The 81,022-nt window shown below is 54.3% G+C and carries 49 protein-coding genes and 1 pseudogene (1 of these 50 only partly in view); 26 read left to right on the top strand and 24 right to left on the bottom strand.

What is annotated here, in order from left to right; all coding sequences use genetic code 11:
* From J7I43_RS08115 to J7I43_RS24705, 3 genes are all read right to left on the bottom strand, one after another.
* Positions 1 to 182 (bottom strand): type IX secretion system membrane protein PorP/SprF (locus J7I43_RS08115; RefSeq protein WP_209145071.1); only part of this gene is annotated, 182 nt, incomplete at its 3' end.
* A gap of 38 nt (positions 183 to 220) precedes the next feature.
* Entirely contained in the window at positions 221 to 11,815 is an 11,595-nt protein-coding gene (locus J7I43_RS08110) for a Calx-beta domain-containing protein (RefSeq protein ID WP_209145069.1), read from the bottom strand.
* 498 nt (positions 11,816 to 12,313) lie between these two features.
* Entirely contained in the window at positions 12,314 to 12,910 is a 597-nt protein-coding gene (locus tag J7I43_RS24705; RefSeq protein WP_317197065.1) for an RNA polymerase sigma-70 factor, read from the bottom strand.
* 200 nt (positions 12,911 to 13,110) lie between these two features.
* Between J7I43_RS24705 and J7I43_RS08100 the strand changes: the two genes are divergently transcribed.
* The 4 genes from J7I43_RS08100 to J7I43_RS08085 all read left to right on the top strand — a co-directional run bounded on the left by J7I43_RS08100 (position 13,111) and on the right by J7I43_RS08085 (position 20,503).
* A complete protein-coding gene (locus J7I43_RS08100) occupies positions 13,111 to 14,112 on the top strand; it encodes a FecR family protein (protein WP_209145067.1) in 1,002 nt (333 codons plus the stop codon).
* Between the two features lie 206 nt (positions 14,113 to 14,318).
* A complete protein-coding gene (locus J7I43_RS08095) occupies positions 14,319 to 17,672 on the top strand; it encodes a TonB-dependent receptor (protein ID WP_209145065.1) in 3,354 nt (1,117 codons plus the stop codon).
* Positions 17,673 to 17,697: 25 nt separating this feature from the next.
* Positions 17,698 to 19,401, top strand: a complete 1,704-nt coding sequence (locus tag J7I43_RS08090; RefSeq protein WP_209145063.1) for a RagB/SusD family nutrient uptake outer membrane protein — start codon at positions 17,698 to 17,700, stop codon at positions 19,399 to 19,401.
* A gap of 163 nt (positions 19,402 to 19,564) precedes the next feature.
* Positions 19,565 to 20,503 carry an alpha/beta fold hydrolase gene (locus J7I43_RS08085; RefSeq protein ID WP_209145060.1) on the top strand — a complete coding sequence of 313 codons (939 nt, stop codon included), beginning with the start codon at positions 19,565 to 19,567 and terminating at the stop codon, positions 20,501 to 20,503.
* Between the two features lie 229 nt (positions 20,504 to 20,732).
* Here the strand turns inward: J7I43_RS08085 and J7I43_RS08080 are convergent, their stop codons facing one another.
* Both J7I43_RS08080 and J7I43_RS08075 read right to left on the bottom strand, forming a co-directional pair.
* Positions 20,733 to 21,431 (bottom strand): hypothetical protein, encoded by a 699-nt coding sequence (locus J7I43_RS08080; protein ID WP_209145058.1) that lies wholly within the window; start codon positions 21,429 to 21,431, stop codon positions 20,733 to 20,735.
* Positions 21,432 to 21,464: 33 nt separating this feature from the next.
* A complete protein-coding gene (locus tag J7I43_RS08075) occupies positions 21,465 to 21,737 on the bottom strand; it encodes a hypothetical protein (protein ID WP_209145056.1) in 273 nt (90 codons plus the stop codon).
* Positions 21,738 to 21,993: 256 nt separating this feature from the next.
* On the opposite strand from J7I43_RS08075, the gene J7I43_RS08070 reads away from it, so the two are divergent.
* The 5 genes from J7I43_RS08070 (at position 21,994) to J7I43_RS08050 (ending at position 27,684) form a co-directional block, all read left to right on the top strand.
* A complete protein-coding gene (locus J7I43_RS08070; RefSeq protein WP_209145054.1) occupies positions 21,994 to 22,899 on the top strand; it encodes a helix-turn-helix domain-containing protein in 906 nt (301 codons plus the stop codon).
* A gap of 113 nt (positions 22,900 to 23,012) precedes the next feature.
* Entirely contained in the window at positions 23,013 to 24,359 is a 1,347-nt protein-coding gene (locus tag J7I43_RS08065; protein ID WP_209145052.1) for a TolC family protein, read from the top strand.
* Positions 24,360 to 24,367: 8 nt separating this feature from the next.
* On the top strand, positions 24,368 to 25,417 hold the full coding sequence (locus J7I43_RS08060; RefSeq protein ID WP_209145050.1) for an HlyD family secretion protein: 1,050 nt from the start codon (positions 24,368 to 24,370) through the stop codon (positions 25,415 to 25,417).
* Positions 25,418 to 25,419: 2 nt separating this feature from the next.
* Positions 25,420 to 27,033 carry an MFS transporter gene (locus tag J7I43_RS08055; protein WP_209145048.1) on the top strand — a complete coding sequence of 538 codons (1,614 nt, stop codon included), beginning with the start codon at positions 25,420 to 25,422 and terminating at the stop codon, positions 27,031 to 27,033.
* A gap of 237 nt (positions 27,034 to 27,270) precedes the next feature.
* Entirely contained in the window at positions 27,271 to 27,684 is a 414-nt protein-coding gene (locus J7I43_RS08050) for a response regulator (protein WP_209145046.1), read from the top strand.
* Between the two features lie 140 nt (positions 27,685 to 27,824).
* Here J7I43_RS08050 and J7I43_RS08045 read toward each other — a convergent pair whose 3' ends face one another.
* A complete protein-coding gene (locus J7I43_RS08045) occupies positions 27,825 to 28,838 on the bottom strand; it encodes a LacI family DNA-binding transcriptional regulator (protein ID WP_209145044.1) in 1,014 nt (337 codons plus the stop codon).
* Between the two features lie 251 nt (positions 28,839 to 29,089).
* Between J7I43_RS08045 and J7I43_RS08040 the strand changes: the two genes are divergently transcribed.
* The 9 genes from J7I43_RS08040 to J7I43_RS08000 all read left to right on the top strand — a co-directional run bounded on the left by J7I43_RS08040 (position 29,090) and on the right by J7I43_RS08000 (position 49,006).
* Positions 29,090 to 32,239, top strand: coding sequence for a SusC/RagA family TonB-linked outer membrane protein (locus tag J7I43_RS08040; protein ID WP_209145042.1), 3,150 nt, complete (start codon positions 29,090 to 29,092; stop codon positions 32,237 to 32,239).
* A gap of 18 nt (positions 32,240 to 32,257) precedes the next feature.
* A complete protein-coding gene (locus tag J7I43_RS08035) occupies positions 32,258 to 33,826 on the top strand; it encodes a RagB/SusD family nutrient uptake outer membrane protein (protein ID WP_209145040.1) in 1,569 nt (522 codons plus the stop codon).
* Positions 33,827 to 33,828: 2 nt separating this feature from the next.
* Complete coding sequence (locus J7I43_RS08030; protein ID WP_209145038.1) at positions 33,829 to 34,719, top strand: DUF5017 domain-containing protein; 891 nt, start codon at positions 33,829 to 33,831, stop codon at positions 34,717 to 34,719.
* An 8-nt stretch (positions 34,720 to 34,727) separates the two neighbouring features.
* Positions 34,728 to 36,431 carry a sodium:solute symporter family protein gene (locus J7I43_RS08025; protein ID WP_209145036.1) on the top strand — a complete coding sequence of 568 codons (1,704 nt, stop codon included), beginning with the start codon at positions 34,728 to 34,730 and terminating at the stop codon, positions 36,429 to 36,431.
* Between the two features lie 4 nt (positions 36,432 to 36,435).
* Positions 36,436 to 38,979, top strand: a complete 2,544-nt coding sequence (locus J7I43_RS08020) for a glycoside hydrolase family protein (protein WP_209145034.1) — start codon at positions 36,436 to 36,438, stop codon at positions 38,977 to 38,979.
* A gap of 8 nt (positions 38,980 to 38,987) precedes the next feature.
* Positions 38,988 to 42,308 carry a hypothetical protein gene (locus J7I43_RS08015; RefSeq protein WP_209145032.1) on the top strand — a complete coding sequence of 1,107 codons (3,321 nt, stop codon included), beginning with the start codon at positions 38,988 to 38,990 and terminating at the stop codon, positions 42,306 to 42,308.
* A 69-nt stretch (positions 42,309 to 42,377) separates the two neighbouring features.
* A complete protein-coding gene (locus tag J7I43_RS08010; protein WP_209145030.1) occupies positions 42,378 to 43,772 on the top strand; it encodes an SGNH/GDSL hydrolase family protein in 1,395 nt (464 codons plus the stop codon).
* A 116-nt stretch (positions 43,773 to 43,888) separates the two neighbouring features.
* Entirely contained in the window at positions 43,889 to 46,714 is a 2,826-nt protein-coding gene (locus tag J7I43_RS08005; RefSeq protein WP_209145028.1) for a glycoside hydrolase family protein, read from the top strand.
* A gap of 9 nt (positions 46,715 to 46,723) precedes the next feature.
* Positions 46,724 to 49,006 carry an FAD-dependent oxidoreductase gene (locus J7I43_RS08000; protein WP_209145026.1) on the top strand — a complete coding sequence of 761 codons (2,283 nt, stop codon included), beginning with the start codon at positions 46,724 to 46,726 and terminating at the stop codon, positions 49,004 to 49,006.
* An 84-nt stretch (positions 49,007 to 49,090) separates the two neighbouring features.
* Here the strand turns inward: J7I43_RS08000 and J7I43_RS07995 are convergent, their stop codons facing one another.
* The 3 genes from J7I43_RS07995 to J7I43_RS07985 all read right to left on the bottom strand — a co-directional run bounded on the left by J7I43_RS07995 (position 49,091) and on the right by J7I43_RS07985 (position 54,690).
* Positions 49,091 to 49,468 carry a hypothetical protein gene (locus J7I43_RS07995; RefSeq protein WP_209145024.1) on the bottom strand — a complete coding sequence of 126 codons (378 nt, stop codon included), beginning with the start codon at positions 49,466 to 49,468 and terminating at the stop codon, positions 49,091 to 49,093.
* 242 nt (positions 49,469 to 49,710) lie between these two features.
* Positions 49,711 to 51,474, bottom strand: a complete 1,764-nt coding sequence (locus J7I43_RS07990; protein ID WP_209145022.1) for a RagB/SusD family nutrient uptake outer membrane protein — start codon at positions 51,472 to 51,474, stop codon at positions 49,711 to 49,713.
* 12 nt (positions 51,475 to 51,486) lie between these two features.
* Positions 51,487 to 54,690 (bottom strand): SusC/RagA family TonB-linked outer membrane protein, encoded by a 3,204-nt coding sequence (locus tag J7I43_RS07985; RefSeq protein ID WP_209145020.1) that lies wholly within the window; start codon positions 54,688 to 54,690, stop codon positions 51,487 to 51,489.
* A gap of 730 nt (positions 54,691 to 55,420) precedes the next feature.
* On the opposite strand from J7I43_RS07985, the gene J7I43_RS07980 reads away from it, so the two are divergent.
* The 3 genes from J7I43_RS07980 (at position 55,421) to J7I43_RS07970 (ending at position 56,782) form a co-directional block, all read left to right on the top strand.
* Entirely contained in the window at positions 55,421 to 55,963 is a 543-nt protein-coding gene (locus J7I43_RS07980; protein ID WP_209145018.1) for a DUF2975 domain-containing protein, read from the top strand.
* Between the two features lie 3 nt (positions 55,964 to 55,966).
* Positions 55,967 to 56,173, top strand: a complete 207-nt coding sequence (locus tag J7I43_RS07975) for a helix-turn-helix domain-containing protein (RefSeq protein WP_209145016.1) — start codon at positions 55,967 to 55,969, stop codon at positions 56,171 to 56,173.
* Positions 56,174 to 56,314: 141 nt separating this feature from the next.
* Positions 56,315 to 56,782 (top strand): DinB family protein, encoded by a 468-nt coding sequence (locus tag J7I43_RS07970; protein WP_209145014.1) that lies wholly within the window; start codon positions 56,315 to 56,317, stop codon positions 56,780 to 56,782.
* Positions 56,783 to 56,850: 68 nt separating this feature from the next.
* On the opposite strand, the gene J7I43_RS07965 is transcribed toward J7I43_RS07970, so the two are convergent.
* A complete protein-coding gene (locus J7I43_RS07965; RefSeq protein WP_209145012.1) occupies positions 56,851 to 57,444 on the bottom strand; it encodes a YkgJ family cysteine cluster protein in 594 nt (197 codons plus the stop codon).
* An 18-nt stretch (positions 57,445 to 57,462) separates the two neighbouring features.
* Positions 57,463 to 59,154 (bottom strand): eCIS core domain-containing protein, encoded by a 1,692-nt coding sequence (locus tag J7I43_RS07960; RefSeq protein ID WP_209145010.1) that lies wholly within the window; start codon positions 59,152 to 59,154, stop codon positions 57,463 to 57,465.
* Between the two features lie 230 nt (positions 59,155 to 59,384).
* Between J7I43_RS07960 and J7I43_RS07955 the strand changes: the two genes are divergently transcribed.
* From J7I43_RS07955 to J7I43_RS24700, 3 genes and pseudogenes are all read left to right on the top strand, one after another.
* Positions 59,385 to 59,720: an ArsR/SmtB family transcription factor gene (locus J7I43_RS07955; RefSeq protein WP_209145008.1), complete on the top strand. Its 336-nt coding sequence runs from the start codon at positions 59,385 to 59,387 to the stop codon at positions 59,718 to 59,720.
* A pseudogene (locus tag J7I43_RS24995) lies at positions 59,717 to 59,935 on the top strand (SRPBCC family protein); the annotation flags it as partial. The gene J7I43_RS07955 and the pseudogene J7I43_RS24995, both read left to right, overlap by 4 nt.
* A gap of 40 nt (positions 59,936 to 59,975) precedes the next feature.
* The gene (locus tag J7I43_RS24700; RefSeq protein ID WP_236023304.1) at positions 59,976 to 60,206 is read left to right on the top strand and encodes an SRPBCC domain-containing protein; all 231 of its coding nucleotides are present in this window, start codon (positions 59,976 to 59,978) and stop codon (positions 60,204 to 60,206) included.
* Between the two features lie 5 nt (positions 60,207 to 60,211).
* Here the strand turns inward: J7I43_RS24700 and J7I43_RS07945 are convergent, their stop codons facing one another.
* The 5 genes from J7I43_RS07945 to J7I43_RS07925 all read right to left on the bottom strand — a co-directional run bounded on the left by J7I43_RS07945 (position 60,212) and on the right by J7I43_RS07925 (position 65,562).
* Positions 60,212 to 62,248: a beta-L-arabinofuranosidase domain-containing protein gene (locus J7I43_RS07945; protein WP_209145004.1), complete on the bottom strand. Its 2,037-nt coding sequence runs from the start codon at positions 62,246 to 62,248 to the stop codon at positions 60,212 to 60,214.
* Between the two features lie 138 nt (positions 62,249 to 62,386).
* Positions 62,387 to 62,665 (bottom strand): hypothetical protein, encoded by a 279-nt coding sequence (locus J7I43_RS07940; RefSeq protein ID WP_209145002.1) that lies wholly within the window; start codon positions 62,663 to 62,665, stop codon positions 62,387 to 62,389.
* Between the two features lie 55 nt (positions 62,666 to 62,720).
* The gene (locus J7I43_RS07935; RefSeq protein WP_209145000.1) at positions 62,721 to 62,975 is read right to left on the bottom strand and encodes an RNA recognition motif domain-containing protein; all 255 of its coding nucleotides are present in this window, start codon (positions 62,973 to 62,975) and stop codon (positions 62,721 to 62,723) included.
* 159 nt (positions 62,976 to 63,134) lie between these two features.
* Positions 63,135 to 64,262 carry a fatty acid desaturase family protein gene (locus tag J7I43_RS07930; RefSeq protein WP_209144998.1) on the bottom strand — a complete coding sequence of 376 codons (1,128 nt, stop codon included), beginning with the start codon at positions 64,260 to 64,262 and terminating at the stop codon, positions 63,135 to 63,137.
* Between the two features lie 373 nt (positions 64,263 to 64,635).
* The gene (locus tag J7I43_RS07925; protein ID WP_209144996.1) at positions 64,636 to 65,562 is read right to left on the bottom strand and encodes a hypothetical protein; all 927 of its coding nucleotides are present in this window, start codon (positions 65,560 to 65,562) and stop codon (positions 64,636 to 64,638) included.
* Positions 65,563 to 65,602: 40 nt separating this feature from the next.
* Between J7I43_RS07925 and J7I43_RS07920 the strand changes: the two genes are divergently transcribed.
* Positions 65,603 to 66,685, top strand: a complete 1,083-nt coding sequence (locus J7I43_RS07920) for a DNA alkylation repair protein (RefSeq protein WP_209144994.1) — start codon at positions 65,603 to 65,605, stop codon at positions 66,683 to 66,685.
* A gap of 2 nt (positions 66,686 to 66,687) precedes the next feature.
* Here J7I43_RS07920 and J7I43_RS07915 read toward each other — a convergent pair whose 3' ends face one another.
* The 8 genes from J7I43_RS07915 to J7I43_RS07880 form a co-directional block, all read right to left on the bottom strand.
* Positions 66,688 to 67,365 (bottom strand): hypothetical protein, encoded by a 678-nt coding sequence (locus J7I43_RS07915; RefSeq protein WP_209144992.1) that lies wholly within the window; start codon positions 67,363 to 67,365, stop codon positions 66,688 to 66,690.
* Between the two features lie 83 nt (positions 67,366 to 67,448).
* On the bottom strand, positions 67,449 to 68,393 hold the full coding sequence (locus J7I43_RS07910; protein ID WP_209144990.1) for a glycerophosphodiester phosphodiesterase family protein: 945 nt from the start codon (positions 68,391 to 68,393) through the stop codon (positions 67,449 to 67,451).
* Between the two features lie 9 nt (positions 68,394 to 68,402).
* Positions 68,403 to 69,806, bottom strand: coding sequence for an arylsulfatase (locus tag J7I43_RS07905; RefSeq protein ID WP_209144988.1), 1,404 nt, complete (start codon positions 69,804 to 69,806; stop codon positions 68,403 to 68,405).
* Positions 69,807 to 69,809: 3 nt separating this feature from the next.
* Complete coding sequence (locus tag J7I43_RS07900) at positions 69,810 to 71,930, bottom strand: hypothetical protein (protein ID WP_209144986.1); 2,121 nt, start codon at positions 71,928 to 71,930, stop codon at positions 69,810 to 69,812.
* A gap of 41 nt (positions 71,931 to 71,971) precedes the next feature.
* The gene (locus tag J7I43_RS07895; protein ID WP_209144984.1) at positions 71,972 to 73,612 is read right to left on the bottom strand and encodes a RagB/SusD family nutrient uptake outer membrane protein; all 1,641 of its coding nucleotides are present in this window, start codon (positions 73,610 to 73,612) and stop codon (positions 71,972 to 71,974) included.
* A gap of 18 nt (positions 73,613 to 73,630) precedes the next feature.
* Positions 73,631 to 76,915 carry a SusC/RagA family TonB-linked outer membrane protein gene (locus J7I43_RS07890; RefSeq protein WP_209144982.1) on the bottom strand — a complete coding sequence of 1,095 codons (3,285 nt, stop codon included), beginning with the start codon at positions 76,913 to 76,915 and terminating at the stop codon, positions 73,631 to 73,633.
* Between the two features lie 201 nt (positions 76,916 to 77,116).
* Positions 77,117 to 78,214 (bottom strand): FecR family protein, encoded by a 1,098-nt coding sequence (locus tag J7I43_RS07885; RefSeq protein ID WP_209144980.1) that lies wholly within the window; start codon positions 78,212 to 78,214, stop codon positions 77,117 to 77,119.
* An 82-nt stretch (positions 78,215 to 78,296) separates the two neighbouring features.
* Positions 78,297 to 78,869, bottom strand: a complete 573-nt coding sequence (locus tag J7I43_RS07880) for an RNA polymerase sigma-70 factor (protein WP_209144978.1) — start codon at positions 78,867 to 78,869, stop codon at positions 78,297 to 78,299.
* Positions 78,870 to 79,479: 610 nt separating this feature from the next.
* Between J7I43_RS07880 and J7I43_RS07875 the strand changes: the two genes are divergently transcribed.
* Positions 79,480 to 81,022, top strand: partial view of a TonB-dependent receptor gene (locus J7I43_RS07875; protein ID WP_209144976.1) — the 5' portion only. 884 nt of this gene lie beyond the right edge of the window; the window shows 1,543 of its 2,427 coding nt (coding positions 1–1,543); the start codon lies at positions 79,480 to 79,482; the stop codon falls past the right edge of the window.

The raw sequence follows: 81,022 nt of genomic DNA, 5'->3' as shown, positions 1-81,022 counted from the left end.
CCCGCCCATTGATGACGGTACGTCGCGTTCAGGTACAGGTCTTCTTTATACCCCGCATACGCCGGGTTGATGCTCAACCCGTTGAACACGTACTGGCTGAACTGGATGTTCTGCTGCGCCATCGCGCAGGCCCCGGGGATGAGGAGCAAAACCGTGATCGCCGCCCTGAATATTTTTTGCATCTGTTTGCTTTTAAGATCAGCAGAGAATTTTGATTTCATTACCGCAAAATGATGACCCATCCTTTATAAGTTTTAACGCCGTCGGGTTTTTGGACCTCCAGGATGTAGTAATACGTGCTTTCTACCAGGTTTGAGCCGTTCCAGTCGTTGCGGTAGTCGTTTGACCGGTATACCTGCCCGCCCCAGCGGTTGAACACCTGGAGTTTCGCGCCGGTGTATTTTTCAAGACCGCCAATCACGAACTTCTCGTTCTTGCCGTCGCCGTTCGGTGTGAACACGTTCGGGAAGTTGAGGTCCTGTCCGTCGATCTGCAATCTCATTACCGCTTTGTTATTGGTTAGGTCCGGGTCTGTACTGCCGCTGACAGCTTCAGCACCGGCAACCATCGCGCCGCCTTCCGTGATCCTGCAGCGGATCTCGAGCTGCGCCGTTGCGCCGGGCTGCATATCGCCGATCGTCCATACCACTACCCTGTTCGCCGTTGCAACGTTCACCTGTCCCCTGCTCGCATTGGTCATGCCGGGTAATCCGAGCTGCACGGGCAACGTATCCGTTACCGCCGCGCCGCCGGCTATGCCGTTGCCGATGTTCCGGATGCTGATGCGGTAAGTGAGCTCCTGTCCGAGACGGTACGGGCCGGTTAACGGCTGCACGATCTCTTTGGTGATCGAGAGATCGCCCATCGGGATATCTTCGCTGGTGATGGTCACTACCGCCTGGCGGGCAACGTCCGCCGTCCAGCTGAAGTTCGCGGATTGGCCGCCCGTAACGGTCAGCACCACTGTCTCAGGGGTTTCCACATCGATGTCGTCTATTACGGTAACGGGCACGTCTACACTGTTTCTGCCGGCAGGGATCGTTATCATGCCGTTGATCGCTTCGTAATCCTGGTCTGCCGTTGCCGTACCGCTGATGGTATATTGAACTGTTACTGCCTCCGTAGCGATCTTGCCGCCCGCGATGCCGATGGTGAAGGCGCCATGGGTTCCGGGTTCTGCTGCGGCCGGTTTGCTGGCCGATGCTTCTAGTACAAGACTTGCCGCATCCTCGTCGGCGATCGTTACCGTAGCGGTATTGGGTGTGCCGATAGTGAAGGCGCTGCCGGAAGAGGAGGCGCCGGTGAGCGTGATGGTCACGGTTTCGGGGGTTTCCACAAAATTGTCGTCCAGTACGCTTACCGCAACGGGCGCGCTGTTGTCACCCGCGGGGATCACAGCGGTACCCGTAAGGGCAGTGTAATCGTCGCCGGCGGTAGCCGTACCGCTGATGGTGTAGGTAACCGTAACGTCCGCAGCGGATGTTTTACCGGCGGGCAGGCTGATGGTGAACGCGCCTGGTGTGCCGGGTTCCGCGGCGGCAGGTGTGCTGGCGAGTACCGTCACGTCCAGGTTGGTATCGTCGTCCGCAACGGTCACCGTGGCGGTACTGCTTGCGCCCGGCGTGAAAGTGAGGCCGGTAGCCGTTCCGCCGGTGATGGTCAGAATAACGGTTTCGTCTCCTTCTATCAGGTCGTCGTCGCTCACGGTTACCGGTACGGGAATGCTGCCCAGACCGGCGGGTATCACCACGGAGCCGCTCAGTGCGCCGTAGTCGTCGCCCGGGGTGGCGGCACCGGTGATGGTGTAATGCACGGTAACGTCCGTCGAAACGGTGATGTTATTGGGCAGGCTGATCGTGAAACCGCCGTGGGTGGCGGGTTCCGTCGCGTTTCCGTTGTTGGTCGCATTCAATACAAGGTTGGCCGGTACATTTTCTTCGTCATTGATGTTCACGGTGGCATTGCCTGTGCCGGTAAATGCGAAGCTGGTGCTGCTGCCGCCGTTGAGCGTCATCACAACGGTTTCCAGCGGCTCGATCACCTGGTCGTTCAACACGGGAACGGGAACGGTTACCGTACGGTCGCCCGCTTCGATCACCGCGGTACCGGTAAGCGTGGTATAGTCGCCTCCGGCAGTGGCTGTTCCGGTAATGGTGTACTGCACGGTAATGTCTTCGGAGGTCGTTACCGTACCGGGCAGGCTGATCACGAAGCTGCCGTTGGTTGCAGGTTCCGCGCCGTCCGCGCCTTTAGTTACGGTAAGGGCAAGGTTGGCCGGTACCGCGCTTTCATCGTCGTTGATGTTCACCGTGGCGCTGCCCGTACCGGTGAACGTGAAGCTGGCGGAGCTTCCGCCGTTCAGCGTGGCGGTCACGGTTTCCGCCGGTTCTATGATGTCGTCGTCTGCTACTGCCACGGTTACCGTTACACTGCTTTGACCAGCGGGGATAACCGCCGAGCCGGTGAGCGCCGTGTAATCGTCACCCGCAGTAGCGGTGCCGCCTGTCGTATAATTTACGGTCACGTCTTCCGTAGTGGTAACACCTGTCGGCAAACTGATTATGAAGCTGCCGTCGGTGCCCGGTTCAGCGCCATCCGCGCCCCTTGCGATGTTCAGCACCAGTTTGGATGGATCGTTATCGTCGTCCGCAATGTCCAGCGAAGCCGTTTTATCTGTGCCCGGGGCAAAGGTCAGGCTGGAGGTGGTGCCGCCGGTAATCTCTAGGGTAACGGTTTCGGTGCCTTCGAGCGTCAGGTCGTCCAGCACGTTTACCGGCACGTCCACGCTGTTGCTGCCCGCAGGGATCACTACAAGACCTACCATCGCTTCATAATCCTCATCTCCAACAGCAGTGCCGCCCGTTGCATAGGTGATTGTAATGTCTTCGGTAGCGGTGATGCCGTTGGGAAGCGAGATCGTAAAGCTGCCCGGCACATCCGGTTCCGCCGCGGCCGTGTTGCTGACAACATTCAGCACCAGGTTAGCCGGGATGTTATCATCGTCTGCGATATCGACGGATATGTTGCCCGTGCCGGTGAAGGCAAAGCTGGTGCTAGTGCCGCCGGTGAACGTAAGCTCAACGGTTTCCGGCGTCTCTATCACCTGGTCGTCTATCACGAAAATAGGTATCTGCACGCTGTTCTGGCCGGCCGGTATGATAGCGGTCCCGGAAAGTGCCGCATAATCCGCGTCAGCAGCCGCGGTGCCGCCAATCGTATAAGTAACGGTAATGTCTTCCATGGCTGTAATACCAGTGGGCAGCGCGACCAGCGCAGTGCCTACGGAAGACGGTTCTGTAGCATCGTTCAGTTTGGTGATGTTCAGTACAAGGTTTGCTGGCGTGTTGTCGTCGTCCGCGATATTCAACGTGGCGGCGCCGCTTGCTGTGAAGGTAAAGCTGGCGCTGCCCGCAGCAGTGAGGGTTGCCGTTACTGTTTCTGTTGTTTCTATAATGTCGTCGTCTGCCACAGTTACGGGTACGGTCACGCTGTTCTGTCCCGCGGGGATCACCACGGCGCCGGACAGCGCGGTGTAATCGCCGCCGGCTATCGCCGTGCCGCCTACGGTGTAATTCACGGTCACGTCTTCAATTGAAGTGACGCCTGCGGGCAGGCTGATGGTAAAGCTGCCGTTGGTGCCGGGTTCCGTGCCGTCCGCATTTTTTGCGATGGTTATCGCAACCGGCGGGGTGCTTTCATCGTCCGCAATGTTTACCGTTGCGCTGCCTGTGCCGGTGAAAGTGAAGCTCGTGCTGGCGCCGCCTGCAAGCGTAACGATCAGCGTTTCGGCGGTCTCCATTAACTGGTCGTCGATAACGGTAACGGGCACACTAATGCCGGGCTGTCCGGCTGGGATCACCACGCTGCCGCTCAGAGCGGCATAATCGTCGCCGGCCGTTGCGGTGCCGCCTATCATGTAGTTCACGGTCACATCTTCGGTTACGGTGATGCCTGGAGGCAGGTTAATGATGAAGCCGCCGTTGGTAACAGGTTCCGCAGCGTCCGCATCTTTTGTGATGGTGAGCGTTCTGTTGGCGGGTGTGGTGCTTTCGTCGTCGGCGATATTCACGGTGGCATTGCCCGAACCGGTGAAGTTGAAGCTGGTGGAGCTACCGCCTCCAAGGGTGAAGACCACCGATTCAGGCGCTTCGATGATCGGGTCGTTTATTACGGTAACGGGAACGTCTACACTGTTCTGACCGGCGGGAATGATCACGGCGCCGGCGATAGCGTTGTAATCCACACCGGAGGTGGCCGTGCCGCCGATCAGGTAAGACACGGTAATGTCTTCCGTCGGGATGATGCCCGTGGGCAGGCTGATCCGGAAATTGCCGTTGGTGCCCGGTTCTGCCCCATCCGCGGTGGACGTTACGTTCAGCACCAGCGAAGCGGGCTGGTTCTCGTCGTCCCCGATGGTAACGGTGGCGCTGCCCGTGCCGGTATACGGGGAACTGGCCGAGGCGCCGCCCGCAAGCGTAACGGTAATGTCTTCGGAAACTTCCAGCAGCAGGTCGTTGAGCACAGGCGCGCTGATAACTACGCTGTGCTGGCCGGCGGGGATCACCACGGTGCCGGAAAGCTCCGTATAGTCGTCGCCGGCGGTGGCCGTGCCGCTTACCGTGTAAGACACGGTGATATCTTCCGAACTGGTAATGGTGGCGCCGGGAAGGCTGACTGTAAACTCAGCCGGGTCTCCCGAGCCTTCCGTTACATTCGCGCCGGCTGTTATGCTCAATGCGCGGTTTGCCGGCACATCGTCGTCGTCCAGGATCAATACGGAAGCGGTTTCGCTGCCGGTTGCGGCGGTGAAGGGCGTTGTATTGGAAGGCCCACCCGTACCGCCGGAAACGGTGAGTTCCACGGTTTCCGTTTGTTCGATGATGTCGTCATCTTTTACCGTTACCGGCACCGTTATTTCATTAAACCCGGCGGGAATAACCGCCGTGCCGGTGAGCGCATCGTAATCCAGGCCCTCGGTGGCGGTGCCGCCGCTTACGGTGTAGTTAACGGTAATGTCGTGCGCCGCGCTAACGCCGGCCGGCAGTTTGATCTTCACTGCACCGTTCGAACCGGTCTCACTGGAATTGAGATAGGTGGAAATGCTCAACACGCGGTTGGCCGGTACGTCGTCGTCGTCCAGGATGTTAAGGGTGGCTTGTCTGGCCGAAGGATCGGCGCTGTAGGTGAAGCTGTTGCCGTCGGTGGCCCCGTTCAGGTTGAGGATCGCGGTTTCCGTGCCTTCGATCACCTGGTCGTTGGTGACAAACAAAGGAAGAGAGATGCTGTTCTGATACGCCGGGAGCGTAATGGTAAATATCGTGTAGTCCGTGTTGCGGGTACCGGTGCCGGTCATTGTATAGCTGAGCGTCGTGTTGGCCGAAGAAGAATAACCGGGCGGCAGGCTCACGGTGAAGCTGCCATTGGTGTTCGGTTCCGCAGCATCCACATTAGGCATTACTTTCAGCACCTGGTTGGCACTGGAGGCGTCGTTGTCGGCGATATTGACGGAGATGTCGTTATTGGCCGGGTCCGGCGGGAAAATAAATGCATTACCGCCGCCATCAGTGGCGCTGCCGGAGAGCAGCGTGAACGTCATCGTTTCAACCGGTTCGATGATCTGATCGTCTAGAATGGCCAGTGAAACAGAAACAGCATTGGTATTGGAGGGAATAACAATTGTGCCTATGCCCTGATAATCGGAACCGGCCGTGGCTGTGCCGCTGACGCGGTAACCTACCGTGACTGGCCAAGCGGAAGTAGCAACTCCTGCCAGTTTTACGGTAAATGTACCGCTAGATGCCGGCTCTGCCGCATTCGCGCCCGTTATCACCTGCAGCGGCGTGCTGCTGGCGGCGTTGGCGTCAACGATAGATACCGTTGCCCCATTGCCTGACGGATCTATTGTATATGGGTAGGAAGCAGACGCCGCGCTGGTAAGGTCGAGTATTACGTTTTCCGGCCCTTCAATAATACCGTCGTTAGACGCATCCACGTCGATATATACTTCACTGGCGCCGGCAGGTATCACTATATTGTTTCCGCTGAGGCCCAGCAGGTTATAATCGATGCCTGGTGCGATGCGTCTCGCGCTACCGCTTACCGTAAATCCTATCACCACATCTTCGGAACTGCTCACGCCCGGAGGGAAAGATACCCTGTATTGCCCGTTGGTGCCGCCTTCGATGGCGTCCGAAACTTTGGTGAGCAACACGATATTGCTGCCGGCGTCAAAGTCGTCGTCCGCGATAGTAGCGGTGGCGCTGCCGTTGGTAGCGCTCACTGTGTAGGTGAGATTGGGCGATGTGCCGCCTACAATATTAAATATTACTGTTTCGGTGGGTGGTTCTATCACTGTATTGTCAATAACGGTCAACGCAACCGGTACGCTGTTCTGGCCCGCCCGCAACACAATACTCCCGGTGATAGCCCTATAATCGGTCCCGGGCGTAGCGGTGCCCGCCCCTATCGAGTAGGCAATGGCAATGTCTTCGGAAGCCAGCACGCCCGTGGGCAAGCTGATCGTAAAGCTGCCGTTGGTGGCAGGTTCCGCGGCATTTTGCGCGGTAACGGACAGCGTGGTATTGCCGCTCGTATTGTCGTCGTCGGTAATGTTTACGGTAGCGGTTTTTGCCGATGGGTTGGGAGTAAAAGAAAAGACGGTAATCCCTCCTTCGGTGGCAGTGCCGCCGGTGAGGGTAAGTATTACGGTTTCCAGCGGTTCAAGGAGACCATCGTTCATCACGGTCACGGGAACGTCTACACTGTTTTGGCCGGCTGGAAGGGTAATGCTGGTGGAAGGCCCGCTGTAATCCGCGCCGTCCGTGGCCGTGCCTGTCACGGTATAATTCACCGTAACGGGCAACGATGAGCTGTACCCGGCAGGCAGGCTGATGGTAAAGCTGCTGTGGGTCGAAGGCTCGGCCGCATCGCCGTTGCCGGTGATGGAAAGCACCCTGTTGGCCGTTACATAGTCGTTATCGTTTTGATTGAGCACGGCCGTGCCTTGTGTGGCGCTTATCGTGAAGCTGCCGGCGGTGGGCACGGTAGCGCCCGTAAGCGTCAGTTCAATGGTTTTCGTTTTTTCCATCACCTGGTCGTCTATCGCCGTCACGTCGATCACTACATTGTTTTCGCCGGCCGGTATCACGATGGAAACAGGGAAGGTTTGATAGTCGGTGCCATTGATGGCCGTGCCGCCGAGCGTAAAGGCCACGGTAATATCCTCGGGGGCCAGCGCACCGGCGGGTAATGCTACGGTAAAGGTGCCCGTATTGGTGGGTTCGGAAGCGTTCAGCTGTGCCGTTACGCTTACCACGCGGTTAGCGGGCGTATCATCATCGTCCGCGATCTGTACGGTGGCATTGCCGGCGGTACCGTCGATCGTGTACGCATAATTAGTGGAAGTACCGGCGGATAAAGTAACAATCACGGTTTCCGCGCTTTCGATCAATCCATCGTTCTGAACATTCACCGGCACCGTCACGCCGTTCTGCCCCGCAAGGATCGTTGCGGTGCCGCTCAGGGCGGTATAATCCCCGGGCGCCGTTGCAGTGCCCGCTATGGTATAGGTAACGGCAATATCTTCCACGGCAAGAACACCCGTGGGCAGATGGATCGAAAATCCGCCGTTAGTGCCCGGTTCCTGCGCATCCGCCGTTTTAACGATGCCCAGTTCGCGTTTGTCCGGCGAAAATCCATCCACGGTTACCGTAACCGTCGCTAACGACGTACATCCGCTGGCGCTGGTTATCGTATAAGTAATGTCCGCGGAACCGCCCGCAACGCCGGTTACTACGCCGGTGCCGTTCACGGTGGCGATGGCCGCGTCGCTGGTGGTCCACGCGCCGCCGGGCGTACCGCCGGAAAGCGTGGTGGTGCCGCCTTCAAATAAGGTTAAGGTACCGGTAATAACAGGTGCGGCGGGGATTGGGTTCACCGTAACAACGAACTGCTGCGATCCCGTACATCCGTCCCCGTTAGTAACGGTATACGTGATGGTAGTCGTTCCCGGCGCAACGCTGGTCACCAGGCCGGCGGGGCTCACAGTAGCCACGGCCGCGTCGCTGGTGGTCCATACGCCGCCGGGCGTAACGCTCGCCAGCGTGGTGGTTTCCCCGTCGCATATTCCGGCATCGCCGGTGATCGGGGCAACGGTCACGGTGCTTTTTGTAATCGTAATTTCGTCGGAAATCGAGCAGCCGTCAGGATATTGAACGGTTACTTTATAGGTGCCGCCATCGGTAACAGACAACGTTTTCCCTGTGCTTCCACCGGTCCATAAGTAAGTGGCGGAAGGGCCGGCAAAGAAGCCGTCCGTGTTCAAAACAACGGGGAATGCGTCTGCACAGACCGTACGGTCCGGCCCGAAACCGGTGATAGTAGCGGAGTTGTCATATGGCGAAATATCCCAATTGACATTTCCGCCGAGGTCCACCGTATGTTCCCTTGCTTTAAAAGGGGTAACGCCGGCGGCGGTAATGCGGTTGAGACGGATATAATCGAAATCGACCGTACCGTTCGTTTTGGTCACGGTAGCGTTTGTGGTAGACGAACTGACGATCTGCGTGGGATTACAGGGAGAGCCGCTGCCATACCACGCGTCGTTGATGGTGGTATTGGTATTCGATGCAAAAGTGTAAGTTTTGCCAGGAGCGAATATCAGCGTGTCAATGGTATTGCCGGTACCAAGAATGGAGCCTTTCCCCCTAAATTCAAGGCGGTCGACGGTATTGCCTGTACCGAGGTATGCCCCGGAGGCCGCGTTGTTATTGCTGAACAGAAGATCGCCGATGGTGGTGGCATTGATACTTATCGCCGCATCGTTGGTGGTTGCTACATCCACCTTATTATATACGCCCGCGTTGGTCCTGAAGACGGTCGCTCCTATTATATTCGAGCCGGCAGCCTGCACGGTTTTGCTGGTGCCCATGGCATGCCATCCGCCGTTGATGGTGGCATTGGTAATATTGAGACTGACAGGATTAGCCGTACTGTTATCCGTGATATATGTCACGGTTACCGTCCGGCCGCTGATGTCCAGGGCGCCGTTGTTCACCTCTATAACAGAATTCGCATTGTTAAAGTCGTCCAGCAAGGTAACTTTGCCGCCATTCGGTTTATTGACGGAAAGGTCGAAATCGCCAAGCGTCGAGCCGTTAGTGGTGATCGTACTGTTGGCCGCGCCTCTGAAGCTCAGTGAAGGTCCGGCGATACCTACGGTAGGTGTATTCATCCGCACGGCGGGATTCAATACCAGGTTACCCCATACCTCGATGTTGAAGGAAGTGCTTTTGGTGAGGGTCGGAGCGAATGCCGCTCCAGTCCAGTTCATGTTGCGGCAGTATGCATGGCCGGCACTCACTGTCACCGAGCTGCTCCCGCTGCTGAAGCTTTTGGCGTCAAAGAATACATCATTTGCTACCGAGGGTATACATGCGCCGCCTGCTCCGCCGGATGTGGCTGACCAGTGGGCTGCGTCGTTCCAGTCGCCGCTGCCTCCCACCCAGTATCGCGCGCCGCTTGAAGCGGCGGTGATATTCCAGCCGGTGTTACCGCCGGCATCCGCACCCGATATGGCTACCGGAACGCCGGTTCCCGTCGCTGTCATATTTTCCAGCAACACATTGCCGATATCTTTCGTTGAAGAAGGCCCGAAATTTAAAGTCGCAACGCCCGCAAGACCTCTCATTTCGCCAAGGCCGGAACAATCGGGGTTATTGTAGCGGAGCAGGCCGTTGATGGTCTGCGTATTCCTGAAATTATAATTGCGGGAAGGCGCCAGCAACAGGTTATTGATGGTATTGTTGCCCCGGAGCTCGGCCGCCCCCTTTAGTTCCAGTGTGCCGATGGTGTTGCCTCCGCCCAGCGCAACGATTACGGGAACGAGGCCCGTGCTGGTAACCAGCATATCGCTGATGGTCGTATTCGTTACGTTTATTTCGTTCCCGGTCGTATTGCATTGTACCCTGGAATAAGTAAGGCCATTGGCCGTAAAGCCGCGGTTCGATGTGATGAAAGAACCGGCCGCATTGTTTACCATGACTACGTTTGCCGCTCCAAGGTTCCAGTAGGTGACCGTAATCGTTGAATTCTGGATGTCTATGGTACGGCCAAGACCGGTAGTACTATTAAAGAGTTGCATGTTCAGGGTGCGGTTTGCCATGGACAATTGTCCTCTTCCATGCAAGAGCGAAAGCCCGGGGAAGTTGATATTGTCGACCAAAGTAAGGCCCGCGGACACATTCGCTTTAGCGCAATTGATGGTAACGATGCCTTTGCTGCATCCATTGGTGGCAAGCGTGGTCACCTCCGTTCCTCTCAGCACGATATTGCCGTTCAAGGTAAGGTCGGCATGCAAGGCGATGGAGCCATAGATCTCGAAGGTAGAAGCCGGCGCCTGGCTCAAGACCGGCGATGCGGTTACGTTCGTCCAGGTCATATTATGGCACCAGGCGCTGCCGCTTACGGTCACCGTATTATTTCCCGCCGCAAATCCGCTGTTGGCGTCGAAAACCACGTCATCGCCCGTGAACGGTACACAAGCGCCGCCGGTCCCGCCGCTCGAAAGGCTCCAGTTCGCCTTGTCGTTCCAGTCCCCGGCGCCCCCTACCCAATACAGCGTAGTGCCTGTCGCGCGAGGCTGAAAATCCCAACCGGTATTGCCACCGCCGTCTGCCCCTGTTACGGGGATGGGCAACGTAATACTTCCTGCCGCGGCCAGGTTGGTCATGTATATATTACGCACGTCTGCCACCGCGCCTGGCGCGAACGTGATAGTAGCGCCGGCGCCATAGCCAAGTAGCTGTGCAAGGGCATTACAGTCCGGCGTATTGGCATGCAGCGTTCCGGTGATGGTGTTATTGCCTACAAATGAAAACCCGGGCGTACTGGGCGCAATGTAGAGGTCTTTGATCACATTCCCGCCGCCGGCAACCGAGCCGCCACCTTTATACTCGAGCCGTTCGATCGTGTTTCCTGAGCCAATGCGTACGCTTTGGGACGGGGCTAACGCGTTCGTAAAGGTAAGTTCACCGAAAGTAGTGTTATTGATCACCATTGCAGTGCCGCCAGCCGTGATGTTCACCTTGGGATAGGTGAACCGGTCTGAATAGAAGTTTCCGACGGTGATCGTTGATCCTGTTGAATTGATCGTATTATTGGTTCCCCGGTAATCCCAACCGCCGCTTAAATTAAGGGTCGCGTTGCTGATATCCACGCTTCTTGCACTACTGCCGTCGCTGATAAAACTTTCGAAGGTGTGCGTCAGACCGGACATATCGAGAGCACCGGCAGTCAGCGAGAAAGCGGTCACTGTAAGCCCCGCCGGAATGCCGTCCAGCAAGGTAAGCGAACCGCCTGGCTTGTTTACTGTAATGGGGGTGTACCATGATGTAACCGGAAGCCTGGCCGCGCCATTCATTTTCAGGGTTGCATCGCTGCCGCCCAGGAACGATATACCCCGCGTGCCATAACGCACGGAAGCGGCCATTTCCAGGCTGCCGTATAGCAGCAGCGGCTGGCCCTGCCAAACCAGGCTTGCGGCAACCGTTACGCCGGCCCAGGACATATTGCGGCAATAAGCAGGACTCGCAGTGGGCAGGTATATAATGTCGCCATCCGCCAGTCCGCTGTTGGCGTCAAAATACACATCGTCATCCAGGTTGGGAATGATCGAATGGTCCGGGGTGCCGCCGGAGGTTTTGGACCAGTGGCCCAGTTCGCTCCAGCTACCGGCGCCACCTACCCAATAATAATTAGCTGCATACGTGCTGGTTGCAAAAAACAATACGGTAAAAAACAGGATTAGTCTCTTCATCTTTTGTCGGTGTAAGGGGACAATAAGCAAACCGGTCATCTTGCGGAGAAGAATGACTAGGTATTTTCGGGTCTTGATATATTTTGAGGGAAGTAAATTTCTTTACATATGAATCGTTTTGGTTACAGGTACTGGTTATTCACTAGGTTACAGTTTCTATTGAATGGTTATGGTTAAATAGCATGGACCAGAGTAAAAATAATAATAAGATTTGATTTTTTATGATAACATCAAAAAAGTACGTTATGGCGCAAGATGGCCTGCCTGCATGGCAAACCCTTCAGACTTGCGGCAATTTTATATACAGGGCCATCTCCGGGAAAGCATGGCAGAAGAACATTCAGGTACAATGTTGATGGAAAAGTAAATTTCTTTGCATGGAAAATGGTTTTGTTAAAAGGGACATGGTTGTTACCGAATCTTCACAACGATGCGTAAAAGTATTGCTTGCCTGCCGATTTGTTTGTAGTATAAGTTCTACATTTCAAAAAGAGGGATCTAATGGAGATACAACCCGCCTGCCGCCAGTATCACCAACAACGTCACGTCATTCCCCAGCGACGCGCGCAGGATGCGCAGGGCCTTACGCATATGCTGCTCCACCGTGTTCACGGAGATGTTCAGTTTTTCCGCCACTTCCTTGTTGGACAGCTGTGCCTCGCGGCTTAACAGGAACACCGTCCGGCATTGCGGCGGCAGTTCTTCGATGCGGGCTTTCAGGTAAGTTTGCAATTCTTTTAATTCCAGCTGCAGGTTCACCTCCGGCGCCTGGAACCGCGGGTCTTTCCACAACGACTGGTCTTTCCGCAACTGCAGCAGCTGCTGACGGTGATAATTAAAGATGCGGTTTTTAAGGGCAACAAAAAGATAGTTTTCGGGAATGGTATCTTCGCGCAGCGCCGGCATTTGCCGGTAAAAAGAGAGGAACACGTCCTGCGCCAGTTCTTCCGCCGCGGCGGTATCACCGGTTTTTTTATACGCGATATTCACCAGGCGGATGAAATGCCGTTCATATATAATATTGAACGCTTTTTCATCTCCCCGCTGCCATAACGCGAATAATGCTGGATCACTATAGTTGGCGTACCGTGCTATGATGATAAAGTTTATTCAAATTTAGTAATATTTCGTACTTTTTTCGCGGTTTGCTGAATCGATTCAGCAAAAAATGAAAATCCCTTATATCGAATTGGTTATCAGTATACTATAAGAAAAAACAAAAAAAAGTCAAAAAAATCCCCCTGACCGACTAACGGCAACCGCCCGAAACCGTGTTTTTATTTACAGTTATACTTATGGAAGCACACGCTTTATATGAACTCTTGGAAAAATACCGGCAGGGCGCCTGCAGCCCCGAAGAGCTGGAACGCCTGGAACGCTGGTATGCATCGCTCGGTAAAGACCGGCCGGACCATCTTTTGGAAGAAGGCAGCGAAACGGCGCGGTTGCTGACCGAACAAAAATTACAGGAGCTGCACACTGCCGTGGGGCGGGAACAGCGAGTAGTGCCTTTCCGGAAAAGAGCGTTGCGATGGGCGGCCGTACTGGCCGGGCTGATCGCGCTGGCCGGCGGCGCCGCGTATTATTTCAAACCAACCTCGCGGCAGAGCCAGCTGGCGAAAGAATACCGCATACCTGCCGCGCACGTCCGCCATATTACCCTGCCAGACAGCAGCCTGGTAATATTACGTGCGGGCAGCCGCCTCGAATACCCGGAGGTTTTCAACGGCGGCACGCGTGAAGTAACGCTGGTGGGTGAAGCCTACTTCGATATCCGGCGCGATACCTCCAAAACTTTTGTGATCCACAGCGGCCGCCTGCGCACCACGGTGTTGGGCACGGCCTTTAATATCAAAGCATATGAAGGCGCTTCCGAAATAACGGTGTCGGTTACACGCGGAAAGGTGAAGGTGGAAACGGAGCACGAAGGAAAACTGCTCGCCGTGCTGATGCCCGACCAGCAGGTGGTGTACAACAACCTGGAAGCCGCCGCCATCCGGCAGCCGGTGATAGCGGATTCCGCCATACAGTGGGTGCGGAAAGACATGGTGTTCGAAAACCTGCCCTTCGCCACCGTTACACAGGCCATCGCCGCCCGTTATCACATCAATATCCGGTTCGAAAACGAAGAGCTCGCCTCCTGCCCCATCAGGGCTTCGTTCAATGGAACGGAATCGCTGGAAACGATCTTGTCTGTAGTTTGCGACATTCGCAATGCGTCGTATATAATAGAAGATGAAAACAATATCCTGATAACAGGAGAAGGATGTCAGCCAACAAATAATACTGCTAAGTAAAGAAGAACAGCAACACTATTCGTTAACAATAAAAACCGCGTTTCAAAACATGAAATGGGCCGCCGTACCGCCCGTTTAGGCCCCGCATTGCCAGACCATTCAAGACCGCCCGCATATCCGGAACAGGGCAAATACATTGCCACGGGGGGGCCGTATACCCGTAAGTCAACCAGGATTATTCTGTAACAACTAAACTGAAACTAGTTATGAAAACAAACGTAGCTGTGCAAAAACAGCTGGGAGGCTTCCTATTGCCTTTACTGATCTCCTTTTTCCTGGTGCTGCCCCTGCTGCTATCCGCATCGGGCAGCGCGCAGGATATGACCACGAAAAAAATCACGATGTCCCTCGCCAGGGAAACCCTTCGTAACGCGCTCGTAAAAGTTGAATCGCTTTCCGGCTTTCGTATCGCTTATCCGCCAGACCAGGTGTCGCGTTACCGTGGCATCAGCCTCTCCAAAGGCACGCGCACGGTGAAAGAGACGATTGCGCTGCTGCTGCGGAACACGCCTTTGCAATTCCGCCAGCAGGACGATATTATCGTTATTTACCGGCAGGAAGAAGGCAAAACCGAAACCGACACTACGGTAACGCCCTTAGCCGCGCCACGCCAGGAAACAAGGCAGCGCACCATTATCGGTTCCGTCACCGAAGTGCGCACCAACGTATCGCTGCCCGGCGTTACCGTGATGATCAAAGGCACTAACCGCGGTACGCAAAGCCAGGGAGACGGCACCTACAGCCTGCAGGTGCCGCCCGGGGCCACTACGCTGGTGTTCAGCTATATTGGCTACGCACCCAAAGAAGTGGAGCTCACTTCCTCCAACCAGCTGCACGTGGCGCTCGACCCTTCCAATACCGGGCTGGACGAAGTGGTGATCGTTGCGTACGGCGAACAGAAAAAACAGACCGTGACCGGCTCCATCGCCTCGCTTACCACCAAAGAGTTGCAGCAAAGCCCCGTATCCAATCTCACCAACGCGCTGGCAGGCCGTCTGCCCGGCCTCATCACCACGCAGCGCAGCGGCGAGCCCGGCGTGGACGCCAGCACGCTGTACATCCGCGGTATTGCAACACTGAACAGCGCCACGCCCATTTTTATGGTGGACGGCGTGGAACGCAGCATCGATTATGTAGACCCGAACGATATTGAAAGCCTCACCATTCTGAAAGACGCCGCCGCCACCGCCGTGCTGGGCATGCGCGGGGCGAACGGCGCAGTGCTGATCACCACCCGCCGCGGCAAATCGGGCGCGCCCAGCGTGAACTTCCGCGCGTCCGCCGGTATGCAGGAGGCCAACAAACTGCCGGAATACCTCGGCTCGTACGATTATGCGCGGCTGATGAATGAAGCGCTGGTGAACGACGGCGCGCAGCCCGCTTTTTCGGCTGAGCAGCTGGAAGCCTTTCGCAACGGCAGCGCGCCAAACACGGACTATTACAAGTTCATCATGAAAACCTCCCACGTGGGCCAGGCGAACCTGAACGTAAGCGGCGGCGGCAACGTGGCGCGCTATTTCATTTCCGCCGGCTACAATATTGCGGAAGGCAACTACCGTCATACCAAAACCAATAAAGAAGGGTACAACGGCAACAATGTCATGAAACGTTATAACCTGCGTGCCAACGTAGACGTGGACATCACGCCCAACCTCTCCGCCCGCCTCGACCTGGCCGGCATTCTTACAGACAGAACGGACGGCAACAACTCCGCCAGCACCATCATGAACCTGGCCAACCGCATGGCGCCCATCTACCCTATTTTTAACGAAGACGGCAGCATGTGGGGCAACGGTACTTTCCAGAGCAATATTTACGGGGAACTGTCGCAAAAAGGCTACCGCCGCTGGTATAACAATACCACGCAAGGCACGTTCGCCCTTACCCGCAAACTGGATTTCCTGACCAAGAACCTCAGCGCCAAACTTTCATTTTCTTATGACAACACCAATACTCCCAATGCCAGCTATGGCCGCAATTACGCCGTGTTTGAGCCCCTCCGCAACGCGCAGGGCGAAATCACCGGTTACAAACAATTCGGCAACGATACCCGCATAGACCCCAACGGCGGCTTCAGCGGCGGCGGCGCCGTGCGGCAGACCTACGTGGAAGCTACCGCCAACTGGAACCGTTCCTTCAAACAACACAACACCACCGCCATGCTGCTGTGGAACCGGCGCCTGCTGGAAAACGGCTCCAGCATTCCCAACGCCTACCAGTCGCTGTTATTCCGCGGAACGTACAATTACAACCAGAAATACCTGCTGGAAGTGAGCGCCTCCTACCAGGGCTCCGAGAACTTCCCGAAAGAAAGCCGCTTCGGCCTGTTCCCTTCCATCTCCGGCGGCTGGGTAGTATCTGAAGAACATTTTATCAAAGACAATGCGCCTTTCATCCGTTTCCTCAAACTGCGCGCTTCGTACGGCGAAGTGGGCAACGACCGCAGCGGCGGCGACCGTTTCCTCTGGTTCACTTCCTGGGGCGGGGCCGATCCCTATTATTTCGGCAACAACGCCAACCAGGCCAACGGCTGGGGCCAGGGCGCCATCGGCAACCCCGGCGTTACCTGGGAGCGCGGCAAACAGGTAGACCTCGGGCTGGACCTGCAAATGTGGAACGGCAAGCTGGACGTTACGCTGGACCTGTTTTCCCAGAAAAGAAGGAAAATATTGATTTCCCGGAGCACCCTTTCCGATGTGTTCGGCCAGAGCATCAAGGCGCAGAACATTGGCGCGGTAGACAACAAAGGCATAGAGTTCGAAGTTTCCCACCGCAATACCATCGGCAAATTCCGGTACCAGATCAAGCCTAATTTCACCTATGCAAAAAACGTGATCGTTTATAGCGACGAAGTGACCCGCAGCTATCCCTGGATGCGGCGCACCGGTCATCCTATCGGCACCAAGTTCGGCCTTATCGCCGACGGCTTTTTCCAGGATGCGGATGACGTGAGCAACAGTCCTTTTCAGAATTTCTCCGCTTACGGTCCCGGCGATATCAAGTACCGAAAACTCACCGGCAAAGAGTACGACTACATACAGGCCGGTTTCGACGAAACGCGCATTGGTTACAACCGCACGCCGGAGATCATGTACGGTACAACGCTGGCCGCGGGCTACGGCAACTGGGACCTCAGCGTGCTGTTCCAGGGCGCGGCGCATTCAGACGTAATGCTGAACAACGAAGCCGTATACGAATTTTTCCAGAGCGGGAAAGTAAAACCCTTCCACCTCGGCCGCTGGACGCCGGAAACCGCCGCCACAGCTACTTATCCACGACTTCACAGCAACACGCACGGCAACAACCATCGCGCTTCCTCCTTCTGGATCCGCAGCGCGGACTACCTGCGCCTCAAAAACGCGGAGATAGGTTACACCCTGCCCAAACGCTGGATCGCGCCGCTGAGCCTCTCCTATTTCCGCATTTATTTTAACGGCATGAACCTGTATACCTGGGACAAACTGGACGATTACCAGGTAGACCCGGAAATCGGCGACGGCAACGGCGCCATGTATCCCATTCAGCGTATCTGGAACTTCGGGATTGATGTAAAATTTTAACCACTCACCATTTAAGCTGATTCAGATGAAAAGTAATATTCTCCTCACGATATTTTTATTTTCCGCCCTGGCCCTGTTGCCGCATTGCAAAAAGGGCTTTCTTGACAGGGCGGCCACCACGCAGCAGCAGGACGTGGACATTTTTACCAGTTTTGCAATGACGGACCAGGTAGTGAACAACCTGTACAGCAAAATGCGCGGCACATACACCTATCTTGGCGGCTACAACATGGGCTCGGCTACGGACGAAGCCAAAGACGCCTCCAACTGGATGGGCTCCATGCGTTTCAACAACGGCTCCTGGTCGGGGAACGACAATCCCATCGGCAACACCTGGCGGGAAAACTATGTGGCCATCCGCCAGGCCAACACCATTCTCGAGAACGTAGCGAAGTTCAATACGCCAGACGATGCGAACAATCCCGGCACCCTGGAGATCAGGATCGGCGAGGTCTATTTCCTGCGCGCTTATTTCCTGTGGGAACTGATGCGGCAATTCGGCGGCGTGATCATCTTTACCAAACCCATCGAACAAACGGACCAGGAGGCGCTGAACCGCCCCCGCAATACCTACGACGAATGTGTGGCACAGGTACTGGCGGACTGCGACGAAGCGTTTAAACGCGTGTTGTTCTCCTACGATCCCAACACACAGGTGGGCCGCGTTACCAAAGGCGCCTGTCTCGCCCTGAAAGCCCGCGTATTGCTGTTTTCCGCCAGCCCGTTGTGGGCCAATGCCGGTAAAACCAGCTACCTCGCAGACATTGCCCCCGGCACGCTGGCTTCAGACCCCGCCAAATGGAAAAAAGCGGCGGACGCCGCCAAAGCGGTAATTGATCTGAAAGACGGCAACGGAAACACTGTGTACGCCCTGGAACCTACGCTGGCCGCCCGGCAGGATATGTTCAAAAGCAAAACGCTGCAAAGCAAAGAAGTGATCTTTGTACGCATGCGCGAAGCCAACCAGGACTACGACCGCTACATTTTCCCCAAAGGCTACGGCGGCTGGAGCGGTTGCGCTCCCGCGCAGGAACTGGTGGACGATTATGAAATGAACAACGGCCTGCCCATCGACGACCCGCTTTCCGGCTACGACGACACCCGGCCTTACACCAACCGCGATCCGCGTTTTTATACGGACATCCTCTACAACGGCGCCAACTGGAAAGGTCGCCAGGTAGAGACCTACGCCACGGGCCGCGACAGGCAAAGCACGGAAACAGACCACACCCGCACCGGTTATTTCACCCGCAAACTGGCGGACGAAGCCATTACACCCGGCCAGAGCGGCAGCCGATACATTCACGGCATCAATTACCGTCTCGCGGAAATGTACCTGAGTTATGCCGAAGCCCTCAACGAATACGAGCCCGCCAACACAGACGTGCTCACCTACGTGAACCTGATACGCACCCGCGCGGGCCAGCAGCCTTTGCCGGCCGGTCTTTCCCAGGCAGACATGCGCAAAAAGATACAGAACGAAAGGCGCATAGAACTTTGTTTCGAAAATCACCGTTTCTGGGACGTGCGCCGCTGGAAGATAGCGGAAGCCACGCAAAAAGAGATGTGGGGCATGCGGCCGATCGTAGACGCCGCCGCGCCGGACGGTTTCCGGTACGAACGTTTTAAAGTGGAAGACAGGTTGTGGAGAAACGCGATGTACGTGATCCCCATCACTACAGACGAAACGCTGAGAAACCCTAACCTGAAACAGAACGAAGGCTGGTAAGCCTCCCGCTCGTCATTACAAAACCCGCTGCTACAGCGGGTTTTGTGCTTTATACCGCTTACCCGGTTTACGCTTGTCGTATTTAACCCCATGATTGTCGCATACACACTGCGAGCGATTTGGAATTGCTGCCGACATTTGTACCGTAATAAAACGGCACCATATGAACATACAAGTTTTCTCCCGGATCTCACTCGCCATTGTTGCGGCTGTACTGGCTTCCTGTCAACCCCGCCCGAAGGATGGGCAAAATACTTCCGCCACATCCAAAGACACGGCTGCCATTCAACAGTTGAAACCTTCCGAAAGCGGTTACGCCGACGTAAACGGTTTAAAAATGTATTATGAAGTATACGGTGAAGGCAAACCCATTGTGCTGCTGCACGGCTCTTACATGAACATTCCCGTGAACTGGTCGGCGATCGTTCCGCTGATGGCCAAAGACCGGAAGGTGATCGTAACGGAAATGCAGGGCCATGGCCGCACGAAAGACATTCCCCGCGAGTTGAGCTATGAAGGAATGGCAGACGATGTGTCTGGCCTGCTGAAACATCTCAAAACAGACAGTGCAGACGTATTGGGCTACAGCATGGGCGGCGGCGTTGCTTTCCAGATGGCGGTGCGGCATCCCGAACAGGTACGCAGGCTCGTGATACTGTCCGGCACTTATGCGCATGATGGATGGTGGCCCGAAGTGGAAAAGAGTTTCGCATCATTCACGCCCGATATGTTCAGAGGCACGGCGATACAAAAACAATACGACAGTCTTGGCAACGATCCCGCGCATTTCGACGAGTTTATTAAAAAGGTGATCAGTATAGATTTGAAGCCCTACGACTGGTCGAAAGAAGTAAAAAACATCAAAGCCCCGATACTCATGGCCATCGGCGATGCAGACGGCGTGCGGTACGAACATGCGTTGGAACTGTTCCGCGCCAAAGGCGGCGGGAAAATGGGCGACCTGGAAGGACTGCCGAAATCCCGGCTGGCGATTTTACCGGGCACCACGCATATCGGCATGATGCAGAGGACGAACATCCTGGTACCGATGGTCACCGACTTCCTGGATGCCGACCTGGATGCGCCGCCGCCCACGTTTTAAATATATTTCAAAAGAACCCGGCAAGACCTGCGCACAACGCGGGTCTTGTTTTATTCACCGATTACCGGCCCGTAAATCTCACGCAAAGCGCCGGTGTCGAACACGTCTTTCGCGCATACAACGGGGAATCATTCAGGATGCCCGGCCGGAAATCGGGAACAGACAAAAAACAAGCCGCACGAAACGCAACGTTCATGCGGCTTTTCTCTTATCAAAGCAAACGATGTACTTATGCTGAAAGATGCGGGTATTGTTCGTAAAACTTCTTCCTGAAATACCGCCCCATCAAACCGAACTTTCCCTGCAGCTCACCCATGCCCTGTACTTTCATGATGCCTTCCCCATACAGCGCGGATTCCGGCGGGCGGCGCACTTCGCCGTAATAGATAACGTCTGTGTGGTTGCCTTCGATGTCCATGCTCATTTTTAAAGGTTTTTGCCCCATTATTGACGAGAGGCGCGTTACTTTTTCGGCATTGGTGATGGCGGCCGTTCTGGCGCCCAGGAGGCGGAATTTGTCGAACACGAGATGTTCCCTGGCTTCGCCTTCTTCAAAAAAAAGATAATGCAGGTCGTTGCCGCTCAGTACCAGGTAAGCCGCGTGATCGGCTTCGCGGTAACGGGCTTTTACGCCTACCATGGCCCAGGCGGCTGTTTTAGCCGCGGTGGCGGCGGCCGATTTCATTTTGTTGCCTACCGTGGTAATATGCGCGCATTGGGTGAAAGCGTCGATCGGTGCATCCTGCATTTGTTCTTTGATGGCCCCGAAATGACTGGTCAATAATTCGTTCTGTATCTGCCCGGCCTGTGCCAGCGCATCTTCACCGGCATACTTTTGTTGGGTGGCTTTGTGTTTTTTCATGTAAAACACCATAAATATGCCATAGGCCACAAAGATTACAATAACGATCGGAATGATAAGTGACATTTTCAATACTTAAAGGGGTGAATAATAAGGAGGTTATACCCGTTTTGATTTGATGATCTTCGGCTTGTCTTCGTCGTCCTTCCCCGTCAGCATAAATACGAACCCGGCAAGGCCGATCACCAGCGTGATAATAGCCGCCGCGATCTTTCCAAAGATGCTGATCATAACGGATGCGATGAGGATGACAAGGAAGAACTGCCTGCCGCCGAGATTGTCGAAGTGGAACATGACCCAGGCGAGGTAGCCGAATACGCCGAGTATCACCAGGGCTTCAGAGATCTTTAATATGGACCGGGTTATCTTCATTTTTCGGATATGGTTTTTTACCGGGCTCAAAATACGGTGAAAGGGCTTTTTGGAAGGGAGCTAATCGATATTCGCCGGGGGAAAATCCATATCCGTATTAAAAACGTCCCGGCTTCGCTGACGCATTTCCCCGGAGACTGTTTATCTCCCCGATCCGCCGGCCAAATATGTGATTTGTCCACCATTTACAGTGAAAAGTAGGACAATCCGGTGGCGCCATGGCGTATTTTTGCACTATCGTTCCAAACCGGGAAATATGAAAAACAATATTCCTGTATTACAGATAAAAGAAAACATTTCGGGGGTGCACATCGAAAAGATCACCGATACCGTTTTTGAATCGCTGTACGATTCCGTCGGCCAGCTGCACCGCAACGATCACAACGTTTGTATCCTGCTGAACCGCGGCAGCATCGAGCTGATGGTCGATTTCAAAAACTTCGCCCTTTCCCCGCAAACGTTGCTTTTCCTGCAGCCCGGCCAGATCCAGCGGATGGTCTGCTTCGGGAAAAACAGCGACGGATGGATATTGTTCCTCGACAATAAACTGATAGACGAGCACGCCAGGCTGATGATCGAAGAGGCATTGTTCAATGGCCCGCTGGTGGCGCTTTCCCCGGCAGACGTATTATGGTTCACCCGGTATTTCGAACTGCTGTATCAAACCTACTACGACGAAGCGCTGGACAATTTTCACAAACCTGCCGTCAATGCCCTGGTGGTGCCCGGCATTTTCAAGGTCGCCGCGGCTTTCCGGGTAAATGCAAGGTCTGCCGCAGGCGCGTATTCACAAAGAAGCATCGAATTGACGATCAATTTTAAAAGACTGGTCAGGAAACATTACCGGGAACTGAAAAAACCGAACGATTATGCGGAGCTCATGAACTTATCCATCAGTTACCTGAACGACACGATAAAGTCCGTCACAGGCTTCACGGCGTCTTATTTCATCCAGCAGGAAATGCTCCGGGAAGGCCAGCGGCTGCTTTGTTATTCAGACCAGACCATCAAAGAGATCGCGGCGTACCTTGGTTACGACGATGCCAAATATTTCAACCGCATCTTCACCAAACTGGCCAAAATTTCTCCCGGGCGTTTCAGAAGTAATTTCAAATCAAACAAAACCATGAGCCTGCCTGTTGTCAAAAACAGGCCCCTGTAACCCCACCCGAAAAATACCGGTTTATACTGCCAGGAACACATGAGAAAAAAAGCTTTCAGAAAAGGCTTTCGGGGCTTTATGCGCCCAAAAGCCAAAGTAGCAATAACATAAAAATGAAAAGGATCAACAACAGGAATATCATAAAATCCGGCATCTGTCTGGTGTGTATGGCGGGTTTCATAACCGGGGCGCAGGCCCAGCCGGTGAGCGACACGGCCCTTACACTCTCGTTGCGGGATGTGATCGGAAAGGCCAAAGAATCCAACAAACTGGTAGCTGTGATGAAAACGGAGGAAAGCGCCACCCGCCTGGACCTGGAAGAGGCCAGGGCGGGCGCGCTCCCCCGTATCAACGCCAGCGGTTCTTACCAGCGGTATACCCGTGTAACGCTGTACGACGGCGTTTGGGGCGACCCGCATTCCATCACCAAACCGCCCAACGCCAACGCCGGCGGCCTGGCGCTCGAAACATCCTTTAACCTGTATGCGGGCGGGCGGCAACGGTATATCGTCACCGATTCCAGGCATAAGAACGAGCTGGCCTCCATCAACATCGAAGAACAAAAAGCGAATACCGGCCTGCAGGCCGCGCTGCATTACCTGGAGCTGATCCGGTATTATTACCAGGGCCGGCTGATCAGCGACCAGGTAACCCGCGCCAGGACGCGTTCGCAAAACATCGCAGCATTGTACGCCAACGGCAAGATCACCAAAAGCGATGTGCTGCGGGCGGACGTGTTATTGTCCAACGTACTGTTAAACGAAACCGCGAATAAAAACGACTACCGCATTAGCAACCGCCGGCTGAACATCCTGCTGGGCATCGGGGAATTTACAGTCATCATCCCGGCAGACACGGCTTCCCTCTCCGTTGCCGACAGTCTTGAGAATGATCTGCACACCGGCGGTTTCCCCGGCAACTACGCCATTTTAAAAGCCGGCAAAAATATCGAGCTGCAGGAAAACAGGACGCGGCTCGCCCAATCGTTCAACAAGCCCGCCATTGCGCTTTTCGGCGGTTACGGGTTTAATTACCCGAACACTTTTATGTTCCCGCCGGTAGCGCAAACCTTGTCCGTTGGCACGGCCGGCGTAAAAGTGACGTACGAAATATCGTCGCTTTACCAGCATAAAAACAATTTAAGATCTTCGCGCATGCGGGAAACGGCTTTAGCGCAGCAGAAAGACTGGATCACGGAAAACGTACGGCTGGAAGCCAAAGCGCTGGAAATAAAATACTATGAAGCGGTGCACCGGGTCCATGTTACGAAGAAATCGATCGAACAGGCGGAAACGAACTACCATATCCAGAACACGAAATACTTCAACCAGCTTTCGTTGTTAACCGATCTGCTGGACGCGGACAATCTTTACCAGGAATCGAGATTCAATTACCTGCAGGCTAATATCGCGGCAATGTCCATTTATTACCGTTTACTTTTTATCACCGGAAAATTATAATGATCATAATGAAGCCGAAAAAGAATAAAAAAAGCATTGCGAACAAACTCAGTATAGCCGTTGCGTTGCTGGTGCTGACCGTCGCGCTGGTCTATTTTGTTCGTTATCTCGTGTACATGGGCAAATACGAGGACACGAACGACGCGCAGGTCGAATCCTTCATCAACCCCGTTTCCGCCAGGGCGGGCGGCTTTATAAAAGAAGTGCTGTTCAGCGAGCACGAACCGGTAAAACAGGGCGACACGCTGGTAATACTGGACGACAGGGAATATATCCAGAAAGTGAAAGAAGCCGAATCGATGCTGGAAGACACGAGGGCGCAGCAGGAAATACTCGCGGCTTCCATCGAATCGGCGCGGAACGCCACTTTGATCAACCAGGACCAGATCGGTTCCGCCAAAGCAAGGTTATGGCAGCAGGAACAGGAAGTGAAACGGTTCAAAAACCTGCTGAGCGCCGAAGCCGTTACCTTATCCGATTTCGAGCAGGTGCAAACGAGGTACGATGTATCGAAAAGCGATTACAACGCCACCGTCAACGGTTTGAAAACCGGCAACAGCAAAGTGCGCGAGCTGGAGGCCCGGTATAACGCCGTTTCCGCCGCGCGCAAACGCGCCGAAGCCTTGCTTAACCTTGCAAAGCTTAACCTGGGTTATACCGTCATCACTTCGCCTTACACGGGGTTCACCGGGCGGAAAAACATCCTCGCCGGGCAGCAGGTGCAGCCGGGGCAGCCGCTGGTATCCGTTGTGAATAACCGGGACAAATGGGTGATCGCGAATTTTAAGGAGACCCAAGTTTACGGCATGTATATCGGGCAGCCGGTGGAGATCAGGGCGGACGCGGCGCCGGGGAAGGTCTTTACCGCAAAGATCGCGGCCATTTCCGCTTCCACCGGCTCGAAATTCTCCCTGTTCCCTGCGGATAATTCAACGGGAAATTTTGTGAAAGTGGTGCAACGCGTGCCGGTAAAAATACTTTTTGATGATAGTACCGTTGAAGAATTGAAGGCGGGCATGAACGTAAAAGTGACCGTCAGGAAAACAAAAAATAAATAATCATGGCCGCGCAAAATGCGTATTTCCATCCCAGGTTCAACGGGTATACCGGGCTCGTCAGGCTGGCGCTGATCTTTATTTTGTTCGCCGGCATTGCGCAGTTCGCGTCTTTCGGCATCATCCAGGCGCATGTGATCTCCTATTACGGCGCACAGCCGGAAGACGTGACCTTTGCATTCCAGATCACCTATGTGGGCATCATCACCACCCTGCCGGTACAATTCAGAACGTACCGGTTTTTCAACACCCGCAGGTACCTTGTCATCGCTTTCCTGGCGGGCATCCTGCTGAATACCGGCTGCCTGCTCACGCAGGACCTGGTGGTTTTTACGGCGCTCCGTTTCCTGACCGGCGTGGTAACCTGCATTATCGCGGGGTGTATGCTGCTTTCGATCTTCACCACCCTGCCCGAGCCTAAAAGGATGCTGGTGGGCATATCCATATTTTTCCCGCTGATCCTGGCGGCCGGTCTGATCGTCGGCATCGGTGCCTCCTGGGCGGTGGAAAGAATGGACTGGACCGCGATGTATTACGGGCTGATCGCCTTGCAGGTACTGGCCATGCCGCTGTGCGTAATCGTTTTTAAAGAAAAGCCCGATGTGAAGCCGTATCCCTTGTACCAGGTAGACTGGTTCGGCGCCGTTCTTTTTATGTTTGGCGCAGCGGCCGCGGCGTTTGTAATGATCTACGGTCCGAAACGTTACTGGCTGAACGACCGCGAAATAAGAAACGCCGTCGTATCTGGCGTGATCATGACGGCGCTTTTCCTGTACAGGCAGGCGACCGTTAAAAGACCGCTTATCCATCTCAGCGTTTTCAGGCACGGCAAATTTGTTTTCGCGATCCTGCTGATGGTGGTGTTTTACGGGGCACGGGACAGCATAAACCTGCTCTACGGTTATTCAGCCGGCATTTTAGGCTGGAGCGCGGGCGATATCGTGAATGCCGGCATGTTCAATGTTGCCGGTGTGGTGCTGGGCACGCTCGTGGCGGTAAAGGTCATTCTCGTGAAAAAACAAAACCTGCCTTTTTTATTGCTGGGCGGGTTTGCGTTAATGGCGTATTATCATTTCTGGGTACATCTCCATATCACGCCTGATCTTTCTTTCGCGCAGATCTCCATCCCTGTTTTTTTGCAGGGTTTGAGCTGCGGATTGCTCTTCGTTCCCATTACCGTGTTCTGCATGGCCTCCATCCCGCAAACCACGGGCATGACGGGAATCGTGGTGTGCACTTACGCCCGTTTTGCCGCCACGCTGAATTCAATTTCGGGGTTCAATACTTTGCAGTTGAATTATAACCAGCGGCACAGGGAAAATCTTTCAGGCAATTTTGCCGCCGGAAATGAACTGCTTTCACAAAGACTGGAATTTTACAAGAGTTTTTTTATGTCGAAAGGATACAGCCAGGGCGAAACCACGGGCCTCTCGAATGCGCTGGTAGCCAAATCGGCCGGGGTGCAAAGCCAGCTACTGACGATCCGGGAAATATTTTACCTGTTGGGGATGTGCATGGCGGCGACGGTGATCGTTTTGATCGGTTTCGCCGTGGTCAGCAAAATAAAAACGGCGAAGGTCGAAAGGCTCATCGACCGGAAAATTATCTCCGAAGCTTAACAGCAGTTCCGCTCCGGGCTTCCGGACGCAAAGCCGGAAACAGCCGTAAGCGCGCGGTTTAACGTCGATGGCGGCACGCCCGCCACACAATCATCTTAGGATCAATCGTTTATAAACGGCTGGCGGGAATAAAAAAAGATTTTTCGGCCGGCCGTTTATGAAATTGAGAACCGCAAACCCCTGGGAGCTTGACCGTAAATTATTATATTGCGTGCCGGCACAGTTATACTAGCAGATATGACCGGCGATAACGTAATACTTTATTCGTCCATTCTTTTGATCGAAGACGATCCAGACGACCGTGAACTCTTTATTCAAGCCATCGATGCCATCAGCAATGGCAATCCTATCGAGGTGCGTACCGCTCCCAACGGGGCAGACGGTCTTAAGCTGCTGCAGCAGAAAACACCCGACATCATTTTTTCGGATGTGAACATGCCCGTGATGGACGGCTTCCAGTTTGCGCTGGCGGTCTACGATCATTTTCCTTCCCTGAAAGTTCCCATCGTGTTTATGTCCACTGCCAATCTCCACCGCGATATCGTTTACGCTGAAATGCTGAATGTGATCCACTATATCCGGAAACCGGGCGCGGTAAGCGAACTGGAAAAAGAAGTGGCGCAGGTGCTCAGCAACCGTTATTTGTCGTAAAACATCGGGGATTAATGCCAGCTGTGGCCGCAGTGGCGGCATACAGGTTCATGACCCGCTGCGTCGGCACTCTCACCGAATATTTATCGTTTCCGCGGATGGCGAAATACCAGGTATCATCAGACCACATAAAGACAAATCTAACTCGATTTCCGCACCACCAGCTCCGTTTTTAATACTTTGATGATCGCCTTCCAGTCCGCCACCTCGCGGTTGATCTGGTCGATCAGCAATTGCGCGGCCGCCTGGCCGATCTCTTTCACCGGCTGCGCCACGGTAGTGAGCGCAGGATCTATCAGCCCGGACACAAAATCGTTGCTGAAACCTACCACGGCAATGTCTTCCGGCACTTTCAGCCCGCGTTTTTTTATGACCTGTATCGTTTCGATCGCGGTGGGGTCGTTTACGGCGAAGATCGCATCCGGCGGGTTTTCCAGGTTCAGCAGGTGGTTTACGTAAATTTTCACTTTATCGATGTTCAGGTCGTAAGAGATCACCAGCTCTTCGTCGAACGGCACATTATGCTTGCGTAGCGCGGCTTTGTAGCCGTTAAGCCTTTTTTCGCTGATCTTCAGCGACGATGGCCCGGCCAAATGCGCGATCCGCTTGCGGCCGCGCCCGATGAGGTGGCACACGGCGCGGAACGACCCGTCGTAATCGTCCACGATCACTTTCGGCACATCCATTTCATCGCACACGCGGTTAAAAAATACGATGGGAATGCCTTTGCGCTGGAAGATTTTCAGGTGGTCGAAGTTCCGCGTTTCTTTCGTGATAGACACCAGGATGCCGTCTACCTGGTTGGCCAGCATCACGCGCGTGTTGGCCACCTCGGTTTCGTAGGTTTCGTCTGACTGGCAGATCACCGTGGAATATCCCGCTTTGCTGGCCACTTCCTGCGCGCCGATGATGGCTTTTGGGAAATAGGAACTGTGAAATTCCGGCACGATGATACCGATGGTGTTCGTTTTTTTGGTGATCAGGCTGATGGCCAGCATATTTCGCTGGTAATCGAGCTTTTCCGCCAGTTCCAGCACGGCCTGCCGCGTATCCGGTTTCACGCTTTTGTGGCCGGTGAGCGCGCGGGACACGGTGGATTTCGAAAGGTTCAGCTCCTTCGCGATGTCGATAATGGTAACCTGATGACGCTTCATACCGCTAAGGAACAAAATATTTTCATTTATGGGAACATTCCCGCAAATTGGGAATGTTCCCAATTTACCATGCGTCATTTTTTTATACGCGGAATTGTTGTTAGTTACAATCTTTGGCCGTCAACTAAATTCACACGTATGAAGAAACTGATGCTTATCACCGGCACGCCGCTGCCCGTTTACACCACGTTGCATCCATTCCCCCGCCTCTCCGTTACCTATATCGTTCATTCTAAAAACAAATTGGTTCCATGAATGCCAGGATCATTACCACACTGATGTTGTGTTTGGCCGTTTTTACCGCCGGCTTCGCACAAACGCCGGCCGCTTCCCCCGGCGGGAACAGAACGGTTACCGGGAAAATCACCGATAATACGGGCGAGCCGCTGCCCGGCGTTACCATTTTGCTGAAAGGAGCAAAAGCGCAGGCCATGACCAACGAGATGGGCTTCTATTCCATCCGCATCGGGTCGGCCACTAACGCCGTGCTTGTATTTTCTTTCGTCGGTTTTCATACCAAGGAAGCGAAACTCGGCCCCACCGCCACCGTGTACAACACCACCCTGGAGCCTTCCGTAAGAGGGCTGAACGACGTGGTGGTGATCGGGTACGGCAGCATAAAAAGAAAAGACGTGACCGGTTCGGTGGGCGAAGTGAAGGTGGAAGACATGCAAAAAGCGCCCGTGCCCAGCTTTGAGCAGGCGCTGGCCGGCAGGGTGGCCGGTTTGCAGGTTTCCGCGACGGACGGTCAGCCCGGCGCCCCCATGCAGATCGTGATCAGGGGCAATAACTCCGTTACGCAGGATAACTCTCCCCTGTTCGTGATAGACGGTTTCCCCGTGGAGCAGCCGGACAACAACGCCATCAATCCCGCCGAGATAGAATCCATCGAAGTATTGAAAGATGCGTCCGCCACCGCCATTTACGGCGCCCGCGGCGCAAACGGGGTGATCATCATCACCACCAAAAAAGGCAAGATGGGCACGCCCACTGTGTCTTATCAAACCTGGATGGGCACGCAGAAGATCCCGAAACAGCAGGAAATGATGGACCCGTACGAATTCGTGAAATACCAGCTGGAAGTGAATCCCGCGTTGTATACCGACGTTTACCTCAGAGACGGCAAAACGCTGGAAGACTACCGGAACGTGGAAGGCATCAACTGGCAGGACCTTGTGTTCCGCAAGGCCTTCATGCAAAATCACAACCTCGCCCTGCGCGGCGGCACCGACCGTACCAAATATTCCTTTTCAGGCAATATGATGTCGCAGGACGGCATCATCATCAACAGTGGCTTCAACCGTTACCAGGGAAGATTGGTGCTGGACCAGACCGTGTCTGACAAACTGAAAGCGGGTATGAACGTAAACTACACCGCCACCAAAACCTACGGAACATTTGCGAGCACTACTTCACAGGGCAATACGTCGAGCCTGATGTACAGCATCTGGGGTTACCGCCCCGTTACCGGCGATCCTGAAACGGACGTATCGATCATCGACGAGCCGTTCGACCCCGCAGTGGACCCGATGAACGAATACCGCGTCAATCCCGTTATTTCCAACAAAAACGAATACAATCCCCGCTTCGGCAACACGCTTACCGCGAACGCCTACGTGGAATACAAACCGATCAAACACCTTACGCTGCGCGTTACCGGCGGTCTTACCAAAATCGCGGTGCGGCAGGACATTTTCAACAATTCCAACACCCGCCTCGGCAACCCGAAAAGCAGCGTGCAGGGCGTGAACGGTTCGGTAGACAATGCCGAGACCACCAACCTGCTGAATGAAAACACCCTTACCTACGCCCGCGTGTTCAATAAAAAACACAGCCTGAACGTAGTGGGCGGCGGTTCTTTGCAGCAGGTTTCGTACTACCGTTACGGTTATACCGCCAGCCAGGTGCCGAACGAATCGCTGGGCATGAGCGGGCTGGACGAAGGCATCATCAACACCGCTCCCACCGTGAGATCGACCAACAGGCTGATGTCTTTCCTCGGGCGTGTGAATTACAGCTACGACGGCAAATATCTCTTTACCGCTTCTTTCCGTTCAGACGGCTCTTCCAAATTCCCCGACGGCAACAAATGGGCCTATTTCCCTTCCGGCGCGGTGGCATGGCGGCTGATCGAAGAACCTTTCATGAAGGGCATCACCTGGCTGTCTGACGCCAAAGTGCGCGCCGGTTACGGTCTTACGGGCAACAACCGAGTGGCGGACTTCGCGTATCTTTCTTCCCTCCAGCAATTCCCCTACTCCGGCTACGTGTTCGGCAACTCCGTGATGAAAGGCACCATTCCCAGCAATCTCGGCAACCAGACACTGAAGTGGGAAACCACCGCGCAGACGGACTTCGGTATCGACGTAGGTTTCTTCAAAAACCGCATCACGCTCACCACCGACTATTACAAAAAAAATACGAAAGATCTTCTCCTTTTCGCCACCCTCGCCCCTTCCACCGGCTATCTCAGCGGTTACCGCAACGTAGGCCGCGTGTCTAACGAAGGGCTGGAGTTCACGCTTAACACCATCAATATCCAGAACAAAAAATTCACCTGGAGCAGCAACTTCAACATCTCCTTCAACCGCAACCGGGTAGTGCAGCTGAACGAAGGCGAGCCCAGCTACGCTTCGCGCATCACCTGGGGCAACTTCAACAATGCCTATCCGCACATCGCGATACCGGGCCATCCCATCGCCATGTTCTACGGCTTTTTGTTCGACGGCATTTACCAGTTCAGCGACTTCAACCAGCTGGCCAACGGTACTTACGTGCTGAAAGATAATATCCCGGACAATGGCTCTCCCCGCGCCAATATCAAACCGGGGTACGTGCGGTATAAAGACATCAACCAGGACGGGCAGGTAGACAACAGCGACCTTACGCTCATCGGCAACCCCAACCCGGTCCATGCCGGCGGCTTTTCCAACAACTTCACCTACGCCAATTTCGACCTGAACGTATTTTTCCAGTGGAGCTACGGCAACGACCTGCTGAACGCCAACCGCATCGTGTTCGAGAACGGCGAGGCCAGAAGTTATCTCAACATGTTCAAATCGTACGAAAAACGCTGGACGCCCGAAAACCCCAGCAACGAGTTGTACCGCGTAGGCGGCCAGGGCCCGCTGGTGTATTCTTCGCGCACGATAGAAGACGGCTCGTACCTGCGGCTGAAAACCGTGGCGCTGGGCTACAACGTGCCGGCGAAGGTGTTGAAAAGGGCGCATATCCAGGCGCTGCGCGTGTACGGATCGGCGCAGAACCTTATCACCTGGACCAATTACAGCGGCCCTGATCCCGAAGTGTCCGTACGGCCTTCCGCGCTCACGCCGGGCTTCGACTGGTCTGCCTACCCGAAAGCCAGGACCGTCACCTTCGGTCTCGATCTCACTTTTTAACATTAAAAGATCTGCAAAATGAAACGCATCCTCATATTGCTTTTACTCGGCTCAGGCATTTTCAGTTCCTGCAATTTCCTGGAAACGAACCCGGAAGACTTTGTAACGCCGGAAAATTATTATAAAAACGAAGCCGACATGGAACGCGCGCTGGGCGGCGTATACAACCGGCTGATCGATCAATACGGCCGCATGTATTCGCGCGGGTTGTACAGTTTTCTCGTGATCAGCGACGAATTTTATTACAAAGGCATCAGCATCAACGACCTCCGTGTAATGGACTTCGACGCGGGGCACCTGGACATCAACAAACTCTGGGAAGTGATCTATTCCGGCATAGACAGGGCCAACCTGCTGCTGGAAAATATCAACACGCCGGATATGGACGACGACAGGAGAAACGAGATCCGCGGCGAAGCGCTTTTCCTCCGTGCGTATTATTATTTCCTGCTGACGGACAATTTCGGCGGCGTGCCGCTGAAGCTCGCTTCCACTAAATCGCCCACCGAGCCTTACCTGCCGCGCACTTCCGTAAAAGACATGTATGCGTTTATCGTAAAAGACATGCGGGAGGCCGAAACGCTGGTGAGCGACATCAGCGCCTACAATTACAACGAAAGGATCACCAAAACAGTGGTACAGGCCGTACTGGCGAGGGTTTTCCTGACCATGGCCGGCGAACCGCTGAAAGACGTGGCCCGTTACAACGATGCGCTGACCTACGCGGACAAAGTGATCGCCTCCGGCCGCCATTCCCTGAACCCGGATTACAAACAGATCTTCATCAATCATTCGCAGGACAAATACGACATACAGGAATGTTTATGGGAAGTGGGCATGTACGGCAACCAGCTCGGCAGCGTGATGCTGGCGGGGCGCGTGGGTCTTGAGAACGGCGTGGAATGCCCAGACGACGAGATCGGCTACAGCAACGGCCCGCTGAAACCCACCGGGCGCATCTTCAAACTGTACGGCGAGGGCGACCTCCGCCGCGATTGGGCGATAGCGCCTTACAAATACGTTGTGACCGCGGGCGTTACCTCGAAAAGTTTTTACACGCCCACGCAGATCTACGAACGCACGGTTGGCAAATGGCGCAGGGAATACGAACTGGCCACGCCGAAAAGCAGGGGTTACAGCTCCACCAACTTCCCGGTGATGCGTTATTCCGACGTGCTGCTGATGAAAGCGGAAGCGTCGAACGAAGTAAAAGGCGCGCCGGATGCCGATGCTTATGAAGCCATCAATATGGTGAGAAGGCGCGGGTACGGCAAACCGGTGAACGTTCCGGATGCGGACGCAGACGTGCCCGCAGGGCTCGACCAGGAAGCGTTCCGGCAAATGGTGCGGGACGAGCGCGGCAGGGAGCTGGCGTTTGAAGGCATGCGCAAACACGACCTGATCCGCTGGGGAATTTATATTTCCAATATGCAGTCGCTGGCCGTGGAAGCCGCCGCTGAAGCGCCTTCTGCATACAAATACTCCGCCAACGCCGCCAAAAACACGACGCCGAGGAACGTGCTTTTCCCGATCCCTTCCACGGAGCTGACCGTCAACCATCTTGTTACACAAAACCCGAACTGGTAATTATGCGAAAGATATTATACGCCATGGCCGTGGCCGTTTTGCTGCTGGCCTGCGCCAAAGAAAAAATCCCCGTGCAGGACTTCGGGGTGCAAACCGCTTCCCTTACCGTGAAAACCGGGGATTCCGTTCGTTTTACCTTCTCCGGCAATCCGGACAACCTCGTGTTTTATTCCGGCGAGCCAGGCCATAATTACGAATTCCGCAACCGCGCGTCGGCCCCCAACGATCTGCAGATCGATTTCAGAACGCTGGTGCAGTACGGCATGATCAGGGCGAATTTGCAGGTGCTCGTGTCTAACGACTTCAACGGCAAGGCAGACACCAATTCCGTTAAAGCCGCCACCTGGACGGACCTGACAGACCGCGCCACTTTCTCTACCGGCGGCGACCAGACGCCTTCCGGCGTATTGAGCCTGAAAGAATTTACACGCCCCGAAGCGGATTCCGCGCTCATTTACGTGGCCTTCCGCTACACCGATTACAAAAAACCGCAGGGCCAGAACCGTTGGGTGGTGCGCACTTTCGCGGCCAACAACGTGTCGGAAGACGGGGTGATTACGCCATTGGCGGTAATGTCCACCGCCGGCTGGATCAAAATCGATTTCCATAACCCGGCCTTCGTATGGAGCGTTACCAGCGCGCAGCTGCTGATGCCCGCCGCCGGCGCCACTGCAGACGATAACGAGGACTGGGTGATCTCCAAAGGTTTCAATCCCTGGTACATCCTGCGGGACAAAGGCGTGGTGCTGAAAAACATCAGCACGGAAATACGGGAATATTCCTACGTTTATACCAAACCGGGCACGTACAAGGTCGTATTCGAAGGATCGGCCGTGCGGTACAACGGCGAGCGCCGCACCACCCGCGAGATCAGTTTAACCGTTACACCATAAGAAAAGACATGAATACAGCGATAGACACCTCCGTTATAGTTATTTTCTCCGTTTTTATCATGCTGGTAGGGTTTTCCTTTTCCAGGACGGGCAGGAACCTCAAATCGTTCTTCGCCGCCGGGGAAGCCGTGCCGTGGTTCATCGGGGGGCTTTCGCTTTTTATGAGCTTTTTTTCCGCGGGCACTTTCGTGGCCTGGGGCTCCATCGCTTACAAATACGGATGGGTGGCCGTTACTATCCAGTGGACGATGTGCATCGGCGGGCTGGTAACAGGTTTGTACCTCGCGCCGAAATGGAAGGCCACCGGTAACCTCACCGCCGCGGAATTTATCCGCGAGCGGCTGGGCATCGGCGTGCAGCGCTCGTACATTTACATTTTCATGATCGTGTCCCTGCTCATCAAAGGCTCTGTGCTGTATTCAGTTGCGCGCCTGGTGAGCTCTTCGCTGGGTTTCCCATTGATGCCGAGCACCGTGGTGCTGGGGCTGTTCATGATCGCGTATACCGCCGTGGGCGGGCTGTGGGCGGTGATGGTGACGGACATCTTGCAGTTCGTGATACTCACGGCTGCCGTGCTGCTCATTATTCCGCTCGCGTTCGATGCGGCCGGCGGCGTAGACCGCTTCCTGCATTTTTCCCCCGAAGGTTTTTTCAGCGTGGTGAACGGGGAATATACCTGGGGTTTCATTTTCGCATTCGCGTTGTATCACATCTTTTACATCGGCGGCAACTGGACGTTCGTGCAGCGGTACACCAGTGTAGACACGCCGAAATCAGCTTCCAAAGTAGCTTTCCTCTTCGCCGGGTTGTACATTATCAGCCCGGTGCTGTGGATGCTGCCGCCCATGTTGTACAAGCTCATCAATCCTTCTTTAACGGGGCTGGACACGGAAAACGCCTACCTGATGGTATGCAGGCACGTATTGCCAGCGGGACTGATGGGGCTGATCCTCACCGGGATGTATTTTTCCACGTCCGCTTCGGCCAATACTGCGCTGAACGTGGTATCCGCCGTATTCACGAACGACATTTACAAAGGGCGCATCAACCCCGCGGCTTCCGATAAAAAACTGATGTACGTAGCCCGGCTTTCTTCCTGGCTTTTCGGCGTCGGCATGATCGGCATCGCTTTGATCGTGCCATATATCGGCGGCATCGTGGAATTTACGCTGAGCATCGGCGCCATCACCGGCGGGCCTTTGCTGGCGCCGCCCATCTGGGCGCTGTTCTCGAAACGGCTCAACGGGAAGGCGACCTTGTTCATCACCATCCTGAGCCTGGGCGCCAATCTCCTGTTCAAGATCATCCTTCCCTTCACCTCGGGCATCAGCCTGAGCAGGGCCGACGAAATGCTGGTAGGTGTGGGATTGCCTTTCCTGATGCTGCTGGCGTACGAGATCTATGCGCGCATGGCGGGTAAAACAAGTGAAGAATATGTGCAGCTTCAGCAATTAAAAGCGCAGCGGAAAATTTCCCTGCAAACGCCCGACCCTGAAGAAGCGGCCGCCATCCGGCAGCAGAACATCTTCGGGCTGAAAGTGATCGCGTTTTCACTGGCGTTTATCGCCGTGCTGCTGTACGTGCTTTGTTTCTTCGCGGAAGGCAGCGCCCCACTGGTGGCCGGCATCGCAACCATCGTGCTGCTGTTGGCGCTTATTCCGCTGAGCGCCGTTTTTAAGAATATACGCGAAGCGCAACCTGTAAAAAATTAAACAGATGATCCGTAAATACGTAACGATAATTTTATGCTGCCTGCCGGGCTTCTCCGCCATGGCGCAGCGGCCTGTAGCTTTGCAGAACGGTCATGTACGCCTGCAATGGGAACAAACGAAAGACGGTTATGCATTAAAAACGCTGGCGGTAAAAAAAGACGGCGCATGGAAAACGTTGCCGCGCCCCGGCGGGGAATACACCCTGCTGTACGCCGCCTCTGCGCCGGATAAAAAACCGCAGCCGGTGTACGACGGCAACGGGAAAGTGATCCATGATTTTCCTGAAGAGAAATACCGGTATATCCAGTCTGCCTGGAACCAGCTCACCCAAAGCGTACAGCTGAACACCGCCGGCGAAGCTTTTCATTTCCGGCCCTCCACCGCCGCCGCAGCCGGCGATTCGATCGTGTTCAAGGCGGGAAACGCTGTGGCGGAAATAACTTCCGTATGGCGCATCGATCCTGCTTTCCCGTCGGATGTACAGGTGAAAATGACATTGCGCGCAAAAACGGACGGTTATTTCTCCATGGCCTCTCCCACGCTGGTCAGCTTCCGTGAAAACGAACTGGAGTGGGCCGGCATTCCCGGTTATTACCAGGGCCGTTACCTCGAAAAAGATTTTATCAAAGCAGGCATGTACCTGCAGGGCATTCCCGCCATTCCGCTGGTGGTAAGGGAAAGAACCGCCACTACTTTATCCCCTTTCATCAGCAGCCGCAACCAGGTTACCATCGCCGTGATACCAGACCCCGGCACCGGGCGCGATCCCTGGGAGACGGACAAAAAAACGCATTCCACCTGGAAGCTCGGGCTTTCCCTGATGAACAGGAAAGCGGAGCTCTCTCCCACTATTTACCATCCCGTGCTGGGCGAAGACAAGTCACGAATGAAAAACGGCGAAACCGTGGAAATGGCCTTCCGGTATAGCGTGCAGCCTGCAGACTGGTACGCCGTTTACCAGCACGCGGCCAACGATATTTACCGTTTCCCGGATTTCCTGTCGCTGAAATCGACAAAACGCTCGCTCACCAACCGCATCCTGGACATGCACCGTTATGTAACCGGCGATTCCACCTCGATGTGGCGCACGGAAGACATGGAAGGCCTGGAAATAGGCGCCCAGGCTTATCTCGGCGGCGTATACCTCTCCGAAAAGGACGCAATGAAAAATTCCGATTACGGCGCGATGTGGATGCTCGCCAATATCATGAACGATAACGTATTGCGGAACACGCGGCTGCCTTACGCCCGCAACTTCAAACTGAAACAGCAGAATACCGCCCCCGGGTTTTTCAACGGTTCCGCCGCCGGGCAATATTATCTCTATAAAAGCAAACGGTTTACCGAAGAATGGGGCCCGTACGTGGAGCCCATTGGCCTTACCTACTACGTGCTGATGGATGCGGGAAATATCTTGCTTTTCCAGCCTGAAGACGCCGTAATGAAAAAAGAACTGGCCGCCGCGGCGGACCGGCTGCTGGCCTGGATGGGGAAAGACGGCCAATGGCAGGTGGCGTACGATCATCTTTCTACCAAACCGCTCTTTACCGAAGTGCAGGACTTCCGCCCGACGTTCTACGGCCTGGTGATCGCATACCGCATCCTCAAACAACAAAAATACCTGGACGCCGCTAAAAAAGGCGCGGACTGGTATATCAAAAACGCGGTGGAAGAAGCCCGTTTCCTGGGCGTTTGCGGCGATGCGCGTTTCGTGCCGGACTTTGCCACCGGTCAAAGCGCGCAGGCGTTGATGGACCTTTACGACATCACCGGCGATAAAAAATACAAAGACGCCGCCATCAAAACGGCGCGTTTTTACACCACTTCCGTATACACGCATCCCATTCCTTCCAATGCGGTTAAAACAGTGAATGGCGTGCAGCGCCAGGACTGGGAGATTTCGCAGGTGGGCCTTGGCTTCGAACATGGCGGCACCATCGGCAGCGCCAATCCTTCCGGCCCGATCCTGCTGGCCAGTCATGCCGGCATGTTCGTGAGAATGTTCGCGCTTACAAAAGATTCGCTTTTCCTCAATATGGCAAGGGCCGCCGCACTGGGCCGCGACGCGTTTGTAGACGCGCCCACCGGCGTAGCTTCCTACTATTGGACGAATATGAACAAAGGCGCGGGCCCCTACCCGCACCATGCCTGGTGGCAGATCGGCTGGATCACCGATTACCTGCTGGCGGAAGCGGAGCTTCGCTCCGGCGGGAACGTCAAATTCCCGAGAGGTTTCATCACACCGAAAGTGGGCCCGCATGAATCCTACGGCTTCGCGCCGGGCGTGGTGAACGGTACAAAAGCTTCGCTGCTGCTGCGCGAAGGGTTATTGCAATGCGACAATCCATATCTCGATTATTACTGCGCCGTCAGCCAGGAAGAAAATAAACTGTTCTTCATTTTGCTGAACAACGACGACGAGCCGATGCGCGCCACGCTGCGCACGGATTATTCCAAAGTGCCGGTAACGCCTGAGAAGGCTGGAAACAATATTCCCGTTGAGATTGCGCCGTACGGCATCAAGGTGATCACTGTAAAATTCCGTTGAGCGTTTTTATGAAAAAACAATTACTGGCCGGGTTATTTCTCACGGCAGGTTTTATGGCGAAGGCGCAACGCTCCTATTTCCTGGAGGCGGAAGATTTCAGCATACGGGGCGGTTGGATCGTTGAAAAACCGCCGGGGGGTGGCGTTTCAGGCAAACACATCCTGCGTGTGATCTCCGGCGGCGTAAAGGCGGCCGATGCGCTGACGGTGGTGCGGATACAACAGGCAGGCGAATATACAGTGTGGACGAAAACGGTGGACTTTCCAGGTAACCGGCCCGGTTCGCGGCTGTTCCAGGTGCTGGTGAACGATGTGCCGCTGGCGCAGGAATCCGGGAAACACGGTCACGCGGATTACCGTTGGGAAAAAGCGGGCGTTGCCCGGATGGACACCGGAGAAAACGTGATACAGCTGCGCGACAGCCGCGGCAATTATCCCCGTGTGGACGCATTGTTCCTCACCGCGGAAAATATTTCGCCGGACAAAGCCAATCTTCCAACCTTCAAGATCACGCCGGCGCCCGTTCATTTGCCTCCCGCTGCATTGCCCGGCAGCGGCGCAAAAAAGATCGGCGCCAATGCGGAAGTAGTGGCGGCTTTGGAAAATGAACACCTTAAACTCGAAATAATACGATCGGAAGGATTGTTTGCACGCACCGCCGTTAAACACGCGGGAAAATGGCAATACCTGGACGCTTCCGTGGAGGAGAACCGCATTTTGCTGCTGAGCGCAGACGACCCGCAGATCACTTTCGGCGGTTTTATTCCCGGCTGGAACGGCTCACGCGGTTTCAGCAGCTTCAGCTGCAAAGGGAAAACTTATAAAGTGATGCTCCCGGAAAATCTCGGCAATCCTTTCCTTTCCGGCGACGTTACCGCTTTTACGCCGGCGAACGTCGAAAAAACGACGACCGGTTTACGCATCACCTACCGTTCTTCCGACGGGCAAACCATCAACGGCACCTGGACCTTACGCCCGGCGCAGCGGCATTTGCAGCTGACGCTGGAGTATACCGCGCCGCGGAACGCTTATTACAGCCTGGCCGTTGGCGCGTTGCAGGGCATGGCGGAGAATGAGGTCTCCAACATCCAGCTTCCGCCGATGTTCCAATACCAGCGTCTCCCGCAACAGCCAGTGCTGCTTCCTTCGGCGCTTATGCCGCAGCCGGTTGCCATTATGGAACTGGAAAAGAAAGGGCTCACCGTGTTCATTAGCGGCGCTAAAGAAAGTTTTCCGCAGGCCTGGGGCACTTCGCATACCTCGCCGATGGGTTTCGGTATCAGGAATGAAAGGAATGAAATGCAGCCCGTTGCGTTTTCGCCGGTGCCGGGGCTGGACGATTCGAAACTGAAGTCCGGCCAGCGGATCAAACGCAGCTTTGCGCTCGGCGCGCTGCCTTCCGGGTGGAACGATGCGCTGGAATATATTTCAGACAGCATTTATACCGTGAAGGATTACCGCAGCCAGCAATTATCCCTCACCGAAACCGTTTTTAACATCATCAGTTTAATCAACAACGATACCGCGTCCGGATGGGCGCCGGAACTAAAAGGTTTTTACGATATCGAAGCCGATCCCAAAGCGGCGCCTACCGTCGTGCAGGCCGCGCCGCTGGCGGTTGTAGCGGCCGCGGTGCTTTCCCGCAACGAAGATTTCTATATCCGCAGGGCGCTTCCTTCCATTGAATACACCTTGTCGCGCAGCGGCTTCCGCTGGGCGCAGAAAGGAATGAGCAAAACGGCCGCGGCTTTCAGTCCGTACAATTCGCAATTCTCCACGACTTATTACGAAGGGCTGTACCGGCTGCTGGGGGAAACCAATCCCTGGCTGAAAAAGATCGCCCTGCCAAACGACCAGGTGCGCAAAACAGCGGGGTATTCCGTAGTAGTGCCGTCGTGGACGCAGGAACTGGCCGCGTATCGCCTCACCGGTCAAAAACGACGCCTCGATTCGGCGGTGGTGCAGGCCAAGGCCTTTGCCGGCAGCGAGATCTTCGGTCGCAAAACCACGCCGCTCGGCAAGGTGCCGTTTTATAACACTTCATTTTACGCCTATTGGTGGGACCTTAACGACCTTTACGACGCCACCGGCGATACTTCTTTCCTCAACGCCGCTTATGCCGCTGCCTTCCATACGCTGGCGGGCGTGAGAAGTTACCCTGCCGTTGCGGGTTCGCAACAAACCATTCATCCCGGGAATACTTATGAAGGCAATACGACCATGTGGTGGAAAGGCGGTGAGAAATACCGTCTCGGTTTCCCGCGCAAACCTGGAGACGCGCCGGAAAAGAAAGTGCCCGCCTGGCTTGTATCGCCCGTTGGGCTTGGGTTTGAACAGCCGGTTACTTTTTTCCCTACCGGTCGGGAAGTGCGGCACGTATTCATGAGCAGCTGGGCGCCGCACCTCTTACGGTTATACGGAAAAAGCGGCCGTAAGATATTTGAGACCTATGCAAGGAATGCGGTGATCGGAAGATTCACCAATTATCCCGGCTATTACGCTACCGGCTATACGGATATCACGATGCGGCCTGATTTTCCTTACAAAGGCCCGGATGTAAGCTCCATCTACTATCACCACATCCCGCCGCACCTGGCTTTCACTATGGATTTCCTGGTGACGGACATCATGCAGCGTTCGCGCGGAAATGTGCTTTTCCCTTATGTAAAACAGGACGGGTTTGTATGGTTCAACAGCAGGGTGTTCGGCGCGGGCGCGGGTAAAGTGTTCAGCGACGACGCCGTGAGCCTCTGGTTGAAAAAAGGGCTCGTACACATTGATAATCCACAGGTGAATTATCTCACCGGCATATCCGGCAACAACTTCTGGGTAATACTGGCCAGCGAAACAAAGGATGCGCTGAATTGCCGCGTGGAACTTGGGGAAGAAGCGCCGGTGAACGGCAATACTGCCAAACTGTATACCATGGATGCACAACCATCGCCGCTGGCGGTAAAAACGCGTGCGGTGAACGTACGGCTGGAAGGCAAAGGTTTTGCCGCGCTGTGTTTCCCGCTGGATAAAAAGCTGTCGGTGAAAAAAACCGCTGTTTTGAAAAACGGCATGCAGGTGGTGGATATGGGCCAGGGCATCGGCAGGTGTTATATTTTCCGCATCCGTTCGCCGTTCGGCTGGGATTCCGTATACGGTTACCTCGAATCGCTGGAAAGCGGCAATGTGACCGTTTCCGTGAACCACCGGGAAGAAACGATACCCGCATATCCGTTCGAATGGTCTTTCCACCCGCTGAAAACCGGCGAGGACGCGCAGCTGTACATAAAAGTAAAAACGAAGGACGGGCGTACCGTTGAAAAGACGATCGTGATGTAAAACCAGGACTGTTAAGTGGATGATTGTCGAATAAAATTCCGAAACAAATTATTGAACGCGGTTAAAGAAATGAAAACGATGCAACTGAAATGGATCATAAGCGGGATGTTGATGATGGCCCCCGGCCACGTTGCGGCGCAAAACGGGCGCGACCTGATCGCCGCGTCGCAGGCGGGCGCTTCTCCCCTGTTCTTTCAACCCGGCACGGACGTGCCTTTGGTGAGCACCGCCGGTTTTTCCGATAACAGGGAATGCATGCTCCGGAGCGGCCTGCCACGTTTCTTTCAAAAAGCGGCCGCAGGCAAACCGCTGATCGTAGGGTTCATCGGCGGCAGCATTACACAGGGAAACGCAGGCTACCGGCCGCAAACGGCGCGTTACCTGCAATCCATGTACCCCGCGGCGGACATGCGGATGCTGAACGCCGGCGTTTCCGGCACGGGCACGGAACTGGGCGCCTGCCGCATTGGCGAACAGCTGCTGCAGCATCACCCGGACCTGGTGTTCGTGGAATTTGCCGTGAACGGCGCTTACGCCAAAGGCATGGAAGGCATCGTGCGGCAGATCAGGCGGCAAAGCCCCGGCACCGACATCTGTTTTATTTATACCGTTACCGGCAATCAAACGCAGATCTACGCCAGCGGCAACATACCGGAGAACATCCAAAACCTGGAAAAGATCGCGGAACATTACGGCCTGCCATCCGTACACATGGCGCTGCAGGCTTCCCTGCTCGAGAAAGACGGCAAACTCTTATGGAAAGGAAAAACCGCGGACAATGGCGCAATACTTTTTTCCAACGACGGCATCCATCCCCTGCGGGCCGGCGGAAATCTTTACGCAGCCGCCATTGCAAGAAGTTTGGAAAAGATGAAAAAACTGAAGGCCGCCATTCCGTCTTCATTGCCCGCGCCCATTTACCCGGACAACTGGGAAAACGCCGCCATGTACGACCCGCGGCAGATCGCGCAATTCAGCAACGGGTGGCAATCCACTACCCTGCCGCAGTTCGCCTCCTGGTTCCCTTTGATACAACAGGCCGTTTCACCCGGCGCCTCCTTCACCTTCCGTTTTAAAGGCAGCGCTTTCGGCATCTTCGACGTGGGCGGCCCCGAAGCCGGGCAGATCACGATACAGGTGAACGGGAAAACCATGAAAACCGTTTCCCCCGCGGAGCCCGGAACGCAGATATACCGCATTGCCCCGGGAGACAGCTTGCCGGTGAACCGCTTCAACGTGTATTGCAACAACCGCTACCGCGGCCAGCACCAGTTGTTCAGTCTCGAACCGGGCGACTATACCGTTACCATCACGCTTTCTTCCCAAAAAGCCGACAAAGCCGCGATACTCGGCCCGGCGCAGGCGGAAGACATTGGCAAACACCCGGAAAAGTACGACAGGACTGTATTGTACCTGGGAAAAATATTGCTGAAAGGCAAACCTGTTTTAAACGGGAACCGCTGACAATCACTGGGAATGTTCCCGTGAAATGGGAACATTCCCACTTTAATTACCCGCAACAACACTAACAAGACGATATACGCGATAATAAATTTGCCTTCCGGCACTAAAGCACAGTTATGAAGAACATTTTTTTACGGATAACGGCGATATGCCTTCTGCTGGCGGCGCAGGGCCTCCGGGCGCAGGTGCGCGTGTTGTCCGGCAAAGAAGGGGTTACGCTCGAATCGCCTGGCGGCAGGTATGTATTTGCACCTGCCTTCACGATATTATACAATGCCGCCGATCCCGGCATGGCGCTGAAACCGGCAGGCATTAAAAAAGTAAGTTACAATGTGCTGAGCTGGAAAGTGAAAGACAGCGGCAAGGCAGACCTCGTTCAGCAACGGGTGAGCGCCGCCGTGGCCGGGGACGGGTTCGACGACAAGATCCTTCGCGGCAAAAAAGAGCAACGCACCGTAAGCATTCAGCATGCCGGCGAAAAAACTGAACTGCGCGCAAACGGCATGTGCAGGAAAGGCGATACCGCGTTCTTTTCTTTCCCACCTGCAAGCGGTTTTGTTCTTACCGCTTACGCAGTGACGAACACCCGGCCGTATCCCTTGCTGCGATTCAGTTTTACGCCAACGAAACCCGGCTATTACAGCATCGGTTATACCGGCGCGCCGTCCTTTTCCGTCGACAAAACGGCTGCTCTCTGGCAACCGATGATATGGCAGGAAAAACGCGTTCCCGATGCGTCTTACCTCACGCCCGCATTTATGGCGCCGCTGCCCACCACGATGGTGTACGACGGCCGCACGACCGTAGGCGTACTGGCCTCTCCGGAACATCTCCCCTTTCAGCCGCTGCCTACGCTGCCCAACAGCCAGTTCGGCATTGCGCTGCGCAACGCGCAGGGCCTTCTGCAACCGCAGCTGTACGCGCCCATCCCCGGCGGTTACGGCTCGCTGATGAAAAGCGGCGAGACCTTTTCTTTCGCCATGCAACTGGTAGCCGAGCCGCAGGATATTACCCACACCTATCAAACGATCGCGGAAAACATATTCGGCTTCCGCGATTACCGGCATAACGACATTGCATCGCTCAACACCGTGCTGGACAACATGACCGCCTACGCCATGACGCATTACGCCTGGTTTATCGACAGCCTGAAAGGTTTCGCGTATTCCACCGACGTGCCGGGCGCGGTAAAAAACGTGTCCAGCCTGAACCCGCTGGAACTGGCCCTGGTGCGCGACGATGCTCGGATATTCGAGCAGCGTGCTTACCCGTTGATGGAATATATGTTGTCCAGGGAAAAATTCCTTTTCAGTTTAGACAGCCTTCAGAAGATACAAAACCCTTCCCGCAGGCTGAAAGGCCCTGTGGCGCCGCTTTCCGAGCTGGGCGCGCTTTACAGCGTGTTCGGGAAAGAAAACGATTTTTACCTGCGGCTTATGCGGCAGGAATACGGTTCCAGCCGCATGCGTAACCTCGACGTGAAAGAGGACGGCGGCAGCTGGACAAACGCCATGCGCCTTTACAAAGCCACCGGCGAAAAACAATACCTCGACGCAGCTATTCATAAAGCGAACGAATACCTCGCCAAACGCGAACGCACGCCGCAGAGCGATTTCTCCGATCCCTCCTCCGGCGGCTTCTTTTTCTGGCCCGGCTACACCAATCGCTGGATCGGGCTTTCGGAGCTGTACGAACTGACCGGCGACACTACGTACCTGCGCGCCGCCGTGCAGGGCGCGAGAAACTATACCCTGTTCACCTGGATGAGCCCCGCTGTGCCGGACAGCCTGGTGACCGTGAACAAAGGCGGCAAAGCGCCGATGTACTGGTACCTCCGTTCCAAAGGTCATGCGCAAATGTATTACCCGGAAGAAAAAGCGCCGGCCTGGCGCCTTTCCGAAACCGGCCTTACTCCTGAATCATCCGGTACCGCCACCGGTCACCGCGCGATCTTTATGGCCAATTACGCGCCGTGGATGCTGCGCATCGGTTATTACGCAAAGGACACGTTCCTCATCAATGTAGCAAAAGCGGCGGTGATAGGCCGTTACAGGAGTTTCCCCGGTTACCACATCAATACGGAAAGAACGACCGCTTACGAAAAAGAAGACTTTCCCTTGCACGAACACAAGGCGCAGAGCGTAAATTCCTTTCACTACAATCACATCCTGCCGATGGCCAGCATGGTGATCGATTACCTTGTAACGGACGCGTTCGTGCGCAGCCAGGGCAAAATCGATTTTCCGGCGGAGTTCATCGAAGGGTATGCTTACCTGCAGAATAAAATGTATGGCAGTTCTGCCGGCAGATTTTACACCGAAAAGGACGCGCAGCTCTGGATGCCTTCCGGCCTGCTTCGTTGCGGGAATGTGGAATTGAATTATATCGCGGCGCGGAAAGGGAACAAATTATTGCTTGCCTTCACGAATCAGAGCGCGGCCGCGGTAACCGGCAGCGTCACGGTCAATCCCTCGCTGGTAAAGCTTTCCAGCAAAAGCAATATCCGTTCTTTTACCAGGAATGATGCGCCAAAACTGCGGGATAGTGTGTTCACCATCACCGTTCCCGCCAACGGCATCGCAGCGGTAGCGGTGGAAAATGCAACGCCGGATGTAAAGTTCCAGCAGATCTTATCTGTTACCGGCGACAAAGGAAAAGATTACGCGGAAATAAAAACAGGCAATGCCAAAGCCCTGCTGTTCAAGCTGGGAGCGTACGGCAGGAGATTATACGTTTACCTCGAAGACGACGACAACAAATGGCGCAGCGTGCGCCTGCATTATACCGATGCATCGGGCCAAACGAAGCAGGTGGAAGATGACAGTTATCCTTTCGAGCTGACCGTTCCGCTCGAAAAACCATACGCGGTGCAATGCTGGCTCACGCTCGAAAAAGCAGGCGGCGGCACCGTAAACAGTGAAAAAATAACCTTGGGCAATTAAAAAAGCTGAATGATGATAAAGTCAGGACCTACCGGGGCCAGAACATTCCCGGAGAAAAACATTGTTGTTGACCTTGTAGTAGCAGGCGGCGGGCTTTCCGGCGTATGCGCCGCCATCACCGCGGCCCGCCAGGGATTAAAAGTAGCGCTGGTGCAGGACAGGCCGGTGCTGGGCGGCAATGCCAGCAGCGAAGTAAGGCTATGGGTGCTGGGCGCCACATCGCATATGGGAAACAACAACCGCTGGGCGCGCGAAGGCGGCCTGGTAGACGAGATACTGGTCGAAAACACCTGCCGCAACCCCGAAGGCAACGGCGTGATCTTCGATATGATCTTGCTGGACAAAGTGAAACAGGAGCCCAACATCACGCTGTTGCTGAATACCGCCGTGTACCAGGCAGACATGCGGGACGCTTCGCTCATCCGTTCGCTGAGAGCATATTGCAGCCAGAACCAGACCGAATATGTTTTAACGGCGCCGCTGTTCATAGACGCTTCCGGCGACGGCGTGGCGGGTTTTCTTTCCGGCGCCGCTTTCAGGATGGGCGCGGAAAAGAAAGAAGAGTTCGGCGAACTGTTCGCCCCTTCCGAAGAATACGGCGAACTGCTCGGCCACAGCCTGTACTTTTACAGTAAAGACACCGGCCGCCCCGTTAAGTTCGTGCCTCCCGCCTTTGCGCTGGACGATATCACCAAAGTGCCGCGCTTCAGCAGCTTCAACGCAAAAGATCACGGCTGCAAGCTTTGGTGGATCGAATATGGCGGCCGCCTCGATACGGTGCACGATACCGAAACTATTAAATGGGAATTGTGGAAAGTAGTGTACGGCGTCTGGAATTACATCAAAAACTCCGGGAAGTTCCCCGAAGCCGAAACCCTCACCCTGGAATGGGTAGGCATGATACCCGGCAAACGCGAAAGCCGCCGGTTTGAAGGCGATTATATCATGCGCCAGCAGGACATTGTGGAGCAGCGCACTTTCGAAGACGCGGTGGCGTTCGGCGGCTGGTCTATCGACCTGCACCCGGCAGACGGCGTGTTCAGCGAAAAACCCGGCTGCAATCAATGGCACAGCAAAGGCATTTACCAGATCCCTTACCGCAGCATTTACAGCCGCAATATCCGCAACCTCTTTCTCGGCGGAAGAACTATCAGCGTATCTCACGTAGCGTACGGCTCCACCCGAGTAATGGCCACTTCCGCGCATGTTACGCAGGCCGCCGCCATGGCCGCCGTGATCTGCAAAGAAAAGGGACTGCTGCCGGCAGACATGAACGCGCATATGCCCGAGCTGCAGCAACGCCTGTTGCAAACGGGGCAATATATTCCCGGCAAACGTTTTGTTTCCCCGCAAGATCATGCCGCTTCCGCCAATATCTCCGCCAGCAGCGAGCTGGTGCTGAAAGAATTCCCGGGAAAACCGCTGCTGAAACCGCTGGATGTTTCCACCGCACAGATGGTGCCGTTGCAGAAAGGAAAAGTTCCCGCATTCATTTTTCACGCCGAATCAAACGGCGCTACCACGCTGGAAGCCGAGCTGCGCATCAGCAGCCGCAACGGCAACCATACGCCCGATGAAACGCTGGCCCGCCAAAGCATCGCCGTTCAACCCGGCCGCAACTGCATGAAACTGGAATTTGACGCGGAAATGAAAGATAACACGTACGCATTTATCATTTTCCATAAAAACCCCGCCGTGACGATGCATTTCACGGAAAAACGGGTCACCGGCATCCTGTCTGTTTTTAACACGGTGAATAAAGCGGTGTCCAATTTCGGCAAACAAACCCCGCCGGAAGACATCGGGATGGAAGCTTTCGAGTTCTGGTGCCCGCAGCGCCGCCCGGAAGGCCATAACCTCGATTTCAAAACGGCGGAAGGATTAAACGTGTTCAAAGCCGAAAACGTGCGCAACGGCCTGGAAAGACCGACCACGGAGCCGAACGCCTGGGTGGCGGATTGGCAGGACGTACAGCCGGCCCTTACATTAGAATGGAACGAACCGAAAAACATTTCATCCATAGAACTTTTCTTCGATACGGATTACGACCACCCGATGGAATCGGTGCTGATGTCTCACCCCGAATCGGTGATGCCGTTCTGCGTGCGTTCATACCGCGTGAAAGACGAAACCGGCAGGGTGCTGGCGGAGAAAAAAGACAATTATCAATCCTTCAACCGCATACAATTACAGGAACCCGCCACCACCCGGAAACTGGTGATAGAAGTGGAACACCCTTCCCCCGACGTGCCCGCGGCCATTTGCGCGGTGAGATGTTATAGCGGGAATTAAATGACTGGTCTCATAAAACAAAAAAACAGCACCCGTGCTCTTCAACACGGATGCTGTTTCATATTTCAATCAACAAACGTACGATTATCGTCCGCAATCCGCAGACCAGTTCCGGCCGTTCCTCGAGAACCCGATCACCAGTTTGTCTTTGTTGATGGTAATCAGCCCCGTACCGTCGGAACCTACGCTCACCAGCGTATTGTCGTCTTTCTGCTGGAATTCCACACCCGTAAGGTCGGGAATGCCGTCGGAGAACCTGAAGTTATATTTGGCGCCTACTTTGGTGACAAATACGCTGCCATTATCCTGGGAGATATTTTTTTCTGCATCAGTATAACCGATCTTCCCTCTGAAAGTGCCTGCGAAAACGTCCACATCGGCAGGGTCGGTATCTTTACTACACGCGGTAACAACAAAGGCAGCAAACAGCAGTACGCCTAACAGTTTAAGCATAGATTTCATAAACATCAGTTTTAGTTTTTCAATAAATATGTCCTATGCATCAGAATGCAATTAACGTACCAAAGCGGTAAAACCCTTGCTGGCAGGGAAGCTGTACAATCCTTTACCATGGCTGTTGACAGCCCACCCTTTCCATCCGGCTTTATTTCCAGCTTCGCGTGGGGAATTGGGGATTTTTTTTCTCGTTCATTCAAAAAGAAAGGGCCGCCATACGACAGCCCTTTCACAAAGTATTAAATAAATCAATCCAGCGTCGGGACGAAGTCTCCGCCCCAATCTTTGTTTTGTTTGAGACTAGGGTTCCTGTCCAGTACATCTTTTTGTATCGGGAAGAAATAATACGTATTCGGCACGGTGTTCACTTTCACGCCTGAACGCGGCACCTGGTGCAGCACATAGCGGAAATCCTCTTCGGTGAGCACATTGATGTTCGCCCTGTTGCGCGCGGTGTCTAAGGGCATTTTGGAACCGTCTGTGTATATGGGAATGGCTTCCACGCCGGATTTTGTGGAATTGTCCAGCCGGTCGAGCATACGCAGGCGGCGCAGGTCCCAGAAACGGTGGCCTTCAAAACACAGCTCGATGCTTCTTTCATACAGAATGGCTTCACGCATGGCCGCACGGTCTGCCGCCACGATGCCGTAATTGCCGTCTGCGCCGGGCTCAATGCCCGCACGTTGACGGATCTGTTTGAGAATGTCTAGCGCTTCGGCCATTCTGCCGGTTTCGTTGGCGGTTTCCGCATAGTTGAGCATCACTTCCGCGAAACGCATGTACACGAAATCTACGTCGTATTGCAGCACCTGCGCCTGCGTAAGCCGCAGGAGACTGTTTTTCAGGATAAAGAAGCCCGAATAACGGTCCAGGTTAGTGGAATTGGTCTTTGCGTCGGGGTTGGTGCCGAAGTCGTCCGCCACGTCTGCAATACCCAAAGAAGTATACAGGCGTTTGCCGGCCTTGCCGCTTACGGGATACAGCTTCCCGCTCCACACGATCGATTTGTTGAAACGCGGGTCGCGGTTCTCCCAGTAGCTTTGCAGGAACTGCTCGTCGGTTTTGTAATACGGGCTGGTGGCGTCGTTGTAACGTTTGCCGTCTTTCATCGGGAACATCTTCACCATTTCCCAGGTAGGCACGGCGGAAGCCGGGCCGCGGCTTTCGGAACCGGGGCGTACGCCATTGTCCCACGCGGCTACCTTGCTCGGGTATTGATTGATCACGGGGAATACCGTTTCAGGGCCTTTTTCAACGAGCGCGATGTCACTGTAATTGTCCACCAGGCGGAAACCTCTAGCTTTCAGATCGTCGTATGCTTTTTTGTTGGCAGTGTACGCCGCTTCCCAGTCGGCATTTCCCCAGGGATTGCTGGAGTGGAATTGCGGAGAAGCTTTGTACAGCAGCACCTTCGCTTTAAAAGCTAATGCAAACGAACCGTCGATGCGGCCGTATTCGGCGGACGCAGGCAGGATATGCTCCGGCAGCAGCGCGATGGCGTCGTCTAGGTCTTTGATGATAAAATCGAAACACTCGGCGGTGCTGTTGCGGGGAACGTACAGATCGTCCGCATCCTTATCCTGCGGCACTTTAACGTACGGCACGCCGCCGTGGTATTTCACCATGTTGAAGTAAAGGAACGCCCGCAGGAACAGCGCCTGCCCGGTGATGCCTTTCCTGGCGGCTTCGCTGATCTTGCCTTTACCCACGTCTACCAGCGCCTGGTTGATGAGGCGGATGCGCGTATAATCCCAAAGCTTGAAGTTGCCGTTAGTAATGGTGATGTAATCCTTTGGCAGCGCAATACCGATCACCTGTTCAGAAAACCGGTCTTCGGAGGCGCTCCAGTTGCCGAAAAGCGAATACAGGTTGGCAAGATAGGCGTTAGCGAGATTTTCGTCGTTCCACACCTGGTCTGGGTCGTAGTTATTGATATCTTCTATGTTGAGCACTTTTTTGCAGGATGCGAACATGCCGGCAAACAGTGCGAGGACGATGATTATTTTTTTCATGATCGTGCTTTTTTAGAACTTAATATCTGCGCCGAAGGTGAACGCTTTCATCACGGGATACGAATCGTAGTTTTTCTGCTCCGGGTCATGGAATTCTTTCATGGCGGAGAAAGCGAACAGGTTGGTGCCATTGAAATATAACTGCGCGCTGCTCAGGCCGATCCTGTCCATCCAGCTTTTAGGCAGGTTATATCCCAGGTTCAGCATTTTCATGCGGAAATAGGCGCCGTTCCTGATCCAGAAAGAAGATGCCGCGGCGCCCGCTTCCGCCCAGCCGCTCTGGCCCACCGGGCGCGGGTATTTGCCATCCGGTGTTTCGGGCGTGTACACGTCGCCGGCCCAGATCGGGTAATACGGTCGTACATTGGAGCCGTGCTGGCGCATACCGGCGCCTTCCTGGTTGCTGATGATGCGGTCGTAAGACGTTACACCCTGGAAAAAGGTCTGCAATGCCCAGTTTTTCCACGACACGTTGATGCCCATACCGAAGTTGATGCGGGGCGTGGCGTTGGTGGAAAGCAGTTGCACGTCGTTGGCGTCGATCTTGCCATCCGCGCCGGGCGCGTAACCATCGCCGCGCACGTCTTCGTACAGCAGCGCGCCGAGGTAGGGCTTGCGGCCGAACTGCGTGAAGTTTTTAGACAGCAGCGCGTCCAGCTCTTCCTGCGTGCGGATAATGCCGAGCGATTTGTAACCGATGATCCTGTTTTCAGGACGGCCTACCCGCGATTCGAAGTTGCGGAGACCACCGGCGCCGAAGGCGGCGATCTCATCGTAAATATCCCAGCGGTCTTTGGTGTAACCGACATTTCCCGTAATGGAATAATTGATCTTATTCCCCGCCGCGCGGTCGCGCCATTCGAGCGTAAGCTCCGCGCCTCTCCAGGAGCGGGCGGCGTAGTTTTCCGGCGCCAGTTCTATGCCGTAGTTGTCCGGCAGTTTTACTTCGCGGGAGCCAAGGATATCGGTCTCTTTACGGACAAAAACGTCGACCGTACCGTTCAGCCTGCTTTTCAGGATGGAGAAGTCGAGGCCGGCGTTATACGTTGTGGAGGTAGCCCAGGTGAGCTCAGGGTTTGGCGTGGCGCCGGGACGTATCGTGTTGTAAAGGCGGTCGCCAAACATGTACGAGCCTGCGTTCACGAAGTATTTTCGGTAAGAGAACGGCGCAATGCGCTGGTTGGCTACGTTCAGGTCGTTACCCGTGGTACCGTACGACGCGCGCAGTTTCAGTTCGTCGAAAAAGCTGGTAGCATTGCGGAAAAAGTCTTCTTCAGAAATACGCCATGCGGCGGACACGGAGGGGAAAAAGCCCCAGCGTTTGTGAGGCGGGAACAGCGTGTTGCCGTCGTAACGGAACGAAAACTCGGCGATATAACGGCTGTCGTAGTTATAGTTCACACGGCCGATCCACGACTGCCGAGCCCCTACTTCTTCCCAACCGCTTGCGTCACGGAACTGGCGGTCTGAGGAATAAGCGAACATCTGGTCGAAGTTCTCGAGGGGAACCGGGTTCTCTGCGCGTGAAACCGCGCCATAGCCGCCGTTTTCCGCCTGCTCGAACACGACGAGCGCGTCTACGGCGTGTTTATTGAATGTACGGTTATAGTTCAGGAACCAGTTCAGCTGGTAACTCCACAAGGTGGAGATACCGTAGTCCATAAACGGCTGGTTCTGGCTGAAAGTAAAGATGGATACCTTGTTCGGGTCCGGCGGGCCGGGAACGAAACGGTTGCCGGCGGGATCAGCGGGTATAAAAGAATAGGCTTTCATGTAGGTCAGGAAACGTTTGCGCATGTAATCCTGCCCGATATAGTTGCCCACCACCTTGGTGGTCAGGCCTTTCACGAATTTATCCAGGCTGATGTCGATCCCCAGGATCGTGCTCAGCTGGCGTTTGCGCAGGTTGATGTAGCGGTTGCCCGTCACCTGGTCCACCACGTTCCACGCCTGGAAAGAGCCCATCACCGGCTGTACGGGATATGGCGTAACATAATCCGCCGGCTGACCGTCTTCCGTCAGAAAAAACGGGAATGTCTTGGGCCAGTTGAAGGTTACCCGGTAAAGGTCGGCCACATCGTATTCGTCGTCGTTTTCCGTTCCACCGAAAGGCCAGAAGAAACGGTCCTGGTTTTCCTGGAACGCGGAAACGTTCAGGTTCACCTTGATCGCTTCGGATATTTTGGCAGTTACGTTGGAGCGGAGGTTTACCTTTTTATGTTCCAGGTTTTTGTAAGAGCCTTCTTCACCGCGGTAACTGAGCATGGAATAGTAGGTGATGCGATCCGTTCCGCCGGCTACGCTCAGCGAGTGGCGCATGCTCCAGGGATTTTGCCAGATGAAGTCGTTTGCGTTGTAGCTTTTGTCTTTGAAGTAATCGAACTCGGCCTGGCCATTGGGCAATGCAATGCCCTGGAAGGCCGCCACGCGGTTCTGGTAAATCAGTTCGTCCACGGCGGTGGTCTTGTCTGAATGCAGCTTCATCGTGGGCCGGTTGGTGGTGTAGTTGGTCTGGAAGTTGAAGACCGGTTTCTGGCTGGTTCCTTTTTTGGTGGTAACGAGCACTACGCCGTTGCCCGCACGGGAACCGTAGATGGAAGCGGTGGCCGCGTCTTTGAGGAAGCTCATCTGGTCTACTTCCGCGGCTTCCAGTGCGTCGAACGCTTCTTTGTCGCGCACGATGCCGTCTATTACAAACAGCGGGTCGCCGAATGCGCCGCGGATGCGGATGCTGGACGAAGCGCCCGCAAGACCGGAAGTGTTGGTCACGTTTACGCCCGGCGCGCGGCCGGCGAGCGCATTGGAAAGGTTGGACGGTGCAAGGTTGACGAGCTCCCCGGCGTTAACGGGCGTTACCGCGCCGGTAAGGTTCACCTTTTTCTGCGTACCATAACCAACCACCACCAGTTCGTTAAGTCCCTTCGCGGAAACGGTCAGCACCACGTCTACACGCGTTTGCGCGCCAACGGCAATCTCCTGCGTGTTGTACCCCACGAAGCGGAACACCAGCACCGCACCGGTATCGGGAACGCTGAGGCTGTATTCGCCGTTGGGATTGGTAACAGTGCCGGAGCTGGTGCCTTTCAGGGCGATGCTAACGCCGGGCAGGCCGGCTCCGGTGCCGTCGGTCACCTTGCCGGAGATCTTTTTATCGTAAGCCGCCGCATCTGTTCCCGCGGAAGCGAAAAGCCCCGTCAGCAACAATAATACGGTCAAAAGGCTACGAAATTCCCAAGCCCGGCGGGCAAGCCGAGAGCGGCCCGAAGGCTGCGTTTTTTTTGGTCGAATGAGTAGCATAAGAAAAGGTTTGTGTTAGGAAAAGAAAATAGAAAGTCAATCAGATACACCGCAGGCATATCCGGGAAGATTTAGTTCAATAAAAAAATTATTTGGGCACGCACTAAAAGCACAACTCCAAAATGGGCAAAATAATTCAGTTGATTCTTCAGATAGATACTAACTCATGGTTTTTACAATAAAATGTACGCATAACTGTTTACGGGGGAGCCAAACATCGACATGGATCAACAACTCTCCGGCCTTCCGGCCATGGTCTCCAATTTAGATTCTTCAAACATCCGGTCATACAACCTTCGGCTATAAAAATAGTATTCTTATCTGTAAATACAATGCCGCATGTATTATGTTTTTACGGCAACGCCCGTGTTTACGCGATGATATAAACAAAGCACGCAAACATAATGGATATACAAACCTGCACGTTGTATATCAGCAGCAATAACACAACTGCCGTTGCAATAACATCTTAAAAAAGCCTGAATAACATTCATCAATTAAAAGAAAAAGTTCCGGAAGCATTTATCAATTAAAATAAAAAGTCTTCCGGTGTAAAAACTCATTCAACAAATATTTTTATCGAAAAACTAAATTTATTTATCGTTTTTCAATAAATATTTATCTATATTTGCTGTATAAAACCTTGAACATGGAAACTGGGATCAAACACAGCACGCGCACGGGAACAATACTCCGCGTCATGTATTTTCTTTCCTGGATCGCGTTTATCGGCATGGCGATCAAAACCGGCTCGCTGATAATCGCCTGGCTGGTAAGCTGGCAGCATCCCGAAGCGGCCCAAAACCTCTATGCAGGGCTGGACCTGCACGGGCTCAGGGAAGCGGACTTTACCCTATACACGATGTCGCTTTCCTTTCTCGTGGCGCTGAATGGTTTGAAGGCCACCGTATTATATGTTCTTATCAACCTGCTGTCGAAAGTGAACCTCAGTTCTCCTTTTAAGATAGAAATAGCAAAGCTTACTGAAAAGATCAGCTTTATACTGCTGAGCACCTGGATCGTCGCGATGCTTAACAACGCGTTCGCGCAATGGGCGGAGCGCAGGGTCAGCGTTCCGGTGGAACAATGGTCCACCGACGAATATTTCTTTATTACCGGCCTGGTGTTCATCATCGCGCAGATCTTCAAACGCGGCGCCGAACTGCAATCCGAAAACGAACTAACCGTATAACACATGCCGATCATCGTAAACCTGGACGTCATGATGGCCAAACGGAAAATGTCGCTGAACGAACTTTCGGAAAAGGTCGGCCTCACACTGGCAAACCTTTCCATCCTCAAAACGGGCAAAGCGAAAGCGATCCGTTTCAGCACGCTGGAAGCCATCTGCCAGGCGCTGGACTGCCAGCCCGGCGATATACTTGAGTATACGGACGAATGAAATATTTAACCTTATAATTTCATCAAAATGGAAACTTATCTCCCCTTCCTTTTTTGGCTGGTCGCCAGTAAAGTATTCATTATCCTCCTGCTCATGCTGGTCCTGTAGTTTTCCCTCAAAAAATTATTTATCTTTTCCGTTATGACCACACCCCAACAATTAGCCAAACATCTCCGGGAATTACATACCGGGAATAATGTCGCCGGTGTAAATCTCCGCGACGCGCTGGCGGGCGTAACGCTGCGGCAGGCCATCGAAAAGGTGCACGGACTGAACAGCATCGCCATGCTGGTTTTTCATGTCAATTATTATGTAAACGTGGTACTGAAAGTAATGCAGGGCAAACCGCTGGACGCGCACGACAAATACAGCTTCGGCCTCGGGCCGTTGGAAACGGAAGAAGCATGGCAGCAGCTGGTGAACAAAGCCTTCAGCGAAGCGGAACAGCTGGCAGGATTAATTGAACAAATGAGCGAAACGCAGCTGCAGGAAGATTTTGCATCCGGGAAATACGGCAATAATTTCAGGAATTTGTTGGGGCAGGTGGAGCATACATATTATCACCTGGGACAGATCTCCCTGATCAAAAAGATGGTGCAGCAGCCCTGAAACACCCGTTATTCCTTTCTTTCATCCCCGCGGGTTTGTACGGGCGGATAAAAATTCGATGTTCCGGGTCAGGTGTTGGGCCAGCCTTCTTTCTCCAGTTCGGGATTGATGATCTTTTCTTCGAAGTTGAGCCAGATGCGCTGGTCGGTGCGGCAGTCGTAGGTGCGGCAAACCATCGGCCGGTTGTTGTAAATCGAACATTTGCAGCCGTGTTCTTTGTCCATATGCGTGCAGTAGCCGCTTTCGTCGTGCGCGATGCTGTAGGGGCGGTAATAGTCCCATTTCACGATGCCTTCGTCGAGGTCCTGTACGGAAAGCGGGAACCACAGCTTGCAGCAGGCGGCCTTGCAGAGGTGTATCCTGTTTTCGCAGTCGATGGCGGCGGTTTCCTGCTGCGTGTATTTGTCCGGCGTATCCACGAGCTGCACGGTGGCGCCTTTATTTTCTTTTTCGGTGAAATATTTGCTTACTTCCTTTTTTCTTTCCTCCACTTCGTGAAGGCGCACCAATCCCTTGCTGATCATCACTTCGAGCAGCGAATGCAGTAACACCTGGTTTTCCTGCAGCTGCTGCTGGTTTTTGAAGCCGAGCATGTCTGCAAACTTCAACCCGCGGGCGAGTTTTTCTTCGAGCTTATCCAGCTCACCGTTGCCTGTTTCCATATGAGGGATTTTTTGGGGTTATATCTTGAACTTATCCTTTTTACCGGATTTTTTAGGCAGGCCGGCGTCGATGTTCGCGTCCCACCAGGCTTGTGCGGCCACGTTTACGCTGTGCTTGGTTTCTTTGTCGTAGTTCGTCTGGAAAGTGCCCAGCGTTTTTTTGATATCGCTCATTTTTTTTGTGAGCTTCCCGCGCTGCAACTTCAGTTCCTTTTCCGCCGCTTTCATAGCCTTGCCCTGCCCGCAGGCTTCCACTTCTTTCACGGGGAAAGCCGTAGCCATGGACTGCAGATCGGTGGTGATCTTTTTGGCGATCTCGTCGGTGATGTCGAAATGCCGCTGCTCATGGTTCAGCAGCGAGGTGCTGGAATCTTCCAGTACAGTATCCATCAGCTGCTGCCGGAAAGTGGTGGCGCAGTCGGACAGCTGGCTGGCGTCCGCCGATACGTCGTTATGGTTCTTGTAGGAATATGTAACGGTACTCATGGAATCGGCCACACAGGCGGGTTTCAGCACGCTCTTGCATTCCGAAGCGCTGGTGGCGGATTCGCCGCTTGCGAGATCGTAAGAAGAGATGCCGCCTTTTTTGAACGCTTTTTCGCAGGCTTTCACCATTTTGTCGCAGCTCGCCCCGGCGGATTTGGCGGCCTTGTTGAAATTTTTCTCACAGCCGGGCACGAACGAATCCGCATGCGTAGCTCTCGCCACCGGATCGAACAGCCATTTTTTGGCCCAGGATTTTTCCTGCCACATAAACGATTTCACATCCAGCTTGGTGACGTCAGCCGGCTCGATGTTCACTTTGTAAGCCTTGTATCTTTCGGGATGTTCGGCGGCTTTTTTGTCTTTGGACATGCCTTTTTCGCAGTCGACCGTTTTTTTGCCGGCCTGCACAGTGGTGCCTCCGGTTTCTTCTTCCGTGAGGGTTTTGAAGGGGTAGGCAGACATATCGAAATCCGCGATGGCGGAGTAGGTCATGGCGTCGTAATGCGGCGATTTGGGCACTTTACCGGTGAAATCGGCCCAGGTAAGCGTGCCATGATCGATCTTCGCGCGCTGGATGGCGCGCGCGGCGCCGGGAAAGCCGATGCCGTATTGTTTGCCGTAACCCGGTACCATTTCGTTGGAAGTTTTGCAGCGTATGTTGCTTTTCCCCTGCTGCACTACGTGGGTAAGCTCATGCGCGAGCAGGTGTTTGCCCGTGTCTGTCGAAGGATTGTAATGCCCTTCGTTGAAATAAATATCGCTGCCGTGGGTGAAGGCTTTCGCCTGGATCTGCCGGCTCATGTCCGCCGCGTCGCTGCCGGCGTGAATATTGACGTTGGAGAAGTCCGCCCCGAAAGCATTTTCCATGAACTGCCTCGTACCGGCCGGCATGGGCGCGCCATGGCCCTGGCTGGCGCTGAGTTTGGCGGCAAGCCGCGGGGAGATCTGCCCGCCGTCGCCCGTGGCTTTGCGCTGCACCTGTTTTTCCTCCTCTTCGCAATGGGCGCATTTGCGCTGAACGGAAGCACCGGCATCACCGGTTATATCCGGCGCCGCGGCTTTCCGCATCACCTGGTCGGCCATGGCATCAGCTTCCTGTTCCAGGGCATCGCCGGGCTCGTTCACGGTGAGTTTTGCCTGTACGGGCGGCTGGCTTCCGAAGAAGGGCGCCTGCAAATGCGGTTTGTCGCGCTGGTTAGGTGTTTTAGGCGTTAATGGGCTCATGTGGTTCCGGAAAGATCAAGGGACTGCGGGGTTGTGTTCGGGGTGCTCTCTTTTGTTGCTGCGCGGGGCTGGACGGCTATTCCTGTCAGTAGGTCCTCACCAAATATAACGTAAAACGGGGAATAAACAATGGAAAGCCCTGCGGCCGTTATTCATAAGATCACATCTCCAAATAATTTTCCGCAAGCAAACACTTGCGCATATATTTGCTGTCAAATGCTTGCGTAATCATGGAATCAAGAAGAGACGTTTTCCAGGCCATCGCCGACCCTACCCGGCGGCAGATCATCGAAATGCTCGCGAAAAGATCGCTGAACCTGAACGAGATCGCCGATAATTTCGACGTAACACGGCAGGCCGTGTCGCTGCACGTAAAGATCCTCACCGAATGCGGACTGGTGACCATCAAAAAACAGGGACGGGAAAGATTTTGCGAAGCAAAGCTCGACCAACTTGGTGAAGTGGCGGACTGGGCCGTGGAGTGCAGGAAATTCTGGATGGAGAAATTCAGTTCGCTGGACAAATACCTCACCAAAGTACAGGCCGCTAAAAAAACGAAAAAATGACTACGCAACCCAACGCCTTCACCCTGTCTTACGAGTTCAACGCGCCGCGTCAACTGGTATTCGAAGCTTTCAGCAACGCCGAAGCGCTCAACGAATGGTGGGGACCGGCAGAAACACGCAACACCGTGATCAGTCTCGATTTCAGGCCGGGCGGCATTTTCCATTTCAAAATGGATTACAACGGTTCGGTTACCTATGGCCGCTTTTTGTTCCGCACCATCCGCCCTCACTACCTGCTGGAATTTACCAACGCTTTTGCCGACGAAAATGCGCGTCGTAAAAGCCCCGTTCGACGTGCAGTTGCCGCAGGAAATTTTTTACAGTCTCACCTTCGGGGAAAACAACGGCAAAACGCTGCTCACGCTTACCGGCAGGCCCGAAACAGGCTCAGATGCGGAGATCGCCGGGTTCAACTCGATCAATAAGGATATGCAGAACGGCTTCGCCAAAACTTTCGATAAACTCGCGGAATACCTCGCACGGTAAATTTTCTATTTTCTTCCCACCACCGGGAATTGCGACACACGCAGCTTCGTGCAGCCATAGGGCACCAGTACCACCTCTTCTTCCGCGCCCGGCGCGATGTTGTTCATCATCGCATAAGGCATCGGGCCGGCCATTTCGTTGTACAGCTGCCAGGAAGGCACGCGTTTCGCTTTTGTTTTGATCACAAGCGGCGCGTTATTCAGCGTCCATGGGTAAACGGATGTTTTACCGGTTTTTTCCACGATAAAATTTTCCTGCATTTTATTGGCGTTCATGTCGAACAGGCCGTAGTTCCACGGAGTGGAAGGATGTACTTCGTAATAAAAATCGCCATATACAGCCGGGTCTTTTTCGTTCACCACTTTTTTTAATTCCTCCCCGATCTTCAGCGCGTAAGTAAGCGGCCCGCGCTCGATGGAAATTGAATTTTCGTACCAGCGTTCCTTAAAAATGTGCATCGGCAGCGTCAGCTCCACCACATCGCCGTTTTTCCATTCCCGCCCGATCTCCGCCACCTGGCCGCCGGCAGGGCTTTGCACGGTTTCGCCGTTGACCTTTATTGCTGCTTTTTTGCACCACGATGGTATGCGCAGGTGAAAGGGAAACGACAGCGGTTTGCCATCCATTTTCAGCGTAAAACGCACCGTTTCTTCGAAGGGATAACCGGTCTCTTCCACGAACGTTACCTCGCGGCCGCCGCCCACGTATGCTTTCACTTCGCTGGGCGCGTACACCAGTGCGGCGAGGCCGCCCGCTGCCGTGGCGTACCACAGGTTCTGCGTGAATTTCGGCCAGCCTTGGTGCATGTTGGAGGTACAGCAGGGGTAGCCGGACAATAACCCGTAACACACGTCGGTTTCGGTATGGTTCTGATCGAAGTTCCGGATGTGGCGGCTCACCATCACCTGGTTGGCCTGCTGGAAATATTGCCGCGTCATGTAATCTTCGGTGGTTTGCGTGGGCAGGGCGTTGAACGCCACTTTTTCAAGATGGTCCGCATAACCCACATCACCCGTGATCTCCAGCGCATTTTCCAGCGTGAACATCATTTCCACCGCGCTGCATAATTCGGAGCCCTGCGTGGGATTGTTGCCGTGGAGGGCCTCATCGCCGCCGTACAGCCCATGCGCCATGCCGTTGTATTTGCGCAGGTCTTCAAATCCTTTTTTCCCGGCTTCGAGGTATTTCGGCTCGGGATGATGCTGGTAATAAATGAAAGGTGTTTTCATGCCCTGCGCGAGGTTCACGCAGTGAATGCTCCCGGGCGTGGCCAGCAGGCTGGTATGAAGGAAAGCGTTGGTATAATCGAACGTTTGTTTGTAAAGGAGGTCGCCCAGCTCGAGCAAAAACGGGTCGCCGGTGATGTTATAGAGCCAGTAAACCGTCATCAGGTTGTCCCCGCCGCGGTAACGCGCCCAGAAAGTCCAGTGGTCGAGCGGCTTTTGAGGAAGCTCTTTTAATTGATAACGGAAATAATTCGTCATCAGCGAGATCACCCTTTTGTCGCCGGTGGCGGAATAATATTGCTGCAGCACTTTCAGCATCACCATTTTCGGCCACCAGTCGCGGCTGTTGTCGCGCTGAATGCCCGGCTCGTATTCATAATCTTTCGACGGCCCGAAATAACCGTCCGGTTGCTGGCTGTTGATGGCCCATTCCACCCAGGGTTTTGTTTTGGCGATCAGCTCTTTGTCGTTGAGGATGTATGCCAGCGGCAGCAACCCGTCGATCCAGTACGGCCCTCTCTCCCATTGGTCGCCGTCTCCGCCGAGCCAGCCGTTGCGGTGGTTCATCACGATGGGATACAATTTGTCAAGGTTGCCGGTGGCGCCGTTCTTCTGGCGCACGAGCATTTCTTTCAGCCAGCCCCGCGGCCTGATGGCGCCCAGCGGCAATTGTATATAAGGGTTCTGCCGGAGCGGCGCGCGGCTCAGCGTATAACAGGCAGCGTGACGGGTTTCTTTTTTCACCTGGCCTGTGGCATTTAAGGTTGCAGCCAGTGCGATCAATAAGATGGAACTTTTATGGAGGAATGGGTTCATAACAAAAGCCGTGCAAACGTGATATAATATAATCCGGATTAAAATACTAAATCCCCGGTATAAAATAAACTGGCGCCGGGATAATTCCGGCGCCAGCTATATAGTGTTTTAACTTTTTGGCTTTTTATGTAAACAGAATCAATCGAGCACCAGTACTTCCAGCCCGCTGTTCTTTCCGAAGAAATGGAGCGGCCTTCCGTCGGGGTGGTTCGTTACGATCCTGAGCATGCCATCTCTCCGGTCCGGCCGTAGTGTGGTATCCAGGTAAATATCGCCCCTATCTTCCTGTAAGGAAAAAGGTACGCCTGCCCTGCGGTCTACAAACATGGTGTTCCCCAAAAAGCGGAATGTTGTTGAACTGTCCAGCTCATAATAATTCCTGCTGCAAAGCAACTCATAAACTTCTTTTATTGTCATATACCTTTTTTAATGTGAAAGGTAAAGGGAAAGAACGGCCATGTTCCTGCGCGCATCAGTAGCGGTCTTTTCTGGGCCTGGCTTCGTTTACAACAATACTGCGACCGTCGAGCAATGTGCCGTTCAGCTCAGTAATAGCTTTTTGGGCTTCCCTGTCGTCCGGCATTTCGATGAAAGCGAAGCCTTTGCTTTGATTGGTGAATTTATCGGTGACGATGTTCGCGGAAGCAACAGTGCCGTAACGCGAAAAATGTTTCGTGAGGTCCTGAGAATTAAGAATAGCGCTCAGGTTTGATACGTAAATGTTCATTTGAAAAGTTTGAATGATGGAATGATCTGAGCTAAAAGCAGGGTAAAAAGAAGGAGATAACTAATCCTGGAAAAAGTATATCCAGCTGAGGCGAGCTGATGAACTCAAATGGTAACTTGCTAAAGGTAGTCTTATTTTAACCAAATCCCCAAAATACTTTTATTCTGCCGGCCGCGCAGTGCCCCGGCCCAGTTTTTTCAGCATAACGGCATGTGCCCGCAAAGCCTTCAGGAACGTTCGTTGTTCGTTATAGGGCAAACCGAATTCCCTGGCCGTACTTTTCACGATGGGCGCTAATTTCCGGTAGTGAACGTGGCAGATGTCGGAGAACAGGTGATGTTCTATCTGGCGGTTCAATCCTCCCGCGAACCAAGAAAGGATGCGGTTCTTCGGCGCAAAGTTGGTCGTATTTTCAATTTCGTGTACCGCCCAGGAATTTTCCATCTGTCTTTTATTCTCCGCATACACCGGCACGGCGAAATCCGACGTTTCCATGATATGCGAAGGCTGGAAAATGCAGGACAGCAGCAAGCCGGCGGTGAAATGCATCAGCAGGAAACCCGCGATCACAAAATACCACGGCATACCGGAAAATATCAGCGGCAATACAAGCACATAACAATAATAAAAGGTTTTGTACAGGGAAATCTGCCACATGGCCCGTGTCAGGGAAAGTTTTTGCTTGATCAGCAGGTCGAATTTCTTATACCGCGCCACCTGGAAAAAGTCCTTTGCCGTCATCCAATACAACGTCATGATCATATAAAAGAACCAGGCATACAGGTGCTGGTACCGGTGGTACCATTTCACCGGCTGATTGGGCGACAGGCGGATGAGGCCCATCGTGTCGATGTCTTCGTCCAGCCCGGAAATATTGGTGTAAGTGTGGTGCAGGATGTTGTGCTGTATCTTCCAATTGACCGTATAGCCGCCGATCACTTCCAATATGTAAGCGATAAATTTATTCGTGTTTTTGTTTGCGGAATAGGTGCCATGATTGGCGTCGTGCATCACGGCCGTGCCGATACCGCTCATGCCCAGCCCCATCAGGAACCAGAGCATGAAGAAAATCCATCCGTTGCCACCCGCTACGCCTGTAATTAAAAAGATATACGGAACAAAATACAGGGCTAACATACATGCCGTTTTTACCCACATCTGCGCATTGGCATAGGGTGAAATATTGTGCCGCTCGAAATAGGCCTTCGCCCTGGCTTTCACCGTGTCGTAAAAACTGCCGTCGCCTTTGGACGCAAAACGGACAATATCCAATTTGTTTGCTTTCATATGATAATAATAATGATAATAATCCTCCCGCAAAAACCCTGCAAAACATTTGTCCGGTCTTTATAACTGCAATAAAATAAAGCGCGAACGCCGGGGGACCGTTTTCTACAAATAACGGTTAAAAGCCGTTTTATTTAACAGCTTTAACATTTCCTTAGCGTTCTGTGGAAAAACGTCCGCAGCGGGACGAACATCTCCGCAACGGCGAATTTTTCGATTCCACCTAGTACCCTAACATCAGTTTCGTATCCACTAAAATCAAAAAGGTGGCGAACGGCGGCCTGCGCCGGAACGTTACCACGGAAGCAGGCCAAACCGCCACTCCAAGAACTTCATGTGATCACGGAGCTGATAAAAATATTCTTTGCCTCCGTCATTCCTGTATCACCCGTTTCAGGAGTTCGAGCCCGAAGCCGGAGATCAGCAGGCGTTCTTTTTTGTTGCCCAGCAACTGTTGCGTCCAGGTGGTGAAACCGCCGTCCACGATTTCCCATTCCTGTTCTTTTACCTGTATCACGACTTTGAACTGGATACCGGTATAATAATTATTCTTTGGGCTGTTAACGATCTTTTCGATCGATACCTCCGGCAAACGTTCGGCAAGAAAGCCGGAAACAGCCGTCAGTAAAGCATTTCCATCTGCAGTTCCCTCCCGCGCGATCAGGCGCAGGCGCATTTGCGTGATGCCGAAAACCCCTCGCAGCACGGCGGCCCAGGCGGCGGCATGTTTGTAAAGACTTTCGCATTCGAAGCGGTAACTTCCGCGGTCCATGCCGGCGCTGGTAAGGCAGGCGATGGTAAAATGCGGCGTGAAGGCTTTGGAAGGAAGCGGCTGCGTGCGCACATGGCGTTGCACGGCGCAGAGGTCCGCTTCGTGTATCGCACCCTGCTGTTTCAGCTCCGCGATATGCAGGGCGAGCGCGTTCGTGGCGTCCGCCAACACTTCCGCTCCCCTCGTGGCGCTCATTACCTTTTCCTGGCTCACGGCGCCGAAAACGGAACAGCTGCCGAGCGGGGAAACCGGCGATAACATCACCGGGCTGAAATGCATCCGTTCGAGCGTTTGCAGCGTAGCCAGCTGCAGAGTGGCGAAAACAACGGCATTCATGTCCGCCGGTTTTACAAAGCGGTTCTGTTTGTATTGCAGCAGCAAACCGGGCGCGGAAAGAGCGGCCGCGCGGCGGTTGAACACTTCCAGCAGCAGCGTGTTAAAATCCGCCCCGGGCAAAGCCGCCAGCGCGTCCACGATATTTTTTCCTTCGCAGGCCGCGGCGATGCGGCCGATGATCTCCTGTTGCATAAGACATGATTCGTTCTTTTAAATTAGTAATTTTACCCGTATGGAACCATTGAAAGAAATGTTCAACCGGGAATTTTACCGGCATTTCGCGCAGGCCTTCGCCGGAGCGGATAAAAACTTCAACCCAAAAACATTCATCAAAGACGTTACGCAGGGCATGGAAACGCTTTCGCTGAACGGCCGGCTGCGCAATACTTCCGTAATGCTGCACAAACATCTGCCGGGTGATTTCACGAAAGCGGCGGAAGTGCTTTTCAAAGCCGCCCCTTCCCTTCAAACAGGCTACACGGCGCTGGTATTGCCCGATTTCGTGGCGTTGTACGGCAAACAACATTTCGATCTTTCGATGGAAGCACTCAAACGTTTTACGACGATCGGCTCTTCGGAATTCGCCATCCGCGAGTTCCTCAAAACCGACCTGGACAAAACCCTGAAAGTGATGAACAAATGGGCGGAAGATAAAAACCATCATGTTCGCAGGCTCGCGTCTGAAGGCAGCAGGCCGCGATTGCCGTGGTCTTTTAAGCTGGACGGGATCATCAAAAAACCGGCGCTTACGCAAACCATACTCGAAAAGCTGAACGCAGACGAAGAGCTGTACGTGCGCAAATCCGTCGCCAATCACCTGAACGATCATTCCAAAGACAATACGGCGTACATGCTGCAGCTGGTGAAGAACTGGGATAAACGCCACCGGCATACCGCGTGGATCATCAAACACGCCATCCGCACCCTCATTAAAAAAGGCGATAAGGAAGCGCTGGATATTTTCGGGTTCGGGGAAGAGGCGCAGGTGAAGTTTGGCAGGTTTTGGCTGGATAAAACTTCGCTGAGGCTGGGCGATACGCTGCAATTCAGTTTTCAGCTGGCAAGCAAAAAAGAAACGCCGCAAAAACTGGTGATCGATTACGCCGTGCATTACATAAAATCTTCCGGCGAAACGTCTAAAAAAGTATTTAAACTGAAAGAAACAGAGCTGCAGCCGGGGCAAACGCTGCAGATCGTCAAAAAACAATTATTCCAGGATCTTACCACACGCAAACATTACCCGGGGAAACATTTGCTGGAGATCATCGTGAACGGGAAAACCATGGGAAGTAAAGGTTTTAGCCTGAGCGTATAAATTTAACGCTGCCAGAATTTCCACCAGGGACGTGATTTGGCTGCAGCTGTTGGTTCCCGGACGACCGCCCGTTTGTATTTCTTTTGATCGAGGTATTCATCCATCGTCAGCCCGATGATGTCTTTTTTCAGCAGGTAAAACTCCCGGCCTTCGTATTCAAAGTCGCTCCAGAAATCGAAACCAAGCCCTTTGCAAAAGTCGTCCACATCATCGCCGTTCAATCTTACCTTTTCGCATTCGTATTCATCCAGCCCGGGCACAAACGGCTCTTCAAAAGGCAGCATTTCGCCACGGTCTATATACTTTTCCGGTTCGTCCCTGATCCCTTCCAGCTCTCTTTTGAACCGGCCGTTTTCGTACAGCAGCAGGTAATAATAATCGGAAGTGGTTTGACCTATGACCTGCAAAACGCTGGTCTGCAAACGGTCTGAGAGTTTTTCGAGCCAGCCGGGAAGTTTTGCGAAGGAATTCAGGTGCACGCGTATCCAGCCGTTCTGCATATCTTCTGAGACAAGAAAGCTCGGCGGCGTATCCTCCCCGTGTAATATCAGCGAAGAACATTTCAACACATCGGACGTATTCCCCTGCCGCACTTCGCTTACTTCCGAAAACTCCTGCAATGCGTCCGCCACCTGCCGGTGATCATTGTGCCGGATAAAGATATTCAGCCAGGTACCCATAGATATAAGGATTTTTAGATCACCGAAAATAATAAAAAAACCGGGGAAACCTTGTGGTTCCCCCGGCAGTGCATATTCAACTTTTATTTCCCGAAATACTTCGCTTTAGACGATGCGGCCTGTTGCAGCGAATGAAGCGCCGCGCCCGATTCGATGCCCAGGTCGGCCTCGATCACGTCCGCGCCCTGCCGTATCAGGTTGAGATAACCCGCTTCCAGCTCGGCGGCGGATATCTGGCCTTTCGTGAACTGCCGGTCGATATTGCGCGAGCTGCCGAGAACGCACATGGAACCGCGTTTGTGCACTTCGCTGAAGATGTTTTTGTCCTGCGGCATCTCGTGGCTCACGAACCCGACCAGGTTTTCCCAGGGCACGCCGCATTTGTCCAGCGCAGCGATCTGTTCCGGTTTGGCCGTCATCACTTCCATCACGATGTCTTTGCTTACCGCGTAACATTTCTGTATGTCTTCGATGGAATACGCGATGATGATGGCGTTGCCCTCGGCTTTGTGCTCCACGATCTTGGCGGCGCGCACGTCTACCGGCACATCTTTGGCATCTATCACCAATATCGTCTTTCCTTTCGCCCATTCCAAAGCTTCGTCCAGCGTGGGAATGGTGAAGTCCGTCAGATTGCCTTCGGTGTCTTTCAGCCGCAGCTTTTTCAGTTCCGCCAGCGTGTGGTCGGCTACTTTGCCCGTGCCGTTGGAAGTGCGGTCCAGCGTAGGGTCGTGCATCAGCACGATCTTGCCGTCTTTGGTAAAACGCGGGTCGATCTCCAGCATGGTCGGGTAATGGGAAAGCGTGTTCTCGAAAGTGGCGATGCAGTTTTCCGGGAAACCCTTGCGCGGCCCGCCGCGATGCGAACATACGAAAGGCAGCCTGTCGGGCGTGTACCGGAAAAAATCCTTGATCTCTTTTGCGTTGCCGGTATTGATGGTGTGCAGCTGCGCGGGCTGGCGGAACCCGAAGATCACCGCCTGCGTCAGCAGCAACAGCACCGGGAGGATGTATTTGCTCTTCAACATATCTGTTCGTTATTTTTTGTATGGAAAATAAGATGCATCGGCAATGGTTGCCTTTTTCATGATGGCTTCCAGCTGCTTCACGACAGTTGGGTTGGCCGCCGCCACGTCGGTTGTTTCAGAAGCGTCTGCAGACAGATCATACAGTTCGGCAGGCGCTGATTTCCCGTCGGGCGTGCTTTTTTTCACGGCTTTCCATTTGCCGGAGCGTACAGCCCGGCTTTCCAGCCAGTTGCGCGGCAAGGTTACGCCGGGTTTGTCCCAGTTGTAATTGTAGGTGTAATATTCCCAGTAAAGGTACGGCCGTTCTCCTGCCAGGGGTTTGCCTGTCCAGGCGCCGTACAGCGAAATGCCGTCGAGCCCCGCGGGCTTTTTGATGTCTGCCGCGTCGCAGATGGAGGGCAGCAGGTCCCAGGCCGCGGTAACGCCGCTGGAAACCGTACCGGGCTGTATCTTCCCGGGCCAGCTGGCGATCAGCGGGCCGCGGATGCCGCCTTCGTAAAGGCTCGTCTTTTGCCCGCGCGAAGCGCCGTTGCTTTTGAAGAACTTGCCAAAACCAGGATTGGCCCCGTTGTCGCTGGTGAAAATGACGAGCGTGTTTTTGTCGAGCCCTTTTTCTTTCAGCGTTTGCAGGATGCGGCCGACATCCGCGTCCAGCAGGGAGATCATGGCGGCGTAGTTTTTCATCTGCTCCGGCCAGTCTTTATCCGCATACGCGGAGTTATCCGGTATCACGTGTTTCCCGTGCGGGATCGTGTAAGGCAGGTACAGGAAAAACGGTTCGTCCTTCCGGGCATTATCCAGGAACTGCATGGTCTTTTCCACGAACAGGCGATGGCTGTACGCGCCTTCTTTACCGTCCGCGTTTTCGGGCAGCATTACCTTTTTGCCGTTTTCGTAAAGGAAGGGCGGGTAATAGTTATGTGCCTGTATCTGGTCGAGGTAGCCGTAACAATAATCGAAGCCTTGTTTTTCAGGCCCGTGCCGCTCCCCTCCCAGTCCCCATTTACCAACCAGCCCGGTGCGGTAGCCCACGCTTTTCAGCAGCTCGGCGATGGTCACCTTTCCGGATGGCATGGGCGGGTCTTCCTTTTCGTCTGTCAGAAAGTTGCCGCGTATGGCGGTATGACCGGTGTGTTTGCCGGTAAGCATGGCTTCGCGCGAGGGCGCGCATACCGTGCTGCCCGTATAATGGGCGGTAAAGCGCATGCCATTGCGGGCCAGCGCATCGATGTTGGGAGTGCGGATCATCTGCTGGCCGTAGCAACCCAGGTCGCCATACCCCATATCGTCTGCCAATATGAGAATGATGTTAGGCCGCTGTTCCGCCGTTTTTTTCCCTGCAGGCGCGCCTGCAAGGCAAACACCGGCCAGCAGCATGATACCGCATCCGAAAATGGATCTTTTTTTATGCATGATTTACGGTTGTCCATATAATACTCCGCGGCCGCCTGTGCCCACGTACACTTTGCCGAACACGGTGCGGTCGCCAGCGAGCGATTTCACGCCCGCGGGGAATTTCTGCGTGCCGTTGTCTATCTGGTCCCAGCCGGCGCCGAGATTGGTGGAACGGTACATTCCTTTTACGCCGCCAACGGTGCCGTAAGCGAAGAGCGTGGGCGTGGCAGACCCGCTGGCAGGCGCGCCCCATGCAAAGGCCGTGCAGGTGGTAAGCGCGGTCACTTTGCTGAAAGTGGCGCCGCCGTTGGTGGTTTTGTAAAGACCGTTCCCATCGAGGCTTACCCATACTTCATCGGCTGTTCCCGGCCTTGCGGCTACGAACAAATATGAATTTTTGTTGGGAATGGCCGTGGCGTTCTGCTGGCTCCAGGTAGCGCCGCCGTCTGTGCTGGCGTAGAGGTAGCCGGTTTTGTAGATGTAAAATTTATCGCCGTCCACGCAATCCGCGGTGATGGAGAAATCTTTGCTCCACACATCGATCGCGTTCACCGCGCCGGTGGGCGCGCCTGTAGCCGCAGACCAACTGCTGCCCCTGTTGGTGCTGTAATACACCGCTCCGCCGCTTCCGCCCGCGATGTACACCATTTTATCGGGATTGGCGGATGAAATGCAGATCCTGCCGAGCTTCACGCCGGAAGGCAGCGTGCGCGTGGTCCAGGAGGTGCCGCTGTTGGAGGATGTGGCAAGGATGGTACCGGTGCCGTCGTTGCCGGAAGCGCCGAGGATGGCGATGTTCGCGGGCTGCGATTCGCAGTACGAAATGCTGAAACCTTCGTTGATGTTGTACAGTCTCGCAGACGGATAGGCTGTCACGTTATCGTGGCGGAAACCGAACACGTCTGCCAGGCCTGAGTACAGTGGCACTGTACCGGGCGCGGACGCGAGCGTGAGCACCACGGTTTCCTCATCGCCTTTGATGCGCGTGGTGAATGCCACATTGCCCGCGGCCCAAACGTTGGAGCTGAACCATACGCCGAACCAGTCGGAATAATACAGGTCGCCATGATGCAAAGGGTCGAACACGAGGCAGGATGTAGCGCTGGAAAACCAGCTGTTGGGCCACCAGGGCGCTTCCAGCGTTTTCGTGATGGGCAGTGATGTTGTGTTGATCTGTTCCCAGCTGCTGCCGCCGTTGGAAGAGCGGTAGAGCGGATTATTAAAAGTAGAGTAGCGCTGGCAAACGGCAATCTTGTTGTGATCGTAAGATTCCACCGCGATGCCGCAATAGTTTTTGTTCATGCCGCTTGCCGGCGTAATGTTCGTCCAGGTGCTGCCATTCCACACGGTAACGCCGGTGGAATGCGCCACGTACAATTTGCCGCCCATTACCACCATCCTGTTAGGCGATGCGGGCGCGCCGCTCATGGCGGAGAAAGTCATTCCGCCATCTGTGCTGCGGTAAATGCCGCCGCCGGGAATGCCCGCGTACACTTTGGCGGAGCGGCCGCTTACGCTGGAAGACGGATCGGTGGCCACGATGCGCACGTTCGCGCTGCCGGGCACCGTCGCCACTTTCGTCCAGGAAGTGCCGGTGTTGGTGCTGCGGTACAGGCCGTCGGTGCGGGTGCCTGCGTAGATCACCGTGCTGGTGAGCGAATCCACCGCCAGGCATTCGCCGGCCCAGCGGAGGTCGCCGTTGCCGTTGTAGGTGGTGGAAAACACTTTCGTCCAGTTGTCGCCGCGGTCGTTGGAGCGGTACACGCCGTCGTTGAGGGCGAGGTAAACCCTGTCCGGCGCGTTGGCGTCCAGCGCCATGCCGTCTACCCTGATGCTGCTGATGCCGTCCAGCATCGGCTGCCAGCGCTGGTTGGTGCCGTCCCAGCGGTAGGCGCCGCCAACGTCTGTACGGGCGTACATGCGGTTGCCAGTGGTGGGGTGAATAGCCATGCCGGTAACATACCCGCCGCCGCCGATGGCCACGTTGTTCCAGCTGTAAGATACCATTCCCTGTATGGATGAAACGCCGGAGCGTTTGCCGTCCAGTACTTCCTTCTCCACTTTCTCGCTCAATTTTTTACATGACCAGGCGGTCAGGATGGCCATGCCGATGGCGGCCACCATAGTCGCGGAAATTTTCATAAAACAAACTTTGGAGGTTAATGAATAGTGGTTTTCAAACATCAATAATTCGGGTTCTGTATGATCTTCGGGTTTTGTGCGATTACGCTGGACGGGATGGGCATCAGGTAGTTCTTCGTTGCGTCGAACGCGATCTTGCCGCCGCCTGCATTTACTTTTTCGTATACGGGTTTATTGTTCACCACGGTTATTTTCATCGCGCGGAGCGGTTGCGCGAAAATGGCTGCTGCTGTTTTCCAGCGGCGGATGTCGGAGAAACGTTTGCCTTCGAAAGCCAGCTCCACTCTCCTTTCCCGCCGGATGCGCGCGCGCATCTGCTCTTTGGTAAGATTGGCGGGAAGCTCCGGAAGCCCTGCCCGCTCCCTCACTTTTTTCATCGCTTTGTACACGCTTTCGTCCGGGCCAACGGCTTCGTTCTGCGCTTCCGCGTAATTGAGCAACACTTCCGCATACCGCCAGATGATGGAGTTTCCGCCGCTGCTGTTGCCAGGCACTACCGCCGGGTCTACCGCCTTTTTCATGAAATAACCGGTACGGCCTTTACCGCCGGCGCCGGACGCATCCAGCTCGTTGGGATTGTTGGCAACGCCGAGACGGGTGTAAATGATGCCGGCTTTCCAGGCGGAGCCGTCGTAAATGATGGTGGCGGCAAAACGTTTGTCGCGGTTGTCGTAAGGATGCCCGGGATCAAAAAGCGCGGAGCCTTCGGCTTCGGTTTTCCCGTCGAGGAATTCGTATTCGTCCACCAGGTCCTGCGTGGGGTTCACGGCGCCCCAGCCGCCGCCGTCAGACACTTTCACGGGGTTCCAGTATTTTTCCTTGATGTTCCCGCGGATGTTGGCCGCGTACTGGATATCGAAGATCACTTCGAGGTTGTTTTCATTGGCGGGCAAAAACAGCGCGCCGTAATCAGGGTACAGGTCGTAACCCGCGCCTGCTTCCATGATCTTTTTATTGGTGGCGGCGGCGTCCGCCCATTTGGAGGCATACAGCTCGGTTTCGCCCTTCAGCGCCCATGCGGCGCCTTTGGTGGCCCTTCCGGCGTCTTTAGCGGCTACTTTCAGCGGGAGGTCCGCGGCGGCTTCTTCACATTCTTTCTGGATAAAGGCCACACATTCTTCCCAGGTGTTGCGGGGATAAAAAATGTCGTCGCCCTGCTCGGCCTGGTTCAGCGGGACGGTGATGATGGGCACGCCGCCGTACAGGTCCATCAAAGATTTATAGAAATACGCGCGCAGAAATTTCGCCTGCGCCAGCATGCCTTTTTTGGTAGCGTCATCGAAATTGGAGGCAGACACGTTTTTGATGAACACGTTGCATTTGCGGATGTTCGTGTACATATTTTTCCAATGCGGCGTGAAGATCGGCGTAGAAGGGCCGTAAGAGCCCTGCGCGAAGTTCTGATACGAAGGAATGCCCGCCAGCGGGCCGCTGATGCTGTTGTCCGAGAAATTGTCCAGCGGGTCGTTGCTGATCTCAGACGGTACATTGGTGAACACCGTGCTTTGCGGGCCGGGGTTCAGGTTGTTGTAAATATCGTTGAGGAAAAGACCGGCGTTGGCAGGCGTTTTCCAAACGGAAGCGTCCGTCAGCTGATCGGTGGGCTCAATATCGAGCGAATCGTCGCAGGATGCCAGCGCAAGGCAGCAGGCCGCTATATAGAAAAGTTTGGTGAGTTTCATCTTGAATGCGTTTGCGGGTTAGAAATTGACGTTTAAACCGAAGGAGAACACCTTCTGCTGGAAATAATACCGGGCCCTTTTGCTGCCGCCGCTCACGCCGATCTCGGGATCGAGGTATTTTTCAGCGGAGAAAGTGAGCAGGTTCTGCCCGGCCGCATAAAGCCTGATGTTGGCAAGCCCCAGTTTTCTCATCACACCGGCGGGCAACGTATACCCCAGTTCGATGTTTTTCAGCCTGATATAAGAGCCGTCTTTCTGCCAGAAAGAAGAGACCTGCTGGCTGTTGGAGCTCGGCGAAGGCATGATCACCGGGTATTTGGCGTTCCTGTTCTCCGGCGTCCAGTAATCCAGCTGCTCTTCGAATATTTTTGCGCCGTTGAAGAAAGGCAGCGATGCTTCGTTGGTAAGCTGGAAGCTGGATTTCGTAGCGCCCTGCCACAACATGCTGAGGTCTACCCCTTTCCAGCCCGCGTTGACATTGATGCCGAAGATCACCTGCGGGAAAGCGGGATCGCCGATCACCACCTGGTCGTCGTCAGTGATCTTTTTATCGCCGTCGATGTCCGCATAACGGATATCGCCGGGCACGAGGGTGCCGAACTGTTTGGGCGCGCCGTCTATCTCTTCCTGCGACTGGAAGAAGCCGATGGCGAGCAGGCCGAACTGTGTGTCCAGCGGGCGGCCGGTACGCCTTCTGTTCGGATTGTCTTTGGTGGAAGCGTTCTCAAAAGTTTCCACCAGCGTGTTTTTCGCGTAAGAGAAATTTAAGCCGCCGCCGAGGGTAAAACCGTTATTAAACGCGTGGTTCGTATTGATGGAAAAGTCGATGCCTTTGTTGTCCATGATGCCTGCGTTCACCTGCGAAATGCCGATGCCGTATTCAACCGGCACCACCGCGGTGGGCGCCACCAGCATGTCTGACCGGCGTTCTTTGAAGAAGTCCAGCTCGATGCCCAGTTTGCCCTGCAGGAACATGCCCTCGATGCCGATGTCTGACTTTTTCGCGGTTTCCCAGGTGATGTTCGGGTTGGATTCCGCCCTTTCGAACACGCCCTGCACCTGCGTGAACTGCGTGCCTCCGAAACCATAGCTGCTGTTGAGCCCGTAGCTGCTCAGGTACTGGAAGGGCGAGCCCGCCAGGTTGCCGGATACACCGTAGGATGCACGCAGTTTCAGGTTATCGATCCATTTGAAATTGTCTTTGATGAAATGTTCTTCAGACAGTCTCCAGCCAACCGAAAAAGCAGGAAAAAACGCGAACCTTTTGCCGGGCGCGAAGAAATAATGCCCGTCATAACGGCCGGAAAATTCCACGAGGTATTTCTGCGCGTAATCGTAACCGAGCCTGTATACGAAACCGAGCTGTTTAAACGAGCCGGAAGAGCCGCTGTTGTCGAGGTCTGATTTGGAAGAGCTGCCCAGCGACAGTTCATCGAGCGTAACCTGGTAATTGAGGCGGGAAGCGCCGAAGCTGTTATTGTCTCCCTGGCGCAGCTCTGCTACCGCCAGCGCGTTTACGCCGTGTTTGCCGAAAATGCGTTTGTAAGTGATGTAACCCTGCAGCGTGGTGTTCACGGATTCGTCGAAGTCCTGGTTCAGCTGCGGCGAAGGCACGCCCGCTTTGGTTTCAACGAACTCGTCCTGCGCGTTGAGCGACCAGATGCTGTAAGGCAGCTGCCATTGTTTGGAAGTGCTGTAGTTTTTATCGTATGCGCCTACGGCTTTCAAAGCCAGGCCCGGCACGAAGGGGATCTGTTGTTCGATAGACAATTGGGTGAACAGCATATTGCCTTTTTTGCGGTTGTAGCCGCTTTCGTAAATGGAAGGCAGCAGTCCATTGCCAGGCAGGCCGTTGCTGAATTTCAGCTGGTTCACCAGCAGCGGTGGGTTTTTCGTAACGGAAGTGTAAATGCTGGTGCCCGTGGCCGAGCCCGGATTGTCCGTTACTTCCAGCGAGCCTTTTACGTCCAGCGACACCAGGGTGCTTTTGGTGGCGTTCACGTCTACGTTGGAAGCGAGATTGTAGCGGCGGTATTTGATCACGTCTACCGAGCCCTGCTGGTACATATGACCGAGGGAGCTGAAAAAACGCACTTTGTCCGAACCGCCGGAGAACGTGAGGTTCTGCGAGGTCATGGGCGCGTTGAAATCGATCACGTCGCGCAGCCAGTTGCTGTTCGGGTAATGATCGGGATCGGAGCCGTCTTTATATTTCTGCAGCTGTTCGTCGGAATAAGCCGGCGGCAGGCCTGCGTTTTTATTGGCGGCGTTGAGGGTGCTGGCAAAACCGTAGGAATCGAGGTATTTCGGGTACTGGGTGGGTCTTTGCACGCCGTACCAGGTGTTGAAGCCCAGCTCTACCTTGCCCTGTTTGCCGCGTTTAGTGGTGATGAGCACCACACCGTTGGCGCCCGCCAGGCCGTAAGGCGCAATGGCGGCGGCGTCTTTCAGCACGGTGAAACTTTCGATCTCGTTGGGATTGATCTGCGAAAAAGGCCGCGGTACGCCGTCTACGATGGTGAGCGCGCCGTTCCTGGAGCCGGTGGTGCCGATGCCCCTCACGCGAAGGGTAGCCGCATCCGCGCCCGGCTCGCCGCTGCCCTGGAAAGCCAGCACGCCGGAAACCCTTCCCGCGATGCTGTTGTTCACGTTGGCAACGGGGTTGCGCGCAATGTCCTGTCCCTTCAGCGTGGAAACTGCCGCGGTGGTGGACAATTTTTTCTGCGTGCCGTAACCTACCACGATCACTTCGTTCAATCCCTTCAGTTCTTCTTCCAGCACGATCTCCAGCAGCGTTCTGCCGTTCACCGGCACTTCGCGCATCTGGAAGCCTACGTAGGAAACCACCAGCACCGCGTCTTCCGGCACGTTCAGTTCAAAACGCCCTTCGGGATTGGTGACGGTGCCGGTGGACGTGCCTTTTACGATCAGCGTTACGCCCGGCAGCAGCGTGCCTTTATTATCTTTCACGACGCCCCTCACGCCGAGGAATTTCGCGTCGGGCGAAGCGGTGATCGCTATCACGGAATCTGACAGTATCTTGTAATTCAGGTTGGACGGCGCCAGCAGCGAGGAAAGGATGTCCGTCAGTTTCTGCGCGCCGTTGGTGGTATAGGAAACCGTTTTGCGCAGGCCGGCTTCTTTCGAGTTATAGAAAAAACGGCACCCGGTGGCCGCTTCGATCTTTTCAAGTGCGTGGGAGAGTTTTATTTCCTTAACATTCAGCGAAAGCTTGATGTCTTTCTGGGACCTGGCAGACAACTGCATGCAAAACAGGAAAACAGCAAGTAGCGTCAGTCGCATAGTTCTATCAATTTGCTTGACATTCACATAATGGCGCAGCCGTCCATTAAGTAGATTTTTTTTCATACTTTTAGCTTTTATTGGTTTTTGGAAGCCGCCAGTCTCACCTGCTCTTCCAAATAAAAATCAGTATAACCGAAAGGGGGATGTTGACGCATTCCTCTTTCTATTTTTTATACCGCCGGGCGTTATCCTGCGCCCCTATTCGTGAATAGTGATCGTGTCATGTTGTATGCTGTATTTAAAAGGTGCAATTACCTGTAATACTTTCAGCGCTTCTTCCACGCTTTCGTTTTTAAATATGCCGGTGAGCTGATATGCTTTTATTTCGTCGCTGCTGATGCGGATGGATACGTTGTACCGTTTTTCCATCATGGCCGCAAGGTCTTCGAAACGTTCGTCCCTGAAAATGAACTTGTTGTCTACCCAGGCCGTTTCCACGATGTCGTTGGTTTGCCGGTACGGCACAATGTCCGTCACTTTCAGCTCCTGTTCCGCTTCCACGGCGGATTTGCCGGCTTCCGGCACGGTATTGCGCAGCACCAGTTTTTCATTCGGTTTCATCCGGATCTTTTTCGAAGGGTCTTTTTTGAGGGATACTTCCAGCGCGCCCTCTATCAGCGTGGTTTCGGTGGTATGGCCTCCCGCGTAGGCCTTTACGTTGAAGGATGTGCCGAGGTCGGTAATGTCCGCCTCCTGCGTATGTACAATAAATGGATGAAGGTCGTCGTGTCTGACTTTAAAAAAAGCTTCGCCCACAAGGGTCACTTCCCTGTTCTCATGGGAAAAATTTTTCGGGTAAGTGAGCTTGCTGCCTGCGTTCAGCCAGATCTCCGTACCGTCCGCCAGCGTGATCTGCGTTTTGGAACCGCGCGGCGCGGCGATCTCGTTCATGCCTTGCGCAACGGCAGGTTGGGAAGGTTTGAAGAAATAAAAACCGGCCCAAATGGTAACGGCGATACCCGCCGCCACGGCGGCTGCGCGAGCCAGCGGCGCCAGCCTGCGGATGCGCGCGGGCTGTGGTGCGGGCAATTCTTCCTGCCGCGCGTTTTCCAGCTTGCTGCTCAGGATGGCACTGAGTTTTCCGGGCTCCGTATGCCCATCCAGCAGCAGCTTGATCTCGTCGATAAATTCGTTGGTAACGTTGTCCAGGTTATTCACCGCCTGGATCAGCTCATAAGCGTACCACAGTTCAGGGTCTTCCATGAGCAGCGCTTTCAGTTCCTTTTCTTCTTCCACGCTGATGGAATGAGACAGCTGCCTGCCCATCAATAACCACACCCTGTTGGAATCTTTCATTTGATGCATAAATGATCTGTACTGTACCAGTTTTCTATAAGACTGGAAAGAGGGCGCGATCTACTAAAGGAAATCAAAAAATTTACGGGAATTTGGAAAAGGTGCGCTCTTTGTTGAAGATACTCACGGCTTTAACGAGCCTTTTGAGCGCTATGGCCAGTTGTACGTCGATGGTATTGACGGAGATGTTGAGTTTGGCGGAAACGTCTTTATTCCGCATCCCTTCGAGACGCACCATTTCGTAAACCTGGCGGCAGCGGGGCGGCAGGGCGGCAATAGCGTTGCGGATGCAGTCGTACAGCTCCATAGAGATCACCAGGCTTTCCGGATCGTCTGCCGATAAGTCCTGCAGGGGAATGCCGGACAATAAACGCTGTTCTCTCCGGAGCCTCGCCAGCTGGTCGAGCGAAGCGTTGCGCACGGCGGTAAAAAGATAAGCGCGCAGGTTGCTGATCTCCACGATGTTCTCTTTCATTTGCCACACTTTCAGCAACACATCGTTCACGATCTCTTCGGCGGGCTCTTTCGCCTTCAGGTACGCGGTGGAAAAATCCAGCAGCGTGGCATGATACTGCCTGTAAAGCAGCTGGTAGGCATCGCCTTCCCTGTTATTGGCAATAAGATCGGTAAAGATGGTCGTGATTGGATCCAACATACAGTTGATTAATCTGGTGTGCAATATCCGGAATGAATATTAACTCAATGTAAAAAGAAAGTAAACTGCAGATGCCTATTCAAAAACGTGGTCGTTACCTGGGCCGGTGTGGAAAGATCAGCCGGTGTAACAAATTTATACGTTTGGGACAAAAATGCAAGAAAAAAAACAAAAAAACCCGCCGGAAGCGGGTATTAATGATAAGTTAACGCAGGCTCACGGCAGGCTCACGGCAGCCGCCCGGCGCCGGTGCCGCCCGCTTCACATACCCGGGGCCGGTCACTTTATCGTTGACGCTGATCATCACGAAACGCCCCTATTCCGCGATAGAAAAACGCAGCGCATGACCGGCTGAGATATTACGGTTACCGGCGGCGCTTCAAATTTCCCTATAACGTTAACGAATATACGTATCATGTTACGCAGATATGTACCAGGTAAACCGGGGAGATCACCCGGGACGGAAGCCGGGCATATCCGTTGGAGTACCATGTCACAACAACGTCATTTGCCCCGTTTCCTCAAAAAAATTCCCAAATTCGAAAACCGTTCCCTTTTCGTCAGGGGAACTTTGCGGTCTCTTATTATCACACCAATAGAACGACAACCAATGATCAAAAGGCTGCTACTTCTCTGTACACTTCTTTTTGCCGTCACTGCGTTATTCGCGCAGAGCACCGGTTTTGTTAAAGGCACCATCACCACCAGCGACGGCAAACCGGCCGCGAACGTGACCGTGCTGATCGAACAGACCAAATGGGGCGCCATCAGCAACGAAAAAGGAGAATACCTTATAAAGAACGTCCGCCCCGGCGCATGGAACCTCAAAGTTTCGGCCGTGGCCGTTATCACCCAGGTGAAACAGATCACCGTAGGCTCGGGCGAAACCGTTGACGCAGACTTCGTGCTCAGCGCCAACTCCGCCCAGCTCCAGGAAGTGACCGTTTCTTCCCGCGGGCCGGTAAAGGAAAGCAACATCGTGGCTAAAATGCCGCTGAAGAACCTGGAAAACGCACAGGTGTATAATGTAGTTTCCGCCGAGCTGCTCAAACAACAGAACATCACCACCTACGACGATGCGATGCGCAACGTGCCCGGCATTTCCCGCACCTGGGAATCCACCGGCCGCGCAGGCGACGGCGCCGCTTATTTCTCGCTGAGGGGCTTCGACGCGCAACCCGCGCTCACCAATGGTTTCCCCGGTCTCGTCAGCGGCAACCTCGAAGCAGCCAACGTGGAATCCATCGAAGTGATCAAAGGCCCCTCCGGCACCCTGTTCGGCGGTTCCTTTTACGCTTACGGCGGCATCATCAACACCATCACCAAAAAACCTTACCACACCTTCGGCGGCGAAGTAGCGTATACATTCGGCAGCTTCGGGCTGAACAGGATCACGGCAGACGTTAACACGCCGCTGAGCAAAACCGAAAAGATCGCGCTGCGCGTAAACACGGCTTACCATACCGAAAACAGCTTCCAGGACGCAGGTTTCAAAAAATCGTTCTTCATTTCCCCCGCCCTGAGCTACGAAGTGAACGACCGCCTGTCTTTCAGCCTGATGGCCGAAATCCTTCAGGAAGAAAGAGCCGTTGCGCCGGTGTTTTTCCATTCAGACCGCCTCACCCCGCTCGTATTTAAAGACATACAGCAGCTGGGCCTGAACGACAAACTGTCTTTCACCAGCAACGACCTCACCATTCGCAACCCGCGCTTCAACGTGCAGGGCATCATGACCTATAAATTATCCGACGTATGGACCTCGCAGACCGTAGTATCCCGCGCGCAGGTTCGCTCAGACGGCTATTATTCCTATATCTGGGACGATGCCGGCGGAGACGAATGGTTCGAGCATTACATCCATAACGAGAACCAGACCACCGCTACCACCGACGTTCAGCAGAACTTCAATGCGGATTTCAAGATCGGCAGTCTCCGCAACCGCCTGCTCGTAGGCCTCGATTACTACGGCCGCAAGATCGTGGACAACGGCGGCGGCTGGGGCGTTATCAGGCAGGTAACGCCCTGGGGCGACGCAAGGGACATTGACCCGGACAACCCGGTATACCTCACCCGCGCTTCCGTAGACAATATGCTGGCCGGCCTCGACCCGGCGATCGGCTCCAACATCGAAAACTATTCCTACAGCGCATACG

This window comes from Chitinophaga chungangae, from assembly GCF_017742215.1.
GTDB classification, from domain to species: Bacteria; Bacteroidota; Bacteroidia; order Chitinophagales; family Chitinophagaceae; genus Chitinophaga; species Chitinophaga chungangae.
Note: the sequence above shows the minus strand (reverse complement) of the source record. Positions and strands in the feature narration are given on the sequence as shown.

Excerpts from the sequence above, each read along its gene's own strand:
- J7I43_RS07920 (WP_209144994.1), top strand. The coding sequence starts at position 65,603 with ATGGAACCATTGAAAGAAATGTTCAACCGGGAATTTTACCGGCATTTC.
- J7I43_RS07890 (WP_209144982.1), bottom strand. The coding sequence starts at position 76,915 with ATGCGACTGACGCTACTTGCTGTTTTCCTGTTTTGCATGCAGTTGTCT.
- J7I43_RS08015 (WP_209145032.1), top strand. The coding sequence starts at position 38,988 with ATGAAAAAACAATTACTGGCCGGGTTATTTCTCACGGCAGGTTTTATG.
- J7I43_RS08090 (WP_209145063.1), top strand. The coding sequence starts at position 17,698 with ATGAAAAGTAATATTCTCCTCACGATATTTTTATTTTCCGCCCTGGCC.
- J7I43_RS08020 (WP_209145034.1), top strand. The coding sequence starts at position 36,436 with ATGATCCGTAAATACGTAACGATAATTTTATGCTGCCTGCCGGGCTTC.
- J7I43_RS08010 (WP_209145030.1), top strand. The coding sequence starts at position 42,378 with ATGAAAACGATGCAACTGAAATGGATCATAAGCGGGATGTTGATGATG.
- J7I43_RS07905 (WP_209144988.1), bottom strand. The coding sequence starts at position 69,806 with ATGCATAAAAAAAGATCCATTTTCGGATGCGGTATCATGCTGCTGGCC.
- J7I43_RS08065 (WP_209145052.1), top strand. The coding sequence starts at position 23,013 with ATGAAAAGGATCAACAACAGGAATATCATAAAATCCGGCATCTGTCTG.
- J7I43_RS07935 (WP_209145000.1), bottom strand. The coding sequence starts at position 62,975 with ATGAACATTTACGTATCAAACCTGAGCGCTATTCTTAATTCTCAGGAC.
- J7I43_RS08050 (WP_209145046.1), top strand. The coding sequence starts at position 27,271 with ATGACCGGCGATAACGTAATACTTTATTCGTCCATTCTTTTGATCGAA.
- J7I43_RS08025 (WP_209145036.1), top strand. The coding sequence starts at position 34,728 with ATGAATACAGCGATAGACACCTCCGTTATAGTTATTTTCTCCGTTTTT.
- J7I43_RS07970 (WP_209145014.1), top strand. The coding sequence starts at position 56,315 with ATGACCACACCCCAACAATTAGCCAAACATCTCCGGGAATTACATACC.
- J7I43_RS07975 (WP_209145016.1), top strand. The coding sequence starts at position 55,967 with ATGCCGATCATCGTAAACCTGGACGTCATGATGGCCAAACGGAAAATG.
- J7I43_RS07945 (WP_209145004.1), bottom strand. The coding sequence starts at position 62,248 with ATGAACCCATTCCTCCATAAAAGTTCCATCTTATTGATCGCACTGGCT.
- J7I43_RS08080 (WP_209145058.1), bottom strand. The coding sequence starts at position 21,431 with ATGTCACTTATCATTCCGATCGTTATTGTAATCTTTGTGGCCTATGGC.
- J7I43_RS07995 (WP_209145024.1), bottom strand. The coding sequence starts at position 49,468 with ATGAAATCTATGCTTAAACTGTTAGGCGTACTGCTGTTTGCTGCCTTT.
- J7I43_RS07990 (WP_209145022.1), bottom strand. The coding sequence starts at position 51,474 with ATGAAAAAAATAATCATCGTCCTCGCACTGTTTGCCGGCATGTTCGCA.
- J7I43_RS07960 (WP_209145010.1), bottom strand. The coding sequence starts at position 59,154 with ATGAGCCCATTAACGCCTAAAACACCTAACCAGCGCGACAAACCGCAT.
- J7I43_RS08075 (WP_209145056.1), bottom strand. The coding sequence starts at position 21,737 with ATGAAGATAACCCGGTCCATATTAAAGATCTCTGAAGCCCTGGTGATA.
- J7I43_RS08000 (WP_209145026.1), top strand. The coding sequence starts at position 46,724 with ATGATGATAAAGTCAGGACCTACCGGGGCCAGAACATTCCCGGAGAAA.
- J7I43_RS07915 (WP_209144992.1), bottom strand. The coding sequence starts at position 67,365 with ATGGGTACCTGGCTGAATATCTTTATCCGGCACAATGATCACCGGCAG.
- J7I43_RS07880 (WP_209144978.1), bottom strand. The coding sequence starts at position 78,869 with ATGTTGGATCCAATCACGACCATCTTTACCGATCTTATTGCCAATAAC.
- J7I43_RS08085 (WP_209145060.1), top strand. The coding sequence starts at position 19,565 with ATGAACATACAAGTTTTCTCCCGGATCTCACTCGCCATTGTTGCGGCT.
- J7I43_RS08045 (WP_209145044.1), bottom strand. The coding sequence starts at position 28,838 with ATGAAGCGTCATCAGGTTACCATTATCGACATCGCGAAGGAGCTGAAC.
- J7I43_RS07980 (WP_209145018.1), top strand. The coding sequence starts at position 55,421 with ATGGAAACTGGGATCAAACACAGCACGCGCACGGGAACAATACTCCGC.
- J7I43_RS07895 (WP_209144984.1), bottom strand. The coding sequence starts at position 73,612 with ATGAAACTCACCAAACTTTTCTATATAGCGGCCTGCTGCCTTGCGCTG.
- J7I43_RS08055 (WP_209145048.1), top strand. The coding sequence starts at position 25,420 with ATGGCCGCGCAAAATGCGTATTTCCATCCCAGGTTCAACGGGTATACC.
- J7I43_RS07965 (WP_209145012.1), bottom strand. The coding sequence starts at position 57,444 with ATGGAAACAGGCAACGGTGAGCTGGATAAGCTCGAAGAAAAACTCGCC.
- J7I43_RS08005 (WP_209145028.1), top strand. The coding sequence starts at position 43,889 with ATGAAGAACATTTTTTTACGGATAACGGCGATATGCCTTCTGCTGGCG.
- J7I43_RS08110 (WP_209145069.1), bottom strand. The coding sequence starts at position 11,815 with ATGAAGAGACTAATCCTGTTTTTTACCGTATTGTTTTTTGCAACCAGC.
- J7I43_RS08100 (WP_209145067.1), top strand. The coding sequence starts at position 13,111 with ATGGAAGCACACGCTTTATATGAACTCTTGGAAAAATACCGGCAGGGC.
- J7I43_RS08070 (WP_209145054.1), top strand. The coding sequence starts at position 21,994 with ATGAAAAACAATATTCCTGTATTACAGATAAAAGAAAACATTTCGGGG.
- J7I43_RS08035 (WP_209145040.1), top strand. The coding sequence starts at position 32,258 with ATGAAACGCATCCTCATATTGCTTTTACTCGGCTCAGGCATTTTCAGT.
- J7I43_RS07885 (WP_209144980.1), bottom strand. The coding sequence starts at position 78,214 with ATGAAAGATTCCAACAGGGTGTGGTTATTGATGGGCAGGCAGCTGTCT.
- J7I43_RS07940 (WP_209145002.1), bottom strand. The coding sequence starts at position 62,665 with ATGACAATAAAAGAAGTTTATGAGTTGCTTTGCAGCAGGAATTATTAT.
- J7I43_RS08095 (WP_209145065.1), top strand. The coding sequence starts at position 14,319 with ATGAAAACAAACGTAGCTGTGCAAAAACAGCTGGGAGGCTTCCTATTG.
- J7I43_RS07925 (WP_209144996.1), bottom strand. The coding sequence starts at position 65,562 with ATGCAACAGGAGATCATCGGCCGCATCGCCGCGGCCTGCGAAGGAAAA.
- J7I43_RS07955 (WP_209145008.1), top strand. The coding sequence starts at position 59,385 with ATGGAATCAAGAAGAGACGTTTTCCAGGCCATCGCCGACCCTACCCGG.
- J7I43_RS08040 (WP_209145042.1), top strand. The coding sequence starts at position 29,090 with ATGAATGCCAGGATCATTACCACACTGATGTTGTGTTTGGCCGTTTTT.
- J7I43_RS07930 (WP_209144998.1), bottom strand. The coding sequence starts at position 64,262 with ATGAAAGCAAACAAATTGGATATTGTCCGTTTTGCGTCCAAAGGCGAC.
- J7I43_RS07910 (WP_209144990.1), bottom strand. The coding sequence starts at position 68,393 with ATGTTGAAGAGCAAATACATCCTCCCGGTGCTGTTGCTGCTGACGCAG.
- J7I43_RS08060 (WP_209145050.1), top strand. The coding sequence starts at position 24,368 with ATGAAGCCGAAAAAGAATAAAAAAAGCATTGCGAACAAACTCAGTATA.
- J7I43_RS07900 (WP_209144986.1), bottom strand. The coding sequence starts at position 71,930 with ATGAAAATTTCCGCGACTATGGTGGCCGCCATCGGCATGGCCATCCTG.
- J7I43_RS08030 (WP_209145038.1), top strand. The coding sequence starts at position 33,829 with ATGCGAAAGATATTATACGCCATGGCCGTGGCCGTTTTGCTGCTGGCC.